The sequence below is a fragment of the Stieleria neptunia genome (assembly GCF_007754155.1).
In the GTDB taxonomy this organism is placed as follows: domain Bacteria; phylum Planctomycetota; class Planctomycetia; order Pirellulales; family Pirellulaceae; genus Stieleria; species Stieleria neptunia.
In genome coordinates this window covers 8,245,738-8,361,080 of the sequence record NZ_CP037423.1, presented here as the reverse complement: position 1 = coordinate 8,361,080, position 115,343 = coordinate 8,245,738, and the positions used below count along the sequence as shown (strand labels likewise).

Annotated in this window: 79 protein-coding genes and 5 tRNA genes (2 of these 84 only partly in view); 43 read left to right on the top strand and 41 right to left on the bottom strand. The window is 60.2% G+C overall.

The features are described 5' to 3' along the window. The 5 genes from Enr13x_RS29150 to Enr13x_RS29130 form a co-directional block, all read left to right on the top strand. Positions 1 to 4,984, top strand: partial view of a DUF4347 domain-containing protein gene (locus Enr13x_RS29150; protein ID WP_145390365.1) — the 3' portion only. Its footprint begins 3,449 nt before the window's first position; the window shows 4,984 of its 8,433 coding nt (coding positions 3,450-8,433); its start codon lies beyond the left edge, outside the window; its stop codon occupies positions 4,982 to 4,984. Beyond that, positions 4,981 to 7,965: an ATP-binding protein gene (locus tag Enr13x_RS29145; RefSeq protein ID WP_145390364.1), complete on the top strand. Its 2,985-nt coding sequence runs from the start codon at positions 4,981 to 4,983 to the stop codon at positions 7,963 to 7,965. The genes Enr13x_RS29150 and Enr13x_RS29145 overlap by 4 nt, the downstream gene beginning before the upstream one ends. A gap of 188 nt (positions 7,966 to 8,153) precedes the next feature. Beyond that, a complete protein-coding gene (locus Enr13x_RS29140) occupies positions 8,154 to 8,636 on the top strand; it encodes a CBS domain-containing protein (RefSeq protein WP_145390363.1) in 483 nt (160 codons plus the stop codon). 57 nt (positions 8,637 to 8,693) lie between these two features. After that, positions 8,694 to 8,951, top strand: coding sequence for a DUF4404 family protein (locus tag Enr13x_RS29135; protein ID WP_145390362.1), 258 nt, complete (start codon positions 8,694 to 8,696; stop codon positions 8,949 to 8,951). A 422-nt stretch (positions 8,952 to 9,373) separates the two neighbouring features. Further along, the gene (locus tag Enr13x_RS29130) at positions 9,374 to 10,921 is read left to right on the top strand and encodes a sulfatase family protein (protein ID WP_145390361.1); all 1,548 of its coding nucleotides are present in this window, start codon (positions 9,374 to 9,376) and stop codon (positions 10,919 to 10,921) included. Positions 10,922 to 10,981: 60 nt separating this feature from the next. Here the strand turns inward: Enr13x_RS29130 and Enr13x_RS29125 are convergent, their stop codons facing one another. The 3 genes from Enr13x_RS29125 to Enr13x_RS29115 all read right to left on the bottom strand — a co-directional run bounded on the left by Enr13x_RS29125 (position 10,982) and on the right by Enr13x_RS29115 (position 17,995). After that, the gene (locus Enr13x_RS29125; protein WP_145390360.1) at positions 10,982 to 11,584 is read right to left on the bottom strand and encodes a hypothetical protein; all 603 of its coding nucleotides are present in this window, start codon (positions 11,582 to 11,584) and stop codon (positions 10,982 to 10,984) included. 61 nt (positions 11,585 to 11,645) lie between these two features. After that, the gene (locus Enr13x_RS29120) at positions 11,646 to 12,755 is read right to left on the bottom strand and encodes an AAA family ATPase (protein ID WP_197455432.1); all 1,110 of its coding nucleotides are present in this window, start codon (positions 12,753 to 12,755) and stop codon (positions 11,646 to 11,648) included. A 17-nt stretch (positions 12,756 to 12,772) separates the two neighbouring features. Beyond that, positions 12,773 to 17,995, bottom strand: coding sequence for a VWA domain-containing protein (locus Enr13x_RS29115; RefSeq protein WP_145390358.1), 5,223 nt, complete (start codon positions 17,993 to 17,995; stop codon positions 12,773 to 12,775). An 802-nt stretch (positions 17,996 to 18,797) separates the two neighbouring features. Here Enr13x_RS29115 and Enr13x_RS29110 point away from each other — a divergent pair. Continuing rightward, positions 18,798 to 21,086 carry a redoxin domain-containing protein gene (locus tag Enr13x_RS29110; protein WP_145390357.1) on the top strand — a complete coding sequence of 763 codons (2,289 nt, stop codon included), beginning with the start codon at positions 18,798 to 18,800 and terminating at the stop codon, positions 21,084 to 21,086. A 168-nt stretch (positions 21,087 to 21,254) separates the two neighbouring features. Here Enr13x_RS29110 and Enr13x_RS29105 read toward each other — a convergent pair whose 3' ends face one another. After that, complete coding sequence (locus tag Enr13x_RS29105) at positions 21,255 to 23,069, bottom strand: phospho-sugar mutase (RefSeq protein WP_145390356.1); 1,815 nt, start codon at positions 23,067 to 23,069, stop codon at positions 21,255 to 21,257. Between the two features lie 184 nt (positions 23,070 to 23,253). Here Enr13x_RS29105 and glmM point away from each other — a divergent pair, with 184 nt between their 5' ends. After that, positions 23,254 to 24,594, top strand: coding sequence for a phosphoglucosamine mutase (gene glmM / locus Enr13x_RS29100; RefSeq protein WP_145390355.1), 1,341 nt, complete (start codon positions 23,254 to 23,256; stop codon positions 24,592 to 24,594). 243 nt (positions 24,595 to 24,837) lie between these two features. Here glmM and Enr13x_RS29095 read toward each other — a convergent pair whose 3' ends face one another. Continuing rightward, on the bottom strand, positions 24,838 to 25,251 hold the full coding sequence (locus Enr13x_RS29095) for a ComEA family DNA-binding protein (RefSeq protein ID WP_197455431.1): 414 nt from the start codon (positions 25,249 to 25,251) through the stop codon (positions 24,838 to 24,840). A 199-nt stretch (positions 25,252 to 25,450) separates the two neighbouring features. Here Enr13x_RS29095 and nadC point away from each other — a divergent pair, with 199 nt between their 5' ends. From nadC to Enr13x_RS29075, 4 genes are all read left to right on the top strand, one after another. Next, entirely contained in the window at positions 25,451 to 26,380 is a 930-nt protein-coding gene (gene nadC, locus Enr13x_RS29090; protein ID WP_145390353.1) for a carboxylating nicotinate-nucleotide diphosphorylase, read from the top strand. Between the two features lie 67 nt (positions 26,381 to 26,447). Then, entirely contained in the window at positions 26,448 to 27,959 is a 1,512-nt protein-coding gene (locus Enr13x_RS29085; protein WP_145390352.1) for an undecaprenyl-phosphate glucose phosphotransferase, read from the top strand. A 343-nt stretch (positions 27,960 to 28,302) separates the two neighbouring features. Beyond that, positions 28,303 to 29,637, top strand: coding sequence for a tetratricopeptide repeat protein (locus Enr13x_RS29080; RefSeq protein WP_145390351.1), 1,335 nt, complete (start codon positions 28,303 to 28,305; stop codon positions 29,635 to 29,637). 278 nt (positions 29,638 to 29,915) lie between these two features. Continuing rightward, positions 29,916 to 30,596 carry a PEP-CTERM sorting domain-containing protein gene (locus tag Enr13x_RS29075; RefSeq protein WP_197455430.1) on the top strand — a complete coding sequence of 227 codons (681 nt, stop codon included), beginning with the start codon at positions 29,916 to 29,918 and terminating at the stop codon, positions 30,594 to 30,596. Here the strand turns inward: Enr13x_RS29075 and Enr13x_RS29070 are convergent. After that, positions 30,593 to 31,483, bottom strand: coding sequence for a hypothetical protein (locus tag Enr13x_RS29070; protein WP_145390349.1), 891 nt, complete (start codon positions 31,481 to 31,483; stop codon positions 30,593 to 30,595). The two genes, Enr13x_RS29075 and Enr13x_RS29070, sit on opposite strands and share 4 nt — an antisense overlap. Positions 31,484 to 32,150: 667 nt before the next feature. On the opposite strand from Enr13x_RS29070, the gene Enr13x_RS29065 reads away from it, so the two are divergent. The 4 genes from Enr13x_RS29065 to Enr13x_RS29050 all read left to right on the top strand — a co-directional run bounded on the left by Enr13x_RS29065 (position 32,151) and on the right by Enr13x_RS29050 (position 36,783). Then, positions 32,151 to 33,287: a glycosyltransferase family 4 protein gene (locus Enr13x_RS29065; RefSeq protein WP_145390348.1), complete on the top strand. Its 1,137-nt coding sequence runs from the start codon at positions 32,151 to 32,153 to the stop codon at positions 33,285 to 33,287. A 104-nt stretch (positions 33,288 to 33,391) separates the two neighbouring features. Further along, the gene (locus Enr13x_RS29060; protein WP_095740464.1) at positions 33,392 to 33,997 is read left to right on the top strand and encodes a lysophospholipid acyltransferase family protein; all 606 of its coding nucleotides are present in this window, start codon (positions 33,392 to 33,394) and stop codon (positions 33,995 to 33,997) included. 127 nt (positions 33,998 to 34,124) lie between these two features. Next, positions 34,125 to 35,003: a 3-deoxy-8-phosphooctulonate synthase gene (kdsA, locus tag Enr13x_RS29055; protein WP_145390347.1), complete on the top strand. Its 879-nt coding sequence runs from the start codon at positions 34,125 to 34,127 to the stop codon at positions 35,001 to 35,003. 73 nt (positions 35,004 to 35,076) lie between these two features. Then, positions 35,077 to 36,783 carry a tetratricopeptide repeat protein gene (locus tag Enr13x_RS29050; protein ID WP_231743846.1) on the top strand — a complete coding sequence of 569 codons (1,707 nt, stop codon included), beginning with the start codon at positions 35,077 to 35,079 and terminating at the stop codon, positions 36,781 to 36,783. A 200-nt stretch (positions 36,784 to 36,983) separates the two neighbouring features. Here Enr13x_RS29050 and Enr13x_RS29045 read toward each other — a convergent pair whose 3' ends face one another. The 6 genes from Enr13x_RS29045 to Enr13x_RS38355 form a co-directional block, all read right to left on the bottom strand. Then, complete coding sequence (locus Enr13x_RS29045) at positions 36,984 to 38,033, bottom strand: ThuA domain-containing protein (RefSeq protein WP_145390346.1); 1,050 nt, start codon at positions 38,031 to 38,033, stop codon at positions 36,984 to 36,986. Between the two features lie 318 nt (positions 38,034 to 38,351). Continuing rightward, entirely contained in the window at positions 38,352 to 40,340 is a 1,989-nt protein-coding gene (locus Enr13x_RS29040) for a S1C family serine protease (protein ID WP_145390345.1), read from the bottom strand. A gap of 14 nt (positions 40,341 to 40,354) precedes the next feature. Then, positions 40,355 to 41,392, bottom strand: a complete 1,038-nt coding sequence (locus Enr13x_RS29035) for a S1C family serine protease (RefSeq protein WP_145390344.1) — start codon at positions 41,390 to 41,392, stop codon at positions 40,355 to 40,357. Further along, complete coding sequence (locus Enr13x_RS29030; protein WP_231743845.1) at positions 41,389 to 43,287, bottom strand: S1C family serine protease; 1,899 nt, start codon at positions 43,285 to 43,287, stop codon at positions 41,389 to 41,391. The genes Enr13x_RS29035 and Enr13x_RS29030 overlap by 4 nt, the downstream gene beginning before the upstream one ends. An 8-nt stretch (positions 43,288 to 43,295) precedes the next feature. Continuing rightward, positions 43,296 to 44,519, bottom strand: coding sequence for an NPCBM/NEW2 domain-containing protein (locus Enr13x_RS29025; protein ID WP_197455429.1), 1,224 nt, complete (start codon positions 44,517 to 44,519; stop codon positions 43,296 to 43,298). A gap of 259 nt (positions 44,520 to 44,778) precedes the next feature. Further along, complete coding sequence (locus tag Enr13x_RS38355; protein WP_197455428.1) at positions 44,779 to 45,060, bottom strand: hypothetical protein; 282 nt, start codon at positions 45,058 to 45,060, stop codon at positions 44,779 to 44,781. A 320-nt stretch (positions 45,061 to 45,380) separates the two neighbouring features. Between Enr13x_RS38355 and Enr13x_RS29015 the strand changes: the two genes are divergently transcribed. From Enr13x_RS29015 to xerC, 4 genes are all read left to right on the top strand, one after another. After that, the gene (locus tag Enr13x_RS29015; RefSeq protein ID WP_145390341.1) at positions 45,381 to 45,860 is read left to right on the top strand and encodes a hypothetical protein; all 480 of its coding nucleotides are present in this window, start codon (positions 45,381 to 45,383) and stop codon (positions 45,858 to 45,860) included. Positions 45,861 to 45,867: 7 nt separating this feature from the next. Continuing rightward, on the top strand, positions 45,868 to 46,017 hold the full coding sequence (locus tag Enr13x_RS38350; RefSeq protein WP_197455427.1) for a hypothetical protein: 150 nt from the start codon (positions 45,868 to 45,870) through the stop codon (positions 46,015 to 46,017). Between the two features lie 253 nt (positions 46,018 to 46,270). Next, positions 46,271 to 46,516, top strand: a complete 246-nt coding sequence (locus Enr13x_RS29010) for a hypothetical protein (protein ID WP_095740473.1) — start codon at positions 46,271 to 46,273, stop codon at positions 46,514 to 46,516. Between the two features lie 17 nt (positions 46,517 to 46,533). Beyond that, on the top strand, positions 46,534 to 47,436 hold the full coding sequence (gene xerC, locus Enr13x_RS29005) for a tyrosine recombinase XerC (RefSeq protein ID WP_145390340.1): 903 nt from the start codon (positions 46,534 to 46,536) through the stop codon (positions 47,434 to 47,436). Between the two features lie 187 nt (positions 47,437 to 47,623). On the opposite strand, the gene Enr13x_RS29000 is transcribed toward xerC, so the two are convergent. From Enr13x_RS29000 to Enr13x_RS28985, 4 genes are all read right to left on the bottom strand, one after another. Continuing rightward, entirely contained in the window at positions 47,624 to 50,635 is a 3,012-nt protein-coding gene (locus tag Enr13x_RS29000; protein ID WP_145390339.1) for a M28 family peptidase, read from the bottom strand. A gap of 61 nt (positions 50,636 to 50,696) precedes the next feature. Beyond that, positions 50,697 to 51,089, bottom strand: coding sequence for a hypothetical protein (locus tag Enr13x_RS28995; protein ID WP_145390338.1), 393 nt, complete (start codon positions 51,087 to 51,089; stop codon positions 50,697 to 50,699). A 199-nt stretch (positions 51,090 to 51,288) separates the two neighbouring features. Then, positions 51,289 to 53,565 carry a tetratricopeptide repeat protein gene (locus tag Enr13x_RS28990; RefSeq protein ID WP_315856939.1) on the bottom strand — a complete coding sequence of 759 codons (2,277 nt, stop codon included), beginning with the start codon at positions 53,563 to 53,565 and terminating at the stop codon, positions 51,289 to 51,291. 171 nt (positions 53,566 to 53,736) lie between these two features. Then, the gene (locus tag Enr13x_RS28985; RefSeq protein ID WP_145390337.1) at positions 53,737 to 54,420 is read right to left on the bottom strand and encodes a hypothetical protein; all 684 of its coding nucleotides are present in this window, start codon (positions 54,418 to 54,420) and stop codon (positions 53,737 to 53,739) included. A 298-nt stretch (positions 54,421 to 54,718) separates the two neighbouring features. Between Enr13x_RS28985 and Enr13x_RS28980 the strand changes: the two genes are divergently transcribed. Both Enr13x_RS28980 and Enr13x_RS28975 read left to right on the top strand, forming a co-directional pair. Continuing rightward, positions 54,719 to 57,559: a 2-oxoglutarate dehydrogenase E1 component gene (locus Enr13x_RS28980; protein WP_145390336.1), complete on the top strand. Its 2,841-nt coding sequence runs from the start codon at positions 54,719 to 54,721 to the stop codon at positions 57,557 to 57,559. 463 nt (positions 57,560 to 58,022) lie between these two features. Continuing rightward, positions 58,023 to 58,850 carry a sugar phosphate isomerase/epimerase family protein gene (locus Enr13x_RS28975; protein WP_231743844.1) on the top strand — a complete coding sequence of 276 codons (828 nt, stop codon included), beginning with the start codon at positions 58,023 to 58,025 and terminating at the stop codon, positions 58,848 to 58,850. Between the two features lie 172 nt (positions 58,851 to 59,022). Here the strand turns inward: Enr13x_RS28975 and Enr13x_RS28970 are convergent, their stop codons facing one another. The 4 genes from Enr13x_RS28970 to hisH form a co-directional block, all read right to left on the bottom strand. Further along, complete coding sequence (locus Enr13x_RS28970) at positions 59,023 to 59,856, bottom strand: hypothetical protein (RefSeq protein ID WP_145390335.1); 834 nt, start codon at positions 59,854 to 59,856, stop codon at positions 59,023 to 59,025. Positions 59,857 to 59,909: 53 nt separating this feature from the next. Further along, positions 59,910 to 60,512, bottom strand: a complete 603-nt coding sequence (locus Enr13x_RS38345; protein ID WP_231743843.1) for a CAP domain-containing protein — start codon at positions 60,510 to 60,512, stop codon at positions 59,910 to 59,912. A gap of 401 nt (positions 60,513 to 60,913) precedes the next feature. After that, positions 60,914 to 61,393: a hypothetical protein gene (locus Enr13x_RS28960; RefSeq protein WP_145390334.1), complete on the bottom strand. Its 480-nt coding sequence runs from the start codon at positions 61,391 to 61,393 to the stop codon at positions 60,914 to 60,916. A 135-nt stretch (positions 61,394 to 61,528) separates the two neighbouring features. Then, entirely contained in the window at positions 61,529 to 62,158 is a 630-nt protein-coding gene (gene hisH, locus Enr13x_RS28955) for an imidazole glycerol phosphate synthase subunit HisH (RefSeq protein ID WP_145390333.1), read from the bottom strand. 310 nt (positions 62,159 to 62,468) lie between these two features. Between hisH and Enr13x_RS28950 the strand changes: the two genes are divergently transcribed. From Enr13x_RS28950 to Enr13x_RS28915, 8 genes are all read left to right on the top strand, one after another. Continuing rightward, on the top strand, positions 62,469 to 62,819 hold the full coding sequence (locus Enr13x_RS28950; RefSeq protein ID WP_145390332.1) for a phosphoribosyl-ATP diphosphatase: 351 nt from the start codon (positions 62,469 to 62,471) through the stop codon (positions 62,817 to 62,819). 16 nt (positions 62,820 to 62,835) lie between these two features. Further along, positions 62,836 to 63,699: an ATP phosphoribosyltransferase gene (gene hisG, locus Enr13x_RS28945; protein ID WP_145390331.1), complete on the top strand. Its 864-nt coding sequence runs from the start codon at positions 62,836 to 62,838 to the stop codon at positions 63,697 to 63,699. 14 nt (positions 63,700 to 63,713) lie between these two features. Further along, complete coding sequence (locus Enr13x_RS28940; RefSeq protein WP_145390330.1) at positions 63,714 to 64,052, top strand: rhodanese-like domain-containing protein; 339 nt, start codon at positions 63,714 to 63,716, stop codon at positions 64,050 to 64,052. Positions 64,053 to 64,219: 167 nt separating this feature from the next. Beyond that, on the top strand, positions 64,220 to 65,287 hold the full coding sequence (locus Enr13x_RS28935) for an AAA family ATPase (RefSeq protein ID WP_145390329.1): 1,068 nt from the start codon (positions 64,220 to 64,222) through the stop codon (positions 65,285 to 65,287). Beyond that, the gene (locus tag Enr13x_RS28930; RefSeq protein WP_145390328.1) at positions 65,284 to 66,675 is read left to right on the top strand and encodes a DUF58 domain-containing protein; all 1,392 of its coding nucleotides are present in this window, start codon (positions 65,284 to 65,286) and stop codon (positions 66,673 to 66,675) included. Before Enr13x_RS28935 ends, Enr13x_RS28930 begins: the two co-directional genes overlap by 4 nt. Continuing rightward, positions 66,665 to 69,049 carry a transglutaminase-like domain-containing protein gene (locus tag Enr13x_RS28925; protein ID WP_145390327.1) on the top strand — a complete coding sequence of 795 codons (2,385 nt, stop codon included), beginning with the start codon at positions 66,665 to 66,667 and terminating at the stop codon, positions 69,047 to 69,049. The genes Enr13x_RS28930 and Enr13x_RS28925 overlap by 11 nt, the downstream gene beginning before the upstream one ends. After that, positions 69,046 to 69,366, top strand: coding sequence for a DUF167 domain-containing protein (locus tag Enr13x_RS28920; RefSeq protein ID WP_231743842.1), 321 nt, complete (start codon positions 69,046 to 69,048; stop codon positions 69,364 to 69,366). Before Enr13x_RS28925 ends, Enr13x_RS28920 begins: the two co-directional genes overlap by 4 nt. Positions 69,367 to 69,652: 286 nt before the next feature. After that, positions 69,653 to 70,138: a hypothetical protein gene (locus Enr13x_RS28915; RefSeq protein WP_231743841.1), complete on the top strand. Its 486-nt coding sequence runs from the start codon at positions 69,653 to 69,655 to the stop codon at positions 70,136 to 70,138. Positions 70,139 to 70,200: 62 nt separating this feature from the next. Here the strand turns inward: Enr13x_RS28915 and Enr13x_RS28910 are convergent, their stop codons facing one another. Beyond that, entirely contained in the window at positions 70,201 to 72,171 is a 1,971-nt protein-coding gene (locus Enr13x_RS28910; protein WP_145390326.1) for a YjhG/YagF family D-xylonate dehydratase, read from the bottom strand. A gap of 475 nt (positions 72,172 to 72,646) precedes the next feature. After that, positions 72,647 to 74,128, bottom strand: a complete 1,482-nt coding sequence (locus Enr13x_RS28905) for an aldehyde dehydrogenase family protein (protein WP_145390325.1) — start codon at positions 74,126 to 74,128, stop codon at positions 72,647 to 72,649. Between the two features lie 204 nt (positions 74,129 to 74,332). On the opposite strand from Enr13x_RS28905, the gene Enr13x_RS28900 reads away from it, so the two are divergent. Together Enr13x_RS28900 and Enr13x_RS28895 are read left to right on the top strand one after the other, a co-directional pair. Then, positions 74,333 to 75,433: a hypothetical protein gene (locus tag Enr13x_RS28900; protein WP_145390324.1), complete on the top strand. Its 1,101-nt coding sequence runs from the start codon at positions 74,333 to 74,335 to the stop codon at positions 75,431 to 75,433. A gap of 8 nt (positions 75,434 to 75,441) precedes the next feature. Further along, entirely contained in the window at positions 75,442 to 75,870 is a 429-nt protein-coding gene (locus tag Enr13x_RS28895; protein WP_145390323.1) for a hypothetical protein, read from the top strand. A gap of 1,883 nt (positions 75,871 to 77,753) precedes the next feature. Here the strand turns inward: Enr13x_RS28895 and Enr13x_RS28890 are convergent. The 16 genes from Enr13x_RS28890 to Enr13x_RS28815 all read right to left on the bottom strand — a co-directional run bounded on the left by Enr13x_RS28890 (position 77,754) and on the right by Enr13x_RS28815 (position 92,196). Beyond that, entirely contained in the window at positions 77,754 to 78,146 is a 393-nt protein-coding gene (locus tag Enr13x_RS28890; protein WP_145390322.1) for a GxxExxY protein, read from the bottom strand. Between the two features lie 899 nt (positions 78,147 to 79,045). Next, positions 79,046 to 79,471, bottom strand: a complete 426-nt coding sequence (gene rplK, locus Enr13x_RS28885) for a 50S ribosomal protein L11 (protein ID WP_095740494.1) — start codon at positions 79,469 to 79,471, stop codon at positions 79,046 to 79,048. 54 nt (positions 79,472 to 79,525) lie between these two features. Beyond that, positions 79,526 to 80,269, bottom strand: a complete 744-nt coding sequence (nusG, locus tag Enr13x_RS28880; RefSeq protein WP_231743840.1) for a transcription termination/antitermination protein NusG — start codon at positions 80,267 to 80,269, stop codon at positions 79,526 to 79,528. Between the two features lie 108 nt (positions 80,270 to 80,377). Continuing rightward, positions 80,378 to 80,836: a preprotein translocase subunit SecE gene (gene secE / locus Enr13x_RS28875; protein WP_145390321.1), complete on the bottom strand. Its 459-nt coding sequence runs from the start codon at positions 80,834 to 80,836 to the stop codon at positions 80,378 to 80,380. 153 nt (positions 80,837 to 80,989) lie between these two features. Next, positions 80,990 to 81,062, bottom strand: a tRNA-Trp gene (locus Enr13x_RS28870). A gap of 140 nt (positions 81,063 to 81,202) precedes the next feature. Next, positions 81,203 to 82,399 (bottom strand): elongation factor Tu, encoded by a 1,197-nt coding sequence (tuf, locus tag Enr13x_RS28865; RefSeq protein WP_145390320.1) that lies wholly within the window; start codon positions 82,397 to 82,399, stop codon positions 81,203 to 81,205. A gap of 342 nt (positions 82,400 to 82,741) precedes the next feature. Continuing rightward, a tRNA-Thr gene (locus tag Enr13x_RS28860) sits at positions 82,742 to 82,813 on the bottom strand. A 9-nt stretch (positions 82,814 to 82,822) separates the two neighbouring features. Then, a tRNA-Gly gene (locus Enr13x_RS28855) sits at positions 82,823 to 82,893 on the bottom strand. A 72-nt stretch (positions 82,894 to 82,965) separates the two neighbouring features. Beyond that, positions 82,966 to 83,047: transfer RNA gene (locus tag Enr13x_RS28850), tRNA-Tyr, on the bottom strand. Between the two features lie 179 nt (positions 83,048 to 83,226). After that, positions 83,227 to 83,299, bottom strand: a tRNA-Thr gene (locus Enr13x_RS28845). A gap of 303 nt (positions 83,300 to 83,602) precedes the next feature. After that, positions 83,603 to 84,364, bottom strand: coding sequence for an MBL fold metallo-hydrolase (locus Enr13x_RS28840; protein WP_145390319.1), 762 nt, complete (start codon positions 84,362 to 84,364; stop codon positions 83,603 to 83,605). Positions 84,365 to 84,446: 82 nt separating this feature from the next. Further along, positions 84,447 to 85,337 carry a TrmH family RNA methyltransferase gene (locus tag Enr13x_RS28835; protein WP_145390318.1) on the bottom strand — a complete coding sequence of 297 codons (891 nt, stop codon included), beginning with the start codon at positions 85,335 to 85,337 and terminating at the stop codon, positions 84,447 to 84,449. A 224-nt stretch (positions 85,338 to 85,561) separates the two neighbouring features. Beyond that, positions 85,562 to 86,476: a hypothetical protein gene (locus Enr13x_RS28830; protein WP_145390317.1), complete on the bottom strand. Its 915-nt coding sequence runs from the start codon at positions 86,474 to 86,476 to the stop codon at positions 85,562 to 85,564. An 83-nt stretch (positions 86,477 to 86,559) separates the two neighbouring features. Then, complete coding sequence (locus Enr13x_RS28825; RefSeq protein WP_145390316.1) at positions 86,560 to 87,540, bottom strand: dihydrodipicolinate synthase family protein; 981 nt, start codon at positions 87,538 to 87,540, stop codon at positions 86,560 to 86,562. 138 nt (positions 87,541 to 87,678) lie between these two features. Further along, the gene (locus tag Enr13x_RS28820; RefSeq protein ID WP_231743839.1) at positions 87,679 to 89,088 is read right to left on the bottom strand and encodes a DUF1501 domain-containing protein; all 1,410 of its coding nucleotides are present in this window, start codon (positions 89,086 to 89,088) and stop codon (positions 87,679 to 87,681) included. Positions 89,089 to 89,094: 6 nt separating this feature from the next. Further along, positions 89,095 to 92,196, bottom strand: coding sequence for a PSD1 and planctomycete cytochrome C domain-containing protein (locus Enr13x_RS28815; RefSeq protein WP_145390315.1), 3,102 nt, complete (start codon positions 92,194 to 92,196; stop codon positions 89,095 to 89,097). Positions 92,197 to 92,669: 473 nt separating this feature from the next. Here Enr13x_RS28815 and Enr13x_RS28810 point away from each other — a divergent pair, with 473 nt between their 5' ends. Continuing rightward, positions 92,670 to 93,656: a D-2-hydroxyacid dehydrogenase gene (locus Enr13x_RS28810; RefSeq protein WP_145390314.1), complete on the top strand. Its 987-nt coding sequence runs from the start codon at positions 92,670 to 92,672 to the stop codon at positions 93,654 to 93,656. A 261-nt stretch (positions 93,657 to 93,917) separates the two neighbouring features. Here the strand turns inward: Enr13x_RS28810 and Enr13x_RS28805 are convergent, their stop codons facing one another. Further along, positions 93,918 to 94,763, bottom strand: a complete 846-nt coding sequence (locus Enr13x_RS28805; protein ID WP_145390313.1) for a DUF547 domain-containing protein — start codon at positions 94,761 to 94,763, stop codon at positions 93,918 to 93,920. A gap of 396 nt (positions 94,764 to 95,159) precedes the next feature. Between Enr13x_RS28805 and Enr13x_RS28800 the strand changes: the two genes are divergently transcribed. The 7 genes from Enr13x_RS28800 (at position 95,160) to Enr13x_RS28770 (ending at position 105,838) form a co-directional block, all read left to right on the top strand. Then, complete coding sequence (locus tag Enr13x_RS28800) at positions 95,160 to 95,909, top strand: TVP38/TMEM64 family protein (RefSeq protein WP_145390312.1); 750 nt, start codon at positions 95,160 to 95,162, stop codon at positions 95,907 to 95,909. A gap of 324 nt (positions 95,910 to 96,233) precedes the next feature. Then, positions 96,234 to 97,088 (top strand): diaminopimelate epimerase, encoded by an 855-nt coding sequence (gene dapF / locus Enr13x_RS28795; RefSeq protein WP_145390311.1) that lies wholly within the window; start codon positions 96,234 to 96,236, stop codon positions 97,086 to 97,088. Beyond that, positions 97,085 to 98,317, top strand: coding sequence for an exodeoxyribonuclease VII large subunit (gene xseA / locus Enr13x_RS28790; RefSeq protein ID WP_197455426.1), 1,233 nt, complete (start codon positions 97,085 to 97,087; stop codon positions 98,315 to 98,317). Before dapF ends, xseA begins: the two co-directional genes overlap by 4 nt. Positions 98,318 to 98,626: 309 nt before the next feature. Beyond that, a complete protein-coding gene (locus Enr13x_RS28785; RefSeq protein WP_145390309.1) occupies positions 98,627 to 99,940 on the top strand; it encodes a hypothetical protein in 1,314 nt (437 codons plus the stop codon). A gap of 236 nt (positions 99,941 to 100,176) precedes the next feature. Continuing rightward, on the top strand, positions 100,177 to 101,730 hold the full coding sequence (locus tag Enr13x_RS28780; RefSeq protein ID WP_197455425.1) for an outer membrane protein assembly factor BamB family protein: 1,554 nt from the start codon (positions 100,177 to 100,179) through the stop codon (positions 101,728 to 101,730). A 195-nt stretch (positions 101,731 to 101,925) separates the two neighbouring features. Then, positions 101,926 to 103,173, top strand: coding sequence for an HD-GYP domain-containing protein (locus Enr13x_RS28775; protein ID WP_145390307.1), 1,248 nt, complete (start codon positions 101,926 to 101,928; stop codon positions 103,171 to 103,173). A gap of 277 nt (positions 103,174 to 103,450) precedes the next feature. Then, complete coding sequence (locus tag Enr13x_RS28770) at positions 103,451 to 105,838, top strand: TonB-dependent receptor (protein ID WP_145390306.1); 2,388 nt, start codon at positions 103,451 to 103,453, stop codon at positions 105,836 to 105,838. Between the two features lie 180 nt (positions 105,839 to 106,018). On the opposite strand, the gene Enr13x_RS28765 is transcribed toward Enr13x_RS28770, so the two are convergent. Beyond that, positions 106,019 to 108,370, bottom strand: coding sequence for a right-handed parallel beta-helix repeat-containing protein (locus tag Enr13x_RS28765; RefSeq protein ID WP_197455424.1), 2,352 nt, complete (start codon positions 108,368 to 108,370; stop codon positions 106,019 to 106,021). Positions 108,371 to 108,762: 392 nt separating this feature from the next. Here Enr13x_RS28765 and Enr13x_RS28760 point away from each other — a divergent pair, with 392 nt between their 5' ends. The 4 genes from Enr13x_RS28760 (at position 108,763) to Enr13x_RS28745 (ending at position 113,091) form a co-directional block, all read left to right on the top strand. Continuing rightward, entirely contained in the window at positions 108,763 to 109,275 is a 513-nt protein-coding gene (locus Enr13x_RS28760) for an RNA polymerase sigma factor (protein ID WP_145390304.1), read from the top strand. A gap of 6 nt (positions 109,276 to 109,281) precedes the next feature. After that, entirely contained in the window at positions 109,282 to 109,920 is a 639-nt protein-coding gene (locus Enr13x_RS28755; RefSeq protein ID WP_145390303.1) for a hypothetical protein, read from the top strand. 160 nt (positions 109,921 to 110,080) lie between these two features. Next, on the top strand, positions 110,081 to 111,589 hold the full coding sequence (locus Enr13x_RS28750; RefSeq protein WP_145390302.1) for a hypothetical protein: 1,509 nt from the start codon (positions 110,081 to 110,083) through the stop codon (positions 111,587 to 111,589). Beyond that, positions 111,589 to 113,091: a DUF1559 family PulG-like putative transporter gene (locus Enr13x_RS28745; protein ID WP_145390301.1), complete on the top strand. Its 1,503-nt coding sequence runs from the start codon at positions 111,589 to 111,591 to the stop codon at positions 113,089 to 113,091. The genes Enr13x_RS28750 and Enr13x_RS28745 overlap by 1 nt, the downstream gene beginning before the upstream one ends. Positions 113,092 to 114,014: 923 nt before the next feature. Here the strand turns inward: Enr13x_RS28745 and Enr13x_RS28740 are convergent. Further along, positions 114,015 to 115,343: the end of a CRTAC1 family protein gene (locus Enr13x_RS28740; protein WP_145390300.1), read on the bottom strand. It continues 1,710 nt past the right edge of the window; only the last 1,329 of its 3,039 coding nucleotides appear in the window; the start codon falls outside the window, past its right edge; it ends in the stop codon at positions 114,015 to 114,017.

Here is a 115,343-nt window from a genome sequence, read left to right as displayed (position 1 = left end):
TGTTGATGGTGCGGATCTTGGAATCGGAGTAGCAGATTTCACCTCGGTGCATCTGCTGGCCGACACGGTCACCGTTGGAGGCGCTAGTCTGACTCAAGGGCAGGTGCTCGTTTCACTTGACAGCATCGTTGCGAGCGGATTCGCGGGAATGGCCGGAGCGGTGAATCCGCAGGATGTTGTTGCGTTGACGGTGACAACCGCAGGAACCAACACGGTGGCAACTGGCACACTGTTGTTTGAAGGCGCCGACATTAAGCTGGACAGTGGCGCTGAATCGATTGACGCATTTTCGCTCGTGTCCGTCGCAAACGGCGCAGCCGCCAACGCGTCCCCCACGATCAGCAATCTCACGGGCGACACCCTTAATTTCACCGAAGGTGATTCCGCGACGGTGATCGAGCAAGGTACCAACGTCACCGTCGGCGATGCGGACTCGGCTGACTTTGGCACGGGCAATCTGACCGTGTCAATCTTCGCAGGCGGCGATGCCGGTGAAGACGTTTTGGCCGTCCGCAATCAGGGTGCGGGAGTCGGCAATATTAGCATCTCCGGCAGCGACGTTCGGTATGACTTTGGTGGCGGACCGGTCGTGATCGGAACCGTTACCGGCGGCACCGCGGGCGCGGACCTGGTCGTGACCTTCAACGCCAACGCCACGGCGACGGCCGCCGATGCGTTGATCGAAAACATCACTTACCGGAATACCGATACCGACAACCCCTCGACCTCTGCCCGAACCGTTCGATTCACGCTCAACGACGGCGACGGGGGGGCCAGTGCGACGCATGATACAACCGTCAACGTGGCCACGCTCAACGACGCCCCAACCGTATCAAACCTTGCGGGTGACTCGTTCGCCTACCTCCCCGGTTCGGGACCGTTGGTGATCGAACACGGCGGTGATGCGGCCGTTGCCGACGTCGATTCGGCTGATTTCAATTCGGGAAACCTGACGGTTTCGATCGCCGCCGGAAACGACGCCAGTGAAGACGTGCTGGCGATTCGGAATCAGGGAACGAGTACGGGTCAGATCAGCGTCACGGGCTCCAACGTTTTCTACAACTTCGGCGCCGGATCGGTGTTGATCGGAACCTGGGCCGGCGGCAGTGGCGGGGCGGATTTGGTCGTGACGCTGAACGCATCGGCCGACGCGACAGCGACTTCGGCCTTGGTGCGAAATATCACTTACGAAAACACAGACACCGTCGCGGCGACCACCGGAACACGCACGATTCGCTTCACCGTCGATGATGGTGACGGCGCGGTCAGCTTGAATCATGACACCATGGTCAGCGTTGTCCAAGGTGCTCCGGGCGGCGTCGTGAGCGGTCTGACGTTGTGGTTGCGGGCCGACGCCGGTGTGACCATCGGTCTGGGCGGCGTCAGCCAGTGGGAGAATCAGGTTGCCAACGCGACGCTGTCCGAACTTCAGCAAGCCCTCTCCACCCAACGCCCCGATCTGATCGCGTCCGGATTGAACTTCAACCCGATCATCTCGTTCGACGGCATCAATGACCACTTGGCGGACTTTTCTGTTTTAGGATCCGACCTGTTTGGGACCGATTCCGCCTCCCTTTTCCTCGCCGGCAGTACGAACGGTTCCAATGGGGTGATGTTGCAGTGGATTGACACACTCAGCAACCGCGTGAATCTCGAAGATGACATTCGATTCGACTTTGGTGATCTGAACGATGATCAACTGACCGCTGTATCACCAAGTGCTGGATACCACATCATCAATGCCCAAGCGACTCCCGGGGCTCCCGCCGGCCTGAGCATCAACATCGATGGTCGGCAAACCGCTTCGGGAAACGCAAGCGTTGGCACTCCACTGGACAATACCCAATTCGGGCAGTTCTTCTTGGGCGAGTATCCGGGCGGAGGATTCAACGATGATCTGGACGTCGGCGAAGTCGTGATCTATTCGACGGACCTCAGCGCGACGGATCGTTTGAAAGTGGACTCCTACCTGGCCATCAAATATGGTCTCACGCTCGATCAAACGAGCGGCACGAACTACCTTGATTCCACGGGGACGGTCGTCTGGAGTGCGGCGACCAACGCCGGGTACGACAACGACATCGCCGGAATCGGACAAGACAATGGCTCGATCCTGGCCCAGGGGCAGTCTCGATCCAACAACGTCGATGCGATCGTGACCATGTCCGGGGCGTCCAATCAGGACGATCGAGAGTTCCTGATGTGGGGGAACGACGACGGTGCGTTGGGTGAAGTGACCGGCGAACCGGCTGGCATCGCGGACCGACTTGCCCGTATCTGGCGCGTCGACGAGACGGGCGATGTGGGGACCACGACGATCTCCTTTGACCTGAGCGGATTGACCTACACCGGAACGACGGCGGCCGATTTCAATCTGATCATCGATGGCGACGCCGATTTCAGCAGTGGCGCGACGCTGGTGACAGCAACAGGCTACAACGCCGGATCCGAAATCGTCACGTTCACGGGCGTCGATCTGGCGGACGGAAACTACTTTTCGCTCGGGACATCACTGACGGTCAACGCGGCGCCGACGATCGGTAATTTGGCCGGCGACACGCTTAGCTACACCGAAGACGATGCGGCGACGGTCGTCGAACAGGGGACGAGCGTCACGGTCAGCGATGGCGACTCGGCCGACTTCGACACCGGAAACCTGACCGTGTCGATCTTCGCCGGAGGCGATACAGCCGAAGACATCCTGGCCATTCGCGATCAAGGACCGGGCGTCGGCAACATCACGGTGTCCGGCAGCAACGTCTTGTACGACTTCGGCGGCGGGCCGGTGGCCATCGGTACCTTCACCGGCGGTTCGGCCGGCGCGGATTTGGTCGTCACGTTCAATGCCAACGCCACCGCAGCCGCCGCCGACGCATTGATTGAAAACATCACTTACCAGAATACGGATACCACCAACCCCACGACCTCCGCCCGTACGATTCGATTCACGCTCAACGACGGCGACGGCGGCACCAGCACCGCTCATGATGCCACGGTCAGCGTGGCGGCACAAAACGATGTGCCGATAATCGACAATTTGGCCGGCGATACGCTGGGCTACACCGAGGGCGACGCGGCGACGGTGATCGAACAGGGGACCAACGTCACGGTCAGCGATGTCGACTCGGCCGACTTCGACACCGGAAACCTGACCGTGTCGGTCTTCGCCGGGGGCGATACGGCCGAAGACGTCTTGGCCATCCGCGATCAAGGAGCGGGTGTCGGCAACATCACGGTTTCCGGCAGCAACGTCTTGTACGACTTCGGCGGCGGGCCGGTCGTGATCGGAACCTTCACCGGCGGCTCGGCCGGCGCGGATTTGGTCGTCACGTTCAATGCCAGCGCCACCGCGACAGCCGCCGATGCATTGATCGAAAACGTTACCTACCAGAACACGGATGCCATCAATCCCACGACCTCTGCCCGTACGATTCGATTCACACTCAATGACGGCGATGGGGGCACCAACGTCGCCCACGACGCCACGGTCAATCTGGTCACTCTCAACGACGCGCCGACGATGGATCTGGACGCAAACGATTCCAGCGGCGCGACGGGGGCGGACTATAACGCAACCTTTACCGAAGCTGGTGGGGCGGTGGCGATCTCCGATGCGGCCGACGCGATCATCAGCGATATCGACTCGCCCAACTTGACGCAATTGACCGTCACGATCACCAACCTGTTGGACGGCGCCAATGAAACGCTCACCGCCGACACCAGCGGGACGTCCATCACCGCCGTTTATGCTGCGGGCACGTTGACGCTTTCCGGCACCGACACCGTCGCGAACTACCAACAAGTGTTGCGTACGATTGCGTACAACAACGCCTCGGCCAACCCGGATGCGACCACGCGGCTGATTCAGTTCGTCACCACGGATGGCGGATCGAACAGCAATGTGGCAACGGCTGACGTCGCAATCGTGACCGTCAACGACACGCCGACGGCTGCCGATGACAACTATGTCACGCAAACGGGGAAGACGTTGACCATCGGCGCCGGCGGGTTGCTGGCCAATGACATCGATTTGGACGGCAATCCGTTGACGGTGATCCCGGTTTCGGGGCCGATCACGGGAACGTTGACGCTGGGGGCCGACGGGTCGTTCCAATTCACGCCGGCGGCAAACTTTACGGGATCGGTCACGTTTACCTATGCCGTGACCGACGGCATTGCGACGAGTGCGCCCACGACCGTCACGATCGTGGTCGCCAAGCCCAACGATCTGAGCGAGGTCACGCCGGGTGACCTCCTGAGTGCGGACCCCGGTCCCGAACCCGAACCCGAAACGCTGCCGGAACCGCCGGCCGAAGAAGAGGATGCCGAGACCGACGATGAATCGGAAACACTCGCTGCGATCACTCCGGACAGGGTGCCGGAAGGCGATGTTCCCTTGGTCTTGACCGGCGGGGCGGTGATTCAGACGACCGACGACGAAATTTTGACGCTCAGCATGATGCCCACCAACATGCCGGACCTGACCGACGCCGCCGATGAATCAGAGCGAATCGCAAATTTGTCCGACAGCCACTCTGGCCAGATCGGCCGCCAAGCACGCTCCGGATCAAACCGCCCAAGCGTCTCAATCCTTGGGATCGCCAGATTCGATAGCAAGCTACTTTGGGGCGACATGGAAAACCTGCAAGACGATATCAAACAATCGGACATCGCGCCGTACTACTTTGCAGGGACGTTCGCAGGTTTCTCCGGAGCTCTTTCGGTCGGCTATGTGATGTGGACCGTTCGTGGCGGTTTACTGGCGACCAGCTTATTGGCACATTTACCGGCATGGAGTTTTGTCGATCCACTGTTGGTCCTGAACGAATTAGAAGATGACGACGACACGGACGACGACTCGTTAGAAGAAATGCTGGACAAGACCGAAAACGAACGCCAGAGCGACAGTCCGATTGAGACCGAGGCCCAGTCAGTGGTTCAATCAGTGATCCAGTCAACGGCATCCGGGGAAACCGTTCGATGAATTTCTTGAGACTGAACGCCAAAACGCGGATCTCGCTCGGGTTGGTTTGCATGCTGTTGTCGGTCCTGTCCGGAGCGATGATGCTGGGGCTGGTGCCGGAACGAGAATCGGCGATTCGTGAAGGACGCGGCAATCTTTGCGAAACCATCGCGCTGACCAGTTCGGAATACATCTCGTACGGCGAGACCCGTCGCTTGGATCAGTTGCTCGAGGCGGTGGTCGAGCGAAACGACGATGTCATTTCCGCGGGCGTTCGCCGGGCCAACGGTGACCTGGTTTCGGTGTTCGGTGATCACGAAGCGGTCTGGCCGGCCGATGAATCGAATCGGTCGACCGACACGCACGTGCGGGTTCCGATTCGCAGCGGTAAAGATCGCTGGGGAGCGGTGGAGTTGTGTTTCCGCTCGTTGCATGATGACAGCTGGATGGCGACGCTTACCGACCCGTGGATGTTGCTGACCGGATTCGTCTGTCTGGCAAGCTTTCTGCTGTTTCAGCTCTATCTGAAAAAGATGCTGGCCCACTTGGACCCCTCCAAAACGGTCCCGAAACGCGTCCGCACCGCACTCGATAATCTCGCCGAAGGTCTGCTCGTCCTGGATCGACAGGGACGCGTCGTCTTGGCCAACCAGTCCTTCGCCGATTGGGTCGGCAGCGAGGCCGACAAGCTGTTGGGCAAAAAGGCGGATGAGTTGCCCTGGAACCTGGATCACCTGGAAGGCTCCCCGTGGCACGAAGCGGTGACCTCCGAAACGGTCGTTTCGGGGGGCATGATCGAACTGGTGCAACCCGGACAACCGTCTCGGACGCTGATCGCAAACGCCTCGCCCGTCCAGGGCAGCGAAGGCAAGTGTCGCGGCGTGCTGGTCAGTTTCGATGACGTGACCCAATTGGAAGAAACCAAACGCGATCTGACCGTCGCCAAACGTGCCGCCGACGATGCCAACCGCGCCAAAAGCGAATTCTTGGCACGCATGAGTCACGAAATTCGTACACCGATGAATGCCATCCTGGGCTATACCGACGTGCTGCGACGCGGGTTTGACACGTCCGTGACCGATCGCCAGGAATACCTGGACACGATTCATGGCAGTGGCGAACACTTGCTCGCCTTGATCAACGACATTTTGGATTTGTCCAAGGTCGAATCCGGGCAGATGGAATTGGAACTCGGTCCCTGCTCGCCCTACAAATTGATCAAGGAAGTCGTGTCCTTGCTCCGCAGCAAGGCCGACGAGAAAGGCATCTCGCTGAAATTTCGCAATGAAGGTCTGTTGCCCAAGAGGATGCAGGGCGATTCGGTTCGCCTTCGCCAGGCGATCATGAACCTGGCCGGCAACGCGATCAAGTTCACCGACGAAGGTGGCGTCGAGATCGTCGCGCGAATCGATCAGGACGCGACCAAACAACGAAGCGACAAAAACCTGGTCTTGGCGATCGATGTCACCGACACCGGGATCGGGATTTCACCCGAAGCCCAGGCCAAGGTGTTCGAGCCGTTTGCCCAAGCCGATACTTCGATCACCCGACGATTCGGCGGTACCGGGCTCGGGCTGGCGATCAGCAAACAACTCGCCGAGGCGATGGGCGGCGACATTTCACTCCAGAGCACACCGGGCGAGGGCACCACCTTTACGATTCGGATCACGATCGGAAGCGCTGACGAACTGGAACTCGTCGATCCGGCCGACCAAGCCGAGGCGGACGAGGAATCGACGTCCGGCAAAGCCAAGGTGCGGCAGTTGCCGCCGTGCAAGATCCTGGTCGCCGACGACGGTTCGCCCAACCGGAAACTGCTGCAACTGGTGCTCGGCCAAGCCGGCGCCGAAGTCGTGGCCGTGGAAAACGGCCAGCTGGCCATCGAGGCGACGAACGAACAATCATTCGACATCATCCTGATGGACATGCAGATGCCGGTGATGGATGGTTACACGGCGACACGCCAGTTGCGGTCCTGCGGATACAGCAAACCGATTTACGCCTTGACCGCCAACGCGATGCAAGGCGACCAAGAAAAGTGTTTCGACGCGGGCTGCAGCGGGTTCCTGTCCAAGCCGATCAAAATCGATCACTTGATCGAAACCCTGGCTGAGGAACTCGGCGAGAAACTCGGAGAGGAACCGACAGCGGAAACCACCCTGGCCGGCGAGTCCCAGCCGGCGGCGTCAGCGGAGCGCGACGTGACCGCCCCGCCGACGGAGGTTTCCGCCGAGCCTGCCGAAGCACCCGCCGAAGAGGAAGGGAAGATCACGTGCAGTTATCCGCTGGATGATCCCGATTTCCTGGAGATTGCCGAAGACTTTGTCGACGCGTTGCGTTCGCGGTTGCCTCGGCTCGATCAACTGCTCGACGATCGTGACGTTGAATCCCTCGCCGCCGAAGCACATTGGCTCAAGGGCGTCAGCGGAAGTGCGGGCTTTGAACCATTCGTCGATCCTGCGTACGCCCTCGAACGACACGCCAAGGCCGGTGATGCCGAAGCCTGTCGGCAGTCGCTGAGACGACTGCACCATCTCGCCTCACGCATCGATCTGCCCGGTGACGTCGCCGACTCCCCGCTCCAGGCGGTCGAGCCGAGTCGTGAGATGCCCCGGCAAGAGATTCCCCCGCAAGAGATGCCCGGGGACACGTTCGCGGCGATCAATGCCACGAGCGAATCACCCGATCTGCCCGGGCAGCCGATCCACTCCTCGCTGCCGATGGATGACCCGGAGTACCGCGAGATCGTGGTCGAATTCCTGCAGCGATTGGACGGAAAGTTGTCGGACATGGATGACGCCATCGATCAGCAGCAATGGGGCGAACTGGCGTCGCTGGCACATTGGCTGCGCGGATCGAGCGGTTCCCTGGGGATCCCGCAGTTCAGTACACCGACGTTAGCGATGGAGCGATTCGCCGAATCAGCGGACCCGCAGGCGACCCGCTTGATCATGCAGGACATCCACTCGATTGCCGAGCGAATTGTGGTTCCGGTTGCTTGAGTGTGTCATAGTCGCTCGCGGCGGCCGACGCGTCGAATCGAGAACGCACACTTGTGACGCTGACGCACGTTTCTGTGCGGTGATCGTCGGACTTTCATTTTTTGTTCTTGCTGGCACAGTATGTGCGGAAAACGATCGGTATAACAAGTTCTGCACTCGCCGACGTTTTTTTCACAAGGGACACAACGATGGTTGCCCAACAAGATGTTTATACCCGGCCAATCAAAGACATCATGAACCGTGATGTCGTCACGATCAACGCGGCGGGCACGATTCATGAAGCCTTGATCTTGATGGAAGAAAATCGGGTCTCCACGCTGCCGGTTGTCGACAATGATGATCACTGTGTCGGAATTTTGTCGACGTCGGATTTGGTCGACATGACGCGTGATGTCGATGATGACGTCTACGAACTGGATCATGCCGATCCGGCCAGCCAACGTTTCCTGGTCGAAAAACTGATCCACAGCATGGGCAGTGAGTCGGTGCAGTCGTTTATGAGTGAAACCGTTTCCACGGTGGACTCGAAGGCGACGATCATCAAAGCGGTGCGAAGGATGCTGAAAGACCAGATCCACCACTTGCCCGTCTTGGATGAGAACGGCCGATTGGTCGGCATCGTCTCGACGATGGACATCTTGGGGGAGTTTGCAGACGCGTCCTCGGAATAGTCTAATGGTGGGCGTGTCCCACCCCTGTGAAAGCGATTTGGCGAGAACAGCCCTGCAATGCGAAACGAACTCGAAGAAGCCCTCCGACAACTCCACACGGCGCTGGAGTCGATTGAGACGCTGGAGCCCGATGAGGCGGAGCGGCTCCGCCGCGCCGCGACGGAGATCTCCAGCACCCTGGACGAACAAGAGGTGGATTCGGCGTCCCTCGCAAAACGGCTGCAAGAGCAAACCGACGCCTTTCAAGAGTCCCATCCCGTGCTGACGCGAACCGTCGGCCGGATCGCCGACATGCTCGCCCAGATGGGCATCTAAGATTTCCCTTGTTCCCAGGCTCTTGCCTGGGAACACGCTGTCTTCCAGGCTCTGCCTCCCGCCCAGCCCGTTCCCGGGCTCCGCCCGACGCCGTGAACGAATTGTTAGCGGCAGGGCGCGAGCCCTCCGGTGTTTCTGCAAAGGTGCGGAACCGGAGGGCTTGCGCCCTTCCGCTAACACCCAGGCTCTCGCCTGGGAGCACGCTGTCAGCATCCCCTTGTTCCCAGGCTCCTGCCTGGGAACACGCTGTCAGCATCCCCTTGTTCCCAGGCTCCTGCCTGGGAACACGCTGTCTTCGAGGCTCCGCCTCCCGCCTATCCCGTTCCGGTCTCAGCCCCCGCGCGCTCGACGGTCCGAGTTGGACTAGAATACCGAGCCTGCCATTCTTTCCCCCCCCTTTCTCGCCCCCAAGCAAAGCTCCGATGCCCGTTCGAATTGCGTCTGCCCGAATTGTGTTTTCCCTCCTCCTGCTCAGCACTTCATGGTTCTCCGTGACAACGGTTGGCCAAGCCGCCGAACGAAACGTCATCTTCATCATCACCGACGATGAAAGTCCGACGCTGGGATGTTACGGCGACGCGGCGGCCAGAACCCCGGCGATCGATGCGTTGGCGGCCGATGGCGTCGTCTTTCGAAACGCCTTTGCAACCACCGCCTCCTGCAGCGCCAGCCGCAGCGTGGTGATGAGCGGTTTGCACAATCACCGCAACGGACAATTCGGACACCAACATCACTATCACAAATTTGCTTCGTTTCATGACGTCGTGTCACTCTCGCTGCCGCGGGTGATGCAACGGGCCGGCTATCGCACCGGCCAGATCGGCAAATACCACGTCGCTCCAGAGACGGTTTATCAGTTCGAAACCTATCTCAAGGCGAACTCACGCAACGCGGTCGAGATGGCTGAGACGTCCAAAGCCTTCTTGACCGACCAGGACGACGAGCGACCGTTCTTTTTGTACTTTGCGACGTCCGATCCCCACCGAGGCGGCGGCGTTGACAAATCGAGCGAGCGCGAGCTGAAACCCAATCTGTTCGGAAATAAGCCGAACCGTGGGGCTTTCCCCGGCGTCGACGAGGTCTTCTTTGATCCGGCCGAGGTGACGGTGCCGCCGTTTTTGCCCGACACGCCCGAAACGCGTGAAGAGTTGGCGCAGTACTACCAGTCCTGTTCGCGGATCGACGCGGGAGTCGCACGGCTGGTCGAAATCTTGAAAGAGGCCGATCTGTACGACAAAACGATGATTGTCTTCACCAGCGACCATGGGATGGCGTTCGCCGGCGGGAAAACGACGGTCTATGAAGGCGGTTTGCGGGTTCCGTTTGTCGTCCGCGATCCGTATCAGACCGATCGCGGAGTCGAATCACAAGCCTTGATCAGCCACATCGATATCACGCCCAGTCTGCTCGATTTTGCCGGCGGATTGGATGCCCAGACCAACGGCCCCAAGAATCCCTTGAACGCCAACAAGTTTTGGAAAGAACGCGGTGAGGCGCTGAAGGAAAATCGCAACGGGAACAAACCGTTTGTTTCCTACCACGGCAAATCATGGATGCCGGTGTTGGCCGAACCGACGAAGCCACATCATGAAACCATCATGGCGTCGCACACGTTTCATGAAATCCAAATGTATTATCCGATGCGTGTCGTTCGCGACAACGACTTCAAACTGATTTGGAACATCGCCCATCCGCTTCCCTACCCCTTCGCGTCGGACTTGTGGGCCGCCAGCAGTTGGCAAGCCCAACTGGCCAAGGGCGACGATGCACCGTACGGACAGATGACGGTCGGCCGCTACGTCCAACGACCGGAGTTTGAATTGTACGACATGCGAACCGATCCGAACGAATCGACGAACCTGGCGACCAGCCCCGGCCATGCGGATGTCTTGGAAACGTACAAAGCCAAACTGAAGGCGATGCAAAAGGAGTTTGACGACCCCTGGATTTTGAAATGGAAGTACGAGTGATCGCGAGGTAGGTGACGCTGTGCGTCACATCGGACCGTGACGCACAGCGTCACCTACCGACTAATGTTCATCGCTGATTTGCGCCGCTTGCCACATCTCGCCGAACTTTTCGGCGACGTAGGGTTCCAGGTTTTCGGCGAAGTCCTTTGGCAAGCCGTTGGCGCGAATCAGGTTCATCACATCAGCCATGTCTTGCATGCGATGCGATGCCGTCATGCCGCTGGCCAGTTTCAGCTCCAGCAACGTCTTCAAGGAGACGAACGGGATCCCGTCCTCCTTGACTTCCGAGACGCGTTCCGGCTCGGGGAAGGAAACCGGTTTGGGCAGTCCATCGCCGGGATAACCGCCGACGATCAACGCATCAATGTCGACCCCGCACACGGCGTCGCGGAAGTTCTTGGAACCTTCGAACTTGTTGACCCAGCCGCGACCGATGTACTGCTGTTTGAACTTTTCCAAGTCTTCGCCGCGAATCAGGATATCGATATCGGCCGTTGTTCGCCGATGACCGTGAGCATTGGCGGCCATCGCGCCTGCGATTGCAAAGGGGATTTGCATTTCGCCGAGCGTCTTGGTCAGGCGCAGCATGGCTTGATGGATCGGTGATTGTCCCATGAAGAATTGCCCCGCACGCTCTGCCACTTTTGAGATCGATTCGGTCATCGGTTCGTTCAGGAAGGAATACGGTTCTGTCACTCCATCGTGAACTATCACACGCTGCCCATCAAGCCTCTTTCGTCGCCCCCCGCTGGATCAGCGCCCAGACGGCTCCCGCATCGGTCGTGACGTCGTCCCAGCGTCCGGCAAACCGACCGCAGAAAGACGACTTCAAAATCTCGGGCAGGTCCTTGTGCGGCTGCTCGGAAAACAGGGGATGCTTCAGATAGACACAGACTTCGTCGGTCGCCCGGACGGATAAACCGCCCGGGATTTCGGCGGCGCCGCGGACTTTCCCCGCCAGGCTGACGATTCGTTTCAGGATCGCTTCGCTCAACTCGGGGTGTCGTGACTTCAGTAGTTTGACCTCCTCGGGCGCCGGCAAGTAATCCATTTGCACCGGCGCGAATCGATCCAGTTGCGCGGCATCGATCCCAAAGGTCGCCGAGAACTCGCTGCCGCGATTGACCGCCGCGACGAATTGAACGTTGTCGCCGATTCGGATGAACCGGTTTTCGATCGGATGAAACAGTCGGCGTGATGAATCGAGCGCGGGCATCAGCGCGTTGCGGGCACTTTCGGGACACCGATTCAGTTCGTCCAAAAACACCAGGAATCGTTTTTCCGGAGCCTCGATCGCATGCTCCAGGGCTTCCAAGACTTCGGTTTTGGTGAAGTCGGTCACGGGCGATCCGGATTCTGACGCGCGAACTTGGATCGTCGCCAAAAAGTCGGTCGCGTCGATGACGGCGCCGCAATTGAAAAACACAAACTCCATCCCCAGCGTTTCGGCGATCGATCGCGCGGTCACGGTTTTTCCACAGCCCTGTGGGCCGTCGAGCAAAATGTTCAGACCGCTTTCCAACAGCACTTGAAGTTTTTTGGAGACCAGCGGGTCCAGGTACACGCCATCGAGTCGAAACTCGAGCAGACGATCAAATTCGACTTCGATCGATCCGCGGTCCTCACGCGCCGGTTTCTTGATCGCTTTGATTCTGACGCGGCAGGGCGTTCCGGCAACGATTCGCATGTCGTCGCAAAGCACGACTTTTGGGGCTCGACGCCCGTCCAGGTGCGTTGCGCGAAAGCGAAAGTCGCTCGACTCGACCGGGTTGGCCCAAAACGTCGCTTCGACCAGCATGCCAACCGAAAGGTCGTCAATGTTCCATTTCTCCATGATCACTTCCTCGGTTCTTATAAAATGCCTTTGACCAGTCTCGCGACGATCGCACCGAATCGTTGCACCGAGACCATCGTGTCGGCGTCCGTCAATTCGATGTAGTGTGAAAAGCAAACTTCCGCCAGCGGTTGAACGGCGACTTGGGCACACACCAAATCGCCGCGGCGTGACAGTCGAGCGACGAGTGCCTTGAGCGCTTCGGTGCTGCATTCGGTCGGCAGTCCGTCGCTGATCATCACCACCACCTTGGCACTGCGTTTGGATTGTGACGCAACCTCCGAAGCATGCCAGAGCGCCGCGGCGTCGTTGTTTCCTCCACCGGCACGAAATTCGGCGACGGCGGGACGACGCGCATCGCCGGCGTCATAGATTTCTGTGTCGGTGAACCCAAACAAACGCAGATCGACGCCATCCAAGTCGCGACACGCTTCGGCCATCATCGCGGCAAACAGTTGTGCTTTGGACAGGTTGTCGCCAAATTCCATCGACCCGCTGCAGTCGACGACCACCGACAAGAACAAGTCATTGTGGTACCGCTGCTCACGTGCGACGAGCACGCGGGGGTCGCCCTTGAGCACCAAATCTTTCAACCGTGCGGCGTCGACCTGTCGTCCCCGAATTCGCCGCGGGCACCGCACGCGACTGAGTCCCAAGTCACGCAGAAAATCACGAAACCGTCTCGAAGCCGCCGCGACCTGCTGGGAATAGGGACGGTAGGTTGCAGGGTGAAACGGCAAACGGCGGATCTGGGTCAGCAAATCAAAGTGCAGATCTTCGCCGACATTGATCGCACGAATGCGTCTGCCGCTGCCCGAATCGTTCGACTCACTGGGCTTTCGCTTGATCCGGTGGATCTCCGACTGGATGTCGTCGTTGGAAATTCCGTCGGCCTTGATGATCAGATCGCCGTCGGGGTCGGCGATCAAATCGTCCGCCGACAAGCACCGCTGCATGCATGCTTCGTCGCCGAAGATTTGATGAAGTCGTTTGCAGATGTCCAGCAATTGCGGCATTCTCAGTTTGCGGAATCCTTTGTCAAACAGCGCCAAGGCCTCGGCGACTTTCGGGTCGTTGTGACGATTTCCCAGCCCCAGACGCAAGGCGCGAAAGAATCGCGAAAAGCTGCTGCCGGAGCGTTCCAATTCCTGCAACAAGCTGCCGCCACGAACTCGCAAACACGCCGGGTTGCGGGCGACCGCGGGAGGATGGGCTTGCAGCACGCCGGCGGTGTGTCGGCCGAGCAATTCCAGGATGTAGTCGACGTCAAATTCTTTGGCACTGCGATTGAAGGCGTAGGCACCCAAACGTTTCAGTTGGTCGCCATAGGACCGGTCGAGTGCACGGAGGTTGCGTTCCAGGTGCTCGTCGGACACCAGATTCAGCAGTCTGCCCATCCCGATCGAATCCGCTTCCTCCCATACGGCTTGTTGCTGGGGGCCCCGGTGGTAGAGGTGGTGCCCGAACTCATGCAAGATCAATCCTTCCACGATGTCTTCGGCATTGGCGGTGCCATTGAGCAACGGCATCGGATTGATGTACACGCGGTCCTCGTTTAATCGCGTGTAGCCGAAATCGGACCCGCCGATCATTTCGATGGAAAACAGCCGACCGGTCAACTCCCGGCCGAGCCGAATGCCGCGTTGGAAGACGTTGGCGATGCGGCGCAGTTTGGCTTGGCGGTGTAGCTCGCTGCGCATCTGACGGGCAGCCGATTGACGAACGTTTTCATCCATCGCTTCACGCATGACCAGATTCCCGGCGGCGACCACGTTTTCGCTGCTGCGGTAGAAATCGATCACTGAGGCGATTTCTGATTCCCCGATCACCTTCGGGCCCGCCATCAACAACGACTGAGCCGTTTCGACCACCAGTTCGTCTGGGCAGAACGTGTCGGGCAATTGTTCCAGCGGATCGTTGGGGGCTCCATACGCTTTGGAAAGCCGATGAGCCAACAGGATCGGAAAGCCCACCCAGTTGCCTCGACGGGCGAGTGCGACCGATGCCACGACGCGATAAACGGAATCGCGATCGGTTCCGTGCCGCAGAAATTTCTCAAGGTCCGCTTCGACAGCCAAAGCGTTTGAGGTTTCTTCGTCGCCGAGCATGTTCAGGTTGGCGATTTGGTGGGCGACCGCGAATCGGTACACGTTGGGATGCGGGGAGTCGATCCACAATGACGCATAGGAATCCTTGGTGGTCGGCGACAGCCATTGCAGCAACCGTTTCATGTCCAGCACATGAACCCATGACTGATCACAAGGGCGGAGCAGCAACTGTGAGATGAGGTCCAGGGTCGGTGCGACCCCGATGCCTTGGGGTTCGGCCGTTTCCGTTCCGAAAGCATCCAACGCCTCCAACGCGACGAGGAAACGCACCGAATCGGGCAGCCCCGCTTCATCATCGATCAACGTTTGCACGACGTTGATCGTCTCGGCAGGCCATAGCGAAATGGTTTCTGCGATGATCGAAACACAACGCACCGGCGTCGGCTGTTTCAGCGTGATCACCAAACGTTCGATGCCCGGTCGGCCGAGTTCAACCAGACGGACCGCGGCGTCGCTGACGATCCCGCTGTTTCGCTCGGCGAGCCACTGTGTCAATTGATCCAGATCGGTGCAACTGGCGATTGCCTGGGCGACGTCAGGGCTGCTGGATACCTTTTGGACACGAGCGCTAATCGCCATCGAACCGAGGTCGGTCGCGTCGACCCAGGAACGGAGTTGAAATTGAAGTGATTCGGACAAGTTGGGCAGAATCTCAGCGGCTCGATCGCGCAGCGCCACGAAGGCGGGGCGATTGAGATTTGCTTTGAACGCCCGCATCAGCACTCCGGCCGCTGGCTTGCCGTGGGGAGTCTGCAACTGTTCCAGCCAAGCCGCCAAGTGGGTTTCGGTCAGCAATTCGATTGCGCGAACGCGATCGCGCGCGATCCACAGAGCCAACACGCGGGCGACGCATTGAATGACGTCTCGCGAGAGTATTTTGCAGGGAAGGTCGTCTGCCAGACGGAGCCATGCAAGACATTCAGTGTCATCCTGCATGGAGCGTTCGCCGAATGCAAACGCGGCGGCTTCCCAGCGAAACATCACAGCCAGCCCAAAAATCCCCAGCTTGGCGAGGTCACCGAAAGAGGCCAGTTCGGCGGCAGCGGCGTTGATGATGTGCTCTTGGTCCACCGAAAAGCGTGCAACACCCGCCGCGACTTCATCCACGCCGTCGCCCGAACAGAGCAACGCCACACAACCCCAAACCCGCTCGTCGTGATCAACCGGGTCGGGCCGATCAGCCAACGCCGCCGCCACGCCTTGGCGGCGACCGGCGCCCAGCGGTCGAACGATCGATTCCAAGCGATGCGGTGCGGCGGTGCGGAGCTGTTCGGCCAACTCATCGGAGATTGGCGTCATTTGGCTGGACGGATCCAGTGTCTCAAGCGCCTGATTTCGGCTCATGCCAGAGTCGCGAATCGCAATGCGGTCACCCGCCCATTGGGCGATTGCCGGCTCACGGTGATCGGCCAACGCGTTGGCCAACGTCATCTCCAAGGCATACGAAAGGCCACTGCAGGAGGGCATCAGCGACAGGAATCTTGCGATCGTCAGCGACGGCAGGGTCTCTAACATCCAGCCGACGAAGGACGTGTTTTGCATGGATCGCACGACATCGGTCAGGACGTTCACGCCGATCGAAAACGTGGCGCAGTGCCGCACCATCACGTGGTCCATGTCGACGGAGACGTCCCCGTCCGCCCCTTCACCCTTCCACTTGCCTTGCAGCCACTGATTCAGAAAACCTGCAAAGGCTTCACCGTGGAGGGTTGCACCGGCGAAGAATCGTTGTTTGAGTTGGTGGGAGATGGCGGCGGATTTGTTGGTGGAAATCGACCACCCGTGGGTCGTGCACAAATCCGACAGCGCATGAAGCGTTTTCACCGCGTCGTGAGCCGTCAGTCGCCCGGCGAAATCCAATCCGTCGGCGGGTAAGGCACACATCATCACCGCGACCGCAAGTGGATCTTTGCTGCGCCGCGCGAACACCGCCTCAATCAGTTCGTTGCGCTCGCGTGTCGAACCCGGATACGAAAACAGCCGCACCGATTCTTCGGGACGCTCGTCGAACCCGGCTGCAATCTGGTTGATCTTGTAGACCCCCAGCAAACGCTGGAATCCGTCCCGGCGACGCAAGTGCAACAACGCGCCAATCACCCACAGGTCGAGTTGTCCCGACGGTCGTCGGCAGCACGGCAGACGCAGCAGTTGGTCGACGATCGACTCGCCGATTTCCTCTCGAGCCAGACCGCTTGCGTAAAAGACCTGCAACGACGCGCGAAAGACATCGACCGGCAAGATGCTCTCATACATCCATGCCGCTTCAGACGCCATGCCCAGCAAGCAGGTTTGAGCGATCTGCAGGTTCCAATGTCCGTGTTGCCGTGCGATGTCTTGGCAAATCAACACGAACCTCTTGTTCATCCACAAGGCTCGTTTGGTGGCGACCGACTCGCGGAGAAACGCGATCACGCCTTGGGGATAACGCGACGAAGAATAATCGTTGTCGTTTAGGTCTCCCGTCTCCCAGAATAAATCGATCAGCCAGCGGACATCGGAATCATCACCGGGATCAGCGCCGCCGGCATCGGACAGGCCGTCCCGAAGGAACACCAGCAATCCGTCCGCAGAAGATTTTAACACCAAGCGGCGGGCCAGCACATCGTCAAGCTGGCCGGCACGATGCAATTCGATCAGCAACCCGAGCGGCACCCGATCCAGTTGTGCATTGTCCAAGTGTTCCACGACGACACGTTGGCACTGCGCATCGGCGAGCAAAAAGAGTGGCAAGTCGGCGTTGTTTCCCTGGGGGCGGCACTGATGCACTCGCCCCATCGCAATCGGGACCGCGCCCTTTCGTACTTCGAGACCGCGATGGAACAGGGCGTGGACCAATAGCGAACGGCACGGCGCCGACGCGACCGCGCCAAGGGCTGCGGTCACCACGTCTGGCGAATCATCATCGAGTGCGGCAACCCATTCACGCCGCGTGCGTGCGCCGTCACAGCCTGAAAACGCTTTGAGCGTCGCCGAGCGCACGTCCGCGTCGGCGTGATGCGCAAAAGGCAGCAACCGTGCGAAATAGGGAACGCGCCGGTGCAGCGGCGCGTTGGCAAGCGTTTCGATCCGGATCGCCAAGTCGGGGACCGAATCGCCGCCGCCCAGGGCCATCCAGAGATCAAGATCACGCATCGATGATTCCTTCAAAGTGGCCTAAGCTTCCAGCGTGCGGCGGGGATGGATCGCAAGCTGGAAGCTTACGCCACGTGTCATTCGCAAGCTGGAAGCTTACGCCACGTTTTATCAGACGCGACCGCGGGGCTGGCTCGCTGCGGCGAAACAAAGTTCTATTTCGTCGCAGCGAGCGGCACGCCGTCGGCATGTTCTGCGTCAAGTCAGCATTCTCGTTGCGAAGGAAGTCCCGTCGTCGGAGAACGGTCGGGCAGCTTGCGCTGACAAAGCATCTGCTTGGCAGCGAGTTGCTCGATGGTTCGTTTACTTCGCCTCTGGCAAGCGGCTGTGGCCTGATCTTGCCGGTGGCAATTGTTCCGGGTTTGAGGTTCGTCGCATCATCAGCTTGCCTGCATCGTTTCACAGTTGAGCCGAAGCCCCGAGAAGACGCATGGCGTCCTATCCAAACGGATTTCCTACGAGTGGTCTGGTGAAATCCGAGATTCCGCGTCCGGCTGCTCCCACACGAGTAGCCGCTGTGATGACACGGACTCCAGGGATCAGCCGTCGAAAGCAAACCGAGCGACGGACCGAACCCTCTGAATCAGACAAGCCGGGGACCGATCCGGTCCCGTTCAACACTGCTGGTAGCATTGATCGCTACCGATCGGACACCTCCGGTCACATCGGGTTCGCGCCGGCGTCTGATCGGCAGCATGGGGGGCGTCACAAACGGCGTGGTGGGTTCCAGTGCCCATGACGTCCGGATCGATTACAATCGGGCTCCCGCCACCTTTCCCACCCCACTCGCTGACATCCAAACATGTTTGTTTCTCGCGTTTTTTGCGTCGCGGTGCTCGCCGGATCGCTTGTTTCGATCACTCCGGCCGCTGACGTCCCGGTGACCGATTCCGTCGCCGCCGGCCACAGCTATCACGGCGAAGCGTTCAACGAAGGCCCGCGGCAAGCCGCGGTGATGATGCCGGGGATGGCGAAAATCGAATTCCCCACGTCGACCAAAAATGATGCGGCCCAAGGGTTCATTGAACAAGGCATCGCCCAGCTTCACGGGTTCTGGTACCTGGAAGCCGAACGCTCGTTCCGCCAAGCCGCCAAGGAGGACCCCGAACTGGCCATCGCGTACTGGGGGATGGCGATGGCCAATGTCAACAACGATGACCGGGCACGCGGATTCATCGATGAGGCAAAAGCGAAATCCGCGAAGAACACGTCCAAACGAGAAAAACTCTACATCGACGCGCTCGATCGTTTCTTGCCCAAACAGGACAAGGGCGACGACAAAAAGGAGAGCGAGCCGGCGAAAGATCAGAAGGATCGTGAGAAAGATGAAAAGAAGAAACGCGGGGAACGCTATGTCGCCGATCTTGAAAAAATCTTGCACGAGTATCCCGATGACATCGAAGCCAAAGCGTTTTTGGTCGTCCAGCTTTGGATGGGCGACCGCTACGGTGTCAAACTGACCAGCCGCTATGCCGTCGAGGCATTGTTGGGCGAGATCTTTGCCGCCAATCCCGCGCATCCTGCCCACCACTACCGCATTCACCTGTGGGACTCGGCACGTCCGGCCAACGCACTCGTTTCGGCCGCCGAGTGCGGGCCGGCCGGTCCAGGTATCGCGCACATGTGGCACATGCCCGGTCACATCTATTCCAAACTGAAACGCTATTCCGACGCCGCATGGCAGCAAGAAGCATCCGCGCGCGTCGATCATTCGCACATGATCCGCACGCGTTTGATGCCCGACCAGATCCATAACTTTGCCCACAATAATGAATGGCTGGTTCGTAATCTGATTCACATCGGACGAGTCAATGATGCCGTGGATCTGGCGCGGAATCTGGTTTCGTTGCCCCAGCATCCGAACTACAACTCGCTGGAAAAACGTGGCAGCCACAAGTATGGGCGGCAACGCTTGGTCCAAACGCTGACCCGTTTCGGGTTGTGGCAGGAATTGATCGACGAAATGCAGGGGCAATATTTGCCGCCGACCGATCATGAACAAACACGACGCGATGAGCTCGGCTGGTTGGGCGTGGCACAATTCATGGCCGGGCACAAAACCGACGGTGCAAAAACACTGCGGCGACTGCAACGCGAGCGAATCGAATTGCAAACACGTCTGTTGGATGTGGCCGACCAGGACACATCCGAGAAAGACGCGACCAAGGATGAAGACTCGAAGGAGCTGAAGAAGGAACTGGAATCATTGCGAGCGGTGATCGCTCGGGTTGCGGCGGCCGCGGCTGCGAAACGCAAGGACCTGGCAACGCTGAACAAGCATCTCAAGGCCGCAAAACTGGACGCGACGATGGAGGCTCAGTGGCTGGGGCTGGCCGGAGACCGCTCCGCCGGGATCAAGGCGGCCGAGCGGGCGGTCAAGTCGGGGCCGTCGGAAGTGCTGCCGTTGGCGGTGTTGGTGGATCTGCTCTGGAAGGATGACAAACAGGACGAGGCCAAAAAGCAGTTTGAAACGCTGCGAACCGTCGCCGCCGAAGCGGATCTGGACACCCCGATCCTGGCCGGGCTATCAGAGCTGGCGAAGTCGGCTGGAGCAGAGGGCGACTGGAGGGAGAAGTCCGAACCGGAAAGCGATCTCGGCGCCCGTCCCCCGCTGGACGATCTGGGGCCGTTTCGCTGGCAGCCTTACATGGCCGAATCGTGGCAGGCGAAAACGCCCGAGGGCGATGTCGTCACGGACATCGAACTGGGCAATCGCCCCAAAATCCTGATCTTTTATCTCGGTTTCGGATGCTTGCACTGCGTCGATCAACTGCACGCGTTCGCGCCGCATGTGGAGGACTTTCGCAAGGCCGGGATCGATCTGGTCGGCATCAGCACCGAGACGACCGACGATCTGATGACGGGCATCAAAGCGTTCGACAAGAAGCTCGAAATGCCGTTGTATTCCGATGGCGAGCAGCACGTGTTCAAGACGTTTCGTTGCTGGGATGATTTCGAAGACCAACCCTTGCACGGCACGTTTTTGATCGATGCGACCGGCCGTGTCCGCTGGCAGGACATCAGCTACGAACCGTTCATGGACGCCGAGTTTTTGTTGAAGGAGTCCAAGCGGCTGCTGGAATTGCCGTAGCGCGGTAGGTCACGCTGTGCGTGATGCATGGCATGCACAGCATGCCCTACGGCAACTACGGCAACTGCCTCCTGGGGCCGCCGGCAGAGCCGTCGGTGGTGGCAAGCAGGATGCTTACCCCACTTCGATCTTGTTCCAAGGCGGAGCCTTGGAACGAGTTGTGAGCGCTCAGCTGTTTTCTTTCGCGAAGGTTCGCATGTCGGATTCCAATGCCTCGAGTCGTTGGCCGAGTTTCGCGGCGGCGGCGTCCAGGTCTTGCGACTCGTCGGCACCCAGCTTGGTGAACACGTAGAGTTTGATTTTGGGTTCGGTGCCGCTGGGACGTGCGGCCACGTAATTGCCTTCTTCGGCCAGGTCCATGATGATCAGATTGCCGACCGGGCCGTCCAGCGGCGATTGTTCTCCCGAGGCGGTGTCGGTGGCGACGCTGTTGAGGTAATCGCGAACGCGTGTGACGGGGATGCCGGCCATCGATTTGGGCGGGGTTTCACGAAACGCCTTCATCAGCCGTTGCATCGCGGCCATGCCCTCGCTGCCTTCCATCACCAGGTTGATCAAGTATTCCTGGTGCAGGCCGTGGGTGCGATACAGTTCGGCCAAGTGGTCGTGCATCGACACGCCGCGTTGTTTTAGCTCGGCCGCCAATTCGCTGAGCAGCATGCAGGCGACCGCGCCGTCTTTGTCGCGGCAATACTGACCGACCAAGTACCCGTGCGATTCCTCGGTCCCGAAGACAAATTTGTCGGGGCCGTTGGCGTCCATGGCTTCGGCGATGTACTTGAATCCGACCAACAGGTCGCTGATGCATTGGACGCCGTAGCTGTCGCACAGGCTGCGGATCAGCTCGGTCGTGACCAGCGTTTTGACGACGTAGTGATCGGCCGACAGGGTGCCCGCTTCTTTGCGTTTGCCCAGGATGTAGTCGGCCAACAACGCGCCGATTTGGTTTCCGTTGAATGTTCCCCACTCTCCCGAGGCGTCCAGCGTCTTGGGGGCGGCGACGCCCAATCGGTCACAATCCGGGTCGGTGGCCAGGATCAGATCGAACCCGTTGGCTTTGGCGTGTTCGATCGGTGCTTCGAAGACCGCTTTGTTTTCGGGGTTGGAAACGTGGCCGGGGACGTTGGGAAAGTCGCCGCTTTTTTCCTCGTGCGGGCCATAGACTTCGACCTCGGAGAAACCGTCGGCGGCCAACAGCGGCATCACGGCTTCGGCACCGACACCGTGCAGCGGCGTGTACAGGATGCGGACGTCTCGCGACCCTTTGAACGCCTGTTCGGCGGTGACCTTTAAGAACGCCTCATCGATTTCTTTGGTGATGATTTCGACTTTCCCCTCGGCCAAGGCTTGATCGAAGGGGGCGACGCGGATCTCTTCGCAGCTCATCACCCCGTCGATGATGGCTTTGTCGTGCGGCGGCAGGACTTGCGCACCGCTGGACCAATAGACTTTGACGGCGTTGTCGCTGGGCGGATTGTGGCTGGCGGTGACCATGATGCCGCAATCGCAGTTCTTGTATCGGACCGCGTACGACAATTGCGGCGTGGCGCGATAGTCGTCCAGAAAGTAGACCTTGAATCCCGCCGCGACCATGATTCCGGCACACAATTCGGCGAAGTGGCGGGATTTGTGCCGGGTGTCGTAGGCGATCACGCAGGACAGGTCTTTTTGCCCCTTGTGGTACTCGACCACATAATCGGCCAGTCCCTGGGCACTCTCGCCGATGGTTCGGTCGTTGATGGCGTTGGAACCGATCGGGTACATCCGGCCGCGGCGGCCCCCGGTTCCGAACGGGATAATCGTCCAGAACGCGTCATCGAGTGCCTGCCATTTTTCCTCGGCGATCTCGGCGGCGACTTGATCGCGGTACTGTGCATAGCGATCCTCGGTCAGCCAACACTGAATGTTCTCAACAGCGGTTTCGCTCAGTTTTCCGTCGGACGAGGCTTGTTTTGCAGCGGCCAGGGCATCGGTAGCGTTCATCAAGAGGGTGCCTGTGGTGGAGGGGAGAGGCAGATAACGTCTTCTTGTCGATTCGGTCCCAGGCGATTCTATTTGTTTTTTGATGTGCTTTGCAACGACCGGTTGAGCGAATGATCGGTCGGCCAAGTGCCATGGGCGGTAACGGCGCCTTGTCCCGAATCTCTAGCGCAATCGGAACCTTTGGATGAGCAAGTTAATCATCAGTGTCAGCGGGCTACGCGGAATTGTCGGCGAAACATTGACACCCGTCGTTGCGGGCAGCTTTGTGGCGGCGTTCGCGGCGGAATTGCCGGCGGGCAGCATCATCGTCGGGCGAGACGGTCGCAGCAGCGGCCCGATGCTGCGAGACGCGATCGTCGCTTCGCTGCGGGCCTGTGGTCGCGATGTGATCGACGCCGATGTGGCGTCGACGCCGACCATCGGTGTGCTGGTGAAAAACACGGGTGCCGCCGGAGCCGTCCAGATCTCGGCCAGCCATAACCCGCCGCCGTACAACGGCATCAAACTGTTCGGCGGCGACGGGCGGGTGCTCGACGCGGTCACCGGCGCAAAAATTCGTGAGGCGTATCTGAGCGGGACGGCCGCCTGGTGCCCCTTTGACCAAATCGGCCAGGCCCAGCGTGAACCCGATCCACACGCGCCTCACTTGCAGGCGGTCTTGAAGACGGTCGACGTCGACGCGATCCGGGCGGCAAACTACCGGGTGCTGATCGACAGCAATCATGGCGCCGGGGGCTTGTTGGGCGTGCGATTGCTGACGGCACTCGGTTGCGACGTGACCGCGCTCGGCGAAACCCCCGACGGTCAATTCGAACATGTCCCCGAACCGACCGCCGAGAATCTGGCCGGGGTCGCCGAAACGGTCGCACAATCGGGTTGCGTGGTGGGATTTTGCCAAGACCCCGACGCCGATCGATTGGCGTTGATCGATGGCGACGGACGCTACATCGGCGAAGAGTACACGTTGGCGCTGTGTGTGCAACGCGCGTTGGCCGATGAAGCCACCCGTGGTCCCATCGTGATCAACGGGGCCACCAGCGGAATGAGCGAACGATTGGCCGCGGCGGCTGGGGTTCCCGCCTATCGCAGCGCCGTCGGGGAAGCCAACGTCGCCGACAAGATGATCGCCAGCCGAGCCACCTATGGCGGAGAAGGCAACGGCGGACCGATCGATCCGCGTGTCGGTTACGTCCGCGATAGCTTTGTCGCGATGGCGCAAGTCTTGGACCTGATGACGTCGACCGGAAAGTCGTTGGCGGAATTGGCCGATGCCTTGCCGAGACTGGCGATTTGCAAAGACAAAGCGGCGGTGTCGACCGATGGCTTGCCCGAACTTTTTCAAAAGCTTCGCCAAAAATACTCGGATGCCAGCGCCGACGAAAGCGACGGGCTGCGCCTGGCCTGGCCCGATCGCTGGTTGCTGGTCCGCGGCAGCAACACCGAACCGATCGTGCGGATGATCGCCGAAGCCGAGTCGGAATCCGACGCGCAAGCGTTGTGCGACGCGGCCAAGCAGCTGATTTGAAGCTCAGCTGCCGATGCATTTCAAGAGTCACTCTCCCTGGCGAGGTCGTGCAGTTTTTAAAGTCGTTGGAGATTAAAAGGAGTTTCGTCACTCTCCCCCTGGGGGTTCTTCGCGGATTTTAGTGGCTAATCACTCAGGCCCCAGGTTTTTTGAGGCATTGCTGCGATGTCCGAATGGGTGTTGGACGACCTCCCCTCGCTTCGCTCGACCCTCCTGCCAGGAGGGTGGCGATGAAAAACGATCCTATCGCTCGGCGACTAGCGTTTCCTGCTGCGGTGCGGTTGCAGCGGCGATCGGGACGCAGTGCGGCGAGATTTCCTGGATCGTTTTGGGGCCGATCCCGGGCACACGTTGAAGATCGTCGAGCGAGAGAAAAGGGCCGTTCGTTTCGCGGTCCTGTAAGATCCGCCGGGCGGTTCGTGGCCCGACGCCCGGCAACAGCATCAGTTCGTGCTCGGCGGCCTGATTGAGATTGACTTGGAAGGTCTGCAGCGTGACGGGGGGCTCGTCTTGGAGACGGCCTCTGGAAGTGGTACCGGACCAAAACGCCGCGCAGCCGATCGCGCTGATTGCCACCAAGGACAGCGTACGGGCGGCGTTCTGAATGGTCGGATGCAGCAGCGAGGGTAAACGGCTGTCGGGTTCTGTGGTCATCATCGTCCACCTTTTTGGGCGTCTTTCTGGACGCGTCCCCGGGCGCCGGCTTGGACGCCGTGGCTGTGTCGCGTTAGAGTTTCCGCCACCGCCTTCATGGTTTTGCATCGCTGAGCCTGCCGCAAGACGCCTGCGGGCGATCAGCGGTCGACTTTCGCGAAATAGATGTTGCTAGCGTTTTCCTTCTTCCCACCGAACCGCCATGTCTGATTACGTCACCGTCACCGCCGATTCGTCCCTGGAGAACGACACACGCTTGCTGGTTCGGCTGGCGATCGCCGAGGACCTCAGCGATTCGGTCGACTGGACCAGTGTTTGCATGGTCGATGACGAGCCACGCGGCGGGTGCGAGATCGTGCCGCGCGGATCAGGCGTCTGTGCCGGATTGGCGATCTTGCCATGGATAGTCGATGAGTTCGAAGCCGACCTGGAGCTGGACGTGCTGTCGGAGGATGGCAAGGCGTTGGTTCCCGGACAAGCGATCGCCCGGTTGCGTGGGAACGTCCGCGACTTGTTGACCAGTGAACGGACCATCTTGAATCTTCTGTCCCGCCTGTGCGGCGTGGCGACGCAAGTCAAAACCTACGTCGACGCGATCGCCGGGGCCAAGGCGTCGGTGTATGACACCCGGAAAACGACGCCCGGTTGGCGATTGTTGGAAAAGTACGCGGTGGTTTGCGGCGGCGGTCGTAATCATCGCCGCGGGTTGTACGACGGGTTTTTGATCAAGGACAATCACTTGCAGCTCGGTGGCACGGCGGGTCAGCCGATGTCGCCTCGCGAGGCGGTCGAAAAAGCGTTGAAGTGGCGGGGCGGTCAGGTCCAGCGGATGACGGCTCCGTCGATCGTGGAGATCGAAGTCGACACGTTGGATCAATTGCGCGACGTGCTGCCGGCCGGTCCCGATATCGTCTTGATCGACAATTTCACGCTCGATGACATTCGAGCCGCCGTCGAGCTTCGCGATCAATTGAATCCCCAGGTCGAACTGGAGGTGTCGGGAAACGTCACGATCGACACGATCGCTGCCATCGCCGCGACCGGTGTGGAACGCATCAGCAGTGGCGCGTTGACGCATCAAGCGACGTGGTTGGACCTGGGGCTGGATTGGTACGACGCATCAGCGAGCTAGGCTTCGAAACGAGACTCCGATCGGGTCTCGTTTCTGTACGCCGCCCCTGCTTCCGACCGCGCTCCCCATGCCTGACCGTTCTTTCGACAAACACTCGTCCATTGCGGGTGAACGCCACCCGTTGGATTTGCTGCAACCGACCCTGGATGCGTTTTCCATTTTGGGCTCGCTGTACGCGGTCAAAATCGTGGCGCGGGGTTGGATGGATGATGCGGGGGTAGTGCTCGGCTTGCTGGCCGTGATCATTTTCTTGATTCTGTCCAAGGTCACCGGACTGGCGCGGACGCGTGACCGCGGCAATGCCGACTATGAAATCACGGCGATCATGATCACGTGGGTGATGACGGTGATGTCACTGACGGTGATCGGATTTGCGACACGTTACGGCGAGGTGTTTGCCCGCAGCGTGATGTTCACCTGGGCGATCTTGGCTCCGATGACCGTCGCGTTGTGCAGAATGCTGTTGCGGATCGTCCAACAGTCGGCCAAACGTCGGGGATACGGGATGCGTCGGGTGGCGATCGCCGGACTCAACACGCTCGGTCGACAAACGGCTCAGAACATCGATGCCGAGCCCGCACTCGGATTTAACCTGGTCGGATTCTTTGACGATCGTGTCGAAGACCGCCCCTCGTTGTCCGTTTCGGACATGAAAGACAAACTCGGTGCGAGCGATCGCGATCGCGATCGCGATCGCGATCGCGATCGCACCAGCGACAGCGGCAATGAGTCGCAAGACCAGGCCACCCTGTCGGGAAACCTGAGCGAATTGGTCGATCAATGTCGCGCCGGTCAGATCGACACCGTGATGGTGACCTTGCCGATGCGCGCCGAAGATCGCATCCGATACCTGCTGGACCAACTCAGCGATTCGACGGTCTCGGTCTACATCGTGCCCGATTTCTTCGTGTTCGAATTGCTTCATTCTCGCTGGACCAACATGGGCGGTTTGCCCGCGGTCAGCGTGTTCGAGAACCCGTTGTTCGGCGTCGATGGCGCCTTGAAGCGTATCGCCGATGTGCTGATCGCAACGGCCGGCTTGCTGGTCGCCGCCATTCCGATGACGTTGATCGCGATCGGAATCAAGCTGACCAGCAAAGGCCCCGTTTTCTTTCGCCAGAAACGATACGGTCTGGACGGAAAAGAAATCTTGGTGTGGAAGTTCCGCTCGATGCGAACGTGCGACAACGGCCCGGTCGTCAAACAGGCGACCAAGGGCGATCCACGCATCACCCCGCTGGGCGGCATCTTGCGCAAAACCAGCCTGGACGAGCTGCCGCAGCTGTTCAACGTGATCGAAGGCACGATGTCCTTGGTCGGACCACGGCCCCATGCGACCGCCCACAACGAACAATATCGCGGACTGATTCGCGGCTACATGTTGCGGCACAAAGTGAAACCAGGGATCACCGGTTTGGCGCAGGTTAATGGTTGCCGCGGCGAAACCGAGACGATTGAAAAGATGGAGCAGCGGATTCAGTGGGACCACCAATACATCCGACGCTGGTCGATGTGGCTGGATCTGAAGATCTTGTTCAAGACCGTGCTGGTGGTGTGGAAGCAGGACACCGCGTATTAGCCGCGGTGTCAGCAACGCGGATTTCTATCGGCCGGAAGATGTTAGCGGAACGGCGCGAGCCGTCCGGTTGAATCATCGGGATCTGCTGAGTCCATGGTGAGCCGCTGGCCGTAAGGCCTCGGGCGGGCGCCAGAATGCCCGGCCGCTTACGCGGCGCGCGGCTCACAAAAACGACAGGTCGCGGGCCGTCCGGTTTCGGCTTGGAAATACGTTGAACGACCGGAGGGCTTGCGCCCTGCCGCTAATCAATGACACCCTGGTATGGGATGCCCCCCTGTCGCCGAAAGCTTTGCTACACTGACCTCTGGAGCCAGATCGACTACACCGTCAAGTGAGTTTTGCTGTGGCAGAATCGGAACCGTCTTTGGCGTCGGCAATCGAGTCCTTGGGGCAAGGTGATTTCGCGGAGGCGGAAAGCATTTGCAATCGCCTGCGGGCAACCGATCCCGAAAATGCCAAGGTCTGGCATCTCTCGGGGATCGTGTACGCCCAGCAGCACGATTTGGCCGAGGCCGCCGAGTGCTTTCAACATGCGATCGGGATCCGCGGGGATGTGGCGATCTATCACTACAACCTCGGTCTGGCCTACCAGAACCTGATGGATCGCGACGCAGCGCTGCAAGCGTATCGCGATGCGGTGACGATCCAACCGGACTTTCTCGAAGCCCAAAACAACTTGGGAAACTGTCTGGTCGACCTCGGCGAAACCACCGCGGCGGTCGATCATTTTCGATCACTCGGAAAGCAGTTTCCCGACGAGAGTGTCGTTCACTACAACCTGGCCAACGTGTTGCAGGATGCCGGCGAGTACAACGATTCGATCGAGGGGTTTCGACGGGCGATCGAGTTGGATCCGGATTTTGCCAGCGCGCGAGAGAATCTCGGCCGCGCGCTTTCCGACGTGACCCGTTATGACGAAGCGTTGGAGGTGTGGAGGGAGTGGTTGGAGCATGATCCCCACAACGCCGTCGCCCGGCACATGGTCGCGTCGATCACCGGTGAGGGGGCGCCGAGTCGTTGCGACGATGACTACGTGCGCGATACCTTCGATGAAAATTTCGCCAAGTCCTACGAGAAACAACTGCAACGCATCCAGTACAAGGTGCCGGAGTTGGTGGCCGAGGCGATCCAATCGATCGGGATCGATGGCGGTGACCTCGAAGCGCTGGATGCCGGATGTGGAACCGGTTTGTGTGCCGGAGTGTTGCGACCGTTGGCCCGGCATCTGGTCGGCGTGGACCTGTCCGACGACATGCTGCAAGAAGCCAAGAAGCGGAACGGGTATGACGAGTTATACGAGCGCGAACTGACGCAGTTTCTGATGTCCGGCGCCGGCCCCTTTGATTTGATCGTCTCCGGTGACACGCTGTGTTACTTCGGAGCGCTCAACGAGGTGATGACGGGATTCTTCAGGTGCCTGAAACCGAATGGGAAATTGATCTTTACGGTCGAACGATTGGATCCGGATGACTCTTCGACCGAAAGTCTTGAGGCACAGGGCGAGTCCGCCGCCGGGCGCTACCGGCTTCAGCCTAACGGACGCTATCGGCACGCCGAATCGTTCGTACGAAAAACGCTTGACGATGCCGGGTTGTCAGTCGTCCGAATCGAAACCGGCACGCTACGCATGGAACGGGGCCGCGCGGTCGAAGGGCTGATCGTGACCGCCGAACGCTAGTGCTTTGTCAGCTTTCAATTTTCGAGCCTGCGTTTGTCGAGCGGAAAAGGGGTCAGGTACCAAAAACCAAATGGCCCGCAGGGTGCTTCGCATTTTTGGTACCTGACCCCTTTTCCGCTGTACCCAGCTTTAAGTTTACGCTACGCCCGCCCCGAACAGGGGGATGGAGTCGGCTGAAACAGCGGATCTCAAGGATTTCGGCACTCCAATCCTGGATCGCCGAAATTGTGACAAGTATCCTGATGCGATTCTTCCGGCCTCGTCACTTGGATCCCGAAATGTTTTTTTGCCTCCGTCGGCCTTTGACCGTCCTCTTCGCGGCCGCCCTGTCGCTCGGCTTCCACGTCGTCGACTCGCGACCGTCCAATGCAGCGATCGTTCATGACGAAGCGATCCACGGTGAGCTTTCGAATGAAAATCAGACCCCGACCGTTCTGAATTTCACGATCGGCGAAAACACGGTGATCGGCGAGGTTGCCAATGCCCGCGGATTCCCGGCCAACACCGATGTGTTTAGTTTCGTGGTGCCCAACGGTGCCGTCTGGGATTCGCTGATTCTCACCGACTATCGCGATAGCAGCCCGAACCAAGACAACGCGGCCTTCCTGGCCATCGACGACTCCGACTCGTTCCCGTATGGCAGTTTCGAACTGGACGAGATCAACAATGCGAATCCGGCCTTCCCCGCAGATGCCTTTATCGGTGGCACTGTGTTTGGCGGTGGAGGGCCGACCAATCCGGACGTGGGTCGGGATCTCCTGCCGCGCGCGGCCAATGTCGTCGGCGCCGGGTACACCACCCCGTTGCCCAGCGGCGACTACACCATCTACATCCAGCAGACCGATGCGCTGACCGGTTACTCGTTGACGGTCAACTTGGTCAGCGCGATCCCGGAGCCGAGTTCGGCCGGGTTGTTGATGTTGGTCGGTGCGGCCGTCGCGATCCGCAGACGTCGTTAGAACCGCGGCGAGGGACGTCGCCACTGCAGGTCTTCGCTTCCGCCGTTGTCGACGTCTGCGAACGGTTCGGTCGAAGGCAGCGAGGCGCTGTTGGGCCGGCCGGCGGTTTGCACGTTCGAGTTGTCGCCCCAACCGGATGCGTCTGGAAAGCCGCTGGCCGATCGGACGAAGGTCGAGTTGGTCGGCTGGCCATAAGTCGGCTGGCTATTCTGGAATGGAGTGCTCGGCGATTGCGGGGCGGCTTGCGGATAGGGTGCCGACGCGGGAAACATTCCGGCACCGGGGCGGTTTTGCGGAGGAACATAGCCGGGGGGGTAAGGGGCATGCGTCAGGTCGATCACCTGCATCCCTCCCGCACGAGGGCTGGCCGCCGGATCGGTTGCCGGTGTCGGCTGGTTGGCGGGCGAAAGTCGTGGATCGACTCCGCTGCCGAAACCGGCATTGCCCCGCGAGGACTCGCCCACCCAACCGGTTTGACGGACGCCGCTGTCGAATCCCGCGCCGCCGTTGTAGGCAGCGGGTGCATTCAGATCGGTCAGTCCACGCGTCATCCCGTTGGAACCCAGACTGGCCCCCGACGGTGATGAACCGCTGGATGCGGATCCGCTGGGGGCATAGTTACCCGTCGGGGCACCGTAGTTGGAGGGCGCGTTGTAGTTTCCCGGCGAGCGGTAGGATCCGGTCGGCGGAGGCGGCACGCGAGTGGGCGCTCCGAAGGTGCCGAAGCCCGATGTCGGCTGGATCGGAGACAGCGTCGCGGTGCCTTGAACCGGCGATAGCGGTGAGAGCATCGAGGAGCCTCCCAGCGGCGAGACCGGCGTACTGGTCGTGTTGCGGCAGCCGGCGAGGACCAGCAATGTCGCTGCGGACAGCAGAACATGTGTCAAAGCGGTCGTTGCGGCTGGCGCTGAACGTCTTGGATTGTTTCGTCGCATGATCGGAAAGCCTGTGCGGAAAAGAAAATGCACCACGGCTTTAACAAAACGACAGATTTTGTTGAAAGTCCAACCATCGCGAAAACCTGGTTTTTCGGCCTGAAATCCACAGAACCGTTAAAGTTCGCGTGAATCGGGGGGCCGAATCCGGGCGGTTTTGCGACGCGTCGGGATTCCAGCGCGGCATGAAAGTCCGTGAGGTAAACCCTTAAAGGTGTTCATCCGTTGAGACTTGAAGTCACACTCCCTTTGGGAGGGTCGCGGAGGAGTTTACGACGACGCGGGGAGGGGCTATGTGGCTCGCAATCGCTCAGCGACGACCGTTCGACCTCCCCTCGCTTCGCTCGACCCTCCTACCAGGAGGGTGACATCAAACTAGCACGATCTCCGTTCCCCATTTCAGCAAAAGACTGACCCGATGTTTGCTCGTCGCTGGTGGCGCAATCTGTCGCCACACCAACCCCACCGTCCGTTGCGGCAACGCGGTGTCGCATTTTTTAGCGGTAGGGCGCGAGCCCTCCGGTGTTTTGGCAAAGAGGAAGAACCGGAGGGCTCGCGCCCTGCCGCTAACACCTTAAGACACACAGGAGAAAAATGCTTCACCGCGTTGCCGTTGCGGATGCAGTTTGTGATCACCAGCATGCCGGTCGGCGGTGCCGAGACGTTGTTGGTCAACCTGCTGCGGCGGATGGACCCCAGCGTGGTCTGTCCCGAAGTGATTTGTTTGAAGCAGCCGGGACCGCTGGGGGAGGCGATCGCCGACGAGTTTCCCGTGCACAGCCATTTGATCGGCGGCAAGTGGGACGTCGCGGTGCTGTTCAGGTTGGCCCGCTTGATGCGGCGGCGTGAAACCGATGTGGTGGTCACCGTCGGTGCGGGCGACAAAATGTTCTGGGGCCGGCTGGCCGCTTTCCTGGCCGGCGTGCCGGTGATTGCATCGGCACTGCACAGCACCGGATGGCCGGATGGCGTGGGACGTTTGAATCGATTTTTGACGCCGTTGACCGATGCCTTCATCGCGGTGGCCGACTCGCACGGCGAGTTTCTGCACCAGTTCGAAGGCTTTCCGAAGGCAAAGGTCCACGTGATTCGCAACGGGGTGGATTGTGAACGGTTTGAGCCCAATGAAACGCATCGCCGCGAGGTGCGTGAGGAATTGCAGCTCGGTCCGGAATCGCAGCTGGTGGGAATCGTGGCGGCACTTCGCAGCGAAAAGAATCATTCGCTGCTGGTTCGGGCCGCGGCACAACTGCGCGATCGTCATCCAAATCTGCATTGGGTGGTCGTCGGCGACGGTCCCGAGCGTGGTGCCATCGAACGGATGGCCGGAGAGCTGGGCGTGACGGATCGAATTCATCTGCTGGGGACACGTCACGACACGCCGCGGCTGCTTTCGGCCTTGGATGTCTTCACGTTATGTTCGCTCAACGAAGCCTCACCGGTTTCCATCCTGGAAGCGTTTGCCTGTGAAGTGCCGGTCGTGGCCAGCGACGTGGGTTCGGTCGGCGAGACCGTCATCGACGATCGCACCGGCCGTCTGTTTGCGTCCCAAGATCTCGACGCCATGGCTGGAGCGATCGAGCAGTTGCTCGCTGACCCGGCGCTGCGGCATCGGATGGGGAAAGCGGGACGTGAATTGGTGCTCCGCAGCGGATCGCTCGAGTCGATGGTGGCGGGCTATCAGAACTTGGCCACCTCGCTTTATCACCGGGCTGGTGCCTCGCAGGGTGCGGTTGCCGAACAGGCGCCGGCGTAGCGGGCGCGTTGATGGAATCGAGGTTCCCCGATCAGCGTGTCCCGTGGTTCGGCACACGTTCGCGACCACTTATTCTCGCCGCAATCGATGATTAGACTTGGGGCATGACCCTCACTAGTCATGTCATCGTTCTGCTGGCGAAGCTGTTTAGCGGCTTCACCGTGCGCTGGGTGGATTGTCAGCCCGACACCTGTCAACGCATTTATTTTGCCAATCACACCAGCCATCTGGATGCGGTGGTGTTGTGGTCTGCGCTGCCCAAAGAAATCCGCGCGGTCACCCGTCCCGTGGCTGCCAAGGACTATTGGAGTTCCGGTTGGGTCAAGCCGCACATGGCGGCCAGTTTCAATGCGCTGTTGATCGATCGCAAGGAGATCAAGGTGCACCGCAGCCCGATCGACATCATGCTGGAAGAAATGGGCGACATCTACTCGCTGATCGTCTTTCCCGAAGGCGGACGCAGTGCCGGCGACGAGATGGGTGAATTCAAAAGCGGGCTGTATTACATGGGCAAAAAACGTCCGGATTTGGAGCTGGTGCCGGTTTACATCGACAACGTGAATCGGATCTTGCCGCGGGGCGAAGTGTTGCCGGTGCCGCTGTTGAGTTGTATCACGATCGGGGCGCCGATTTTCCTGGAGGCCGGCGAGCCGAAAAACGCGTTTTTGAAGCGTGCCAAAGAAGCCGTTCAACGACTGAAGGATCTGTGAGTGTGGGATAGGCTTCCAGCCTGTCATTTCCGCATCGACGAGCCTGGAAGCCTCTCCCACCTGTTCTCCGCGAGGGCCTCTCGCACTGCGATTGCCAGAACTCAGCGAATCGCCCAAACTCACGGGTATGAGCAATTCAGAGAATTCCAGCGGCGTTCGAACCGTTTCCGTCGGCCCGTATCGGTGTGGCGACGGGCAACCGTTGTTGTTGATCGCCGGTCCGTGTGTGTTGCAATCCGACGAGATTTCGACGCAGATCGGCGACGTGTTGACCCGAATCAACGCGCGAGAGGATGTCAACGTCGTCTTCAAGGCCTCGTTTGACAAAGCCAATCGAACCAGTGCCGCGGCGATTCGTGGGCCCGGCATGGAGCAGGGGCTGACGATGCTCGATCGGATCGCTCGCCGAACCGGGTTGCCGGTCACGACCGACATCCACTTACCCGGCCAGGCCAAGGCGGTCGCCGAAGTCTGTGACCTGCTTCAAATCCCTGCGTTTTTGGCCCGCCAGACGGATTTGATCGTTGCCGCGGCGGAGACAGGTCGCCCGCTGAACGTCAAAAAAGGGCAATTCATGGCGCCCGAAGACATGCGATACGTGGTCGACAAAGCCCGCGCCGCGGGTGATGGGGGCGTGATGCTATGCGAACGGGGGACCTTTTTCGGCTACGGCAGGCTGGTCAACGACATGCAAGCCCTGCCGATCATGCGCTCACTCGGCGTGCCGGTCGTGTTCGATGCAACCCACAGCGTGCAGCGGCCCGGGTCGGGGCAAGGATCCACGGGGGGAAACCGGGAAATGGTCGAACCATTAGCCCGCGCGGCCGTAGCAATCGGTATCGACGCGATCTTTTTCGAGACCCATCCGGATCCAGATTCCTCCCCGAGTGACGGTGCCAACATGGTGCCCCTGGACCGATTCGAGGGCCTGGTCGATCGCCTGCTCCAGATTCGACACACGATCCTCTCCGTTGGCCAATTGAATGGCACCGACCAAGCTCCCTAGGTTCTGCTTCACCTTCCCTGTTCCACCCCGCAATTGCCGTGGCATCCATCGATGGGGAGCCCTGTGGATTGGGGTGGCGAGCCTGCTGGCGGTCGGATGTCAGGACGACACGGCGCTGGTCCGTGAAATCCAAAGCCGTCGTCAGGCACAGCAGGAAACACTCGCGCGACGCGATCACCTCGGTGATTCTTTTGTGTTGCTGCGAAAGTACGTCGAACTGGATGCCGAAAAGGCGCAGGAACAGATCGCGTTTCATCTCAACGGCTGGAGTGCCACCCGACCGCCGAGTGAAGTCACTGAGCCCAAGCTGGTCGATACGCTCGGCGATTTGATCTCGCCAAACGAACTGGCCGACCGTGTCTCCGGCCGGACCTTTTTGCCCAGCGATGTGTTGCATCTGCGTGACAGTTACCTGTTCCATTCGTTGTACAGCTGGGTCGATGTGCCGCTGCATGACGAAACGCTGCTGACCGATTGGTTCACGCAGCAACGTGAAACACTGTCGGCCGAAACGGTCGATCGGCTGGTCACGGCGACACGGTTGTTTGATTGGACGATTCGCAACATTGCCTTGGAGCCGCACCAGCCGTTGAATCCCGCGCCGCCCGGGCCGGACTTTCCCTCCGGGATCGAGTTTCGCGGCGCGGGGTACCGTCAGACGGACTTTCAAACGGTCATGCGTGGGACCGGTGACGGACTGCAGCGGGCCGGCGTGTTCACCCAATTGTGCCGACAAGCGGGGATCCCCGCGGCGGTGCTGGGAACGATCGACGGCCAGTCCGGTGACGTGACGCCGTTTTGCGTCGGTGTGCTCGCCGGCGATCAGATCTATCTGTTCGAGCCGACCCTGGGCGTGTTTGTCCCCGGTCCCGATCAAGTCGGCATCGCGACCTTGGCGCAGGCCCGTCGCGACGCCGTCGTCTTGCGGCGTTTGGGAATCGCCGGGCTGGATCAATTCACCTATCCGGTGACCAAAGAAGACGCTCAGCAATGTGTGGCGTTGCTGAATCTGTTGCCCGAAGCCATCAGCCCGCGGATGAAGAAACTTCAATCGGGTTTGACCGGCGACCGCAGGATGAACGTCTACGTCGACGCCGATTCGCTGGCCGAACAACTTGATGCGGTCACGGGCATCAGTTCGGTTCGGCTGTGGGACGTTCCGCTGAAAGCCGAGATTTACCAGTCGATTTGCCAACAGTACACCCAGCGTGATCCCGTGTTCGCGTTTTGGTACATGGCGCGGTGGGCGATGATGGACGCCGGTTTCGAAAGCGCACGCGAACTGACGCGCGGACGATGGCAGCACTTGAAGGGCCAGTTTGCCGATCTGGAAGAGGAGAGCATCACCGGCGCTCGGACCCTGTACATGAATCAACGCGCACCGGAATTTGAGATCGAGGATTTGAGGATCGATGTTGAGCTTCAAAAACAATACGGCATTCGCCGGGAACTGGGCGTCGACGCAAAAGTGTACGACCAGCAAGTTGCTCAGATCCAAGGGTTGCTGCGGATGGGCAAACGCACCGCGTCGTATTGGTTGAGTCTGCTGCAAGCCGACGACGGCCGACTGGAAACCGCTGAAAGTTGGCTCGAAAAACGTGTGCTCACCGAGGAACAACAATCGTATTGGACACCGGCGGCCCGCTACAATCTGGCCCGCTTGACCGAGGCGCTGGGGAAAACCGACGAAGCGATCGAGATGTACAAACGCGAAGGCGAACCCCAGGAACACGGCAACCGCGTTCGCGCACGGCTGGTCGCCAAGCAAGTCGATGAGTAGGTCAGTGGGATAGGCTTCCAGCCTGTCGACGCTGGAATGACAGGCTGGAAGCCTATCCCACTATTCCCGCAACACACTGTCATGGAGGCTCCTGCCCGCTACCGGCGTGTGGCGAGAGCCACACCGGCATTGCGTTCCAAGGCGGAGCCTTGGAACGAGGTGAAGGCATGCACAGCATGCCCTACGGCTATCCCGGTGTCTTACGGGCGATCGCGGAAGGGCCATTCGGGGCTGCCCTTGGGGTCTTCGCGATGCGGTGCCTTGCCGAGTTCAAAGTCCGTCGGTTGCAGGTTCAGCTGTTCCCAATACTCTTTGTCGTTGATGAATCCGTAGAACGTCGGGTAGTACGGATCGACGAACGCGACGTCCGCTTTTTCAGGCACCGTTTTGTCGAGCAAAAAGTACGTGGCGTTGACCAGCATCCGTCGCAGATCTTCGCTGACCAAGTCGACACTGGCGCCGGTGGTCGTGCAAAACGATTGCCCCTTGGTCCCCGACGGAGACACGTAGGGGTGCAGCCAGGCCAGGGGCTGCATTGGATCGTTCTTGGGGCCTTCGATGTTGACGGATTCTGGATCGAGCGACTCGGTCACCGCGCCGCGCAACAGAATCGTGTCCTGGTCGGTCAGGTGGGTGACGCCATAAACGTCCGAGGGGACGAAGATGTCGCTGACGCTATTGAGAATCGGATGCCCTGCGGCCTGATCGGTGATGACCGCCCGGGCGCCTTGGCGTTTGTGTTGGCCGTGGTGGCTGACCCACTGCTCACCGAGGATCTTGCGTCCAAAGTTGCCATAGGTCACTTCACCGCCGAACGAACCCTTTCCGTTGAAGGCGTGTGTCGCGGTGCGGATTCCGATCAACGGTTTTCCGTCGTTGATGAACTTGGTGATGTGGGCCGCTTGCGACTCGCTGGGCTTGCGGAAACGCGTTCCGATGATCATCAAGTCGGCCTCGTCAAGCGCTTCCCAGCCCACCACGCCGCTCTGGTTGTTCGGGTCGATGTAACTTCCATCGGCCGACATCGAAAACAGGACGGTGCAATCGAAGCCGTGTTTGACGCTCAGGATTTTGGCCAACATCGGCATCGATTCTTCGGTGCGATACTCTTCATCGCCCGAAACCAGAACGATCGTGCCTTGGGAATCCCCCTTGGCGGGAAAGTGGAGCACGCCCGACTGGGCCGCCACGGCGTGGCTGACCAGCGGAACGAAAAGCAGGGCGAGCGAGAGAAGCGTACGGTAAATCATGCTGCGGGACGGGGTTAAAGGACGACGGGGCGGAAAGCTGTTGCGACGGGAGTCGTCACAACTAGAGTTTAGCTGGATAGCGCTGGTTTGAGGCGTGGCGGCGTGTTGATTTAATCGGGATCTGCGGAGTCAACGGTGAGCCGCTGGCCGTAAGGCCTCGGGCGGGCGCCGAAATGCCCGGCCGCTTACGCGCCCGCGGCCCACTCAAACAACCGACCGTTAGCGAGTGATCCTCGGACGCCGCACGTTGACTGGCCGGCTGATCGATCTCATGTGTGATCGGATTCCATCGACAGGCCGTGAATCCGTGCGGATCACTCAAATCGTTTGCAGCAAGCGGACCCAACGCAGCAGGTCACCGATTTCCGTCTCGCCGCCAAGGGAAATGGGGTATCCGGCGGTCGTCAGCGGTGCCAGCCAAGTCGGGCCGTCGTCGAGTGACTCGATCGGCAACATGATTTCCAGCGCACGATCGGGCTCGTTTTCTCGCAGCCGCACGGCGGGGGGCTTGGCATCGGCCGAGACCGCGATCCCGGCAAAGTTTTTTCGATCCGAGAGCGCCATCGCGATCACCATGGAATCGGCTGCCGAAGCCGGCGAATCCTTGATCGCGCCGTTTGCCGCCACGGCGCTGACGCTGACGGGGACGCGCTGTGCCATCAGGGTGGCCATTCGCGAGACGACGTCGATTTCTTTTTGTTGCCAACGTTGTTCATCTTCGCTGCAGATGGCGCAAACCACCACGCCGGCTTGTCCGGCCGCGCCCCGCCAGGCTTGCAACGCTTGTTGCGGGTCGCGGGTTTCCGGCGGCAACAACAGGACCAGCAACGCCAGCGCTTGGTCGGCCGTCATCTCGTCGGGTTTCGGAGCCACATAGGCGGCCAGATTGGGGACATCGGGAAGCCGCAATTCCTGGACATCCCAAGGGTTTTCGAGCGGCTCGCCGGACCATGCATCAATCGTTTTCTTCAGCGTCGGCCCGGCGATCGACGTGGGGGTCAGCTTGATTTCCAGCGACTCCCCGTCACGATCAACGGCCAGCGTGAGTTCTTCGTCGGCGACCGCGGTGATCATCGTCCGACCGGCCGTTGCCACGTCGGTGATTTCGGTTTGATTGATTTGCTTGATCACATCGCCGGGGTTCAAGCTGCCATCGGCGGCGGTGTCGGGAACGACGGCGCGGACGACCACCTTGGGCGACTCGGATGCTTCGTCGTCGGCTGCCTCCGAGTCACCTGCCGTTTCTTCGGTCAACCAGACGCCCAGACGCTGCGGGCTCAACGGAGGAATCGATTCGGCCAGGGTGACGTTGACGGTCCGGGTTTCGCCGTTTCGACGCAACGTGATTTCGAGCGACTCGCCGGCATCGTAGGGGCCGAGGGCTTGTTTGATCTGTTGGAACATCCGCACGGGTTTTCCGCCGATGGCGACGACGGAATCCCCGGGCTCGATGCCGGACTTTTCCGCCGGGGATCGGCTGCGGACGGCCGCCAATTCGGTGTCTTCGGCGTAGGGGTCTTTGGCCTTGGGGACGATGCCGATCAATCCCTTGCGGATGTCTTCCCCGGCACGCAGGCGCGCCAGTTTGTTGGCCAGCACCGGCGACGGGACGGCGAACGCGATTCCCGAGTCGTACCAACTGGTGTCGTCCGGGGCTCCACCTTCGGCGACCGCGGGGACCAGGACGCCGATCACGTTTCCGTACAGATCGACCAAGGGGCCGCCGTAAAACGACGGCGAGACGCGCGCGTCGCTTTGCAGCATCGTGCCTTCCAATCGGCCGGTGGCACTCAAGATGCCGCTGCTGACCATCGGCGATCGATCACCGCCGTAGCGTCCGACGGCGACGACGGTGGACCCGATCGGTGTGTTCACCGCTGCGGCCAAGTCGATCGGGACCAAGGGCGTTTTCGTTTCGACGCGGAGCATCACCAGGCCGCGGTGATAGTCACGGGCGACGAGGGTTGCCGCCAGTCGTGTCGCGTCGGGCAGGACGACCAGCATGCTGGCCGACGGCCGGCGGACGATGATGTCCGATGCGACGATGTACCCGTCTGCGTCGACGACAATCCCACAGGACGGTGCGTCTTGAGCGACTTCGCTTTGCTGTTTCCCGCCGCCGGCCACCTCGGCCACGCCGATCACTTCGATGGATACGATCGATGGCAGGACGCGTTCGGCGGCGCTTCGGACCGCGCGGGCCATCGCTTGACGATACTCCGCCGTGTCATTTTGAGCCGAGCAGACGGTGCTCGAGAGCAGGCATGCCGTGACCACGGTGAAGCAGTGCACAGTTTTCAAATTCACCACGCGGCGGGCTCCTAAGGTTGCAAACGAATCGGCAGCACTTCGTTGCCGCGTTGGATGGTCAGGGACACGGCGTCACGCCGGTCGATCCGACGCAACAGATCGATCAGGGTTTGTTGGTCGCCGACACGCTGTCCTTCCAACAACAAAATCAAATCGTCGGGACGCAATTTTGCACCGGCCGCCGGGGAGTCCGACGCGACGGCATCGATGTACGCCGGCGTGGATTCCAGGACATTGGGCACCAGCACCAAACCCAGTGTCGTCAGGTTATGGGATTGGTCCCGTCGCAGCACGGGGTTTTCTTCTTTCGGGACGGTCGTGGTGCGACCGGCGATGATGTCGCCGAGTGCGGTTCGCAGCGCATCGATCGGCAACGCATAATTCAGCCAGACTCCGGTGCCGCTGTCACGCAGCTCTTTGCCCAGCATGCCGATCAAGCGGCCCTTGCCATCGACCACCGCGCCGCCGGCCGCACCCGGGTTGTTGGCGATCAGGTCCAGGATCAGCACTTTGCCGCGGTAGGGTGTCTTGAAGGTGCCGCGCCGCGCGTCCAAGTTGGTCACCGCGGCGATGGTGCCTTGCATCACGCTGGCCGGTTCGTTGCCCGCGGCAATGTTGAACAGATTGCTGACGGCCAGGACCGGATCACCCCACTGGGCGTTCAATTCCTTGTCGACTTCGAAGTACGGCAAATCGGAGGCGTCGACTTTCAGCACCGCCAGTTCCAGCGCGGGTTCGATCCCCACGATCGTGGATTCAAACCGGCGTCCGTCATCGAGCACCACGATCGGTTCGACATCCAGCACATAGCTCCAGGCCGTCGCAATGTGACCTTCCGGTGAAACCAGGAAACCGCTCTGGTAGGCCTCCAGTCCCTTGATTCCGCCGGCACCGTAAACCTTGACCACACGCTGTTGGACTTCACGCGTGTCCGGCGCGACGGGCGGTTGGGCCATCGTTTCGGGTGTGATCAGCAGGCCGACCAGCGGGCCGACCAGGCAGGGCAGCAGGGCGGTGATGATCGAGAAGGGAAGACGCAAGGGCATCATGGCTGTGCAGTCTCCGTTTGTTTCCAGTCGCTGATCGAAACGTTCAGTGCGACGTCGGTTCCGTAACGCAATTCCAATCCGCTGATCGTGTCGCCGTCACGAAGGATCCACAGTTCCGCCGGGTCCGAGTCGCGATCGGCGAACACTTCGACGCATTCGACCAAGCCGCTTTCGGGGTGCGAAAGCCAACGCACCTCCATGTCCCCGTACAGGCCGATCGTGCAATCGCGCAAGGGGCGTTCGCCGCCCAACGGCATCGTGCCTTGGTAGTAGGCTTCACCGAATTTTCGCGGACCGAGTTTTAACATCGTCCGCCAGGCATCGAGTGCGGGCAGGATACCGGCGATCGAATCGGTGTCCACCGCGTCATACAGCTCCGATCGTTTCGTCGCCTGCATCGCCGTTTCACCGACCAGGATCGCGTACTGATCGTCGGCGACGCTGAGTTGGACTTCCGCCTCGCCGGTCTTGCCCGTGATGACCCAGGCGGTGGGTTTCGATTCCGAATCGGCGGGGAATTGATCGGCGGGAGATTGGCTCCGCAGCGATTCAATGAACCGATCCTGTTGGACTTGATTGAAGTGATAGTTGGCGAATCCCCTGCGCGGGATGATCAGATCGGAAACCGATTTCGGGATCGACGGTTTGGCACCGCCGTGGGGCGATGGCGGGCGTGTGCGTTTTCGATCGGGCGTTTTGGGCGTGTCGTCGTCACTTTCGTTGTCGTCTTGTTTCTGCTCGGAATCTTCGTCCTCTTCCGGTTGATCGGGAACCGGCGGCGGGGGCGGCAGGGCCGACGACATCTTCGCCAGCAGTTCGTCCTGGCGATGAACGCCCATCAATCGGACCGGAACGCGTTTGGTGATGCCGTCGTAGCGAAAGGTGACCGGGACGCGCCATCCACTGGGCAGGGTTCCCAGGACATTTTGAACATCGTTGGCGGTCATCACGGGACGGCCATCGATTTCCAAGATTTGGGCGTTGTAGCGAAGCCCGCGCCGATAAGCGTCACTGGACTCGAGGATGTTGCTGACGACGACTCCACCATCGGGATCGGTGGTCACGGTCGCGCCGAGTGTGGCGTGGTCGACGATCCGGCCGCTGCGCAGATAACCGAGAAAGTTCTTGGCCTGGTTGATGGAGATCGCGTAACCGACGCCGACATTGACGCGTCCGCGTTTTTCGAACGAGCAGCGTCCGACGATGCCCAGCAATTCGCCTTGATCGTTGTAGATCGGGCCGCCCGAGTTTCCGGGGTTGATCGACGCATCGGTCTGCAGGCAATCGGCATATTCCAGCAGCGTGCCGGAGGGGTACTGGTAACGCCCGACGCCGCTGAGGATTCCCCAGGTCACGGTGGGCTGTAGATTGGTCGCCAGTAGAAACGGGTTGCCGATCACCATGCACCAATCGCCGGCGCGGGCTTGCCGGCTGTCGGCCAGTGTGGCGTAAGGGAAATCGTCGCGTCCGAGCAATTGGATCATCGCCAAGTCGCCGACCGGATCGAGTCCGACCAGAACGGCATCGTAGACGCGACCATCGCTCAACCCGCATCGCATGAACGTTCCGGCGGGGCTGGTGACGTGGAAGTTGGTCAGTGCGAAGCCGTCCGGTGAGATCAGGACGCCGCTTCCGCCGCCTCCGCCGCCGGGCACAAACACGCTGACGGCGCTGGGACGGGCACGATCGATCGCCGCGACCCGCGCCTGTTCGACCGACTGCAGCAGCGGATCCAATTCGAGGGGGCCGCCGATTTTACTCGCGTCGATTGAACTCGGGTCAGCTGCCGCGTCTTGGCCATGCGAGACCGGTGCCGGGCAAAACGGTGTGATGGAAAATAGTGCCAGCAACGATGCTGTGAACAGCGCGGTCGATGGCGGCAATCGGTCGTTCACTCGTCGGCTCACTTCATCAACCTGGGTTTCAAGAATCGGACTTGGTCTCCGACGTCACCATCACCGCCTGCCAAGGTTTCCAGCCGGATGCGGTTGGCACCCGCGACCGGAACGCGAAATCCTTTGGTGTTTGAATCGGTCAACGACTGTTCCCATTGCACTTCGCCATCGACGACCACGCGGACCGTGACCGTGCCGCCGGCGGAGACCAGTGTATCGCGTCCGACACTTCCGGCCAGCGTTTGGAATCCCGGCTCGACGCGATACTCGGCGTTCCCCCCGGCGACCATCACCAGATCCTCGCCCTCGGCCGCCGGTCCGAACCAATCCGTTACCAGATTGGTCGGTAATTTCGTTTGCAGCAGCGGGGACATTCGGGTGGAGGCGGGGGTTTCTCGCGCCAGCATGACCCGCCCGCTGGACCAAGTGATTCGTTCAATCTGATCCAACGCGATGCGATGGCGGACTTGGCCCGGCAACAGAATCTCAATCGCATCGGTCGCGTCACTCTGCTCCAGACGTGCGGTCAGAAAGGTGGAACCATAGATGTCGCTGATCTTGACCGCCGCCCTCGCATTGGACGCCGCAGCGGATCGAAGTAACACGCCTTCGAGTCGATCTCGCGGCGCTTCGATTGGATCTCCGTCGAGTTCGAACAGCAGGTTTTGGGGGTCCAAGCCGACGACCACGCCTTCGATCGGATCGAGTTGGTCATTGCCGCGGCGGATCACCATCAAATCACTCCGCAGCTCTTTGTCTTCTAATCCGAACCATTGTGGATCGGTCGCTGGTGCGCCCAGGCGAAAGCGGATCGATCGTACCTGGTCGATCGGAACCCTGATTTCGGATTGACGTCGCGGTTCGATGATGACCGTCGTGTCATCCATCGAGACGTCTTGCGCGAAGATGGACGATCCGTTCGTCAAACTGACGTTGATGGTCGGGCCGGTCGACGATTCTTGTGACGCAGCCAACGTCAACGCGACGACCTGGTCGACGGGGAACTCTCGCAGCGACGATCCGTCCTCCAATCGAACCGATGAACCGGTCGAGCCGGCCCACCGGCCGCCGACGACTTCACCCGAGCTTAATTCGATCCGCACCTCCGTCGCCTGAACACGGGATGCAAAGGCCGGAACCAGCAAGGCGGCGGCGAAGACAGCTGCGCCGAAGACTGCGGTGCCGAGGACTTTGGCACAGGAGATCGCGGGCAACCACGGAAAAGGTTTCATAGAGCGCGGGTCGATAGGGAGCGTTGACGGGGTGCTTCGGTGGCGGCGAGCCACGACCATCACAGTTTATCACAACATCCCGTCAAACGGATCGCCCGAATCTTGTCGAGGCCAGTGCTCTCGTGGAGGCCAGTGCTCTCGTCGAAGCCAGTGCTGGTCGTCCAGTCGCCCCGTCCCGATTGGAGTGGGACAGGTTTTCAGACGGTCATTTCGGCATCGACGAGCCCGGCAGCCGATCCCACCGGTTTTCCGCCGGTTGCTACGGCGTTTCGTCGACAGAGGTTTCGTCGACGGGGGTTTCGTCGACAGAGGTTTCGTCGACGGGGGTTTCGTCGACGGGGGTTTCGCCGACGGGGGTTTCGCTTGCCGCGGTGGTGTTCCCCGTCATGTTGCTGGTCGTGTTGCTGCCGCTGGTATTGCTGGCCGCGACTTCCGGGCTGTCGGCAGCCGGAGCCGGCGGTTTTGGAGGTTGGCAGCCGAGTGAAAAAGTCATCAGTGCTGCTGCGGCCGAGCCGGCGAGGATTCGTGAAACGTTTTTCATTGGATTCTCCAAAATCAGGATGAGGGGGGCGGGACCCTGCAGTCCGTCCCGCTTGGGGCGACGGCCGGGTGGAGCGGGATGATTCGCTTGCGCAGCGCTATTCTTTGCAGACTGGCGACAAATGACCATCCCTGAACGAGTGACTTTTCGGTTGCGGCGAGCCAATGGCAGCAAAATAACCATCGATGACCCGATAACCGGCATGAATAGACCGTTTGACAAGGTTTTTGACACCACGTTTTTTGCCACGCTCATACCCCCGGACCCACGGTGCCGATTCGATTCCCACCCGCCCTTCCAAATTTACCCCGGGGAATCCCATGAAATCCAACCTCCAAAACGGGCTGCTCGGTATCGTCTGGGCCGCTTTGGCATCAATCCTGCCAGCCGGCTCGGCCTTCGCCCAGTTCCCGTTTCCTGAACTCTCCAGTCCCGAACTCGCGGCTCCAAAAGTTGCCGCTCCCGAAATCGCCGCTCCCGAAATCGCCGCACCCGAGCGTGTCGCTCCCGAACGCGTCGCCCAGAAGCCCGCCGACGAGGACGCCGACGTCATCGCCGTGCCCCGGCTGGTCGACGTGGTGCCCAGTTCGTCTGACCTGTCGACCGGCGAGCCGACCGCGGCCGAACTCCGCCAAGCCCGAGCCCAATTCCGTTCGCAGCAGCGGATGGAGCGGATGGAGCGAAACCTGTGGGCCGGCTACGAACCGCTGCGTCCCAATTGGAATTCGATTCCGATGATGAGCAGCCGCTACCCGTATCGCCAGACGGTCGTGGTGCCGTTGTACGTCTACCCTCGGTAGAACGCTGGTGTTGAGTTCAAGATCGATGGCGTTTGAGGCGTCATCGATCGTGTTTGCCATCAACCGTCGTCTTCCGGTCGCGAAACTCGCCGACGGCCAGGCGATGGCATTGATGTTCTCCGATCAACGCGATGCGGTGCTGCATCCCTCTTGTTGATTTTGGTCGTCCCCCGTTGATTCGAGTTGAACGGTTGTGACGCCTCGGACGTTTCGGGAATCACTGGCTTTGGTAGGGGCCGCAACGCGACAAAACGGCGCTTGCATCACGATCGCGGGCAACGCTGCTCAGTACCGCCTCGCGGCATGCCGATAGCTCTCCCTGGGACGAACGGTTGGGGTCATGCACTCGATCGCACCGGCGGCCCGAATCGCATCCGTGACTTCCGCTCAATTGCAGGCATCCCACGCAGATGGACAAAGAGATCAACGTGCTGGCTTTGGTTAAAGGCGAAGAGAAATTCATCTTCATGTTCGACGATGCCAATCGTGACCAAACGCTACGCCAACTCGCTAGGTTTGCCGCCAATCCTGAATTGGATTTCTCCTGGTACGACGCGGCGATGTTGAGTCGCAAGATTCGCGACGCGGTGCCCGTCGAAGACGACCTGTTGATCGACAACGAACTCGACAACCTGTCGGTCGAAGACTTTAGCTAAAGCACTGAGGAGCACGCATGCACTCCGCGATCGCCCAGTTCTTGCGTTACCTGGTGACCGAACGCAACGCGTCGGAGTTGACGATCAAATCCTATCGCGAGGATCTGTTCAGCTTCGTCGAGTGGCTGGAAACGACGCGCGGTCGGGTGCCGCATCCCGATTCGCTTTCGCCCCAGGAACTGAGGTCGTTTCAGGCGGCGCTGCAACAAGCCGATTACGCCCGTTCGAGCATCGCCCGCAAACTGGCGGCGCTTCGCAGTTTCTACAAATTCGCGATGCGGGAAGGCCTGGCGTCGAGCAATCCGGCCAAGCCGTTGCGCAATCCCCGTCGTCAGCGAACGTTGCCGCACGTGTTGACCGACGACGAGGTGGGGCGTTTATTGCTGGCCCCGCCGGGAGACAAGGTTGCCGGGCTCCGCGACCGCGCGATCTTGGAAACGATGTACTCGGCCGGATTGCGGGTCAGCGAGCTGGTCGGGCTGCAAGACGGTGACATCGACACGCACGAGCAAATCGTTCGCGTCCGCGGGAAGGGCCGCAAGGAACGGATTTGCCCCCTCGGCTCGTTCGCCATCAAGGCGATCCAGGCCTACGCCAAATGCCGCCAACGCAGTGACAAAAGTCAGGCACTGGGACGCAAGGCGCCGGTGTTTGTCAATCGCTTCGGCAACGTTCTGACCGCGCGAAGTGTCGGCCGGATGCTGGAAAAACACTTGGCCGTTGCCGAGCTCGATTCGCGAACCAGTCCCCACACCTTGCGGCATTCGTTTGCGACGCATCTGTTGGACCGCGGAGCGGATATCCGCAGCGTCCAAGAGTTACTCGGCCACAAGAGCTTGGCGACCACGCAAATCTACACGCATGTCAGCGCCGCCAGTTTGCGCGCGGTTTACGAACGGGCCCACCCGCGAGCCAACTGACGAGATCAAGCGGTGCCAGGTACCAAGCACCGCTTGCCCACCGAAGAAAAGAGTCCTGACCCCTTTTTCTCGACCCAAGCACCGCTTGCCCACCGAAGAAAAGAGTCCTGACCCCTTTTTCTCGACCGTGACAAGCAAATGACCCCAGATTCCGTTCCCAGGTCATTTTTCTGCCATGGACCGTTTCTCAATCGCGGGAGCTGGGGGTGATCTTCAGCGGTACCTCTTTGTCACCCCGCTTCACGGTGATGCCGACTTCTTCACCGATCTTCAGGGCTTCGATGGCGTAGGTGTAATCGTAGATGTCTTCGATCTTTTTCCCGGCCAGTTCGATGATCACGTCGCCGCCCTGGACGCCCGCTTTGGCCGCCGGGCCGTCGCCGGCGACGCCGCTCAGCTTCAGTCCCTTGATCTTTCCCGCCGCATAGTCGGGCACCGTTCCCAGGTAGGCGGTCAGGCGTGCGCGGGGCACCTCTTCTTGTTGTTTTTCGCCTTCGTCGAGTTTGAATTCGGGGACGTCGGCGTCGGTCAACAGGCCGCGTGTGATCAATGCGAACAGCCGAGCCGTGCCCGCAGCGCCTTCATAGTTCAATTTTTCTTTGGTGTCCCGAGGCGTGTGGTAGTCTTCGTGGGCGCCGGTGAACGCCGACAGGATCGGGACATCGCGGGCGACAAAGGCTGACGCGTCGGTCGGCAGTCGCGTGCTGGTTTTGTCCAGCGCCAGCGACAGCCCGACGGGCACGTTGCGGCGGTTGACCAGGGATTCAAACTTGGGCGACGAACCGATCCCCTGGACGACCAGTTTCTCACGCATCCGTCCCACCATGTCCAAGTTCAGATACGCGGCGATTGCGGTCGTCAGCGGTGCGGCGTTGGTGGTCATCCCGTGAGCCCGCGCCGCACGCTCCGCCTCTTCATCGATTTCGACCTTGGGCGCATCGGGGTAAAGCGTGTGAAACGATTCGATGAAGGCTTGGGAGCCGAACAGTCCCAGCTCTTCGCCGCTCCAACCCGCGACGACCAAGTCCCGTTTGGCGTTCAACCGTCCGGCCCGTTTTTCGTCCGCCAGGTACTGCGCGATCTCCAGCATCGCTGCGACTCCCGAGGCATTGTCATCGGCACCTTGATGGATCAGGTCGCGTTCGTCGTCCTTGGCCAGCGAGTTGCTGCCCGAGCCGCGTCCCAAATGGTCGACGTGGGCGCCGACCATCACAAACGGGTACGTGGGGGAGGTGCTGTCACCGGCGGCCAGGCGGGCGATCACGTTTCGTCCGGTTCCCGTTTTGCGTTCGATTTCGATCGTCGTGGCGACCTTCGCGCCTTCCAGGATATAGCCCATCGCCAGCGACCCGTCGTCGAGTTGGGATTGCTGTTCTTTGAGGTCGCCGTCGGACTCCGAGAGCAATTGGGCGGCCATTTCATTGGTGATCGTGATCGCGGCGATGCTGACGCCGGCCGAGGCGGTGGAGTCAAAACGAATCAGCTCGTTCTGGACTTTGCTGGTCGGGCCGGCCACGAAGATGATGCCTTTGGCGCCCAGGTCACGGGCGAAGGTCGCCTTGCGGCGTGGCGAACTGTAACGCGCCAGTTGTTGCCGTCGCTCGGGGGTGATGTCTTGGGGCAAGTCGCGAAAAACCATTACCCATCGATTGGCCACGTTCAGGTGAACGTAGCTGTCGTATTCCGCCGAATCTTCGCTGGCCGGGACACGCATGCCGTAGCCTGCGAAGACGACTTCGGTGGGTTCGATCTGGCCGTCGGCCGAAAAGGAAAGCGGACGCCAATCTTCGTTCAAGGTGCCGGCCTGGTCACCGATCGTGGTCGTGTTCTTGTCGGTCAACGAACAACCCGCGGGGAACTGGAACTCGTCAAAAAACGTTCCCGATTCGCCGGCCGGAACGAACCCCAAACTTTCCAGGTAAGCGGCGACGTAAGCGGTCGCCCGTCGCTCGCCTTCGGTCCCCGTCAAACGGCCTTCCAATTCGGGGCGCGTCAAGTAATCGACGTGGCGGGCGATGTCCGCGGGGGTGAATTGGGGCGAAGATTCTTCGGCGGCGCTGAGTGCGGCTTGGCGATCAGCGTCTTGTGAGTCGGTCAGCCCGAGTCGTTTGCGGATCTCGGCATCGTTCCAATTGCCGAGGAAAATCTGCGATCGTTTTTCGGCCGTTCGATTGCTGGTCCACGCGATGCGATCGCCGCCGGGTAGGAAGACGGGCAGACCGTCGAATCCATCGGTGTAGGTCACGCGAACCGGTTGACCCTCGCCATCGGCGCGGACGCAGTACAGTTCGAAATTGCCGAAGCCGTGTCGGTTGGTGGTGAAGATCAAGTAGTCGCCGCTGGGATGGTAAAACGGAGCCCAGCTCATCGCACCGATGTCGGTCAAGCGGCGGACGTCGGTGCCGTCGGTTGCCATCGTGTAGATTTCCGCGGTCGTGCCGTCTTCGGAAAATCGTCGCCAGCAGATGCGATTGCCGTCGGGCGAAAAGAACGGCCCGCCGTCGTAGCCATTGACGTCGGTCAATTGGCGGACGTTCGATCCGTCGGCGTCCATGATGTACAAATCGATGAAGTACGACTTGTCGGTCTTGAGCAACTCGGTCTCTCGCGGCGACAGCGATCCAGAGTAAGCCGCCCGGTTGGACGCGAACACGATCTGAGTTCCGTCGGGGCTGTAACTGGCCTCGGCGTCATAGCCGACCGCTTCGGTCAGTCGGTTATAGGAACCGTCATCGAGCCGTTCGTAGAGTTCAAATTCGGGATCGTAGTCCCACGAGTAACGAGGCTGTTTTCCGGTTCGGCGAAGTTCCAGCAACTCGTTCTGTTTGGCGACCGAGGTTTCGTCGTGGTGCGTGCTGGAGAACAGCACCCGATCGCCGTCGGGGTGGATCCAGGCGCAGGTCGTTTTGCCCTGGCCCGGGGAGACCTGTTGCAGGTCGCCCGTTTCGAGGTCCATCAAAAAGATTTGGTAGAACGGATTGGCCGGATCACGTTCGCTTTGAAACACCATCCGTTTGGCGTCGCCGCTGAAATAGCCTTCGCCGGCACGCAGTCCCTCAAACGTGATCTGCCGCGCTTCCGCGATCAGTTCCGCTTCCTTTTCCGGCGACAGATCGGCCGAGGGATCGTCGCCGGGTGGCTGGGCGCTGAGGAAGTTTGCCGCAAAAGTCAGAATCAGAAGTGATGCCGCGTGTCGCATTTTATCTCGATCAAGGGAGGCGATTGCAGGGGAACGGTAGGAACGAAGAGGTTAATCGATATCAAGGTTCGGCCAATCCCTGGGCCCCACGCAATTGGATCAGGTCCTCGCTCCAGCGAAGATACAATTCTCTTCTTTCGTTGGGGTCTTGGAAGACTCGGATGGAGGTTGTTTTGTGGCGAATGTCATCACGGACCAGCCCATAGAGGTCTTCGTAAACCGCTTCAGGATCGGGCCCATCGGTCTCTTCGAATTGCAGTCGTGCGTTTACTTCGAAACGAAAGATTTGCAGCCAGCCGGGGCGTTGGACGGCGACCAAACGCACGTTTTGGAGTTTTGCCGAGTTCCCAAAATAGCCGTTCTTGGTCAGGTGCTTTCGGATTTCGAGTTCCATCTCACGATCGCCGCACCAGTCAGTCCATTTTTGCTGAAGCGATTTCAGGAGTGCGATCATTGGATGCCTCGGTGGGGTGACTGGAATGGTGAGTTTCGGGGGCGGTTGAAGTTCATCTGTCGTTATTCGACCCTCCCCTCGCTGCGCTCGACCCTCCCTGCCAGGGAGGGTTTTAAAACTTGCGAAGACACCAATGCTGGTAGGGGGCTTTAATAAAATCCGCGACGCCCCATCCGAAGAGCCGCTTGCGTCGTCCTGATTATTGCGAGCCGTCCATCTTTTCCTTGAGCAGCTTGACCGCGGTTTGGAATTCGGGGTTGTCCGGTTCCAGCTCGACGGCTTTCTCGAGTTGCGAAAGTGCGGCGTCGAGTTGGCCGTCCAGGTACAGTAGCAAACCGTAGCGATATTGGATGCCGGCGATTTGGGGTGCCAATGCGGCGTCCCGCGCCAGCAGCGGCAGCTCTTGCTTGCGGAGTGTGTTGACTCGTTTGAGCAAGGTCTCTCGCTCGGATTCGGGAACGCTGGGGGCAAGCTGTTCGAGCAGGCTGGCGAGATTGGTCCTCGCACCGACGGCGTTGGGTTCGACGCGAATCGCCGTCTGGTAGGCCTCGATTGCTTCGCCGTAGCGTCCCAGTTGTTCGCAGATTCCTGCCCAGCCCATGTGTGCCCCGGCGCGGTCCGAGGCGACCATGAACTCCTCGTGGACTTCATTCAATACGGATTCCAATTGAGTCCGTTCCGATGGCGAGAGTTGGCCGAACGCGGGGGATCCCAGCAGCGCTCGGGCGGCCGAGGTTCGCACCAGACGCGAGTCGTCACCCAGCAGTTTCATCAGGCTGCTTTTGCCGGTGGAAGGACCGGCCATCGCCAGCACCGAGGCGGCGGTTGAGCGGACCAACGGGTGCTGGTCGGTTTGATCGGCCAGTTCGGCGGCGACACGTGGCACCGCGCGGACGCCTTGTCTGGCGAGTTCCTCCAGCAGCGTGGCTTTGGCGATCGCGGGGACACGTTCGTCGTTGATCGCCAGCATTTCGATCGCTTTCCGGGCGGCACTCGGATCGCCGCGACGCAGCGGCACGAGTGCTTCGGCGAAGTGCGTCGGTCGCTTCCTTTGTTCGCCGTACCATTGTTCGCACGCGTCATCACACCACTGGTCGGTTTGCCGCATCAACTCCGCCAGGGTTTCGCCGTCGGTTCCGATCGGTTGTTCGCCGTCTTGCTCGGCGGCCAACAGCCATTGCGAGTATTCCTTGGACTGGAACGTGTCGCGATGCTCGGCGGCGATTTGCGGCAGCCGATCCTTGACGTGGCAGTGGCTGCAGGCGTTAGGGGTTCCCAGTTTGACCGACAGATCCGGGCGCGGGATCCGCAAGCTGTGGTCCCGCCGCGGGTCGACTTCCATGTAGGTGGTGTGGGGCATGTGACAGTTCACGCACATGGCGCCTTCGGTGCCGGGGGCATGATGGTGGTGGGCCGGGACATCGTATTTGCCGGCGGCGTGCTGATGGCAATTGGTGCACGTCTCGTTGCCGGAGAACTTTAATTTCAGCGAGTGGGGATCGTGGCAATCGGTGCAACGGATGTCCTTGTGGTACATCTTGCTTTGGATGAACGATCCATAGACGTAGACTTCGTCTTTGATTTGCCCGTCACCGTGGTACGTTGCCTGGCCAAGTGTTTCCAAGCGATAGTGGTCATGGTAATCGGGGCCGGCGGTGAAGCGTTCATTCATCACGCCGCGCCGGCTGTGGCAGGGCGCGCAGGTTTGCAACTGGGGCTCGGGGTCGGACCCTTTCAATTTGGCCAGCCCATAGCCGTAGCGTCGATCCCAGAACAACGATTTCTTGTTCGCCAGTTCGACGTGCAGCGACGCCGGGCCGTGACAGGCTTCGCAACTGACATCGATTTCGGAGAACGTCGTGTGGTAGGTGACCGACTCGGGGTCGAAGTTGCGTTTCAGGTTGGTCGAGTGGCAATCGGCGCACATCGTTTGCCAACGCTGTGCGATCCCGGTCCAGTGCAGCGGGTCGTCGGCGGCCAGTTTGTCCGCGACGTCCGGCGGGCGGAGGTAGAACCAGTTGTGGTTGTGTGAGTCCCAGCTGATGCGGAGGACTTGCAAGCGAGCGACGTCGCAGGATTCCATTTCTTCGCTGCGGTCAAATTCGACCATGTACTGTTGCAGCGGGTAGACGCCGAAAACGTATTTGACTTCGAAGTCCTGCATCGTGCCGTCTTCGCCTTCGGTGTGAACCATGAAGCGTTTGCCGTCGCGAAACAGTCGATTGACCAATCCGTCGTGCTCGAAGGTGACATCGTTGAAATCGCCGAGCACGGTTTCATCGGTCGCCAAGTCCATGGCTTTGTCGTGGTCGGAACCGGTGAAGTCCTCGGTTTGTTGTCGGTGGCATTCGATGCAGGCGTCGCGGCCGACGTAGCCAAGCACGACGCCTTCGGGTTCGGCCGACCAGTAATCGGCCAGCACGCCGCCGGCGATCAGCACTGCCAGGGCAAAGATGGGGATCGACCAACGCCGCAACAACCCGCGTCGGGGCTGGGGTTCGTCGGCGAGGGCCGCGTCCGAGTTTGCCGGCGTAGCCGGTTGCGTTGGCGTAGCCGGCTTCGTTGGCGTAGCCGGTTTCGTTGGCGTAGCCGGTTTCGTTGGCGAGGGTTTCGATGTTGGGCGTCGGCGGTCGGACAAGATGTGCGGCTAGGGGGTGAGTCGAGGAGGGGGGCGAAGGGTGTTGGGGGACGCCGGCGACGGATCGCCGGGGAGTCCGCCGGATGTCCGCGCCCGCTGATCCGGTCGGGGCTGGTGGGGGTGATCGGAACCGGCAGGATCTTGCAGCAATCGAACCGCTTCCTGGTGCATCTGATTGACCAAGTACGTCTGATTTTCGCTCTTGGGTTCGATTTTGTCGAGCAAGCGAGCCGATTTCAGAAGCATTTCGGCGGCCCGCCGTCTGCGGCGGGCGGATTGTGTTCCCGGCGAGGCTTGGTCGGGACTCAGCGAAGGGGGCTGCAAGGCGTCGGATTTTTGGGGGGCGAGTTTGGGATCGAGCGAAGACCCGTCCAGCACACTGCCGGTGGTCCGCAGCAGTTCCTGCAAGTCAGCGGGTAACAGGGGGGCGGCATCGCGATCGCCTTGCAGTGCCCGAGACAGCGCCTCGCGGGCGGCCGGGTTATCCTGCGGTTGGGCGTCTCGCGGCAAGGGGACGTCGGGAAGCGGGAGGATGTGTTTGGGTGGCTGGGCGGCAAGCGAGCCGGCAAACGGGAACGCCAGCAGGCTGGTCAGCAGGCCGGCAAGCGGGACGCAGTGCAACAGGAAGTGGTGCAGCAGGAACTCGCCCGAAGCGCGAGACCGGAGAGCGGGGCGCGCTGGCAACGTGGTCATCGTCAAATCCATTGGTGGTGAGAGGTCGTCCGGCCGGGCAGGATAGCCTGTGACGCGGTTGCGGGCCAACAACAATTTGGTCCCAAGAAGGCCCCCAATCTGACGAATGTTTTTTTGAAAATCGTTCTGGCTTTGGCAGAGCGAGGGTGGCGGTTGATCGTCCAAAATCTAGACTGTGTTGAGGATGATGGTGGAATCTCGGCGACGGTTCAGCAATGCGATGAACCCGCTTCGGCCGCCCACCAATAAACGCTTGAACGCTTCCAACAGACCAGGCCCGTGATCGGCATCGGTTGATATGAATAGCTTTAGCTTGGACTACATCGACGATTTGTACGTCCAATATATTCAGGATCCTGAGAGTGTCTCGGAGACCTGGCGGCAGTATTTTGAGCAGTTCATGGTGAGCTCTCCCGCAACGGCAAGGAAACGCAACGCCGGCGTTTCACAAAGCCGTCGCGCGTCTGTGTCGAAATCCGCTGCCGCCGGCAGGTCCGGCGGAAACGGTTCCGCCCTGGCCGTCGCCGAGCGCCGGGGGTCCACCGGCGACGAGGCGACCGACCAGGCGCTGTGGATGTCGCGGATGCAAGACCGCGTCAATCAGTTGGTCCGCGAGTATCGCGTCCGCGGACACCTCAAGGCGCAGCTCGATCCGTTGGGCATCGACCGTGGCGACCGGCCGGAGTTGACCCCCCAACGCTATGGCCTCAGCGAAACCGACATGCAACGCCGCCTGGATTCTTCGGCGGTCGAGCACGTCAAGGGCGATACGCTTGACGTCATTTTGACGAAGCTGCGCAACACCTACTGTCGGTCCATCGGCGCGCAGTTCATGCACATCGACGATCGCAACATTCGCGATTGGTTGCAGCAGCGGATGGAGAGCACCGAGAATCGGTTGGACCTGCCCCACGAGACCCAACGACGGATCTATGCGCGGCTGGCCGATGCTTCGATCTTTGAAGAATTTGTCCGCCGCAAGTTTGTCGGCGCGAAAACGTTTTCGCTCGAAGGTGCCGAGACCCTGATCCCGCTGATCGACTTGGCGCTGGAGAAGGCGGGCGAGCACGGGGTGCAGGAAGTCGTCATGGGGATGGCCCACCGCGGCCGTTTGAACGTGATGGCCAACATCCTGAAAAAACGGGCGATGAACATTTTCTGGTCGTTCGATGATCCCAATCCGGAACTCAGCCGCGGCGGCGGCGATGTCCGCTATCACTTGGGATACAGCAGCGACTGGAAAACCGCGCGGGGGGATCATCTCCATATCTCGTTGTGCTTCAACCCCAGCCACCTGGAATACGTCAACACGGTGGCGATGGGACGCACGCGTTGCAAGCAGGATCATCGGGGGGATGGCGACCGCCGGCAGGTGATGAACGTGCTGATCCACGGCGATGCCGCGTTCGCCGGCGAAGGGGTCGTTCAAGAAACGTTGAACCTGAGCCAGTTAGACGGCTACCGAGTCGGCGGGACGCTGCACATCATCATCAACAACCAGGTCGGGTTCACGACCGAGCCGGAGCAAGGCCGCAGCACCACCTACGCGACCGACGTCGCGAAGATGCTGCAAATCCCGATCTTTCACGTCAACGGCGAGGATCCCGAGGCGGTCGCGCAAGTCGTCGCCCTGGCGATGGATTTTCGCAACGAATTCCAACGCGACGTCGTCATCGATCTGTACGCGTTTCGTCGTTGGGGGCACAACGAAGGCGACGAGCCGCGGTTCACGCAGCCGCGGATGTATGCCGAAATCGATCGTCGAGCCGGCGTCCGCGAACAGTACCTCAATCGACTCAAAGCACTCGGCAAAATTTCCGAAGAGGAAGCCGAGGAAATTCAGAAGGAACGAACCGAGAAGTTGGAGTCGGAATTCGACGCCAGCAAGCATCACCAATTCGTCCCCGACACGCAGACGCTCGCCGCCGGTTGGAGTGATTACTTCGGTGGCCCCGAGCCGATGGAACCGACCGACACGACGTTTGACGAAACCACGCTGGGCGAACTGGTCGATGCGTCGACCCGATTGCCCGAAGGGTTCGCGCAGCACAAGAAACTGAAGCGGTTGATCGCCAACCGTCGTGGGATGGCATCGGGCGAAAAACCGTTCGATTGGGCGACCGCGGAACTGGCCGCCTTCGCGACACTGCTGTCAAACGGGCATTCGATCCGGTTGACCGGCCAAGATTGCCAACGTGGGACGTTCAGCCAACGTCACGCCGTCCAGCATGACGTCAAGTCCGGCCAGACCTACATGCCGCTGGAGCACCTGGCCACCAACCGGGCCCGCGTCGAACTGCACAATAGCCCGCTCAGCGAAGCCGGTGTGCTCGGATTCGAATGGGGCTATTCGCTCGACGCGCCCGACAGTTTGGTGTTGTGGGAAGCCCAGTTCGGTGATTTTTGGAACTGCGCACAAGTCATCGTCGATCAGTTCATCGCCAGTGCCGAAGACAAATGGAATCGTCTGAGCGGTCTGGTGATGTTGCTGCCGCACGGGTTCGAGGGGCAAGGCCCCGAACACTGCAGCGCCCGGGTGGAACGGTTCTTGGCCATGACCGCCGAACACAACATTCAAGTCTGCCAGCCGACCACACCGGCACAGTACTTTCACCTGCTGCGTCGTCAAGTGATTCGCAAGTGGCGAAAACCACTGATCGTGCTGACGCCCAAAAGCCTGCTCCGGCACCCCGAAGTGGTCAGCGATCGCAAGGAACTCGCCGAGGGAACGTTTGAGCGAATCCTGATCGACAAGGACGTCGACATGACCAAGGTCCGTCGTGTCATGCTGTGCACCGGAAAGATTTACTACGACCTGAAAAAGAGTCGCCAAGAGCGCGAACTCGATGATGTGGCGTTGATTCGCCTGGAACAGCTGTATCCGCTCGAAAGCGATGAACTGATCGCGGCCCTGGATGGGGTGCCCCGCAATGCCGAACTGTTCTTCGTCCAAGACGAACCGCGGAACATGGGGACGTGGCCATATCTGAAGCTGAACTTCGGCGATGATTTCAACAGCGCCGGCTGGACACTGATTCCCATCACGCGCGCCGAGTCGGCCAGCCCCAGCACGGGAAGCATGGCGGCGCACTTGATGGAACAAAAGGAATTGATCGAAGCCGCCTTTGCGGGACTGTAGTCGCAGCCGCGTTTGTTAGCGGCAGGGCGCGAGCCCTCCGGCGTTTTTCTTGTTCCCAGGCTCCGCCTGGGAACACACTGCCATGGAGGCTCTCGCCTCCTACCGGTGAACCGCATGTGGCGAGCGGTCACACCGGCCTTGCGTCCCCAGGCGGAGCCCTACGCCGTGAACGATTTTTCAGCGACAGGACGCAAGCCCCATGCCATCTACTTTGGCTCTAAAGGTGTTAGCGGAACGGCGCGAGCCGTCCGGTCGAGCTTCAAATCACCGTGAAAGACCGGAGGGCTCGCGCCCTGCCGCTACAACCGAGTACAACACAGAACGAGTTGCAGGCGACAAAAACCTTTTGCCCAAAAAGTGTTTTGCCATCAAACAGTTCGCGCATCGATGGTTCAGGGGATGCAGTACAATCCAGCCCGGGCGCCACGTTGACGCTTGGGGCTCACCGATCGAAATTTTCTCCATGGCCGAAGCACGGATGAACACGCTTTCTGTTAGCCAGCTCTCAACACTGCGTTGGGATCTGGAGTCGGACGTCAACGCCTATGCCCAACGCGGGTTTGGTGGCATCGGACTGTATCGTCCCAAGGTCGAAGATTACGGTGTCGAGCGAACGATCGAATTGCTCGAAGAACATTCGATGGTGGCGACATCGCTGTCTTGGGGCGGCGGGTTCACCGGCAGCGACGGACGACCGTTTGAAGATGCCGTTTCGGATGCGGTCAGCGCCGTGATCCAAGCCGCGCGGTTGCGCGCCGGCACGTTGATCGTGTTGGCCGGTGGCAAGAACAATCACATCAAAACACATCTTCGCCGGACGCTTTGCCAAGCACTCGTTCGCGTCGCCGCGGTCGCGTCGGAACACGGGATCAAATTGGCGCTGGAACCGTTTCACCCCGGGTGTGGTGACGAATGGTCCTTCGTCCATGATCTGCAATCAACGCTGGATATCATCGAACGCGTTGATAACCCGTCCCTCGGCATGGTGCTGGATACCTACCACGTCGGCATGGATCGTGACGCGATGCGTTGGCTGCCCGATGTGGCGCGCCACCTGCATCTGGTTCAACTCGGTGACGGACGGCATTGCCCCCACGGCGAGATGAATCGTTGTCTGCTCGGTGACGGCTGCGTGCCCTTGCCCGAACTGATCGAAGTGCTGCACGAAAACGGGTACTGCGGGTCCTGGGAGGTGGAGTTGATCGGAGAAGACGTCGAATCGATCAGCTACGATCATCTGCTCGATCACACCAAACGCTATCTCGATCAAACGCTCGGTCAGTTGTGCTGAGATCGTGAAGGGCGTGAGCGGCGAGACCGGACGGCTCGCGCCCGACGCCACTTACTTTGGCTCTGAAGGTGTTAGCGGAACGGCGCGAGCCGTCCGGTCGCGCTTCAAAAGCACCGTGAAAGACCGGAGGGCTCGCGCCCTACCGCTAACAAATGCTTCACCGCGTTGACCACTAGGGCGCCGGCTGGTCGCCCGTCGCGGTCAAACCCGACATCCAATCGCTGGCGGAAAACCGCAGCTCATCGCGTTTCTTGTCGATCGCCTTGTTCAGCTTGGCGTGAAGCTTTTTGTTGATGTCGTCGATCAGGATTTCGTTGACAATCTTTTCGACGATCTCGCCCCACGTTTCCGCCACTTCACCGCCGACTTTACTGATCCGGTCGACGTGCAAGGCAGCCAGATGCAACGACGCCGAGGTCACCGTGGGGTCGATCACGATCGCCGGTGGAAGCACCGAGTAATCCGGATAGCTGCTCAGCCGGCCGTGCACGGTCAGTCGAATTTCCATGTGCCCGCTGACTTCGACGCTGTACCACTGGACGCCCAGATTCCAACGCTCGATGCGAGCGGTAAAGTCCAGCGGCGTCGCCAAGTCACATTCGATCATCCAGCCGGCGCGCTCCGCGGAGTCGCCGCTGGAATGGGTGACGTTGCGCACCGTCGCGAGGATGGGACGAGGCGCCGATGCCTGGCCGGGGAACTGCACGTGGTAGCGCGTTTGCAACCCGTGACGGACGTCGCGCCAGCGGCGATGCGTGGAAAGCTTCAAACCGTCGCGGCGGAATCGCACCCCCGCCCAGATCTTTTTCGTCTTTTCCCAGTTCTTCTTGCCGTCGTACCGGTGCGGCGTCTTGCCGATCGCCAAGTCCACGAGCGACTGGACCGTCGCTCGGGCTTCATCGGAGGTCATCATCGAGCCGACTCCGTTCGGCCCGTTGTCCGATCGCTGGTTGTCCGACAGCTGAGCTTGCGCCTGAACACCTTGTGGAGCGACAAGCAGCAGCATGACGGTTGCTAGCATACAGCCGACCGCGCGGCGGCTTCGTCGACTGAATGCGTCTAGCGATAGACCACTGCGAAGTAAACGCCGTCGCGACCGGTGACCATGGCGGCGCCGGCGGCGGTCATTCTTGGATCGCTGGTGTAGCACGCGGAGACCCCACGAGGCGAAAAGGAGCTGGACCAGCCGACGCCTTCGTAGCGGCCGGGGGCAAACGATCCCGGCGGATGCGACTTCAGACCCATGCTGGCCATCTGTTGTGCGCGACGTTCGGCAACCGATTGCAGTGTTGCGTCATATCGCAGGGTCCGCAGTCCTTGTCGAGAGCGCTGGTTGTTCAGCATGCTCAAAACGTTCTGAACGCCTCCGCTGGCTTTCTGGTACGCGACTTGGGCAACCGATCGGACCGGGGTCGCTGCTGCGGCCTTGGGCGCCGAGGTGGTGGTGGTGGTGGTCGCCTGCGGGGTCGCGTGGATCCGCCCGCATTTCGGGCAGACGTAACTCGACGCGGTGGTCACCGCGCCCGATGCGGATGGGGCCGTTGTGGAGGGCGCCGTCGATTGGGCGGTCGCCTGAGCACCAGACAGGCTGGTCATCAGAACGGGGCACAGAAACGCCAAAATGGCGTGAACGCTAAAACGAGAAATTGCGGATGAACGCACGTTGGTTTTCTCCCACGAAAAGGACTCTTCTAGTGCTCCGCCACCGTTGAGAAGGAGGGTTCTTGTGCCGACCGGCACTCTCGTCGAGTACCGCTACCCCAAGACCCACGCAGTGGCAAAACGCTAGTCGTGGCGGCCGACATCTGGCCGCCACGAGTGAATTGGCCGCAAAGCTTCTCGATCGTTCGAGATTGCGGAAGGGGCAGGGTGGGGAGAATGCGAAAGTTTTGCGGCCTGCGTTTCTTTGGCACGCCCGTAATCGAATCGCACCAAGGGCTTGCGGCGACGAGCGGTCCCGGCAAAAAATTTTGGCAGACTGTCAGGCCAGGAGGAATGCGTTAAATAGGAGGTTCTGTGCAGCGGCTGCCGCACCGCATCGATGTGGCGGAGCCGGCACCGATTCACTCCGACCGGCAGCGAACGGTGTAGCACCAGCGATACGTGCCGCCACCGGAGGAGGCGCCGTCGGGTTGGATTCGCTTGGACGCGTCGTCGGCCGCAACCAGCGAAGCGGCCGCCGGATCGATCTCGATCGCGGCCGAGTCCTGGTAGGTCGTTCCGAGTTGCGCGGGCGTTTCTTTCGCGCGGCAGGCCCAATCGAAACGGAATCCGTCCGCCGTCGGCTCGACACTCAAGCTCCAGTGGCTCGTGCCTGCACATCCGACACCGAGGGCGACGTCGTGTCCGTCGATCGATTCGATCGACAGCTGTTGGATCGGCGGCGATTCCGGCCAAGCCTGTTCGCCGCAGCCGTTGCGGCAGGCGAGCTGCCGGCCGTCGAAATCGATCGTGTGATCGAAGCGGTCGTGGGCCCAGACAAAGTGGACGCTGCCGAGGCCCTGCGGGTGTGACAGCGAGAGCGGCGCGGTGGAGGTGGACACGATGGGCTCGGCTTGTGCTTCGTCAGCTTGAAATTGTTGGGCTACGTTTGTCGAGCGGAAAAGGGGGGCAGGTACCAAAAACCAAATGGCCCGCAGGGTGCTTCGCATTTTTGGTACCTGACCCCTTTTCCGAGGCTAGGTGTGGGGCTGGGTGCGGCCGGCAAGTTGGTGGAACGATCGCAGCAGTTGCAGCCCGTTCGCCTGGCTTTTTTCGGGGTGAAACTGCGTCGCGAACAAGTTCTCGCGTGACACCATCGCACAAAACTCGTGTCCGTAATCACAGGCCAGCGCCATCAGCGACGGGTCTTCCGGGCGGACGTAATACGAGTGGACGAAGTAAAAGTGGGTTGCGTCGGCCAGATCGTTCAGCAGCGCCGATTCAGACGTCTTGCGGACGGTATTCCAGCCCATGTGTGGGACTTTGAAGCTGTCGGGCAGGTCAAAGCGAACGACGTCGCCGGGCAGAATGCCGAGCCCACGGTGCGTTCCGTGCTCGTAACTTTGTTCGAACAGCAACTGCAACCCCAGGCAGATCCCCAGGAAGGGACGCCCGGTCTGGACAAAATCGTGAATCGGTTGGGCCAGGTCGCGTCGGTTGATTTCGGCCATCGCATCCCCGAACGCCCCGACACCGGGCAGGATCAATTGTTCCGCGGTGGCGATCTCGTGCGGATCGGACGAAAAGACAGCTTGGCCGCCGACCCGCTCGATCGCTTTTTGGACACTCCGCAAATTCCCCATTTGGTAGTCGACGATCGTGATCATGGCAAAAAACGACGGGTTTGGGCTGAGACAGCGCAGTGGAAACGGCGCAGTGGAATGGCAACCGAAGCGACACACTAATGGGAATCGCGTTCGCTGCAAATCCCCACCGCATCACGTGAAAACGCGGCGTTGCGGTAAAACGCGGCGTTGTGGTCTCCCAGGCCCCGCCGCAAGGGTGCCGGTGCTGCTCTCAATTGGTGGCGGAGTGGACGTCGGCAAACGTCTGATCTACGATCCCCGCTCCGACGGTCGGGATTTTTCTGCCGGGAATTGTTGGCACTCCATCCGCTTCACGAAACCATTGTTTTCGATGTCTGACTCGCTCCTGCCGCTGCGGCGACTGATGCAAACCTTGACCGAGCGAGCCCAGACGCGTCCGGAGGGGTCCTACACGACGAAGTTGATGGAGGCCGGAACCGCCAAGATCGGCGAGAAAATCTTGGAAGAGGCGCGCGAATTGATTGAGGCGGCCGACGAACCGGGCGAGGGCGGCCGCGAGCACTTCATCTATGAGGCCGGGGATCTGATTTATCACACCCTGGTGATGTTAGCCTATCGCGGTGTCGATCTGGACGAGGTCGCCGCGGAACTGGGGCGTCGCGAAGGGACGTCCGGACTGGTCGAAAAAGCCAATCGAAGCCAAACGAAAACAGACGAATAGACGCAAGCGATCCACCATGGGACAACTGAGTAACAATTTGAGAATCGGGCTTCCCAGCAAGGGACGACTGAGTGAGTTGTCCGGCGAACTGCTGCTGCAAGCCGGGCTCAATTTTCGCCGCCAGAACCGCGGTCTGTTCGCCAAGGTCAAGGGGCTGCCGATCGATTTGGTCTTCTTGCGGACCGATGACATCCCGACCCTGGTGGCCGAGGGCGCCATCGACATGGGATTCACCGGCAGCGATTTGGTGGAAGAAGCCAATGCCAACGTGACGACCCGGATGCGATTGGGCGTCGGCCGCTGCCGTCTGGCGATTTGCATTCCCGATGACAGCACGATCCGATCGGCCAACGAGCTTGACGGAAAACGCATCGCGACCAGTTTTCCCCACATCACCAAAGCCTACTTGGGACAACACAATGCGCTGGCGCACATGGTTTCGCTCTCCGGCAGCGTCGAAGTGATGATCCAATTGGGGGTGGCCGACGCGATCGTGGATCTGGTGGAAACCGGCAGCACGTTGGCGGCCAACCGATTGCGAATCCTGGAAGAAATCGGTTCCTACGAAACGATTTTGATTCAGAACGATGCCTGTCGCGATTCGGAGATGGCCGATCGTGTGGTGCGACGGTTGGAAGGCGTGGTGATCGCGCGCGATTACTCGCTGCTGGAATACAACATTCCGACCGCCAAGCTGGGCGAAGCGGAGAAGATCACGCCGGGATTCAATTCGCCAACCATCGGAACGCTCGAAGATGAAGCCTGGCGGAGCGTCCGCGTGATGGTGCGGAGCAGCGAGGTGATCGATGTGATGGAAAAACTCGAACGACTCGGCGCCTCGGCAATCTTCCAAACCACCATCTCCAACTGTCGCCTTTAGCGGCCCTTAAATTCATGTCTGACGACTATCCGATCGAAATTGATGTTCAAACCGTCAAAGCACTCCAGGATTCGGACGAATCCTTTCTGTTGCTCGATGTGCGACAAGACGAAGAGTATGCGACCGCAAAGATCGACGGCAGCGTGCTGATTCCGATGGGGGAGCTGGGCCAACGCCTGGATGAATTGGAGCCGCACAAGGATCAACGGATCGTGGTGCATTGCCACCACGGCGGGCGGAGCATGCAGGTGACCGAGGCCTTGCGGTCGCGTGGTTTTGACAAAACCCAAAACATGGCCGGCGGGATCGACGCCTGGAGCCTGCAGGTCGACAGCGCGGTTCCGCGTTATTAAACCGGCGCCGATGGCGGCGGAGTGGTGCGGGTCAGGGTACATTAGAGCAATGGGTTGTTGATGCCCTATTGTGTGAAGGCGGTTCCGTCGCGTTCCCGACTGCGGGAGATGGCGATCCACTGCTGACGACTCTTCTCAGATGATTTCGGCAATTGCTGGAGGCCCGCATGTTCACCCACGGAAACGAATCGCGACAGTCAGAAAACGACGCCGAGTCGTCTCCCGATGTCCCGGCGATCGACCAGCGGGAACGGCGTGATTCCCCCTCTCCGGTCGGCCGGCCGCCAACCGATCCCGAGGTCGCCCGGGCGCTGTTGGAAAACATCGAGACGGTCCGGACGCAATTGCAGAGCGTGATCCGCGGCAAAGCGGACGTCATCGATTCGGTGTTGACGTGCATCTTGGCCGAGGGATCGGTGCTGGTCGAGGATGTGCCGGGAGTCGGCAAGACCACGCTGGCCAAATCCATCGCGGCCCTGATCGACCTGGATTTCCAGCGGATCCAGTGCACGCCCGACCTGCTGCCATCGGACATCTTGGGCAGCGCCATCTTCCAGCCGGCCAGCGGCGAGTTTCACTTTCGTCGCGGCCCGATTTTTTGCAACCTGTTGATCGCCGACGAAATCAACCGCGCCTCGCCGCGAACCCAGAGCGCCCTGTTGGAGGCGATGGCCGAGTCTCAGGTGACGATCGATTCGACGCTGTATCGGTTGGAAAAACCGTTTATCGTCATCGCGACTCAAAACCCGGTCGGTTTCGAGGGCACCTATCCCCTGCCGGAATCGCAACTGGATCGTTTCCTGTTCCGATTGTCGATGGATTACCCCGATCAAGAAAGCGAAATCGATTTGTTGCTCGATCAAGCATCGCACGATCCATCGAGCGAGCTGACGCCGGTGATGCATCGAGACGACCTGGCGACGCTGCAGCGATTTGTTCGCGAAGTCACGGTGGATCGAAAGGTGGTTCGCTATCTGGTGGCGCTGGTCAACGCGACCCGTCAGGACACACGGTTGCGGGTCGGTTGCAGTCCCCGGGGATCGAAGATGTTATTGCGCGCGGCCCAGGCTCGGGCGGTGCTGGACCAGCGGGATTACGTGTTGCCCGACGACATACAAGAAGTCGCGGTCGCCGTGCTCGCCCACCGGGTCTCGATGCGATCGATGTCCACGTCGTGGAATGACGCGGCGTCCGTGATCGACGAACTGATGCGGCAAACGGAGGTGGTGGTGTGAGTGTGGAGGTGTCGGTCGATCCGTCTGCCGCCCCAAGCCAGCAACGTGGCGGCCAGAATCTTGGCAGCCGTGAACGGGGCAACCGCTTCGGCGTCGCGGTGGGGTGGAACTGGAGGCGGGTGGCGGGGCGCGTGTTGCAGGGTTTGGCGCGCCTTCTGACCGCTCCGATTCGAGCTTATTTGTCGCTTCGCCGTAGCATGACCGTCGCCTCGGTGTCGGTGTTGTTGGCGTTGTTCATGACGCTCAACGTGATCTGGGGTTTTCCCTGGAACGGCATGATGGGTGCCGCCGTGGGGCTGCTGGCGGTCGGATTCGCCATCAATCGAATCATGTGTCCGCGTTTGAAACTGAGCGTTTCGCTGCCCCGATCCGCCGTCGCCGGACACCCGTTCTCGGTCAACGTTCGGCTGACCAATGCCAGGATGTTGCCGGCGTTGAATCTACGTGTGGGCTGGCACCGTGAAGGGGTCCGCGACATCTACCCTCGGCGCAGCGTGACGGCATGGGACGCCTCACCGTCGGTGTCGCTGGACCTGTTGCGCAGCGGCGACCAGATGCAATGGCACGGGGCGATGCGATTTGACGGTCGAGGCCTTCACGAGTTGCCCGACTTTCAAGTCGCATCCACCTTTCCGTTTTACTTGTTTCATTGCCGCCGCGCCATGGCAACCGATACCCAGATCGCGATCACGCCGGCGCCGGCCTGCGACGACGACGATTCGACGACACGTGCGTTGCTCGCCGCGATCGGCGACTGGGCACATCAGCTCGTCGCCGGAGCCCCGGTGGAGTACGTCGGGAACCGGGAGTATGAAGTCGGTGTCCCGGTGCGGCGTTGGGACTTTGCCTCCTGGGCGCGGCTGGGGCGTCCGATCGTTCGCGAGTATCAATCGCCGTCCATCCAGGCTGTGACGCTGATCGTCGACACGTCGCAGCGGCCGGTCGATGATCGTTCCGCCTCACGCGCCCAGCTGAAGCAGCGGACGCGCGAGGCGGAGGAATGGTTCGAACGATTGATGTCGGTCACCGCGACCGCGATCGCCGAGATCACCAGTCGACGGGTGCAGCTGAATCTTTGTTTGACCCATGAGCCGATCGTCGAACTGCCCACGCGCTCGCTGACCCAGCCGACCGACGGAGTCGAGTTGATGCTCGTCCGCCTGGCGGCTGCCACGCCGGTCGATCCACTCACGGGACAAGAACGTCTGGGCGAGGCGATCCAAACGCTCGGGACGCAACCGACGTTGATTTTTTCGATGCTGGATCTCGGCGATCCGGAGCGTGTCGGATTGGCCGGCACGCTGCCCGGTCATGTGACCTACATGCCGATCCGACCCCCAAAACACGAGGGCCGCGGCGCGGGTTCGGGAGACACGGATGATCGATAAACCGATCCATCGACGCAGTTCGCTGGTCGCCGCCGATCAAGGGAACGAATCGCCGGCAACGTTTTGGTTGTTGCCGGGGGTGTTGCTGATCCAGGCGATCTTTGTGGGGTCGGCGTTCGAAACCAAAGCGATGACGTTGGGCGCGTTTGCGTTCGCATTGCTCGTGGTCGGTTTTTTTCTCCAGGGAATCGGGCAGCGCGCTGCCGCTCGGGCCAAGCCCTTGTCACCGAACCGTTCGCCGAAACATACATCGGGGCCGTCTCAATCGGTCGCGCCGGCAATTTCATCCGACTCACGCCACAAGGATCACGCCGGGGCGACTTCCGGCAGCGATCATTTGATGTTGCTGCGCAAATTTGCGATGTTGCCGGTCCTGCTGCTCGTCAGCGGACTGGGCGTGTCCCTGCGAATCGTGCACCACATGTCGGGCAATCTGAATCCGGTCGCGATGGTTGTCGATTCCTCGTCGCACGTCGCATTTTTGGTGATTGCGACGCTATGGGTTTTCTACCCACGTCGCGGGCATCCGGCCATGTTGGGCTTTGGCCTGTTACTGGTCCTGACGACCGTGACCGGCGGTGGTGTCAGCCAAACGATCACCGGCCAATTGGTCGCCGCGCTGGCGACGGTGATCGCATTTGCGTTTGCCGCCGACCACATTCTGCGGCGTTGGCAGCGTGATGGATCAGCGGGCCGGCGCAAGTTGCCGCCGCAAAGACCCTTTCCCAAGCCGACACCCCTGCCCCGATCCACGGTCTCGATCTCAAGCCATTCCGATCAGGCGACCGCCGGCCGCAGCACGCTGATCTATTCGGTGTTGGCACTCTCGGTGTTGCTGATGTCCACCAGCGCCGCCGGGCATTTGGTCAACCGGATCGTGCCGGGGTTGCAGTTGGATTTTTTCGATCGCCTCTCTCAATCGCTCGAAGCGGTGACGGCCAACTCCATCATCGGCGGTTCCCGCTATGTCAGGGGCAGCAAATTGGGGTCCGTCCGGAATCACATGATCGGAGATCCGGGCGAACCCGCCGTCCGCGCTTTCGCGGTCACCGCGCCCGGATATCTGCGTGGCACCGTGTTTGATTTTTATCGCGATGGCCGGTGGTCTTTGGCGTCCCATCGAAATTTCAGACGCGGTTCCGAGATCGCGTCGATTTTGCCGCGCGCGGCCAAGGTCGATGGTCCGGGTGAAACGGAACTGGTCGTCAGCAGAGGTGTCCGCTTGGATCGTTTTCACGTGCGAAAGAACTGGACGGAAGCAGACGCGGACGAAAACCTGTTGGGGACGATCGAAGTCCACAACGTGCCGCTGAAAGGCCAGGTTGTTTTTACAGCACTCTCGACGGATTGGATCGAAGCGGCAACGTCCGGCGCCATGCTCTCGCATCATGACATGGTGATCAACGGCGTGGACTCTCGACAGCCCTATGTGTTGGGGGTCAGCACCGATGCGCCGCGTGAAGCACTAGACCCGTTGCGCGGAGCCATCCTGCTCGACGTGCCGAACCAATTGCGGAGGCCCATCGGTGCGGTCACGCAATCGGTCTGTGACGGACGATTGACCGCCCGATCCAAAGCGCGTGCCATCGAAGACTACTTCCAGGCCAACTTCCGCTATTCCCTCAGTGGTGTCACGACACCCACAGATCTTGATCCGATCGAACACTTCTTGAGTACTCGGCACCCGGCGCACTGCGAGTTTTTTGCCAGCGCCGCCGCCATCATGCTGCGGACCGAAGGCGTCCCGACGCGCTACGTGACCGGGTACGTCGTGACCGAACGGAGCGAGGGCGACGACTATTGGCTGGCGAGGAATCGCGACGCCCACGCTTGGGTCGAAGCCTACGATGAAATCAGCCAGCAATGGTTTCCCGTCGAGGCTACGGTCGGGCGGACGTACCGAACCTTGCTGACCGAAGAAAGTTTGATGAGCACGACCGACGGTGCCCAAGACGGTTTCTTGGCCGGCGAGGAGGACCAATCACTGTTTGGGATGATCGTGGGTCGGCTGTTGTCGTTCCGCGCGACCGATTCGTTGACCTTTCTGTTTCGCATCGCCCAGTTGCCACTGTTTTGCATCGTCGTGGCACTGCTCTGGATTCGTCACCGGCAAAAACAGAAGGCCGGCAGCGATCCGATGGAATTCGAAAGTCGACAAATGCTGCATCGGGTGGATCGAAAGCTACGCAAACATGCCCTGATTCGTGATCGATCCGAAACCCTGCATCAGTTCGCCGCCAGGGTCGAAGCGGTTGCCGGCGAGCGGCGCGAAGCGGCGAGTTTTTTGACCACTGCTGCTCAGTGGTATCGAGCCTACGCCGCGGCTCGCTACCGCGGCAGAATGCCAACCCCCATGGATGTGGTGGGCCGGTGAACGAGCGGTTGGATTACAAACAGATCGATGCGGAGACGTTGCGGTTCCGCGTTCGCGTCACCCCGGGGGCCAAGAAGGCCGGCGTCGGCGGCAGCCACGACGGGGCGCTGAAGGTTGCCGTTCACCAGGCACCCGAAAACGGGAAAGCCAACCAGGCGGTCGTCAAAGCGATCGCCAAGCAACTCGGGATCAGCAAAAGCCGAGTCGTGATCGTGGCCGGAGAGACCGTGCGGGTGAAATCGATCGAGGTCAGCGGATCGGCCGCGGCCGAGGCGATCGAGCGTTTGACGGCCTTGGCATCGTCGCCTCTTCGATGACACTCTCTGACCGCAGAGCGGTTGGAGTTGTACTGATCCGCACAATCGGCACCATCGGCCAGATTCGCGAGTCGTTAGAGTTTCTCTTGCCCGATTCTGCTCCCTAGACGGACTCCTTTACCTAATCAGCGTGCTAGGTTTTTTTGGCCCAGCGTTCAGCAAACTTCCAGCGAGAACCATCGCCAACGCTAACCGTCCCAGTCTGTGATCCAGGTCGCTGACGGTGACGGTCGCAACGCAACGCACGGGGCCGGATGGTTCGACTGTTTCCCAAGGAATCCAACGCATGCCTTCTTCGAAAGCCGACACGTCTCAACGCACTGAAAGCCGCAACGCATCTTCGAAAAGCAAACCCGACGATACCGCCGGTGCGGACACGAGTGCGGCGGCCGAGCAGATCGTCACGCTTGATCGCCGACGCCCCATCTCGGAACGCCGCGGCGGTGATCCGGACGCCCTGGACGTCGGCGTGATGAAAAACCCGCGGCGAAAAAAACAGCGTCGCCGGCACATCGATCCGACCACCTGCGAACGAGACTATTCCGATCCGGAGATCGAGTTCATGCGTGCGATGGATGATTACAAGCGAAAGAGCGGACGCATGTTCCCGACGTGCAGCGAAGTCTTGGAAGTCGTCCGTGACCTCGGCTACTTTCGTTTGACCGATCAGCAAATCGACCTGCTCGGCTTGGGAGAGGCCGATGACGAAGCTGTCGAAGCCGACGGCTCTGTCGAAGCGGATGAGTTCGAGGACGAAGAAGCGGACGTCTAAGCGACTGCACCGCAGCATCGAAGTTGGGCATCTGGCGATGGGGCAACGCCAGATGCCCTTTTTTATGGTTCCAAAGTTGATTGCCCCCGAGCTTTTATGCCCGCCTTGAGCGTCTCGATAATCTCGTCGACGTCATAGACGCAGCCGCCCCAGGCTCCGCCGCCGACCTGTTGCAGTGCGGCCCACAAACGCGTGTCCTCGGGCATCGCCGATTCGACTGCCAATTCGGGATGCGGTGGGCGTTCTGCCAGCAAGGTCGCCGCCGGGGTGCCGTCGGCTGATTCGATCAACTCGACCCGACCGTCCAGGCTGTTGCGGTCGATTTCGATTTCGATCACATCGCCGTCGCGGACCTTGGCGATCGGGCCGCCGGCCAACGCTTCCGGCCCGACATGACCGACACAGGCTCCCGTGCTGACACCGGAGAATCGGGCGTCGGTGACCAACGCGACCTCTTTGCCGAACGACAGGTACTTCAGCGCCGATGTGATTTGATAGGTTTCCTCCATGCCGCATCCGAGCGGTCCGCGGCCGATCAACACGATGACGTCCCCGGCGACGATCGGTTTGCCTTGCTGTCCCTTGACCGCGGCGATCGCATCGCGTTCGCTGGTGAAGACCCGCGCCGGACCCCGTTTGCGATAGACGTCGTCGTCGTCGATCACGCTGGGGTCGATGGACGTCGCTTTGATGACCGATCCTTCCGGACACAGATTGCCGACCGGAAAACTGACCGTCGGGGTCAGCCCCTTGGCAGCCGCTTTGGCCGGTGGAACGATCACGTCATCCGGATCCACGGCGTCGGACTCAGCCAGTCGTGCACGACAAAACGCTCGGCGATCGCTGGATCGCCACTGATCCAAAATTTCGTCCCACGTCATTCCGGCAACCGTCCGCGCGTTGGATTTCAACAATCCCAGTTCGCGAAGATGCCAGGCGACTTCGGGAACACCGCCGGCCAGGAAAAACCGAATCGTCGGATGCCCGACCGGGCCGTTGGGCAAACAGTCGACAAAGCGTGGGACCGATCGATTGATCCGGCGAAACATCTCTGCATCCGGACGTTTCAATCCCGCGGCGGCGGCGATCGCGGGGATGTGCAGCAACAGGTTCGTGCTGCCTCCGACGGCGGCGTGAATCAACATCGCGTTGTACAGCGCGTCCTCGGTCAGGATCTCGCCCAGCGTGGCACCGGCGGCAACCTGTTCCATGGCAACATCGGCCGAGTCACGCGCCATCTGGGTCCAGATCGGACCGCCGCTGGGACCGAGCGCCGCATGCGGAACCGTCATCCCCAATGCTTCGGCGACCACCTGGCTGGTCGCGGCGGTGCCGAGGAATTGGCAGCCGCCGCCGGGAGTGCCGCAGGCCCGACAGCCTTCCAGCGACGCTTGCTCGAGCGTCATTTCGCCTTTGGCGTAACGGGCGCCGATCGATTGGACCTTTCCCGCATCTTCGCCGACGGTCGCGGGCAAGGTGACGCCGCCGGGAACCAACACGCTGGGCAAGTCCTTTGCCCCGGCCAAGGCCATCATCATCGCCGGCAGACCCTTGTCGCAGGTCGCGATCCCGATCACGGCCTTGCGCCGCGGCAGTGATCGGATCAGCCGCCGAAAAATGATCGCCGCATCGTTACGGTACGGCAGCGAATCAAACATCCCATGGGTGCCTTGGCTGCGGCCGTCACAGGGATCGCTGCAGTAGGCCGAAAACGGCACCGCACCCCGCTCGGTCAGCTGCTCGGCCGCTGCCCGCACCAACAAGCCGATTTCCCAGTGCCCGGTGTGGTAGCCGAGCGCCAGCGGCGTCCCGTCGTTCTCTCGCAAACCGCCCTGTGTGCTGAGGATCAAGTATTGATCGCCCAGCACGCGTCGGGGGTCAAATCCCATCCCCACACTTTGCGTCAACCCGAACAGATCACCGGAAGACCACGTCCGCAAAATGTCGTCGGTCAGCGGTAGCGTCCCGGCCGGCCCATCGGCGTGGGTGACAAGCGAATCGGGATCGGGAGGGGTGTCGAAGAAACTGGGCACGGAGACTCTGACGGGAAAGCGGGGGGGTGAAGAACGGGGGCCGAAGGACGGGCAATATACCAGCCCCGACAGAGTCTCACGATGCAGGCAACCGCGCAACCGCCACGCACATCGATTCCCCAAACCCCAAATCTGAAATCTGAAATCTTCTGACTCTAGCAATTTCGATGTGTCGCAACGATGAGGCCCGGAGGGCTGGCACAATGCTTGCCGGTGGCGTCAGCCACCGGTGCTAGGATGCTAGAAGACGAAGGCCTGAAGGGCCGGCACAATCGGGCACTGAACCCTGGGCGTGAAACCCGGGGCACTGTGTCGGCCCGTTGGGCCTTGCACATTCCTTGAAATCACCTCCGGTGGCTGACGCCACCGGCAGACACTCTGCCGGCCCTCCGGGCCTAGAAAACCACTCCCGGACACCGTGAATACTGCACATCGATTCCGGTCGAATCAGGAACTCTTAACGCTCCAACCTCCCCTAAAGCTTCACCGTCACGGTTTTGCTTTCGGTGTACGGTTTCAGTCCTTCTTCGCCGAGTTCACGACCGTAGCCGCTCATCTTGAACCCGCCGAAGGGGGCGGCGGCGTCGAACACGTCGTAGCAATTGACCCAGATCGTGCCGGCTCGCACGCGGGCAGCGAAGTCGTGGGCGTTGGAGATGTCGCGCGTCCAGACGGCGGCGGCCAAACCGTAGAACGTGTTGTTCGCTCGGCGGATCATGTCTTCTTTGTCGTCAAACGTCAGCACGCTCATCACCGGTCCGAAAATCTCATCGGTCGCGATCGACATGTCGTCCTGCACGTTGTCAAAGATCGTCGGTGCGATGAAGTAGCCGGTGTCGCCGACGCGATCGCCACCGGTGACGCACTCGGCGCCTTCGCCTTTGCCCTTGTCGATGTAGGACATGATCTTGTCGAATTGTGCCTTGTCGACTTGTGGCCCCTGTTGGGTGTCCTCGGCGAACGGGTCGCCGACTTTTCGTTTCATCGTCAGCGCCGTCAGTTTTTCGACGAACTCATCGTGGCAACTCTTTTCGACGAAGACGCGGCTACCCGCACAACAGCATTGGCCTTGGTTGAGGAACAGACCGATGTAGGCACCTTCGACGGCGGCGTCCATGTCGGCATCGGCGAAGACGACGTTGGGGCTTTTGCCGCCGAGTTCAAACGTCAATCGTTTCAGCGTCTCGGCCGAATCGCGGGTGATGATCTGCGCCGTGCGATGTTCGCCGGTGAAGGCGATCTTGTCGATCAGCGGATGTTTCACGCAGGCCGCTCCGGCGGTCGGACCGAAACCGGGCACGATGTTGATCACACCGTCTGGGAATCCGACCTCTTTGGCCAGTTGAGCCATTCGCAAACATGTCAGCGGTGTCTGTTCGGCCGGCTTCATCACCACGGTGCATCCGGCGGCCAGGGCGGGGCCCCATTTCCAGGCCAGCATCAAGAGCGGAAAATTCCAAGGAATGATTTGGCCCGCCACACCGATCGGTTCGCGTCGCGTGTAGCACAAATAGTTGCCGCGAATCGGAATCGTGCTGCCGTGCAATTTATCCGCATAGCCGGCGTAGTAGCGGATCGCGTCGATCGCCAGCGGCAGATCGGCCGCCAGGCTGTCGTTGAGCGGTTTGCCGTTATCGAGTGTTTCCAGTGCCGCTAAGGCATGGATTTCCTGTTCCATCCGATCGGCCAACTTGTACAGCAAACGCCCGCGATCTCGGGCGTCCATCTTGGGCCAATCGCCGGCATCAAAGGCGTGCCGGGCGGCCTTGGCGGCGGCGTCCACATCGGCCGCGTCGCCTTCGGCAATCTGAGCGATTTCCTGCTCCGTTGCGGGGTTCAGCGTGGCAAAGGTCTTTCCGCTGGCCGCGGGGACCCATTTGCCATCAATAAAGCACTCGGTGTGTTTCACGTCGACTTCATTGGCCGATTTCGGTGCTGGGGAGAGTGTGGTGCTCATGGTGACCTCGTGCGGAAGGGGGAATCGGTATCGAGACGGGAGGGAGTGTGTTTTACCGAATCGAATCTTGCCAAAGGGCGTTGAACTGCTCTTGACCTGATTTCTCCACCCATTTTAGGGTGATGATTGCCAGAGGGTAAACCGATAGCCGATGAAGGAATGTCGGCATGCGCCAACCAATACGCCCGAAAAAAGGCTGCAAGGATGCAGAAACGAACGAAGCTCAAGCAACAATTATTGATCGCCGGTTGCGCCGGCATGATGGTCACGTTCACCGGGTGCCGCAGCGCGATGCCCAAATGGAACATGTTCAGTTGGCGTAGTGCACCGTCGGCCGAAGCGCTTGCCGGCAACGGTCCAACCATCACCTACCCCACACCCCCCGGCGAATCGGCGACGCCCGAGGCGATCGCATCGGCCGCCGGTGGAACCGGTGGACCGGCAACGCGAAACGTGGTCGCCGCCTCCGCCCAGACGCCGAATTCGCCCGGGACTGGATTTGATGCGGCGGTTGCCGCCAACCGGACCGCATCGGCCACCAGCCGGGCCGCCGCCCAAGCCAACGGCTTCAACATCGCAACCGCCCCATCGACCGGCGGAGTTTCCGCCGCCAAATTGCCCGGCTATCCCAATCCCGATGCCGCTGCGCCGGGCAATCATTCGTCCGTTCCGGCGATCCCCGCCGGATACCAATTCGGTACCAATAGCAAGTCGGCCGCACGGCCCGAGGCGGCAGCCAGCAGTCGCTATTCGATGCCGTCGTCGTACCCGGCGCCCGGAGTCCCTGAATCCGGATCGGGCTCGGCAAGCGGCTACACACTGCCGGGCAGCTCAAGTCCCGGTGGGAACTCGGCTTCTTCTTCGGATTCCAGCGGTATCGGTTTCCCATCGGCCGGGACAACCAAGCCGACGACGTCGGCGGGCGGGTTTGCGCTGCCGGATTCGATGCTCAACACGGTCAAGGCCGCCGCGTCCGCCGCCAATACGACCAGCCCCACCAACCCCCAGCCGTTCACGCCCAAGCCTGCGGCGACCAGCGGTCCTGCGACCGATTCGATCGCCGGCCCCGCGGGCAACTCGGGGTTCAGTCTGCCCGGTGGTAGCCCGCCATCGTCCGGCGCGTCCAACGGTGCGTCGGCACCCTCGTTTTCGACAGCCAGCGCGTCGCTGGCGCCGTCTGCCAATGAATCGTTCCGAACGAATTCCAGCAGCGGATATGCCCCCGGAAGTACCTCCGGATCCGGCTCTTACCCGACGACCAGTGGTTATCCCAGCACGGGGACCGACGGAAGCTTTTACCGGTAATACGACCGATGAACTTGATGATCTACATCGCGGCGTGGACCGCCGCGTCGCTGTCGGCGGCTACCTTCTCGGCGAGTGGGATTTTGCCGGGCGGCCGCGATTCCAACACGACCGTGGCGGAAGTAGATCTGGTCGAGTTGAATCACTTTCTGGACGACCATGGCCGCGAAGTGTTCCGCCAAGTCGTCTTCTTTGACTGGTCCCGAAAGAACCGTCAGTTCGAAGTCCGAGCCTGGCGGTTGGTCAAGCATCCCTCGCAACTGCCACGTCAGGTCGACCAGTCATCGACGTACCTGATTCGCTGGCAAGACAAATCGATCACGCGCCAGGTGCGCGCCAAGACGATGCGCGAGACGTGGAGTCAAGAAGACCCCGAGCGTGTCAACCGCGTGATTCTGCCGGAGAACCAACGCCGGCCGCTGTGGCCGACCAACTAATCGTTCCTGTTGAGGACTGGCTTTCCCGGCTTGTGCGTGTGGATTTAGGGGAGCCACAAAAGAGCGCAAAGAACGCAAAAGGTCGCGCGTGAGCACAGGACCGAACTGGCGCGCGGAACAGTGGTGGCAAGACGTTCCATGAACGCGCGGGCCTTCTTTTTTGCGTTCTCTGTGCTCTTTCGCGGCCAATCGTTCCGAGCGAGGACCGGTTCCCTCGGCTCGTGCGTGGGGATTTGAGAGAGCCACGAAAGAGCGCAAAGAACGCAAAAGGTCGAGAGTGAGCACAGGACCGAATTGACGCGCGGAAGAGTGGTGGCAAGACGTTCTATGAACGCGCTGGCCTTCTTCTTTTGCGTTCTCTGTGCTCTTTCGCGGCCAATCGTTCCGAGCGAGGACCGGTTCCCTCGGCTCGTGCGTGGGGATTTGAGAGAGCCACGAAAGAGCGCAAAGAACGCAAAAGGTCGAGAGTGAGCACAGGACCGAATTGACGCGCGGAAGAGTGGTGGCAAGACGTTCTATGAACGCGCTGGCCTTCTTCTTTTGCGTTCTCTGTGCTCTTTCGCGGCCAATCGTTCCGAGCGAGGACCGGTTCCCTCGGCTCATGCGTGGGGATTTGAGGGGGCCACAAAAGAGCGCAAAGTACGCAAAAGGTCGAGAGTGAGTACAGGACCGAATTGACGCGCGGAAGAGTGGTGGCAAGACGTTCTATGAACGCGCGGGCCTTCTTCTTTTGCGTTCTCTGTGCTCTTTCGCGGCCAATCGTTCCGAGCGAGGACCGGTTCCCTCGGCTCATGCGTGGGGATTTGAGAGAGCCACGAAAGAGCGCAAAGAACGCAAAAGGTCGAGAGTGAGCACAGGACCGAATTGACGCGCGAAAGAGTGGTGGCAAGACGTTCCGTGAACGCGCGGGCCTTCTTCTTTTGCGTTCTCTGTGCTCTTTCGCGGCCAATCGTTCCGAGCGAGGACCGGTTCCCTCGGCTCATGCGTGGGGATTTGAGGGGGCCACAAAAGAGCGCAAAGTACGCAAAAGGTCGAGAGTGAGTACAGGACCGAATTGACGCGCGAAAGAGTGGTGGCAAGACGTTCCGTGAACGCGCTGGCCTTCTTCTTTTGCGTTCTCTGTGCTCTTTCGCGGCTAATCGGTCCGAGCGAGGACCGGTTCCCTCGGCTCGTGCGTGGGGATTTGAGGGGGCCACAAAAGAGCGCAAAGAACGCCGAAGGTCGAGAGTGAGTACAGGACCGAATTGACGCGCGAAAGAGTGGTGGCAAGACGTTCCGTGAACGCGCTGGCCTTCTTCTTTTGCGTTCTCTGTGCTCTTTCGCGGCCAATCGTTCCGAGCGAGGGCCGGTTCCCTCGGCTCATGCGTGGGGATTTGAGGGGGCCACAAAAGAGCGCAAAGTACGCAAAAGGTCGAGAGTGAGCACAGGACCGAATTGACGCGCGGAAGAGTGGTGGCAAGACGTTCCGTGAACGCGCTGGCCTGCTTCTTTTGCGTTCTCTGTGCTCTTTCGCGGCTAATCGTTCCAGGCGAGGACGGGCCCCTCGGCTTGTGCGTGGGGATTTGAGGGGGCCACAAAAGAGCGCAAAGAACGCAAAAGGTCGAGAGTGAGCACAGGACCGAATTGACGCGCGAAAGAGTGGTGGCAAGACGTTCCGTGAACGCGCTGGCCTTCTTCTTTTGCGTTCTCTGTGCTCTTTCGCGGCTAATCGGTCCAAACAGGCTTTCCCGGTTTCTGCGTAGGACTTTGGGGGAACCACGAGCGAGCGCAAGCGGCTCATGGTGACCCGGTTGACGTTGTCAGGAGCATCGAAAAACGACGTGGTTTTCTTCGCGCTCGCTTCGATCTTTCGTAGCCCTCCGTTCGATCATGGTTTGCTTCGTTCAACAATCTGATTGAACATACTTCTTGACTTCAAATTTCTTCGCGCCGAAATTGATGAGCAGGCCGTGTTCGATTCGTGTGGCTCGCAGGTAACCAAGTATCTGCGCGATGTGTTCGTCGGTGGTTGTCTTGCATGCTTTGAGCTCCACGATGAGAACGCCCTCGATGAGTAGATCTGCAAAGTAGTCACCCAGTGGCGTACCGTCTTCATCGAAAACTGTGATTGGTACCTGCTGCTGAACCGCGAAACCTTGCTTTCGAAGTCGATGCGCTAAGCCATTTTCATAGATCTTTTCGAGGTGCCCGCTGCCATGATATTTCCGGAGTTCAAATCCAGTTTGCCGGACGACGTCGCAAAGCCGCATGATTTCATCGGTGGTCTCAAATGCCATGATTTCTCTGTGAAATAGAAGGATCGAATCTCCTCGACGCTGAAACGGCAGTATGGAGGAACGCCACGAAAGAACGCAAAAGGGTGAGCGTGAAAACTGGATCGAATTGGCGGCGGGGAGAAATGGCGACGGCACGCCCTACGAACGGTCAGCGCCTTCTTCTTTTGCGCTCTTTCGCGGCCTCAACGGTTCTGGAGAGTCGTCCGCGGCTTGAGCGTGTGGATTTAGGGGAGCCACAAAAGCGCGCAAAGAACGCAAAAGAGTGAGCGTGAAAACTGGATCCAATTGGCGCGGGAGAGAATGGCGACGACACGCTCTACGAACGGTCGGCGCCTTCTTCTTTTGTGCTCTTTGCGCTCTTTCGCGGCCTCAACGGTTCCGGGGAGTCGTCCGCGGCTTGTGCGTGTGGATTTAGGGGAGCCACAAAAGAGCGCAAAGAACGCAAAAGAGTGAGCGTGAAAACTGGCTCGAATTGGTGCCGGGGAGAATGGCGACGACACACTCTACGAACGGTCGGCGCCTTCTTCTTTTGTGCTCTTTGCGCTCTTTCGCGGCCTCAACGGTTCCGGGGAGTCGTTCGCGGCTTGTGCGAGTGGATTTCGGCTGGGGACACAAAAGAGCGCAAAGAACGCAATAGGTCGTGTTTGAGCACTGGTTTGAATTCCCGCGCGGAAGAGTGATGGCAGGACGCTCTGCGAACGCGCGGGGGCCTTCTTCTTTTGCGTCCTCTGTGCTCTTTCGCGGCTAATCCTTTGGAATCACCATGGCGGCCACACTGCGGCACGCCGGCTTGAGTCACACGCGGACGTTCACTCGTCGACGTGGGGCACTGCGACCAGTAGCGATTGGAGAGATGTGGCGGGCGATAGGAGGACGCAAGCTGGAAGCTTACGCCACGTTCAGCCTTCGACGTCGATGCCCATGCTGCGGGCGGTGCCTTCGATCATTCGGACCGCTTGGTCCATGCTGCGGGCGTTCAGGTCGGCCATCTTCTTGGTGGCGATGTCTTCGCACTGGGCGCGGGTCACCTTGGCGACTTTGTTGACGTTCGGCACACCGCTTCCCTTGGCGATTCCCGCGGCCTGTTTCAGCAGCGAGGCTGCCGGCGGGCTCTTGGTGATGAAGTCAAAGCTGCGGTCGTTGTAAACCGTGACGATGACCGGGATCGGGGTTCCGTTGTACTCTTTGGTGCGATCGTTGAACGCTTGGACGAATTGTCCCAGGTTCACGCCGAACTTACCCAGCGAGGTACCGACGGGAGGGGCCGGAGTGGCTTGACCGCCGGGAACTTGAAACTTTGCCTGTCCTGTTACTTGCTTTGCCATGATCGGATGATTGGTATGATTTTGAGTTGACTGAGTGGTTCGGCGTTAGGTTAACTACACCGGTTCGACTTGCCAGTGATCCAATTCCATAGGAACGCTGCGGCCGAAAATATTGATGATCACAGTGATGCGGCCGTTGGCTTCATCGACGGCGTCGACATCACCTTCTTGGTTTTCAAAATTCCCTTCCTTGACCCGCACGCGATCACCGACTTTGAACGGGATTGCGGTTTTGATCGGGGCTTCTTCTTCGTCCTCGGCGATCGGCCGGTTGATGAACCGATCCACGTCCGCCGGATCCATCGGCATCGGCTTGCCCGCCGAGCCGGTAAAATCGCTGATCCCGCCGGTTTCGCGGACCAGGAACCAGGTGTCGTCGTTGATGGCCATGCGGGCCATGATGTATCCGGGCAACAGCTTGCGTTTGGTGATCCGCTTCTTCCCGTCACGGGTAAACGTGGCAACGTCTTCGCTGGGGACGACCACGTCGCCGAAGTATTCTTCCATGCCTTCCATTGCGATTTTCTTTCGCAGCGCGTCGGCGATGGAATCTTCGCGGTTGAACGCGACCTTCAGGATGTACCAATCCATTTCGATGTCGCCGCTGGGAGCATCGTCATCATCCTCGTCGCTGTCCAGAAACACCTCGCCGGTCGACTCGCTGGTCGTTTCGGCGGCTTCGGACGCTTCGATTTCCTCGGATCCACCCTCCGCGGAATCATTTTCCTCAAGCACTTCGCTGGACTCGTCCATCAAGTCAGCGTCATCGGTGTTGGGAGATTTGGATTCGTCGGTCATTGGAACACTGGAAACGGCTGGGAGCGTAGAACGTGAAAAGCGGCAGGCGAGAGGTGCGGCGACCGATCGGATTGCAAATCTACCAGCAAATCGCCTCAGGGCAATCGGCTAGGCGGTGGCCCACAGGGCATCGAAGAAAGCTTGCCAGAAGACGTCGAACAGGAACAACGAGATCGCCAGGATCGCGATCGTCACGATCACGACGACCGAAGCGCGTTTGACCTCGTCGCGGCTGGGCCACGTCACCTTCTTCATCTCCGCTTCGACGGCGATCAGAAAATCCGCAAAACGTGGCCAGTTGATCAGCCGAAAACCGATCCACAGCCCGGCCAGCAGGATGCCCGCGGGGATCCCGACGGCGATCGCTTTGTTGGACGTCGATCCATCCAGGGTGGCGTAAAGCCGCCATGCTCCGAGGGCAACGATCAGCCAGATTGCCAGAACGGTCAATTGGCGGACGATGCGGCCTTGGTTCGGTTTGTATACGGCAGCGTGGAACAGTTCGCTTGACAGCGAACCTCCACTCGGGGCGGTACTCGCTTTGCTCCCGGCGATGTCTCGAGACACTCGATTGTCCTTACGTTCGGATCGGCCGGCTCATTCGGGCCGGCGTTTGTCAGCCAGTGTGGACGGAGGACCCGTTTGCCTCCGCGGAAAGGCTCATCGTACATCTGCCCCCGGTCTTGGCACCAGAGCAGCGTGAAAAGCCGAAAATCAAAGCAGGAGTGGAGGGACTTGAACCCGCAACCGCTGGTTTTGGAAACCAGTGCTCTGCCAATTGAGCTACACTCCTTCGCTGCGGCCGGACCGAAATCCGGCTTCGCGTAGTTTAAAGCAAAGAACCAACGACCCGACAGACGGTTCGTTGGTTCTCGCGTTCATTTTCATCGAGTTTGGCGTCAAAACAGCTGCCAAACGGTCCCGGTTTGGGGACTACTCGACGATTTTGGTCACAACGCCCGAACCGACCGTTCGGCCACCTTCGCGGATGGCGAATCGGACGCCATCGTCCATGGCGATCGGCTTGTGCAGTTCGACGGTGACTTTGACGTTGTCGCCGGGCATGCACATTTCGGCACCTTCCAGGTTGGCGGTGCCGGTCACGTCGGTGGTTCGGAAGTAGAACTGGGGACGGTAACCGCTGAAGAACGGCGTGTGTCGGCCGCCTTCGTCTTTGCTCAAGCAGTAGACTTCGGCTTCGAACTTGGTGTGCGGGGTGATCGATCCCGGCTTGGCCAACACTTGACCGCGTTGGATTTCTTCACGCTTGATGCCGCGGAGCAGGCAGCCGACGTTGTCTCCGGCACGTCCTTCGGTCATTTCCTTGCGGAACATTTCGACGCCGGTGCAGGTCGTCTTGGCCGAGTTCGGGCCGAGGCCGACGATTTCGACTTCTTCGCCGACCTTGATCACGCCACGCTCGATTCGACCGGTGGCGACCGTTCCACGACCTTCGATCGAGAACACGTCTTCGATGGCCATCAGGAATGGCTTGTCGTCTTCGCGGACGGGCTCGGGGATGTACTCATCAAGCGCTTCCATCAGTTCGGTGATGCACTTGCTGGCTTCGGGATCGGCAGGGCTGTTGTAAGCCGGCAGAGCCGATCCGCGGATCACGGGGACGTCGTCGCCCGGGAAGTCGTACTTGCTGAGCAACTCGCGGGCTTCCAGTTCGACCAGTTCCAACAACTCTTCGTCGTCGACCAAGTCGCACTTGTTGAGGAAGATGACGATGTAAGGAACGCCGACCTGACGGGCCAGGAGCACGTGTTCCTTGGTTTGCGGCATCGGGCCGTCCGCGGCCGACACGACCAGGATCGCACCGTCCATTTGGGCGGCACCGGTGATCATGTTCTTGACAAAGTCAGCGTGGCCCGGGCAGTCGATGTGGGCGTAGTGACGATTGTCCGATTCGTACTCGACGTGGGCGACCGCGATGGTCACCGTCTTGGTTGCGTCACGCACGGTACCGCCCTTGGCGATATCCGAATACCCCTTCGCCTCTGCCAAGCCTTTGGCGGCTTGGACTGCCAGGATTGCACCCGTGGTCGTTGTTTTACCGTGGTCAATGTGCCCAATCGTGCCGACGTTAACGTGGGGCTTGGTCCGTTCAAATGTTGCCTTGGCCATTTCTAACTCACCTGCGTCGGATCGTTCTTGCTACTTGTCTGGGGATACGCCCCGGACGAGCCCTCTGGAGTGGTGACCGTGTTCACACCCACGGTGGTTCACCGACCCAGTGGTCGCGACAATCCGACTTTGTTCTTCTAAACAGACAGAAAATCGTATCCAAGAACGTCCACCAAGGACGTCCCGGTTGTTGCTTCAGTACTCCCACCAGAGAAGGCAAAAATCAGTGCCGCTGGCGAGGGTGCGTAGTTGTTGCGAAAAGTCGCGTCGCTTGCAATTGCTGATTGCGAAAAATCAGCAAGATCCGCACCAACTTTCCAGATTCTCAGTTCCAGACGCTCAAGCTGCTGATGGGACTTGAACCCATGACCTCTTCCTTACCAAGGAAGTGCTCTACCACTGAGCTACAGCAGCGACGCTCAGAGCGGGTGAAGGGAATCGAACCCTCGTATTCAGCTTGGAAGGCTGCTGCACTACCATTGTGCTACACCCGCTTTTCGTGCCCAGGCGTGGTCTGCCCGGGTGCGACTCTCAGCTTTGAGATCTCCAATCTCAAATTTTTTCAGTGGGGGCTATTGGATTCGAACCAATGTAGGCGTAGCCAGCGGATTTACAGTCCGCCCCCTTTAACCACTCGGGCAAACCCCCCTCAACGTCTATCGTGTTGTCTTGATCTTGCTGCTCGTCCGGTTTCCGTAAAAGGTTGTCTGGCGTCTTCGTCGCGAAGTTTGTCGTTTGGAGCCGTCGGTGGCAAGGTGGCCTGAAGTTTGCATCCAGGTTCCGAGTCGTTTGGATGTCGGCACTCGGGCCGGTGATTCCCGCGCCAGAGCCAGCGGAGGGATTCGAACCCACGACCGGCTGATTACAAATCAGCTGCTCTGCCAACTGAGCTACGCTGGCGACTCGACCGCCCTGCCGCCAGGTTGATCTCCCCGGCACTGTCTTTTTTCCTTTTCCCCGCGTCGGATGCCAGGCATCAAACGCTGGGAGACGGCAGAGTTTAGCAATCGATCGTTCTGGGGCAAGCCGGATTTGGCCTCTCCAGTCCCCAAACGCCCAGATCGACCTGATTCGCCTGACCGCGACGGGTTCCCGTGGGCCCCGGCGCACCGGCATCTGGACAGTCCGCTGGGCGGTTTGGTTCGCTGCGTGAAGCACTCTTTCGGCCATCCGGATCGCCGATCATGAGGCAATCCGCCGCTTCTATCGGCCAAATTCAACGACCTCGCGATCCGCGGCCAAACTGACGCGGGTTTGTCGCCCCCGGAGCGTCTCGCTGACCTCCCGGAGCATCAATTCCGGCTCGGCGTCGATCGGGTTGACGTGCGTCAGCATCAAGTGCTTGGGGGCCGACCCCTGGGCGATTCTTGCCAGCCGGCTGCTCCAAGTGTGCCCCGTTTTCGTCGCCCATTCCGAGCTGGCGTCGGGGAAATAACATTCGTGCATCAACAGGTCCGCCCCGGCGTTCCACTCCATCGCCTCCACGCCGTCGTCCCCCGTCGTGTCGGTCAAATACAGCAGCCGCGTCCCATCGTCCCAGTCCAGGCGATAGCCGACGGACATTCCCGGGTGCTGTTGGCGCCGCCAACGGATCGTGCAGTCGCCGATCGTGAACTCCGGCAACGCGTCGATTTCTCGATATTCCGCCTGGATCGGGACCGGAAACAACAGGTCGGAAAACAGGTGCCGCTGAATCGCCGCCAGCTTGTCTTTCTCGCCCCAGATTCGCAGCCGATCGACGGGCCGCCGGTACAGCACGTCCAGTAAAAACGTCAGCCCGGCGACGTGATCCAAGTGGGCGTGGCTGAGCAGGATGTCCAGCGTCGGCGTGGCAATCAGTTCGGCCAACCGGAACAGCCCCGTGCCGGCGTCCAGAACGATCCCGCTCTCGGGCAAAAAGTAACAGCTCGTGTGCCGATCCTCGTTGGGGTGATACCCGGCAGTTCCGAGGCAATGCAGTTGCATGATCGACTGTGCTGGCGGTTCGGGAGAGCGAAAAAGGCTGGCGTCGGCGTCAATTGTAGTGCAAGCGACGCCCGCTTCGCTATCACTGCCCCCGTTTCATCGCCACCCGTGTCAGCCTCTCCGCCCGTGTCAGCTCGTACAGCAGGACCGCGGCCGCCACCGAGACGTTCAGGCTGTCGACCAGCGGCCCGCATCCGGGTTCGCTGGGCATGGGTTCGCTGGGCATGGGTTCGCTGGGCATGGGAATCGTCACCCGTTCGGTCGCCGCACGCTGGACCTCCACCGGCAACCCCTCGGCTTCATTGCCCATCACCAGCACCCTCGGCCGCGCGTCGATGGACACGTCGCCGATCGGAATCGCACCGGCCGCCAGCGTCGACGCCAGGCTGACCACGCCCCGCTCGGCCAGGGACCGTAAATCGTCGGCCGGATCGTTCATCACCAGCCAACGCATGCCCAGCACCGCCCCCATGCTGACCCGCATCGCCCGTCGCGAGAACGGGTCGACCGAGCGGTGATCGATCAAAATCTGACGGATCCCGAGCGCCGCCGCCGAACGCACCATGCTGCCTAAATTTTCCATGTCGGTCGTGCGCACGAGCGCCAACGAAACCGAATCGGGGCGAAACGCGTCGATCCCGCCGAGCGGTTTTCGCGCCGCACTGGCGAGGAAGCCGCGGTGGAAATCGAACCCGGCCAGCTGACGCATCTGGTCGCGGGACACCGCATACACCGGCGTCCCGGCCGCAACCTCGCCCAGCGCGGCCAAATCGCGGCCTCGTTCGACCACCACCGATCGCACCTCAAAATCGCTGGCGATCAATCGGCCCGTGATCAGCTGCCCCTCGACGACGAAATGTGTCGCGTTCAACACGCGTCCGGTCGGTCGACGTTTCAAGTCGCGAAAGTCCGACAGGCGGTGATCGTCGACCGAATCGATCGGGATCGGCTGGATGGAATCGCGGTGGGGCATTGGCTGGCAGGGAGGATGGCGTCGAGTCAGGCGGCTGGCGGCAATCGATGAGCGGCCGTTTCGGCAGCGTTGTGAAGCATTTGGCTTTCGTGTTTTACGAGGTTTTAACGGCAGGGCGCAAGCCCTCCGGTCTTTCGCGGTGTTTTTGAAACGCGACCGGAGGGCTCGCGCCCTTCCGCTAACAAATGCTGCACGGCTTGTTCAAGCGACACGCTGCCCAAGCTCTACGGCGCGAACACGATCCGCTGCATCTTCGCCGGGATGCCTTCGCTGGTGACCCAGACCCGTCCCTGGTCGTCGACCGCGATCGCTTCGACTTGTTTTAACTTTGGCAGGTCGACGATCTCGGGCATCTGCCGCAGACGCGTTTCCAGCGGGATCCGTTTCGAAGCGGGGAAGCGATAGGCTTGGAGATAATTCGAAATCCAGAGGTCTCCCGTCGTGGGACAAAGGTCCATGCCGGTGGCAAGCGGGATCGCGAGGGACTGGATCGGTTTTGCGTCCAACTCGATCACCGTGACACCCGCGGCCGACGGATCCCCTTTCGGGCGTTTGGGCAACGGCACCTCGTACATGGTCGCCAGCAACGGCGACTTGCCGAGCATCAAAATTCGTCGCCGGCGAACGTCGACCGCGACGGATTCACAATTCTGGGGTCCCCTGGGGTAGCGAATCACCAGGTGCTGATACGAATCGACGAACGATCGTCTTCTCGGATCCGGTTCGTCGAACAGGTACAGTGACACCGATTTGCGTTGGGCATCGTTGTCGCCCACATCGGCGACCAGCAAACGCGCCCCATCGTCGTCGAACGATGCCATGTCCTCCCAGTCACTCGCATTGACCCCACGCAGCACCATACGTCCACAATATTTGCCGTTGTTGGTGAACGCGTACAGCCTCGCTTTGTCGCCGGAATCGTTGTGCGACCAAACGCAGTGGGGGGAAACGTGGGAGAACGCCAGACCGCTGCTTTCGGTTAGCGAGGGTGTGTCCAGCTCCAGAAACGCATGCCCCGCCAGGACGGCTGCGTTCTTCGGTTCCCAGCCGTTGGCGCTAGGCGGCGTCAGGCCGTGGAACCCCGCGACCGCTGCGACCAGCAGTGCGAAGGTGCAGGTGGAGGGGAGTCGACGTAGCATCGTGCGCCGTTGCATGAATCAGCTTGCTGTTGTTTCCGTGTCCACTCCGACGCGAGGCAGTGGCCTCACCGGAAGCGATTAATTTACTGTGACTTGAGCTGCGACATCACCTGTTGCACGATTTTCTCGATCACTCGGTTGGAAACCCCGGGCGTTGGGGCGTCGACGAATTCTCTCAATAGATCATCGATCTGTCGCTGGGCCTCGGCAATGGCCTCCTTTTGCCGATCCGAAATCGGGACGCGTCCCGGACCGAGATCCCAGCCGCGCGAGCGGGCGCCGGCACGAAACCCTTCGGGGAACTCGCTGATGGAGATCATCGCGTCGAACAACGGCAGCAACTGGTACTGCAATTTCATCGCCTGGTCGATGTCGCCGGCGACCACGCTGCGGTGGATCGCACGGGTCAATTCGGGGACGACACCACTGGTCGCGTTGGTCCCGCCGTTGGCACCCACCACCAGCATCGGCACCAACGCCGCATCCCAGCCGGTGAGGAAACAAAAATCGTCACGGATCGGACGGATCTGCGAGATCATCCGCATCATGTTCGGCAAGTCACCCGAGCTGTCTTTGATGCCGACCACACGCGGGCATTCCGACGCCAAACGCACCACGGTGTCGACGGAAATCGGCGATGCAAACAGGGGAATGTTGTACAGCGTCACGTCCACCGACACGGCCTCGGCGATCTCGCGGAAATACGCGTAAACGCCTTGGTCGGAAAGCCGATAATAGAACGGGGCGACGATCGCGACCGCCCGCACGCCCATCGCACCATACGCTTCACACGCCGCAATCGTCTCCTTGGCGTTTGCCTCGGCGGCACCGGCCAGCACGGGCACCCGCCCGGCGGTCTGGTCGATCACCACCTCGACGATCCGACGCCGTTCTTCGGCGGTGAATCGAATGAATTCGCCCGTGCTGCCGTTGGGGTACAACCCGTCGACGCCCTTTTCGATCAACCAATCCACGTAACGACGCAACGTGTCTTCGTCGACACGACCGTCACGATCGACAGGCGTGATGTTGGGGGTCAGGATTCCGGTGATTGGCGTGGGCATCAAAACGCAGCGAATTCGAGGAGGAAATTGTCTTTCGAAAGAATAGTTCAGCGCTAGGCGGTGGGGTAAGCATCTTGCTTGCCATTGCGACGGAAAACCGGGGCGATCGCGGGCGGGAAGCTTAGGCCACTTGGTGGGTCAGGCGAGGAGTTCGTGGACCACTCGGGCCGGTTCGACGCCGGTCAGTCGCTGATCGAGCCCCTGAAATTTGACGCTCAAGCGCCTGTGGTCGAACCCCAGTTGGTTCAAGATCGTGGCATGCAAGTCGCGGACATGGACGCGATCACGCGTCACATTGAACCCGAATGCATCGCTCTCGCCGAGCGTCGTCCCGGCTTTCATTCCGCCACCGGCCATCCACATCGTGAACGCGTTGGGGTGATGGTCCCGGCCATCATTGCCGCCGCCCTGAACCATCGGCGTGCGTCCAAATTCGCCACCCCAAATCACCAACGTCTCGTCCAGCATCCCGCGCTGCTTCAAATCTTGAATCAACGCCGCACACGCTTGGTCGGTGTTCTTGCAATTGGTCTTCAATCCGCCGACCAGGTTGCCGTGCTGGTCCCACGCTTCGTGGAACAGCTGGACAAACCGAACCCCACGCTCGACCAGCCGCCGCGCCAACAAACAATTTTTGGCGAACGACGGTTTTTCCGGGTCGGCACCGTACAGGTCCAGCGTCTGCTGCGTTTCCGATTGGATGTCCATCAATTCCGGTGCCGACGATTGCATGCGGTACGCCATCTCGAAGGAATTGATCCGCGTCGCGATCTCGGGGTCACCGGTCAGTGCCAGATGCTGCTGATTGAGTGCCGTGATCGCATCCAACGCGTCTCGCTGGGCACGTGCATCCACACCCGGCGGATTGGACAGATACAGCACCGGATCGCCGACGCTGCGGAGCTGCACGCCGGAATACATGGTCGGCAAAAAACCGCTGCCCCAGTTGCTGTTTCCCCCGCTGGGGCCCTTGCTGCCGCTGCTGAACACGACGAACCCCGGCAGATCTTTCGACTCGCTGCCCAATCCGTACAGCGTCCAGGCACCCAGGCTGGGCTTGCCGAACAATTGCGACCCGGTGTTCATCATGATCTGAGCCGGTGCGTGGTTGAACGCGTCGGTGGTCATCGATTTCACGATCGTCAATTCATCGGCGACCTGCGCGGTGTGCGGCAGGATCTCGCTGATCTCCGCACCGCTCTCTCCGTGCCGGGCGAATTTGAATTTCGGCCCCAGCAGTTTTGAATTCGGGTCGATGAACGCCGCCCGATAACCCTTGAGCAACTCCGCCGGCGGCAGCGTGCCATCGAACTTGGCCAGCTGTGGCTTGTTGTCAAACAATTCCAAATGACTGGGCGCCCCGGCCATGAACAGAAAAATCACGTTCTTGACTTTGCCGGGAAAGTGCGGCCGGCGCACGGCAAGCGGATCGGCCGTCGAAGCGGCACCCGATTCTTCGGCCATCAGCTGCGCCGCCGCGATGGCGCCCAGCCCGACGCCACAGTCTTTCATGAACCAGCGCCGCGATCGATTCAGGTTGTTCATCATCTATATTTATTCTCGTGTGATCGTTTCATCCAAGTTCAGCATCACGCGACAAACCAGCGACCAGGCCGCCAACTCTGTCGCATCCAAGTCGCCCAGATCCAGCAGCGGGCCCGAGGACAGGATGGTTTTCGCGGACAGTTCGTTCGAATCCATCCGTTCGCGTTGACGCACCAGGTAGTCGGTCAAGACACGTTGCTCTTCGTCGCTCGGTAGGCGTCCGACACAACGTCGGAATGCGAACCGGATGCGTCGGCGGTCGCTGGCCGTTGCTTCTGCACCCGCATCTTCGTCAGCACCGCCTTCGCGAATCGTCTTGGCCGCCAGCGCGATCGAACACTCCAGAAACATCGGTTCGTTCAGCGACGTGAGCGCTTGCATCGGCGTATTGGACGTGCTGCGACGGACGCAGGATAGGTTGCCGGGGACGGCGTCAAAGTTTTCCAGCATCGGATAGGGGACGCTGCGAAACCGAAACGTGTACAACGCCCTTCGGTAACGCCCGTCGTCTTGGGCGACCTCCCAGACCTTGGGGCCGTAGCTGACCGGTGGCGTGAACAAGAACTCCGGCGCCGGCGGGTAAACACTCGGTCCGCCCAGGCTGCGGTTGAGCAATCCGCTGGCCGCCAACGTGATGTCTCGCACCGTTTCGGCGGGGACCCGAAAGCGTGCTCCCCGCGCAAGCAGTCGGTTGTAGGGATCGCGCCGGGCCAGTTCGGGCGTCAGATGGGATGACTGGCGGTAGGTCGCCGAACCGACGATCAAGCGGTGCAAGTGTTTTAAACTCCAATCGTTCTCGATCAGTTCGACCGCCAAAAAATCCATCAGCTCGGGATGCGACGGCGGCGCACTTTGTGTCCCCAGGTCGTCGCTGGTTTCGACCAAGCCGATTCCGAAATACGCTTGCCAAATTCGGTTGACGATCGATCGGGCCGTGGTCGGGGAGTCGTCCGAGGCCAGCCACCGCGCGAACTGCAATCGCTGCGGCTCGGTGACGCTCGGCGCGTTGTCGGTTTTCAGCTGATGCAAAAACGCCGGAACGTGCGGTTGGACTTCCTCAACGGGGCTCAAGAAATCACCCCGCGCCAACAATGATGTCGTCCGCGGCCGGTCGCGCCGCGACAAGGCCAATTGCGTGGTTCCCCGGGGATGCGATTGCCATGCCTGCTCGATCGCTTCGTTGTGCGGTTGTGCTTCGGCCACGGTGGTCCGCCAATGAGCAAACACCGTCGCTTCCTCCGCGGGCGTCCATTGGTCGGCCGGTTGTTGGATCAACGCGGCGACCGCCTGGGGCAGCGGATCAAATTCGGGGATCGTGTCTCCGGTCAGTGACACGCGAAAGCGTCCGATGTTGAACGTCTGGTTGTCGTCACTGTTCCATCCGCCGTGTCGTTGGGCCAGATGGACGGTGACGATGGCGTGTTGCCCGTCGGGGATGTCGATCGGCTGATCGAATTCAAACCAGGCGGTTTGCGAGACGTTGCTTTGTGGCGTGTCGACCTCGTTGGTCCAGGCGGTCTTCTCGTCGCCGTCGATGGCAAAGTCGATGCCACCGGTGATGCGTTTCTGGTTCTTCTTGTTGTCGTAGCGCGGTTTCAACTCGGCGACCGCCGGGGAGCGATCGGCGACGGCGCGGCTGAAATGGATTCGAGTCGATTGTTCGGGGGTGCCCGACAACGCGACTTCGGCCGCCAACTCGCTCAGCGCCCACGTCCCGTCGATACTGCGTCCCGGTCCACCCCGCGGCAAATTCGGGTGCGTCAACAATTCCAATTGCATCCCCGTCAACCGTTGGCCGTGATAGCTGCCGGTGCCCTGCGGCTTGAAATTTGTCGGCGCATAGCTTTGGCACAAATACGATCCGTCGCCTTGCGGTTGGAACTTCGATCCGCTCAACGCGGTGTCTAAAAACGACAACTCGGTCGTCGTCCAGTTCGGCTGGTGACGTGACGCCACTTCTTTCGCCCAGCGGTGCATCCGTTCGCGCCAGTCGGGCAGCGCTTGCTTGATCAAACGTTCCTGTTCCTCGATCTGCCGCAGCACTTGGTGGCGGCGTTCGAGTTCACCGTCGGTATAGACGGGAAGGATCGCATCGTGCGTGTTATTGAGGAACGCGAACATTCCATAGTATTCGTGATGTTCGATCGGGTCGTACTTGTGCGTGTGGCACTGGGCACATTGAATCGTCAGCCCCAGGATGGATTTGCCGATCGCGTCCATCCGGTCGAACATCGCTTCCATGCGAAACTGCTCGGGGTCGGCACCGCCTTCCTCATTGACCATCGAATTCCGCAAGAACCCGGTGGCGACATGATCGGCTTGTGTGGCATCGGGCAGCAGGTCGCCGGCGATTTGACGCACGATAAAATCATCGTAGGGGCGATCGTCATTGAACGAATCGACGACCCAGTCACGGTAAAACCAGGCTTGGCGGGGTTTGTCTTTTTCGTACCCGTCGGAATCGGCGTAGCGCGCCGCGTCCAGCCAAAGTCGCCCCCAATGCTCGCCATAATGACTCGACTGCAGCAGTCGGCTGACCAGATTCTGATAAGCCGTTTCGCCGTTCGCTTGAAGACGTTTATTCCAGGTCGCGACAAAGTCCGGCTCCGGGGGCAGCCCCGTCAAGTCCAACGAAAGCCGGCGGATGAGCGTGCGGTGGTCGGCGGCCGGCGCAGGCGACAGGCCTTCGGACTCCAGTTTTCGCGCGACAAACGCGTCGATCGGATTCTTGACCCAATCGCCTTGCTGAACCGTGGGGATTTCTGGCCGAGTCGGCGCGACAAACGCCCAGTGTTTTTCGAATTCGGCGCCCTGATCGATCCAGCGTTTCAAAACGTCGATCTGCGACGCGTCGAGTTGCTTGCCCGATTCCGGCGGAGGCATTTTCAACTCGGGATCGGTTTCCACCAACCTGGCGTACAGCTCACTGGCCGCCGCGTCGCCCGGTTCGATCACGGCACCGGCGGAATCGGGATCGTCCAAACGCAAATCCGCCTCGCGCGATTCTTCGTCCGGCCCGTGGCAGGCGAAACAGGCATCGGACAAGATCGGGCGGACCTGGCTGGCAAAATCGATGTCGCCATCGGTCGCGTTTTCTTGAGCAACGGACATGCCGCAGCAGCACAACCAGGCCAGCAGGCAACGCTGTGAAGCATTTTTTAGCGGTAGGGCGCGAGCCCTCCGGTGTTGTGGCAGAGATGAAGAACCGGAGGGCTCGCGCCCTGCCGCTAAGACCTCAAGAAACACAGGGGGAAAATGCTTCGCGGCGTTAGCCAGCAGCGTAGCGAATCGTCGATTCATGGGCGATCGTTGCGAGGTGGGGGAGGAGGGAGGGAACATCATTGTACCACCGACGTGTCGGCGACGTGACCGGACCTTCCCGTCCCGCCGCCTCGTTGGCTCGACGTCCAGGAGGTCGTGCAGTTTTTAAAGTCACCCTCCTGGCAGGAGGGTCGAGCGAAGCGAGGGGAGGTCGAACGCTGGATCCCGGCGTTCACTTCACAAGCCATCGCGTCGGATTGAGCAAACGGATCGACTGGTAGATAATCGCAGCTCACGCGAACGCCTCTCTTCGGACCCGCCCCATGCGAATCGTCCTGTGTTATCCCGTCGGCAAAAAACATATCGACCAGATTCAAGCCGCCGCGCCGGATTTTGAAGTGGTCAACGCCGGCCAAGAACGGATCGACGAGTTGCTGCCGACGGCCGACATCTTGATCGGTCACGCCAAAGTCCCGGTGAATTGGGATCGCGTGCTCGAGGCCGGGAAACTGCGTTGGATTCAGTCGTCGGCGGCCGGGTTGGATCACTGTCTGGTCCCCGGCGTGATCGAATCGGATGACATCATCGTCAGCAGCGCGTCGGGTTTGTTTGCCCCCCAAGTCGCCGAGCAAACGTTTTCGTTGCTGTTCGGTGTACTCCGCCGCGCACCGCTGTTTTTTCGTGCCGAAGCGAAACGAGAATTTGTGCGGTTGCCCACCGATGACCTGCGTGGCAAAACCGTCGGGATCGTCGGCCTGGGCGGCAACGGTCGCTTTCTGGCGCGGGTGTTGGCGCCCTGGGACGTTCGAATCATCGCCACCGATTACTTCCCCGTCGATTGTCCCGCGGAAGTGTCACAGCTTTGGCCGGCCGATCAACTCGATCGGCTGCTCGGCGAAAGCGATGTCGTGATTCTGACGCTGCCGCTCAACGGGGACACCAAGGGGGTGTTCGATGCCGAACGGTTTGCGACGATGAAGCGCGGTTCCTATTTGATCAACGTCGCGCGCGGATCGGTGGTCCAAGAAAAAGCCTTGTGCGAGGCGCTGGCCAGCGGTCACCTGGCCGGCGCGGGATTGGACGTGACGGAGGTGGAGCCGTTGCCGCCGGAGAGTCTGTTGTGGGATGACCCGAAAGTCATGATCTCGCCTCACGTGGGGGCCCAGTCCGCTCGCCGCGTGGACGATTCGACTGCTCTGGCCGTCATCAACTTAAGACGCTATCAGTCGGGCCTGCCCGTCTACAATCGCGTCGACAAACAACTGGGATTCCCGCATCCGTCGTCGGTCTATCGCGGTCAATCCGATTGATGAACGAGCCGTGAATCGGTGGGCGAGACTGCCAGGCTCGTCGATTCCGACACGTTTTTCCGCCCGATTCTCACCGCCACCATTGACCACTGCGTGAATAGCCCACCGCGTCCATCATGAGCAGCAGCAATCGAACCGCGATCCCTTGTGAAGCGGCGGTCTATCGCAACGATCACCCCGTCGGCCCGATGCGGTTACCGATGAAAGATCCGGCGGCGTTCATCAAAGAGTTCAATCGACTGTACCGCGAGGCGGGGATCGTCATTGAGCCGATTGAGCATTCAGCTGCCAATTGTAGTCCAGGTAAGAAATGCTGACGGCATTGCCCAAAGCGGCGCGCTCGGCCGTCGAGTCGGGCAACCAGCCGGCGATCCGTCGCAGCACTTCCGAGTGTCCGTCGCCGAAATCTTCGCCGAACCACTTCAAGATGGCCGACAAATAAAAACGTTTCCCCGAAACGTCGTGGCGAAAGTTTTGGCTGCGTGAGAAAAAGTCTTTCGCGTTGGCCGTCAACTGTTCGTCAACACGATCGGGCAGGTAGGCTTCATTGAGCAGCCGGGGACAGCCGATCGAAGCACAAACGATCGCAAAGTGGATCCTTGGTTCGCCCATCTTGCGCAATACCTGGTGTTCGATTTCATCCAGCGAAAACGATTGCTGACCGACGTGCAATTTCAAGTCGTGCCAGATGTGGTACCCCCAAAGCTTGGGCGTGTGGTTGCGAATGCTGGTCGTCGGGTATTCGCGCAAAATGCCCTTGATGGTCAACGCGTTGTAGGCGTTGATCCAGAACGCCAACCGGTGCGCTTGCGTGGTGTTGACATCCGCGGCGATCGAGGCGGTGGAAAGATGGTTCAGGTAATCGTCCAGCAACGCTTGGTCTGGCCCGCTGGCGTGCCAACCCTTGTAGTCGACTCGCCCGTCCGAATCGACATACTTGGCCAGCAACGTGTGCCAGAGCGAGTGATCGATGGTGTGCATCGGGACCAACGCGGCCTTGGCATCACCGACGTAGACCGGCGTTCCCGCGACGGCCTGCTCGGCTGCCGCGATGCCGAAGACGAGGACCGCGGCAAGTGTCATTGCGGTTGGAACGTGACGATTCATTGGCAAAGGATTCCGAACAAGGGAAGCTTGATTGTAGCGGGTGGGGCTCCGGGCCGGCTACAGTGGCCAATGCCCACCGGCCGTCATGCTCCGCCAGCTGCAGGCAATCGGATCGAATTGGCGGGCGAGCGAGGCCAACACACATCTCCGGTTTCGAGTGGGATAGGCTCTGTTTATCGCGGCCGGCCGCGCACAAACAACCGCTGGTGATAGCGGAACGGTGCGAGCGGGCAGTCGATTTTGTGCGCCGCGACGCGTGAGCGGCCGGGCACTGCGACGTTGCCCGAGGCCTTACGGCCAGCGGCTCACCGATGACTCAGCAGATCCAGACTAAACCGACAGCCTGCTCGCGTCCTGCCGCGAACAACCAGCACCATCTCCCCGACGCAGATCTCCATGAACCAACCCGACGCGCCAGCCGACGCACCCGAGCAACCGTCGGGATCGAAATGGAAATTGATCGTCTTTGTGATCTTGGCCGTCGCGATCCTGTCGGTCGGCTTCCTGTATCGTGACGTGATTTCGCTGGCGACGCTCGCCCAACGCGAATCCCAGCTCCGCGCGTTTCAGGACGAGCATCCGGTTGCGGTGTATGCGATCGCGTTTGGCGTTTATGTTGCGGTCACGGGATTGTCATTGCCCGGGGCCGCGGCGCTGACGCTGGTTTATGGATGGTATTTCGGATTCACCCGCGCGCTGATTCTGGTCAGTTTCGCGTCCACGGCCGGAGCGACGACCGCGTTTCTCAGTAGCCGCTATCTTTTGCGCGATGCGGTCCAGTCGCGGTATGGGGCGTCGATGAAAACCTTTCAAAAACGACTCGCCGAAGAAGGTGCCTTATACCTGTTCACGCTGCGGTTGATTCCCGCGGTCCCGTTTTTCGTCATCAATCTGGTGATGGGGCTGACGCCGATCCGGGTCCGAACGTTCTGGTGGGTCAGCCAGCTGGGGATGTTGGCCGGAACCGTGGTCTACGTTTACGCCGGGTCGCGCGTCCCCAATCTAGGCGTGCTGGCCGAACAGGGCGTCAGTGCCGTGATCGCGCCGACCCAGTTGCTGCAGCTGATGGTCGCGTTCGCCCTGCTGGGGTTTTTTCCGCTCGCCGTCCGCAAGATCCTGTCGGCCCTACGCCCCAAAGCGGCGTAAGCTTCCAGCTTGCGACTCCGCGTGCTTTTTCCTTGTTCCCGGGCTCCGCCTGGAAACACGATGCCACGGAGGCTCCCGCCTCCGACCCGCGCACCGCGTGTGGCGTCACGGGCTGTCGATTTCGTGAGCCGCGACGCGTAAACGGCCGGGCATTCCGGCGCCCGCCCGAGGCCTTACGGCCAGCGGCTCACCATTGACTCCGCAGATCCCGATCAAATCGACAAGCTGGTAAGCTTCCTGATAGTCTCTTCGCAAGCTGGAAGCTTACGCCACTTGGGTTAACCCCGGTTTGATTTTCGGTGTCGGTGTTTTAGCATGACGAGCATGAAATTCACCAAAATGCACGGCGCCGGCAACGACTACGTCTACGTCGACTGCTTTTCGCAATCCGTCCCCGAAAACGCTCCCGAATTGGCCCGCCAGATCGCCCATCGACACTTCGGTGTCGGCGGCGACGGGTTGATCCTGATTCGCCCCAGCGATTCCGCCGACGCGCGGATGCAGATGTTCAATGCCGACGGCAGCGAAAGCGAAATGTGTGGCAACGGAATTCGCTGTGTCGCCAAGTTCGTTTACGACCACGGCATCGCCAAGCGGGACGCTCTCAAAATCGAAACCGGCGCCGGGGTGCTGGATCTGGCGCTGGATGTCGGCAGTGACGGGCTGGTCGATCAAGTCACCGTCGACATGGGCGTCCCCGAATTGGTCGGCCCCAAGGTTCCCACGACGATCCCCAGCGACCGCGATGACCGGCGTGTCGTTTCCGTCCCGGTCGAATTCGGCGGCCAAACGTTGGAAGTGACTTGTGTGTCGATGGGGAATCCCCATTGCGTGATTTTCGTCGACGAAGCCAGCGACGAGTTGGTCCTGGGGTTGGGGCCGAAAATCGAAACCGACCCGCGATTCCCCAACCGCATCAACGTCGAATTTGTCGAAGTCCTGTCGCCGACCGAAGTGCGTCAGCGGACCTGGGAACGCGGTTCGGGCGAAACCTGGGCCTGCGGAACCGGTGCCTCGGCGGTCTGTGTCGCCGGCGTGTTGGCCGGGCGGACGGAGCGCAAAATCTTGAATCATCTGCTCGGCGGTGACCTGACGCTCGAGTGGATCGAGCAATCCGATCACGTGATGATGACGGGGCCGGCCACGGAAGTTTTCTCGGGTGAGTGGCCGGCACGTTGAATGAACGCTTTGAATCCGAATCGGACGGGCTGACGCAAGCCGTTTCCGTCAGCGAGCTGAACCATCAGCTCAAGGCGGTCGTCGAAGGCACGTTCCCGATGATGTGGGTTGCCGGCGAAGTGACCGACGTGGCCAAGCCACGCAGCGGACACGTCTATTTCACCCTCAAGGATGACGACTCGCAAATCCGTGCCGTGATGTGGCGCAATGTGGCATCGCGTTTGAAGTTCGATTTGGAAAACGGCCAGTCCATCCTGTGTTTCGGCGGTCTGGAAATCTACACCGTCCGCGGCACCTATCAGATCGTCGTCCGCAAAGCCCAGCCGCAAGGCGTCGGGACACTTCAGCTGGCGTTTGAAAAACTGAAAGCACGCCTGAACGCCGAAGGACTGTTTTCTTATGAACGCAAAAAGCCACTGCCGAGTCATCCGCGACGGATCGGTGTGATCACCAGCCCCAGCGGCGCGGCGGTTCACGACTTTCTGGTCGCCGCGGAAAACCGCATGATCGGTGCGGAAATTTTTGTGATCCCGGCGCAAGTTCAAGGCAGCGGCGCCGCCGAAACGATCGTCCGCGGTTTAGAGGCCGCGGCGATGATGCGTCCCAAGTTGGACGTCGTCGTCGTCGCACGCGGCGGCGGCAGCCTGGAAGACCTGTGGTGTTTCAATGAAGAACCGGTCGTGCGGGCGATCGCCCAGTGCCCGGTCCCCACGGTGTCGGCGGTGGGCCACGAAGTCGACGTGACACTGGCCGACTTGGCCGCCGACGTCCGCGCCCTGACACCGACCGACGCGGCCACGAAAGTGTTTGCCGATCGGTCCGGGATCGTTCAACGCGTCAACGATTTGACACGTCGCCTGGGACGGGCGATGCAATACGAACTCGAGCGACGACACGTTGCACTCGAATCGCTCGCCAGCCATCCGGCGATGTCCAAGCCGATGGAAATGGTGCACCTGCGGTCGCGGTTGGTCGATGAGTTCGATCAACGCGCCAAGCAGGCGATGGATCGGCGTTTGCAGCAATCCAAATCCGACGTCGCAACCCTCGCGGCAAGCCTGGATGCGCTCTCACCGCTCAGCACCCTGGCCAGGGGATACAGCGTGACCAGCGACCGTGACGGCAACGCGATCAGCAATGCCTCTGAGTTGACGATCGGACAGCGCGTCACCACGCGTTTGGCGGGCGGCTCGTTCGAATCCGTCGTGGACAAGATCGATCCCGCCTAGTGCTCCGGCACCCTTTGAACTTATTGTGCCGCGGGTGAGATGGGCATCAGTAACGGGGGATGCAGCAACCGTTGGTGTTTAGCCGTCAGGGATCGTCTAGCTTCACGCGACTGCTTTTCGCGGGTACGTGCTTTTCGCGGGTACGTGCTTTTCGCGGGTACGATGGCCCTTCCGGGCCGTCGTCCGGAGGGCTCGCCCCGACGACCTAGAAGGGACGTCGTACAACGGATCCGATGCCCGCAACATCGCAGGCCGTTGGTTGCCACCGGTTCAGCGCGTCGTCTAGACTGAATGGTCTGGAGGCTTGCGATGCACAACCAATCCGATGCCCAACCGGCCGGCGATGAACCCCGATCACCGCTCGAGCAACATCTTGATCGGCTGGAGGTGTTGAAGATCGGTTTGCGGAACTCCTTCGGAATCGATCTGCGGACGGCGTCACGACCGGTTCACAATGACGACGGCGAAACCCGGTCGCAACGGTTTCATTATCTGCCCGAAGTGTTTCCGTTTCTCGAAACCAGGGTGGCGTCGCTGGGAAAGAAACGGCGTCGAGCGTACGAGTCGATCAAGGAACGGGCGGTCGAATCGTTTTGGGAACTTTATTCCGATTTTCAACCGATGTTGCAATCGGTCGCCGAATCGTCAGGCGTGGACGCCGACCGGCTTGATCCGGTCCTGGGGCGTTCGCTGCTGTTGTTTGACGCATCGCGGCGAACCAAGTGGGTGACCTACTTGGAAAAGTCACTGCGCGAATCGGTCAAGAATCTGCGTGGCGAAGTCTACGCCCGGCAGCTCGGTTTGCCTTTGTCAGCCGGCCGTTTGGTGCCGCAGATGCAATGGGTGCTACAGCGGGCGGCGATGCAGTCGGGGCGGCAATTGTCGGCCGAAGAATCGGATGCCGCCGTGATTGATTTTCTGACGCAACATCGTTCGAAATTTGGCCGAGAAACGATGCGACGGATCGCCGACGTCATGCGCTGCGGTCGCCGTGATGTGTCGCTGGATACCTGTCACGAATGGCTTGAACCATCGGCCGGTCAGGGAAAAAGCGTTTCCGGCCCAGGCAACGATGGTTGGATCGATGAGCGGGAGGAAGGCGAGTTCCAATTGCGGCAAATCCATGCCGCGATCCGACGCGCGGGGTTTGGCGCCGAGGAGCGTTGTGTGGTGCTTCAGCGATTGGATTTGCCCCACGATCAGGCCCGCTACGAACGCGTCGCATCGGCGGTCACCACGGCGTCGTTGCGGAAGCGCGCCACGCGGCTGTTGGTCCGTTTGATGGCTGCCCGCTATGCACCGCAGGCTCCGCGATTCGGCGGATTGCTCCATCGGACGGCGTCGGCTGGGGGAGCGGAGTTGCGTCAGACGCTGGCGGAACTTGCGGCCCAGCGCGGCTGCCCGAGCGAGGCGCTGGCGGCCGAGCTTCTCAATTGGATGTCGCTGAGCACCAGCGTCTATCGCCTCTCGATCGCCCAGCGGGGGCGCGCCGCGGAGTATCTCTGGGGCGATACCGGCACCGTTCTCGCTTCGGGGACGTTTCAAAAACTGAAGGCGGCGTTGATCGAACAGGAGCGGCTCGGGTTTCCCTGTTGGAACGAAGACGCCTCGCTGAGCCGTTGAAAAAACGCCTCGCCGGGCATCAGAATCGCTCCGGCGGCCGGAGAACGCGGTGCAAAAGGCAAGCTTTCGATGGCCAAGCGTTACGAATCGACTAGAATTTAGGCACGGGAGCGCCACGACCGTCGTCGGGCGACCCCTCTGCAGAGCCGTTTTGGCGGGTATCGCCGACGCTTTGAAAGCCGATCCACCCTCTTCTTCCATTGTTAATGATGAAACGAAACACCATTCTTTCAGTAATGGTCTTGTTCGCCTTTGCGCCTCCGATCGGCGCGCCGGTCGAGTGCAACGCCGAGGAATTGATGTCGCCCCGGACCGCGGTTCGATTGGGATTGGAAGAGGTCTGGCGGCGGCAAATGCGAGTTCCCGCCGGTGCCGGGTCCATCGTCGATCAACAGATCATCGTCCACGAAGCCGACCCGCAAGAGTTTGTCGAGGTGGTCACCAAGGCGACCGAGGGCCAGGAGCCGACGGTTCTGTTTCAAATTCCGACCGATCAAATCGGTTCCGATGGAATGCCGATCGGTAAAGAGGAAGCCGAACGACTGGCCCGACGCGAAGTGAGGATGATGGAGCGTCGGTACCCGGATCTGTCGGTCACGTCCAAAACGGTACCGCGCATCAAGCTTTACACCGCGGCCAACAACGGGACGCTGGAATGCCGCGACGCCGAAACCGGGACCCCGATTTGGATGACCCAGGTCGGCGACGCTCAGCTGAACTTTGGACGGATGGGAATCGACGACGCATTCGTCACGATCACCAACGGCGGCAATCTGATCAAGATCGACGCCACCAACGGCGAACCGATCACCACCGTGCGGACCACCAGCATGCCGCTTTACGGCGCGATCCATGCCGGCGACTTTTCCTTGGTGCCGACCATCCGCAACGGCGTCGAAGGCTACCCGCTGCGGGACATCACCCGGGACCCGTTCATGGAAATCGTTTCCGGGTTGGCGCTCGAGCCGCCGACCAAATCGCCGACGTCATCGAAAATTGCATGGGCGACCGATCGGGGATTCGTCTACGTGATGGAGCTTTCCGGCGAACCGTCGGTCCTGTTCCGTCTGAACACCGACGGAATCGTCAGCGGACGCATCGCCTCGGCCGACGGCGATCGATTTTTCTTCGGCAGCGAATCGGGGCAGGTCTACGGGGTGCGTGCGACGCGAACCGGGCGTGTGTTGTGGAGCCAACCTTACGGTGAACCCTTCTACAAGGCTCCATTTTTGGTCAACGGACTCGTGCTTTTGCCTTCCGCTTACGGCAATCTCTTCGCCATCGACGAACAGACCGGCTTGGGGGTTTGGGATCGGGCGATCCCGAATGTCGACGAAATCATTGGCGGGTTTGGCAACTTGCTCTTCGTCCGACTTCTCAGCCAGAGCTTTGCCGCCATCGATTTGGAAGCCGGCAAAATCGTCGACGTCGACAACTCGCTCAAGCCGATCAAGTTGCTCGTCAATCGCAGCACCGATCGGTTGTACCTGGTCAATTCCATCGGGACGGTACAGTGCCTGCGAGCGACCGGCGCGAACAGCCCGACCATCCGACGCGCCACCGATAGCGGTGATCCAGAGGACGCCGAGGAAGGGACCGACGCACCCGAAGCCGCGGCACCGGTCGTTCCGGCAACCGATCCCTTCGGCGCCGGGGGCGACCCCTTCGGAGCCGGCGCGGCCGACCCCTTCGGCGCGGGGAATGCCGGTGGTGCCGAAATGGCCGACCCGTTTGGGGCACCCGCCGACGCCGGAAACGACCCCTTCGGCGGTGATCCATTTGGAAATTGACCGTCGTCCTAATGCGTTCAGGTCGCAAAATCAGACGGCCTGACAGGGGGATTCTCGGTACGCATCGCGGGAACGGTGACCGACGTGCCGATGCGCTCATAGCGTTCAGAGTCATGTCGTCGGGGTGGTCGGGAATCTGCTTCCCGCCGGCCGCGTCGACCCCTCTGCCCCCCGAGCTCCGTTCGCGGTGTCGCTATGTTTTCGCAACCGTCGCCATCGACCGACCCCACGCCGTCGATCACGTTTTGCGGTGATCCATCAGCGGTTTCAACCGGCCCGGATGCCAGCCCCAACGTCCTGGCGTCGGAAGTCGATCAACTGGCCGATGCGTTGGCGGCCCGGTTCGAAGAATTGACCCTGATCCATGGTTTGACTCAACGCCTGGCCAGCAGTTTGACGCTGACCGAGCAATCGAATCAAGTCGCACGTTCGCTGTTGGATGAACTGGCGCCCTGCATCGCCTCGTCGATTCTCGCGATCCATCTGTTCCCAGGGGCGGGGCCGGAGGAAAGCACCACGGATCGATCGGCGATGCTGCCGCTGCGTTATTCCGATGAGATTTTCGAAATCGTCGGACACCCGATCGCCGACAGCGAACTGGTCGCCATCGTGCAGGCCACGCGGGCGAAATCCAAGCAACGCACCGGTGATTCGGAGGGCGTCGCGCTGGTCAACGATTTGCAACTGGGCAACGGAAACCGTCTGCGCGCCGTCGTGGTTCCGATTCATCGCGGAACGACTTCGTTGGGGCAAATGGTTGCGATTCGTACGGTGGACCAGCCCGAATTCGGAACGATCGAAGCCGACATGATGTCGTCGACATCGACCATGCTCGCCGTCCATCTGCTGAACCAACAGCAGTACCAGCAGATGCAGGGCATGTTCGAAAGCATGATTCAATCCCTCGCTTCGGCGTTGGATGCGAAAGACGCCTACACCTGTGGACACAGCAATCGCGTCGCAGAACTCTCGTTCCAACTCGCCGCACGCCTCGGTTATGACGACCATGCCCTGGCGAACATCCGGATGGGCGGCATCCTGCACGACATCGGAAAGATCGGAGTCGACGATTCGGTGTTGCGCAAGCCCACGCGGTTGACCGACGAAGAGTTTGAACAGATCAAACGGCATCCCGTGTTGGGCTATGACATCTTGAAAGGGATCGAACAATTCCGTCCAATCTTGCCGGCGGTGCGACACCACCACGAGTCTTGGGACGGATCGGGCTACCCCGACGGACTCGCCGGGAACGACATCCCGCGTGACGCCCAAATCGTGGCCGTTGCCGACGCCTTCGACGCGATGTCCAGCGATCGGCCTTACCGACCCGGCATGGAAATCGAAAAAGTGGTGAAGATCTTTCGCGAAGGACGAGGCATCCAGTGGGCCGCTGACGTCGTCGACACCCTGCTCAGCCTGCCGAATCTACAGCAACACTCCTAGTGGCCTAAGCTTCCAGCTTGCGACCCTCGAAGTGGCGTAAGCTTCCAGCTTGCGATCCCGACAGCAACGCTGTCGTCCCACCACTTCCAACTCGCCCCCAGCCCTGCCCACTGGGCCTGTCCGCAAACCCTCTCCGTTGCGCGAGTCGGTTTGCGTCAAATCTGCCGGTTCGAAACAACTTTCATCAACCCGACCCTGTCGTCTTTTCGACATCTGCATAAGACTGTGCACGAAACAGGGATGGTGAGTACCGCGAGCAAGGATGCTGCGATCACGGATGCGTCGAACCTCAAGAATTCTCTCTCGCTTCGATCGACGAAAACCGATCACGGCACGACCGCTGGCGATGTCATCTGCGTTGTTCCTGATGGCGGCATTCGTCGGCCCGCTCGCGGACCAACAAGCGTCCGGACAGACCTTTCCCGAACCCGACGGGGCGTCACAGGACGTTTCGCAGCCAGACGAAGCGGAGGCGTTGAAGGAATCGCTTCAACAGCCGATCGCCCCGGGACGAGGGGCCGCAAACGCCGATGCGAAACCAAGCGGCAACACGACGGATTTGGCGGCCGACGCGCGACTCGGCAAACTGTTCGGCGCGGTCAATCAAGTGGACGATCTGCCGCCTTCTCGAGAGGTGTTGGCCAACTCGCCCGCCTCCGATGCCGTCTTGCGTGCCGAAGCGTTGGGGCGTCGCACGTCCGACTTGGGTGACTTGCTACGACGCTCCAAATCCGCGCATGGGATCTCCGTGCAAAACCGAACTCCGATCATCACCGACACACGGGTTCGCGGTCAACGCGTCGGCCAGGTGCTCGCCTCGGGCTCCTATTGGGCGCCCGCTCGGATGGACCTGGACACGATGATGAGCAAGATCGACTCGCGGCTGGTCCAAGACGTCGTTCTGATCAAAGGGCCGTACGCCAGTCGCTACGGGCCGGGCTTTCGCTTCGTCGACTTGGAATTTCTTCAATCACCTCGTTTCGAACAGGGGTACGAGGGACACGGATCAACCAGTGTGACGTACAACACCAACGGCGAACAACTTTATGGCCGCCAGTCGTACTGGGGCGGCAACGAAGACTACGGATTCCATATCAGCTACGGCCATCGGACCGGCAACGACTACGAAACCGGCCAAGACGACTTCTTCATCCCCGCCAGCTACAAGTCGCGTGACCTGTTCGTGGCGTTCGGTTTTGACTTGACCGATCACCAGAAACTTGAGCTGAACCTGTTACGGCTCGATCAAACCGATGTCGAGTTTCCCGGATTGGTCACCGACCTGAACTTCTTGGTCACCGACGGCTACGAGGTCACGTACACCAACGACATGCCCCACTTTGCCGATCGATTCACCGCCGAGGTCTGGTACAACCGGACGCGATTCGAAGGCGACACCCGTCGTCCCGCAAAGCATCGCCAAATCCCCTTGCTGCGACAGACGTTTTATCCGTCTTCCTTCGGCGCCGACGACGGACTGACCGTGACCGATGGCGACGCGTTGTCGGGCGGCTATCGGCTGGAATCCACCTTTGACACGAATTCGGGCCAGATCGCGTTGGGAACCGACCTGATCTATTTGAACCAGGAACTCAACGAATTTGACGTCTACGACCCGGACACCAACGACAACAACTACCCGATCCCACGCAGTGATTCGCTGGACATCGGACTCTATCTGGAGAACCTGTCCCAAGTCACCGAGGACGTCTTGGTGACCGGGGGCGTTCGCCTGGATGGTGTCTTCACCGATTCGCGAGACACGGTCGTCGGTGTCGAGGATCCCTTGAGCGAACTCGAAGACACGACGCTCGACAAGGACTTCTTTCTCGGCGCGGCTTTCTTAACCGCCACACGGCAACTCGGACGCGGATGGACCGCCAACGCAGGTGTGGGGTTCGCCATGCGGCAGCCGACGCTGACGGAAATGTACTCCGAATACACCTACATCGGTTCCCTGCAACGCGGCTTGACGTTCCTGGACGGTGACCCCGACTTGGACCCCGAACGGTTGTACCAATACGACTTAGGCATTCAGTACCAACAAGAATCCGTTCAACTCGGTGCCCATGTCCATCATGCGTACATCGAAGATTACATCACCTACGACCTGCTTGACCCGGCCGGAACCACCGACGGGTTCCAGACCGGGGCCCGTTTCGTCAACACCGATTTGGCAACGTTGTGGGGCATGGAGGCCTATGGGCAAACCGACCTGACCCAGATGTTCTCGGTGTTCGGGATCGTCACCTATTTGGAAGGCCGCGATCGCAGTCGTCTCGACCCCGCCCGGTTGTCCGCCTTCGATTCCCGTAGTGCCAACGATACCGTCGATGCGGAACCGTTGCCCGGCATCGCCCCCTTGGAAGGCCGATTGGGAGTGTTGATCCAAGACCCGTCCCCTCAGCGACGCTGGGGTGTGGAACTGTTCGCCCGAGTGGTCGACAATCAAGACCAAGTGGCGGCGACGTTGGAAGAAGTCGCGACCCCGGGATTCACCGTTTACAACATCCGCACCTATCGACGTTTCGGGGCTCTGCTGGTCACCAGCGGGATCGAAAACGTGACCGACAAATTCTACCGCGAACACCTCGACTATCGGTCGGGCTTGGGAGTGTTTCGCCCCGGCATCGGATTCTATACCGGTGCGGAATTGACGTATTGAACAGCGAGCTGAAAACGAGTGGGATAGGCTTCCAGCCTGTCATTTCAGCCTTGACGAACCATCTAATATCCGCTGATTGTTTAGCGGCAGGACGCAAGCCCTCCGGTCTTTCTCGATGCAACCGGACGGCTCGCGCCGTTCCGCTACGACGGTCCCCAGCCCGCAAACGCCCCGCGGCGATCAGAAGTCATCGCCACCCGCGTTGCCGCTTCCCACGTTGCCTGACGACGTGCCGCTGTTGATCCCCGTGTAGCCCTGGTCGGCGTTGTCGTTGGACTCGTTGTTGGAAACCGTTCCAAAGTTCTCGACCAGATCGACCCCGTCGTCAAAGTTACCCTCGGCATAGTTGTCGTCGAACAAGCCGTTGTTTTGATTGAAGTAGAAACCGTCTTCGGCATTTCCGATCGCTTGGTTTCCCGTCATCAGGTGATCGTTGCTATAGAACTGAAAGCCATCGTTCCAGTTGCTGATCGCTTCGTTGTCGCTGAACGTGTCAAGGTTGTAGGAGAAATCGTATCCGTCGTCGTCGTTGCCGATCGCTTGGTTTCGCGCAATCGTTCCCGCATTGTGCTTGAAATCAAACCCATTGGATCCATTCTGTTCAGCCATGTTGTCTTCGAAATCGCCGAAATTGTTGCGGAACTCGAAACCGTTGAACGAGTTCGATCCGGCATAGTTTCCGCTGATCGTGCCCGCGGTATCGTTGAGTGTAAATCCGTTTCCAAAGTTGAAAACGGACACGTTGTCTTGGATCGTGTCGTAGTTGTCTTCGAACCAGAAACCGTCTAGGAAATTGTCGAAGGCGACGTTGTCGCTGACCAGGCCGTTGTTGGTTTCCACTTCGAACCCGGACGAAGCGTTGTCGGTCGATTCGTTCTCGCTGATGTCGCCGTCGTTGAAGCCCACCACGAAACCGGACATCGTGTTCTCGATCGCTTCGTTCTGGAAGATCAAGCCGTCGTTGTAGGCCAGCAGGTAGCCCTGTTCGCCGTTTTCCGTGGCGCGATTCGCCGTGACCGTACCGCTGTTGGATGCGATCACGAACCCCGCTGCGCGATTGTCTTGTGACGTGTTTCGATCAAGTATTCCGTTGTTGTCGTCGATCCAGAAGCCGGCTTCGGCGTTGTCAAAGGCGCGGTTTCCCGTCAACGAACTGTCTGCGTCCAGCACCGCGAAACGGAACCCATCATCGGCCGCGTCGGAGACTTCGTTGTCAAACAGATGGACGTTGACCAGATCGTCGTAACCCGTGCCGTTGTCGCTGGAAATTCCGTGCAGTCCGCCCTCGATGCTGAAGTGGCCGACCCGGGCGTTGTTTGCCATAACGATCACCGATTGGGTCTCGTCGCTGCCGCGAAGATGGATCGGGGTTCCGAAACGTGCCACGGCGCCCGTGTCAGCACCCTTGACCATAAACCCGCCGCCCAGCAAGTTCTGTCCGTCTTGCACGACGATCGAGTTGCCCAGTTCCAGTTCACCGGCGGAACCATCCAGAATGACCGTGTCGGTCGTCGACGTTGCGACGGCGTCGGGAACATCGTCCGTCTCGGCATCCAGGACTGTGACCGAACCGATGGCGAAGTCGTGTTCGGCGTGCAATGCCGCTTCTTGACCGCCCGGCGTCGGCGTCGCTTGTGTGACCACGTCGATGTCGCGGACGATGACGTCCGTCATCCGGCGTTGCATCACGCACATGCGTCGCGATCGTCCGCGATCGGTCCCCAGCGGCAAACGGACGGCGATGACGCCAGCGGACTGATCGCCGCGGACGTCGTCATGCTGGTATTGGACGCCCAGCGTCAATCGAGAATCGAGCCCCAACCAAGGCAAATCGTAGCAGCGCCATTCGGCACGCAGACGCGGTCCGGCCACCGAACGCGCGTTAACCGAATCGGTGTCGAAATGAAAAAAGCCGGCAAACCCTCGGATTTCGCTGTCGCACCATTGCGGCTTTCGCCATAGCAACGCACCGACTTCGCCGTCAAACCCCTGATAGGCTCGCTCTTCGTTGTTCTGGACCACCAGGTTGCCGTTTGAAATCACGGCCGTCGGCGCAACCGCAGTTTCAGAACCGCCTTCGGGCAGGTAGCCGTTGACCCGCAAATCAAATCGCCGCGTCAACAGTTCCGCACCGATCGTCCCCTGTTGAAACCAATTGCCATTGGCGGATTGTTTCAAGTCATAAAAGCCATAGGCGCCCAGAATGCACTCACAGTCCATCAGATGTCGAATCGCCAGGCCCCAATTTCCTTCTCCACCACCCACATCAGCAAACTGTCCCCGCACGTCGGCGAACAGCAGGCTGGAGTCATTCCAAAACAACGGGAGGAACATGTCGGTGTGCAACCGCACGTCTTCGTCACTCGGGCGAACCCCTGCCGCCACATACGGTCGGTAAACATCGTCATCATAGGGGGCAACGCCTAACGAATCGGTCGCAGACGACGTCGCAGCGATACAGATCAGGTTGATGATCAGGCAGCCGATCCATGACGAAAGCGTTTGAAGCTTGAGACGTCCATGTTCGTTCACGATACTATCCTGGTTGACAATCAATGAGAATCGATAACTTGGTGTCGCCTCCATGGTCCGCACGCTGGGAAACGTGCTCACATGGTCAATATCGGAATCCGGCCAAGACGATTGAATCCGATCTCGCAGAGAAATCTGAATCCTTGACGGCGAGTTGTTCGGTGGTAGGGCGTTCGGCATGGCGTCGGCCCCTGGCGACTCGCCCGGTTTCTCTCCGCGTGCGATTCATCTTTTCGCTTGAGCCATTCGCCGAGGTCTTAATGAGGGAGTTGCCTCAACACGCCACGCCCATCGTCGGTTTTTAAAATTCTTTGACGCAAACCCGTTCCGGCGGTGTCTTCTTTCCGACAGCCGACTCCTTTTCACTTCAGCCTTGCCTGCCAGACAGATCCATGCAGCCAGACGGGAACTCGGCGCCGAAATTCGAATACTCAGCGTTGGTGCGCAGTTTGGGTCCCGGTTTGACGCTGCTGGCGCAACAATGGTGCGCCGTGCCGGAGGACGTCGTGCAAGAAGCATTCCTCAAACTGTTTCATCAAACACCGTTTCCGGACAATCCACGTGCCTGGATGTTCAAAGTCGTTCGTCGGGATGCCTTGAACGCGTCACGTTCCCAGTCACGCCGAAAAAGACGCGAGCAGATCAGTCGTGGCGAACGCGTCAATTGGTTTTGTGACAGCATCGAAGAATCACTCGATGGCGAATTGGTAACCCGCGCCTTGAAGAGTCAACCGGGTCCGATTCGAGAGATTCTGGTGTTGCGATTGTGGAATGAACTTTCGTTCGACGAAATCGCCGAGCTGGCCGGGATTTCGCCGCGGACGGCCTCGCGTCGCTACCAATCAGGGCTTCAGGCCATTCGATCTCAACTGAACATCAAACTCGAAGATTTCACCAGGGGATAGTTCGAAATGACCCTTCCAGACCCATTGCCGGATCCGACCGAAAACGAGGTCGGTGACGGAGAGCAAACGCGTGTCGAGGATTCGCTTCGGTCATTGACGCCCAAGGGATTCGACACGGATCAATTGGTGTATCGCGCCGGTTTCCAGGACGGATACCGACAGGGGCAAGCAACACCACTCGTTGCGTCATCCGAGCAGGCTGGCGAAAGACAAACTCGATCGCGCCGTCTCAGTGGCGGTTCCGCCGTTGTCGGCGGCATGGTCGGTGCACTGGCGGCAAGTCTGATCATCCTGATGTCTACGCGAGACGCTCGCGACGGCATGGGAGGGCCCCAAACCGCCGGTCCGCGGGTTTCCCCGACTGCCGAGACGAGCCTCCAACCGTCGTTGGATTCACGCCCCAAGACGAAATCTCGAAGCGAGCCGATTGCTGCGGGAGCGTTGGTCTCGACCGATCCGCTCGACCGGACGCTGTCGTTGGGCGGCGTGCTCGGCACCCGTTCGCTTTATCGTCCCCGCGTGGACGACGATTTTCAATCCGTTTCGGTCAACGGGGGAGAACGTTCCGCCGGGCCACCACCGCCGGCGAAGGTTTCTTTGCCACTTCGCCACGCGCTGCTCCGTGAAGTTGAGCGAAGTTCCTAGTACTGCGCCAACGCTAAGTTTTAGGGTCAGCAAGAAAGTGGCGTAAGCTTCCAGCTTGCGTTTCACGAGTGAAACGAGACGGCAAGCTGGAAGCTTACCCCACTTCTAAAGACAGACAAAGCACGAGTGCCTTGAACCACTTTTAATGAAGGACATCACAATGAGATTGAGATTCATACGCGGGCTGCTCGTTTGCGTGATTGGTATGACCTGCTTGTCCACGACTACCAAGTCGTATGCGCAAGAAGTCGATTCGCAGACGCTCGTGGTTCGCCCCATGGCAGTCGCCGATCCGCCACTGACGCATTCACTGTTGCCGCAGCTCAGGGATCAGATCCCCGGCAATGCGGTGGTCTGGTATGGACAGGTCTACGCGGAGCAACAAGCGTTACTGCAGAACCATGATCTGTGGAGCAAAATCGGTGAACTGGTCAACTTGTCCCCGAATGAATTGGCCGAAGACCATTCACAATTCAAATGGCTCGGCAGTCAGCCCGTCGACCGTGGCGTGTTCGGGTCGCTCCAGAAAGCAGCCCGCTCACGGCATTGTGACTGGCAACTGCTCAATACCGACGAGCCGTACTTTGAAATTTTGCTGCCGGAAGTTCAACGTGCACGATCGTACTCGCGGCTGATTGTGTTACGGGTCAAGTACCAAATCGCCGAAGGGCGTTTCGACGATGCGGTGGAATCACTGCAGCTGGGATTTGCGTTGGCAAAACATGTCGCTCAAGGAGACACGTTGGTTTGCACACTCGTGGCAATCGGGATCGAAGACATGATGGCTGATTGTCTGTTCGATTGGGTGCAGCAAGCCAACGCTCCTAATCTCGCCTGGGCATTAGCCGAACTGCCGGACCCGCTGGTCGATCTACGTCCGGGGCTTGATGCCGAGTTGATTGGTCTTGAATCCACTTATCCACTGTTTGCCCAGGCCAGGCAAATCGTGCAGCGGCAACCCGATCGCGATGATCCATCCCAGGACGAATCTCAATCGACTTTCAAACGCCGAAACAACCGGTGTTTCGTCGAGTGGTCCACGGATCATTGGACCGATGCCCTGCGCGATTTCTGGGATCGATCCGATCTGTTCGGCGGCAATCGCAATCGCTCACGCCCCGCCTTGGGACTTCTGGTCATGGAGGCATACCCCAAGGCAAAGGCAAGTTTGATCCGGGCAGGCTATCCGGCAGCCCAAGTCGAAGCGTTCTCGGTCGCTCAGGCGATCGCGGTGCAGAGCTACAACGCGCATCAACGAAAGATTCAGAACATGGTGCGTTGGGCCTACCAGCCGACGTCGATCGCCTTGGCAGGTCTGCGGCAAGAATCCGACGCGGACGCGCCGACTCCGCCGGCGCTACCCGTCGATGAAATGCTCGGCAGTTCCATCCAAACCGTTGTTCATCGGCAAGCAAACGTTCAACGGAAGGTTGCAGCGTTGCGAGTGATCGAAGCCCTCCGAGATCACGCCGCTTCTCACGGCGGCGAACTGCCCGCCTCGATCGATGAAATCGAGGTTCTGCCGGTTCCCAACGATCCCGCCACTGGAACACCGTTTACGTATTCTCGCGATGGATCGACGATCCGAATTGCCACCGAAGATGAACCGTCCGCCAAATTGTCATTCCGTCCGATTGAAATCGAAATCCGCACACAAGGAGATTTATAATGCATTCAATATCTTGTCGTTGGAGTCCGAAAGATCATGCGGCATGCCGAAGCGTCCGTTGGATGGGTGCGATTGTCGGTGCAGTCTGCTCATTGAACGCGATCGCAGTGACGGCCAACGCGGTGGATCCATCCACCGTACTTTCCGTCGTCGATGAAAACGCGATCGCGATTGTTCGCATCGACCCCCAATCGTTCCACCAATTGCCGGACGCCGAATCGGCTTATCTGCGGTTGGCCGGAAACTCCTTGCCCGAGCACACGCGGAAGGCGATCGATCCTGTCTTGGAAATGAAGGATTTGACGGAAGCCTATCTGCTGTTCAGTGCGTCCGAGACGAGCCAGGTGCCATTCACTCGCGATCCAATCGTTGTCATGTCCGCAGACACGGATCAGACGGTGGCGGTGGGTGATGGTGGCGACGGCTTGGGGCAGACCAAGAAGGTCGGGTCAGCCATGGTCGCCGGCAATCTGGCGAGGTTAAACTTTGATCGTTTAGGGAAGCCGTCCGAAGCCCGGAAAGTTTTCCGCGCCGCCTTCTCGGCTCTCGATCCGGCGCCTCTGCAGTTTGCCGTTTATCTCAATGCTGATCGTCGACGGTCGATCAAGGAGTTCGGTCTTGCCGATCTGGAACGCTTGTTCCCCATCGATACCAATCAGCTTGCCGAAGTGGATTGGATCTCCGGCGCTGCCTATCCGGCCGGAGCGGCGGGCATCGAATTCATCTTTCACGTCGCCGACGGCGAAGACGCCAGCGCGACAAAAACCGCGATTCGCAAAAGCCTCCAGGAGCGGATTTCCGCGCCGCTTGAGATCCAAAAAAGCAGCGATGTCAATGATCGCACCCTCCGAATACAGTTGGGTGCCGATGCGGGGAGCCGCCAATTGCAGACCTGGTCGATGGAGGCGAGACGGAAAATCGCAAACGCGCGACTGCGACGGATTGCGTTGGGATTGCACAACTATCACTCCGCCTATAGCCGACTCCCTTCTCCCGTGATCGCCGACAAAAGCAGCAAACCGCTACTCAGTTGGCGAGTCGCGTTGTTGCCGTTCCTGGGCAAAGCCGAATACAAGCTTTATCAATCGTTTCGTCTGAACGAACCGTGGGACAGCGAACACAACCGTCCGCTTGCGGATCAAATGCCGGATGTCTTTGCCGTCGATGCATCCGCCGCAAATGGAAACCGTTCGACCGTTGCCATCCCTGTCGGCGAGGGACTGTTTTTCGACGGCGACGAGCCCAAGTTCCGCGACATCATCGACGGACTCTCGAACACGATCATGGTGTTCGAAACGTCCGACAAACACGCCGAGATCTGGACTAAGCCTGCCAATCCGACGCCGTCGCAATCGAACCTGGATGAAGTGCTCGGAGGCCACTTCGGCGACGAGGCGGTTGTGGTTCACGGCGACGGATCGGTTCACTGGATCAAACCCCAGTCCTTAGGCCAATCACTCTGGGGACGGTTCACCCGAAACGGAAAGGAACCGTACGAGTGATGGCCCGTGCTGTCGGTGCAACCGGGGACGATGGCCCTTCCGGGCCGTCGCGCATTGCTCATCGCAATGATAACTGGGGGCGTTGAACATAATCGAATGGTTAACCGCTGCGATGGTCGACTTGCGTTCGCGGTGGGCTGAAGTTACTTGGGGCTGCGGGCCGTAAGGCTGACGCCAGAGTCTTTTATCCCCTGGCCATAGGTCGTCAGCGTTTTGGTGCGACAACCGTCTTGATCTCTTGTGGCCCATCGGGTGATTCACCGGCGCACGACTCCCCCGTCACTTGCGTCGTGTGATCGAGATTGTTTTTCTTTGACTCAAAGACGAATCCGACCAAACGCACGACGCGGCGATGCTTGGGAGTCGTGCGCCTTTGGATGTTTCGTAGTGCACCAATGAGGTGCGTTTGCTTTTTGAGCCCGTTCCCTTTTCGAGCGAAGTCGGTTAGACCCGGAGGGTCGACAGACTGGATGCCGGTGGCGTGAGCCCAATGTCATCTACTTTGGCACTAGAGGTGTTAGCGGAACGGCGCGAGCCGTCCGGTTGCGCTTCAAAAACACCGTGAAAGACCGGAGGGCTCGCGCCCTACCGCTAACAAAGACACCCCGCTTGGCGTCAAAGTAGATGGCATTGGGCGTGAGCCACCGGAAATGGTTTCGAGGAGTCTGTGAGGCCCAGCGGGCCGACACAAGATCCCCGCTTCTGGTTAATCCCGCGGTTCAGTTGACGGAATGTGCCGGCCTTTCAGGCCTCCGTGATCGAAGTCATTCTCTTCCGGTGGCTGACGCGACCGGCAAACATTGTGCCAGCCCTCCGGGCCTGATCACGAATAAACATAGGAAACGTTAGAGTCGGGGATTTTCTAAGTCATCGGCTCAAGCGTCTAATCATCTTGTGTTGGCATTGCCACACCGATGACGCACCTACATCCCAGAGCCGAGACTCTGCGATTCCCGTGCGACCGCGAACGCGTGGTCGTCGCCCTGGACGATCAGATAGGTTTGATCTTGGCCCAGTTGATAGTGGTCTTCGCTCGCGTCCGGCCACTTGACCGAGACGCTGATCGAGTCGTCATGCCGGTGGTCTGGCCCCAAACCGAAGTGAATCAAACGTTCATTCGCACAGTAAAAGCCGTCACCGGCAACCAGCGGGGCCAGTCGGGTGAGGTGATCGGTTTGGATGGTCACCGTCGCTCCGACCGCATCACGCGAGCAATCCACACCGACCAGGCGAAATCGGACCCAATGATGATCGACGGGGGTCCGGTTCATCAGGACCGTGAACGGCTCGGTCTGGTGGGTGATCGCCAAATCGTTGCGGCCGTCGCGATCGGCATCGAGTGTCCACATCGCGCGGCCAACATGCTCTCGCCCCACGTAGCCCTCCGACGCATCAAACTCAAACGCCTCAAAGCGGGAACCCGACACGCGGTGGAGCACTTGCATCTGCTGGGCGTAGCTCGATGGCGGTTCCGCGTCTTGGTAAACATGCCCGTTGGCGATCGCCAGTTCAAGGTTCGCATCGTTGTCAAAGTCAACCGCTTGGGTGCCGAACCCGAGTTGTGAAAAACTGACGTCCACCAGTCCCCGTAGCGCCGTTCGGTCGGCCCAAATTCCGCGTTCGGTTTGTTCATAGAAGGTGTTGTGTTCCTGTTCAAAATTCGTCACGAACAGATCGATGTCGCCGTCGGTATCCAAATCCGCGGTCGCGATACCCATGCAAGCCTGCGGTCGGAAGCGGGCGTCGACCGCCAGCCCACGCAACGTGGCCGACTCCTTCATTCCGTCTTGCCGGTTGAAGGTCCAGAAATGGTTATGGGTCATGTCATTGGCCACAAACACATCGATGCCGTCCGTCGCGTCCAGATCACCGACGACCAGTCCCAACCCGCGTCCGGGCTGCAATGGTGCCGCCGCCCAGCGGTCCGTGACCTCCTCAAATCCTCCCCGCGGCCGCCCTCGAAAGAACGCATCTCGATCGGCGGCAAATTTTGTCGGCAGGCAGGGGCTGACCGCGCCGTCCTCCTTGCGACAGGTGACGGTGGCGGCATCCATTCCCGCGCAATACTTCAGGCAAATGAAGTCCGAGATGCCGTCGCCGTCCAGATCGGCGATCGCCCCGCTGGTCGACCACGGGGATTCGCGATCGGTCGAAAGCCAGTTGTCTCGCGGGGAAAACGTGCCGTCACCGTTGTTGATCAGGATTCGATCCGTCCCGTAGTTGAGGACGGCCAAATCGGGGAACCCATCCTC

Bases quoted from the DNA above. Each gene is read 5' to 3' on its own strand.
- xerC (WP_145390340.1), top strand. From the start codon at position 46,534: ATGCACTCCGCGATCGCCCAGTTCTTGCGTTACCTGGTGACCGAACGC.
- Enr13x_RS29085 (WP_145390352.1), top strand. From the start codon at position 26,448: ATGCCTGACCGTTCTTTCGACAAACACTCGTCCATTGCGGGTGAACGC.
- Enr13x_RS28770 (WP_145390306.1), top strand. From the start codon at position 103,451: ATGCGTCGAACCTCAAGAATTCTCTCTCGCTTCGATCGACGAAAACCG.
- Enr13x_RS28785 (WP_145390309.1), top strand. From the start codon at position 98,627: ATGCACAACCAATCCGATGCCCAACCGGCCGGCGATGAACCCCGATCA.
- Enr13x_RS29095 (WP_197455431.1), bottom strand. From the start codon at position 25,251: ATGATGACCACAGAACCCGACAGCCGTTTACCCTCGCTGCTGCATCCG.
- nusG (WP_231743840.1), bottom strand. From the start codon at position 80,269: ATGACCGACGAATCCAAATCTCCCAACACCGATGACGCTGACTTGATG.
- Enr13x_RS29025 (WP_197455429.1), bottom strand. From the start codon at position 44,519: ATGAAACCTTTTCCGTGGTTGCCCGCGATCTCCTGTGCCAAAGTCCTC.
- rplK (WP_095740494.1), bottom strand. From the start codon at position 79,471: ATGGCAAAGCAAGTAACAGGACAGGCAAAGTTTCAAGTTCCCGGCGGT.
- Enr13x_RS28900 (WP_145390324.1), top strand. From the start codon at position 74,333: ATGCAGAAACGAACGAAGCTCAAGCAACAATTATTGATCGCCGGTTGC.
- Enr13x_RS29000 (WP_145390339.1), bottom strand. From the start codon at position 50,635: ATGCGACACGCGGCATCACTTCTGATTCTGACTTTTGCGGCAAACTTC.
- hisG (WP_145390331.1), top strand. From the start codon at position 62,836: ATGGGACAACTGAGTAACAATTTGAGAATCGGGCTTCCCAGCAAGGGA.
- Enr13x_RS28975 (WP_231743844.1), top strand. From the start codon at position 58,023: ATGGCCGAAGCACGGATGAACACGCTTTCTGTTAGCCAGCTCTCAACA.
- Enr13x_RS29135 (WP_145390362.1), top strand. From the start codon at position 8,694: ATGCGAAACGAACTCGAAGAAGCCCTCCGACAACTCCACACGGCGCTG.
- Enr13x_RS28830 (WP_145390317.1), bottom strand. From the start codon at position 86,476: ATGCTACGTCGACTCCCCTCCACCTGCACCTTCGCACTGCTGGTCGCA.
- Enr13x_RS28805 (WP_145390313.1), bottom strand. From the start codon at position 94,763: ATGAATCGTCACGTTCCAACCGCAATGACACTTGCCGCGGTCCTCGTC.
- Enr13x_RS29120 (WP_197455432.1), bottom strand. From the start codon at position 12,755: ATGGAGAAATGGAACATTGACGACCTTTCGGTTGGCATGCTGGTCGAA.
- Enr13x_RS28775 (WP_145390307.1), top strand. From the start codon at position 101,926: ATGTTTTCGCAACCGTCGCCATCGACCGACCCCACGCCGTCGATCACG.
- Enr13x_RS29110 (WP_145390357.1), top strand. From the start codon at position 18,798: ATGTTTGTTTCTCGCGTTTTTTGCGTCGCGGTGCTCGCCGGATCGCTT.
- Enr13x_RS28995 (WP_145390338.1), bottom strand. From the start codon at position 51,089: ATGATCGCACTCCTGAAATCGCTTCAGCAAAAATGGACTGACTGGTGC.
- Enr13x_RS29060 (WP_095740464.1), top strand. From the start codon at position 33,392: ATGACCCTCACTAGTCATGTCATCGTTCTGCTGGCGAAGCTGTTTAGC.
- Enr13x_RS28985 (WP_145390337.1), bottom strand. From the start codon at position 54,420: ATGACCACGTTGCCAGCGCGCCCCGCTCTCCGGTCTCGCGCTTCGGGC.
- Enr13x_RS28755 (WP_145390303.1), top strand. From the start codon at position 109,282: ATGACCCTTCCAGACCCATTGCCGGATCCGACCGAAAACGAGGTCGGT.
- Enr13x_RS28935 (WP_145390329.1), top strand. From the start codon at position 64,220: ATGTTCACCCACGGAAACGAATCGCGACAGTCAGAAAACGACGCCGAG.
- Enr13x_RS28940 (WP_145390330.1), top strand. From the start codon at position 63,714: ATGTCTGACGACTATCCGATCGAAATTGATGTTCAAACCGTCAAAGCA.
- Enr13x_RS28815 (WP_145390315.1), bottom strand. From the start codon at position 92,196: ATGTCCGTTGCTCAAGAAAACGCGACCGATGGCGACATCGATTTTGCC.
- Enr13x_RS28745 (WP_145390301.1), top strand. From the start codon at position 111,589: ATGCATTCAATATCTTGTCGTTGGAGTCCGAAAGATCATGCGGCATGC.
- Enr13x_RS29115 (WP_145390358.1), bottom strand. From the start codon at position 17,995: ATGCGTGATCTTGATCTCTGGATGGCCCTGGGCGGCGGCGATTCGGTC.
- Enr13x_RS29010 (WP_095740473.1), top strand. From the start codon at position 46,271: ATGGACAAAGAGATCAACGTGCTGGCTTTGGTTAAAGGCGAAGAGAAA.
- hisH (WP_145390333.1), bottom strand. From the start codon at position 62,158: ATGATCACGATCGTCGACTACCAAATGGGGAATTTGCGGAGTGTCCAA.
- Enr13x_RS28840 (WP_145390319.1), bottom strand. From the start codon at position 84,364: ATGCAACTGCATTGCCTCGGAACTGCCGGGTATCACCCCAACGAGGAT.
- Enr13x_RS29140 (WP_145390363.1), top strand. From the start codon at position 8,154: ATGGTTGCCCAACAAGATGTTTATACCCGGCCAATCAAAGACATCATG.
- Enr13x_RS28800 (WP_145390312.1), top strand. From the start codon at position 95,160: ATGAACCAACCCGACGCGCCAGCCGACGCACCCGAGCAACCGTCGGGA.
- Enr13x_RS28905 (WP_145390325.1), bottom strand. From the start codon at position 74,128: ATGAGCACCACACTCTCCCCAGCACCGAAATCGGCCAATGAAGTCGAC.
- Enr13x_RS28825 (WP_145390316.1), bottom strand. From the start codon at position 87,540: ATGCCCACGCCAATCACCGGAATCCTGACCCCCAACATCACGCCTGTC.
- Enr13x_RS28980 (WP_145390336.1), top strand. From the start codon at position 54,719: ATGAATAGCTTTAGCTTGGACTACATCGACGATTTGTACGTCCAATAT.
- Enr13x_RS28810 (WP_145390314.1), top strand. From the start codon at position 92,670: ATGCGAATCGTCCTGTGTTATCCCGTCGGCAAAAAACATATCGACCAG.
- Enr13x_RS28895 (WP_145390323.1), top strand. From the start codon at position 75,442: ATGAACTTGATGATCTACATCGCGGCGTGGACCGCCGCGTCGCTGTCG.
- Enr13x_RS38355 (WP_197455428.1), bottom strand. From the start codon at position 45,060: ATGAAAAACGTTTCACGAATCCTCGCCGGCTCGGCCGCAGCAGCACTG.
- Enr13x_RS28750 (WP_145390302.1), top strand. From the start codon at position 110,081: ATGAGATTGAGATTCATACGCGGGCTGCTCGTTTGCGTGATTGGTATG.
- Enr13x_RS28950 (WP_145390332.1), top strand. From the start codon at position 62,469: ATGTCTGACTCGCTCCTGCCGCTGCGGCGACTGATGCAAACCTTGACC.
- Enr13x_RS28915 (WP_231743841.1), top strand. From the start codon at position 69,653: ATGCCTTCTTCGAAAGCCGACACGTCTCAACGCACTGAAAGCCGCAAC.
- kdsA (WP_145390347.1), top strand. From the start codon at position 34,125: ATGAGCAATTCAGAGAATTCCAGCGGCGTTCGAACCGTTTCCGTCGGC.
- Enr13x_RS29045 (WP_145390346.1), bottom strand. From the start codon at position 38,033: ATGATTTACCGTACGCTTCTCTCGCTCGCCCTGCTTTTCGTTCCGCTG.
- Enr13x_RS29145 (WP_145390364.1), top strand. From the start codon at position 4,981: ATGAATTTCTTGAGACTGAACGCCAAAACGCGGATCTCGCTCGGGTTG.
- nadC (WP_145390353.1), top strand. From the start codon at position 25,451: ATGTCTGATTACGTCACCGTCACCGCCGATTCGTCCCTGGAGAACGAC.
- glmM (WP_145390355.1), top strand. From the start codon at position 23,254: ATGAGCAAGTTAATCATCAGTGTCAGCGGGCTACGCGGAATTGTCGGC.
- Enr13x_RS28835 (WP_145390318.1), bottom strand. From the start codon at position 85,337: ATGCCCCACCGCGATTCCATCCAGCCGATCCCGATCGATTCGGTCGAC.
- Enr13x_RS29065 (WP_145390348.1), top strand. From the start codon at position 32,151: ATGCAGTTTGTGATCACCAGCATGCCGGTCGGCGGTGCCGAGACGTTG.
- Enr13x_RS28780 (WP_197455425.1), top strand. From the start codon at position 100,177: ATGGTCTTGTTCGCCTTTGCGCCTCCGATCGGCGCGCCGGTCGAGTGC.
- Enr13x_RS29125 (WP_145390360.1), bottom strand. From the start codon at position 11,584: ATGACCGAATCGATCTCAAAAGTGGCAGAGCGTGCGGGGCAATTCTTC.
- Enr13x_RS28925 (WP_145390327.1), top strand. From the start codon at position 66,665: ATGATCGATAAACCGATCCATCGACGCAGTTCGCTGGTCGCCGCCGAT.
- Enr13x_RS28970 (WP_145390335.1), bottom strand. From the start codon at position 59,856: ATGCTGCTGCTTGTCGCTCCACAAGGTGTTCAGGCGCAAGCTCAGCTG.
- Enr13x_RS29035 (WP_145390344.1), bottom strand. From the start codon at position 41,392: ATGATGCCCTTGCGTCTTCCCTTCTCGATCATCACCGCCCTGCTGCCC.
- Enr13x_RS28760 (WP_145390304.1), top strand. From the start codon at position 108,763: ATGCAGCCAGACGGGAACTCGGCGCCGAAATTCGAATACTCAGCGTTG.
- tuf (WP_145390320.1), bottom strand. From the start codon at position 82,399: ATGGCCAAGGCAACATTTGAACGGACCAAGCCCCACGTTAACGTCGGC.
- Enr13x_RS29015 (WP_145390341.1), top strand. From the start codon at position 45,381: ATGAAATCCAACCTCCAAAACGGGCTGCTCGGTATCGTCTGGGCCGCT.
- Enr13x_RS28820 (WP_231743839.1), bottom strand. From the start codon at position 89,088: ATGATGAACAACCTGAATCGATCGCGGCGCTGGTTCATGAAAGACTGT.
- Enr13x_RS29105 (WP_145390356.1), bottom strand. From the start codon at position 23,069: ATGAACGCTACCGATGCCCTGGCCGCTGCAAAACAAGCCTCGTCCGAC.
- Enr13x_RS29075 (WP_197455430.1), top strand. From the start codon at position 29,916: ATGTTTTTTTGCCTCCGTCGGCCTTTGACCGTCCTCTTCGCGGCCGCC.
- dapF (WP_145390311.1), top strand. From the start codon at position 96,234: ATGAAATTCACCAAAATGCACGGCGCCGGCAACGACTACGTCTACGTC.
- Enr13x_RS29130 (WP_145390361.1), top strand. From the start codon at position 9,374: ATGCCCGTTCGAATTGCGTCTGCCCGAATTGTGTTTTCCCTCCTCCTG.
- Enr13x_RS28890 (WP_145390322.1), bottom strand. From the start codon at position 78,146: ATGGCATTTGAGACCACCGATGAAATCATGCGGCTTTGCGACGTCGTC.